Consider the following 113496-nt stretch of genomic DNA (forward strand, 5'->3'; position numbering starts at 1 on the left):
CACGCCAAGTCCGCCCGATCGGGGTACGGGCGGAGCGGCGTGTGCGGCCGGCGCGCTAGGCGGCGACGACCGACTCGAAGGCGTGCAGGTACGGGTTGACCGGGCGGATCTCGCCGACGGTCAGCCCGGCCTCGGTCATCAGCGTGCTCAGGCTCTGCTTGGTGTGCTTGGCGCCGCCCACGTTGAGCAGCAGCAGCAGGTCCATCGCGGTGGTGAACCGCATCGACGGGCTCTCGTCGACCAGGTTCTCGATGACCAGCACCCGGGCGCCGGGCTCGGCCGCGGCCACGACGTTCGCCAGCGTCGCGCGGGTGCTGGCGTCGTCCCATTCGAGGATGTTCTTGATGACGTAGAGGTCCGCGCGCACCGGGATGGCCTCCCGGCAGTCGCCCGGCACCAGGGTGACCCGGTCGGCGAGCGCGCCGCCGTCCCGCAGCCGCGGGTCGGCGCCGGCGACGACCGCCGGCAGGTCGAGCAGGGTGCCGGTCAGGCCGGGGGTCTTCTCCAGCAGCCCGGCCAGCACCAGGCCCTGGCCGCCGCCGATGTCGGCGACGCTGCGGATCCCGGTCAGGTCGACGTACTCGGCCAGGTCGCGGGCCGCCTGCCGGCTGGAGGCGGTCATGGCCCGGTCGAAGACCCGGGCGGACTCGCCGCCCTCGCTGTGCAGGTACTCGAAGAAGCTCTTCCCGAACAGCTCGGGGAAGACGCCCTCGCCGGTGCGGACGGCGTCCGCCAGGCGCGGCCACGCCTGCCAGGTCCACGGCTCGGTGCACCACAGCGCGATGTGGCGCAGGCTGCCGGGGGTGTCGTCGCGCAGCAGGCGGGACATGTCGGTGTGGACGAACGTGCCGCTCTCGGTCTCGGCGAACACGCCGTGGCTGGCCAGGGCACGCAGCAGCCGGCGCAGCGCCTTCGGCTGGGTGCCGGTCGCGCGCGCGAGCTCCTCGGCGGTAGCCGGGGACTCGCCGAGGGCGTCGGCCAGTTGCAGGCCGGCCGCGGTGCGGACGGACGCCGCCGGCGCGGCGCCGAAGACGATCTCGCGCAGCCGCATCGAGGCGTTCGGGTCGGTGCCCGCGGCCTCCGGGCGGGCCGCCTGGGCGGCGGCACCGCCGGTGGTCCGGGTGGCGTTCGGGTTGGGTGGCGCGGTGGTCATGGGCGCCGCCTTTCTCCTGGGAAACGGGGGGACACCGGAGGGACTCCGGTTCGTGGTGACGGGTCAGCAGCGACCGGCGGGCAGCGAGACGCTGCACGAGTTGCCGGTGAAGGTGTTGCCGGTGGCGGTGGTGTCGCCGTCGGCCAGGTCGGCCGGGGCGTTGCCGGACAGGACGTTGTCGCGGATGGTGTTGCCGGTGTTCGGAACGCCGACGAAGCTCTTGAAGAGCACCACGCCGCCGGACATCACCGAGGTGCCGGAGTTGCCGGTGACGATGTTCCGCTCCACCACGGTGTTCTCCACGCCGGTCAGCACGATGCCCGCGCCCTGCACGAACGGCAGGCGGGTGTTGGCGGCGCAGTACTTGGTGTTGTCGGTGACGACGTTGCCGCGCACCGTCAGGTCGCCGCCGCGCGGGGTGTTCTCGTCGCCGATGACGAACATGCCGGCGCAGTTCCCGCTCACCGAGTTGCCCTGCACGGACATGTCGCGCACCCGGCGCAGCACGACACCCATCTTGTTGCCGGTCAGCACGTTGCCGGACACCCGGGCGCCGTCCAGGTCGAGGGCGCCGCCCTCCTCGGAGGTGGTGTTCGCCAGGAAGATGCCGCCCTCGCCGTTGTTCGCGGCGCGGTTGCGGGTGAAGGTGGCGCGCACGGACTTCTGCTCGCCGATGCCGTACATCCCGTTGTCGGAGGCGTCCACCCTGGTGACGGTCAGCCGGTCGGTGCCGGACGCGGCGATGCCGTACTTCGCGAAGCCGGTGACGGTCAGGCCCTGCACGCGGACGTTCCGCACCGGGTGGTCGTCGGTGCCGGCCACGCAGATCCCGGCGCCGGTGGTGAAACAGCTCGCCGCCGCCTTGGTGGTGGCGGTCGTGCTCGCGGGCTGCGCGGCGGGCCGCAGCGTCACCCGCTGGGCGCCGGCGCCGCGGATGGTCAGGCGCGGAACCGTGACCAGGACGCTCTCCCGGTACGTGCCCGGCATGATCTGGATGACGTCGCCCGGCCGGGCGGAGTCGACCGCCTGCTGGATCGACTGCCCGGGGGTGACGACGTGGACCGTCGCGGCGTCCGCGGACGGAGCCGCGACCAGTGCCGTGCCGGCGGCCGCGGCCGCGAGCACCCCCGCTGCCGCCAGGCGGCCAGGCCGCCGGGTCCCGTAACGCATGCTCATGTGCGCAACCCGCTTTCGAGGATGACCCCGTGACGCCACCTCGGGCCGGGGTCGGTGGATGTCAGAGGGCACGGCACGGGACCGCCGCGCCTGCCGCCTCGAAGCTATGAGTGATGGCTGGGGGCCGCCACAGATGAGCACCCGCCCGGGTGCAGGCTCACCCACCGGTGTGCGGACCGCCCTCCCCGGGCGCGGACCGGCGCGTCGCGGGCGAGGTCAGCGGGGCCGGGTCGAGGGGTGCGGGCGGCGGTGGCCGCGGGGGTGCGGGGTCACCTGCGGGGTGCGGGCCAGGTATACCCGTATCTCCGCGCCGCCCAGGACGCTGCGGCCGACCGCGACGTCCCCGCCGGTCGACTCCGCGACCCGCCGCACGATGTCCAGCCCGAGGCCCGTCGACCCCTGACCGCCGTCCCCGTGCCCGCGCCGCACCGCCGCCGCCGGGTCGGCGACCCCGGGTCCGGCGTCGGACACCAGCACGATCACCGCGTCGTCCGAGCTGTGCACGTCCACCGCGAACGCCGTGCCCTCCGGGGTGTGCCGGAAGACGTTGCCGAGCATCGCGTCCAGCGCGGCGGCCAGTTCGGCCCTGGCGACCGGCACCAGGGCCGGCCGGTCGGCGCCGGCGGTCCGCACCTCGCGCCCCTCGTCCTCCGCGAGCGCGGACCAGAACGCCATCCGCTCGCGGATCACCTCGGCGGCGTCGCAGCCGGTGGCGAGCGTGGCGGGGCTGCGGTGCTCGCGGGCGGTGCGGATGATCTGGTCGACCTCGCCCTCCAACTGGGCGACGGCCGCCCGGGTCTGGTCGGCGGCCGGGCCGTCGCCCAGCGAGGCGGTGTTGAGCCGCAGCACGGTCAGCGGGGTCCGCAGCCGGTGCGACAGGTCGGCGGCCAGTTCGCGCTCCGCGGCCAGGAGCTGCACCACCCGGTCGGCCATCGCGTTGAACGCCGACGCCGCGGACCGCAGTTCACCCGGGCCGTCCTCGGGCACACGGACGGCGAGGTCCCCTTCGCCGAGCCGGTGCGCGGCCCCGGCCAGCCGGACGGCGGGCCGGATCATGCGTGCGCCGAGCCGGTCCGCGATCGCCACCGACACCACGACCAGGGCGATGCCCACCCCGGCCAGCACCAGCCAGGCGCCGGTGACCCCGCGTGTGACGTCGCGCTGCGGCACGAACACCTCGACGACCGCGATGGTGCCGCTGCTGACCGCGGTGGGCCGGAGCAGCGCGTACCCGCCGGGCACCCGGACGGTGGCGGCCTCGCCGTGCGCCGAGGCCGCGTCCAGGTCGGCGCGCGGCGCCCGGTGCCGGCCGAGGTCGACGGCCGGGCTGCCGGTGGTGGCCGGGACGGTGACCGCGATCCGGTCCTCGGCGCCGGCCTGGGTGGTGGCCAGCGCTCGTTCGAGCTGGGCCCGGTCGGTGGTGATCGCCAGCGCGGGCGCGACGGCCGCGGCCTGGCGTTCGGCGTTGGTGAGCGCGCGGTCGCGGGCGAGCTCCTTCACCACCAGGCCGAGCGGCACGGCGAAGGCGATGACGACCATCGCGGTCACGGCCAGCGACACCCGGATCAGCGCCCAGCGCATGCCCGCCCGGTGCGGCCGTCCCGCCACCGCGCTCACGCCGGAGGCTCCAGTTTCACGCCCACCCCGCGCAGCGTGTGCAGATAGCGCGGGCGCGCCGCGGTCTCCCCGAGCTTGCGGCGCAGCCACGACAGATGGACGTCGATGGTCTGGTCGTCGCCGTAGGACTGCTGCCACACCTCCGCGAGCAGCTCGCGGCGGGCCACGACCACCCCGGGCCGCGAGGCGAGGAAGGTGAGCAGGTCGAACTCGCGCCGCGTCAGGTCCAGCAGGGCGCCGTCGAGCACGGCCTGACGGCGGCGCACGTCGATCTGCAGCCCGCCGACCTGGATCACGGAGTCGCCGGCCGGCGCCGAGGCCCGGCCGCGGGCGCGGCGCAGCACGGCGGTCAGCCGGGCCGACAGGTGCTCGGCGGAGAACGGTTTCACCAGGTAGTCGTCCGCGCCGGCGTTGAGCAGCCGGACCACCTCGGACTCGTCGTCGCGGGCGGTCGCCACGATCACCGGGACGTCGCTGAGGCCGCGCAGCATCTTCAGCGCCTCGGACCCGTCGAGGTCGGGCAGCCCCAGGTCCAGGATCACCACGTCGAAGCCGACCTGGGCGACCTCGCGCAGCGCCTCCAGCGCCGTGCCGACACTGCGCACGGTGTGCGCGGCGTCGGTGAGGTGCCGGATCAGCGCCGACCGTACGAACTGGTCGTCCTCGACGACGAGCACACTTGCCATGCGCGGCAACCTAGCGGGTCCGGCCGCGCCGCGGCACCGCCCCTGGGTGCGGGGGCGCGCGGGGGTGGTGCAGTATGGCGCGGTGCGCAGAGGGCTCCTCCACGTCGGCGCGTGGGCGCTGACCACCGCGGCGGCGGTGACGCTGTCGTGGTTCGGGGTGCGCTCGGTCCTGCACGGCACGGCGTACGACCCGCCGCGGGCGCTGCCGATCGCGGCGCCGGCGAGCAGCCCGCCGCAGATCTCCGCCACGCACCGGCCGCGGCCCACCACCGCCACCCCGCCTCCCGCCCGCCCGCCGGCCTCGGCGGTGCCGCCGCAACGGCCGCCGGGCACCCCGAAGTCCTCGGCGCCGGCCGGCGGGGGCAGCGGCGACGTCCACCCCTACGGGGTGCGGGGCGGCCGCGTGGTCCTGGACCTCCAGCCCGCCTCGGCCTCCCTGGTCTCGGCCACGCCCAACTCCGGCTGGCAGATGCAGGTGTGGACCCAGGACGGCTGGCTCCGCGTCACCTTCACCTCGTCCTCCGGCACCCAGGCCTCCTCCGTCTTCTGCACCTGGAACGGGCACGCCCCGTCGGTCCAGACATTCGAGGACTGACGCGCGAGCTCCCGGAGTGGATCGCCGACGGCACGTCCGCGCTTCGGGGGCAACGCAACGGCGGCGGTCCGCGAAGGGAGCGAGGAGGAAGACCGACCGAAAAAGGACCGGACCGACGCGCGAGCTCCCGGAGTGGATCGCCCACGGCACGTCCGCGCTTCGGGGGCAACGCAACGGCGGCATTCCGCGAAGGGAGCGAGGAGGAAGACCGACCGAAAAAGGACCGGACCGACGCGCGAGCTCCCGCAGTGGATCGCCGACGGCACGTCCGCACTCTCGGGGGCAACGCATCGGCGGCGGGCTCGCCCGCGGGCTCCCGCACTGCTCCGCCGGACGGCGCACCCCCTCAGTCGAAGGTGCTGGCCGGGGGTTCGGGGGACGGGGTGGCGGTCGCGTCGGTGACGGGTGTGGCGCCGGCGGCGAAGTCGGCGAGGGTGCGGCCGTGGTCGACGCGGCCGGGGTGCGGGTCGGTGGCGACCCGCCGGGTGAACTCGGCGACGGGCAGCGGGCCGTCCGCGGCGAGCAGGATCGCGTTCCCGAACCGGCGTCCCCGCAGCACCGCCGGGTCCGCGGCCAGCGCGGCCTCCGCGAACGCGCCCCGCACCGTGGCGATCTGACCGCGGAGGAAGGTCAGCGCGCCGCCGTCCGTGAGGTTCGCCGCGTACCAGCCGCCGGGCCTGAGCACCCGCCGCACCTCGGCCAGGAACTCCGTGGTCGTCAGGTGCGCGGGGGTGCGGGCGCCGGCGAAGACGTCGGCGATGACCAGGTCGGCCCAGCCCTCGGGGAATCGGGCCAGCCCGGCGCGGGCGTCGCCGCCGCGCACCTTGATCCGCCAGGTGCGATCCCACGGCAGGTGCGCCCGGACCAGTTCGGTCAGCGCGGTGTCCGCCTCGACCGCCTGCTGGGTGGAGCGGGGACGGGTGTGCGCGGTGTACCGCGCGAGGGTGAGGGCCCCGCCGCCGAGGTGGACCACGTGCACGGGCCGGCCCTCGGGCGCGAGGAGGTCGATGACGTGGCCGAGCCTGCGCTGGTACGGGAAGTCGAGGTGGCCGGGGTCGGCCAGGTCGACGTGCGACTGCGGTGCCCCGTCGAGGAGCAGCGTCCAGCCCTCGGGCCGCTCGCGGTCGGGCCGGAGTTCGGCCTGGCCGCCGTGCACGGCCGCGGAGACGGCCTCGCGGTCGCGTGCCCTGCCGCCGCCCTGCCTTCTGCCCGCCATACCCCGATCATCGCAGGTCGCACCGGGGGGCGTCCGGGCGGGCGGTAGCGCGGGGTGGGCGTCACCCGCGGACGTCCGGACGCGTCGGGGGTCCCGCCGGCGGCACGACGGCGCGGCGGAGCGTCCGTCAGGCCGGCTGCGGGTCCTCGGGCACGGCGGGGCACAGCCCGTCCGCGAGTTCGATGGTGCGGGCGGCCTCGCCGAGCGCCGCCCTGAGCACCACCGGGTCGGTGAGGGACGTCGCGGCGGGCGGCGGCACCAGCCAGCCCGTGTCCCGCACCGGCGGCGGGCCGTCGATGACGATCCCGCGGCCGTCGGTGCGGGTGCACGAACTGCCGGGCACGTCCCAGCAGTCGGCGGTACCCGGCGGCACCAGGAAGCCGAGGCTGGCGCCTGTGCTGTCGTGCAGGACCGGCCCGAGGCCGGTGCCCAGCCGGAGGATGTCGACGGCCTCCAGACCCTGCCGGGACGGCACGGTCACCAGGTCGCACGGCGGCGGAAGTTCACTGTTCGCGCTGGGACAGGGGCTCTGCGACCCACTGGTGTCCGACAAGGCAAACCCTCCTCGCGTGGGATTCGGCGCGGCGTGCGGTGCACGGTGTGCGGTGCGCCACACCACTACAACGCCGAACGGCGTCAACGGCTACGTCTCGCGCAGCCCTTCAGGGGTGGCGTTTCATGGCGTATTACGGATGCGCCATCCCGTTCGCATGCGCTTTCGACGTGTGCCGCACGGATATGCCGCGAGTGGGACCCGGCCGGATCCAGCGCGCGGGCCGTCCGGGTGACGCCCGGGTGACCGCCGGATGACACGGGAGAGTCCGCCGTGCAACCACCGGCCGCCCTCGCGTGTCTACTCAACACAGGCGGTCGGCAGGGCAGTTGCCCGGGCCACCGGCCGAGCATCGTCCGAGCCCGGGGGGGGCTTTCCTCATGACGCACCGTAGCTCACGCATGCCCACATCCAGATTGCTGGCGGTCTCCGCGGCCGCCGTGCTGATGCCGCTGGCCCTGGCGGCCCCCGCGCTCGCCGGGACTCCGGGCACGCCCGGAACCACGCCCGCGACCGCGGCCACGACCACAGCCACAGCCGCGCCTTCGACGACGACGGCGACCGCGCCCGCCGCACCCCAGGGCCCGAAGGCGACGGACGGCGGCCACGCGGCGCCGGACGCCCAGGCGCAGCCCGCCGTCCCGACCGGCGTCGTCACCCAGAGCCAGGTGCCGCAGGTGACCGCCGGCCAGCCGAACGGGGGGTTCACCCAGTTCACGGTGCGGCTGCCGGAGGGAACGACCGGCCCGCTGTCGGCGCTGCTCGCCTTCGAGCCCTACCAGTTGCCGCCCGCCGGCTACACCCCGTCCCGGGTCGCGGCGGCCCTCCACTCCTCGTGCTCGGTGAACGGCGGCCCGTACCGGGCGTGCGGCTGGCTCGGCGGGGTCGACGACGGCGACGACCCGCTGGCCGGATACGTGCGGCTGCCCATGCCCGCCGCCGACGCCGGCACCACCCTGACCTACCGGGTGCAGATCAGCGCGGACTACGGCACGCTGCCCGCCGACCAGTTGCTGCACGGCTGGCTGCGGGTCAGCGACGCCGACGGCAACGCGGTCGCGGTCGGCAGCGCGCAGGTCCAGTACCTCAAGGGCGAGGCGCCGGCCGGCCGCCGGGGCGTGCTCTACGCCCGGGACACCGCCGGCGTGCTGTGGCGGTACGAGGGCAACGACACCACGCAGTCCACCGAGCCGTTCAAGCCGCGGGCCAGGATCGGCGACGGCTGGAACGCGTACACCGCGATCGTGCCGCTGGGCGCGCAGTCCGCGGCCGCCACCGGCGACCTGCTGGCGCGCGACAAGGACGGGGTCCTCTGGTACTACGTGCACACCGGTGACCCGGCGCGGCCGTTCGCGCCGCGGGTGCGGGTGGGCGCCGGCTGGAACATCTACACCGCCCTGAGCGCCACCTCGGACAGCACCGGCCGGCACGCCGACCTGGTGGCCCGCGACCAGGACGGCAACCTGTGGCGCTACCGCGCGACCGGCAACACCGGCGCGCCGCTCACGGGACGCGTCCTGGTCGGCGCCGGCTGGAACGCCTACACCGCGATCACCCCGTACGGCGACGGCGTCGTGGCCCGGGACGCCTCGGGCGTGCTGTGGTCGTACGGCGCCCGCCTGACCGACAACGGCGACGACCCGTTCGAGCCGCGCGTCAAGGTGGGCGCGGGCTGGAACGTCTACACCGCGCTGAGCCGCAGCAACGTGGGGTACAACGCCGCCCCGGACTCGCTGATCGCGCGCGACGCGGCCGGCCGGCTCTGGTGGTACGGCCAGAAGTCGGCGCACATCCCGGGCGGCCGCACCTACGTCGGCGCCGGCTGGAACATCTACTCGGTGATCTTCTGATGCGTGACTCCCAGGGGGGACCTTCCATGACTCGACGCAACGCCCGCACCTCCCGGCGCAGGATGGCCGCGGTGGCCGCGGCCGCCGTGCTGATACCGCTGGCCGCCGCCTCGCCGGCGCTGGCCGGCGCGCCGGTCCGGCCCGGAACCGCCGCCTCCGCGACGGCCGTCCCGACGTCCGGCGCCCGGCCGCCCGCCGCTCTCGGCGGCGCCACCGCGGCGAGCGACCCGGCCGAGGCGCCGGGCCGGGTGGACCAGATCACCGGGGTGCCGGTGGTGACCGGCGGCGCCGACGCGGTGACCACCACGTTCCGGGCCACCCTGCCGGACGGCGTGCAGGGACCGGTGTCGGCCCAACTGGCCTTCTCTCCGGATCAGTTGCCGCGGCTACACCTCGGACCGTGTCGCGGCCCACCTGCACGCCAGCTGCTCGGTGAACGGCGGGGCCTATGAGCCGTGCTCGTGGGCCGGTGGCGTCGGCGAGGAGGACCCGGTCCTCGACTACCTGCGGCTGCAACTCCCGCAGGCGCCCGCGGCCACGCAGATCACCTACTCCGTGCGGATCTCGGCGGACGCCGGCACGATGCCCGCCGACCTGCTCCTGTCCGGCTGGATCGAGCTCACCGACGGCACCGGCGCGGTGCTCGCCGACGGCGTCGCGCAGATCCAGTACTCGGCGGGGACGATCGCCCCCGCCGAGCGCGCCCAGTTCTACGTGGTGGACCGGGGCGGCGTGCTGTGGCGGTACGAGGGCACCGGGCACCCGGACATCCCGTACCTGCCGCGCCAGCGGGTCGGCGGCGGCTGGGACGTCTACACCTCCGTCACCCCGCTGGGCGGCACCGACGCGGCGGGCGAGGGCGACCTCGTGGCCCGCGACGCCCAGGGGGTGCTCTGGTACTACCGGCACAGCGGCAACACGGCGCAGCCGTTCGAGCCGCGCGTGCGGGTCGGCTCCGGCTGGAACGTCTACACCCTGCTCAGCGGCACCGGACAGCACACCGTGGAGCTCCACTCCGGGCTGGCGGGCGACCTGGTGGCCCGCGACGCCGACGGCGTGCTCTGGTACTACCAGTGGACCGGGGACATGAAGCGGCCGTTCGCGCCGCGCACCCGGGTCGGCGCGGGCTGGAACGCCTACACCGCGCTGTCGGTCTACGGCAACGGCATCGTCGCCAGGGACGCCCACGGCGTGCTGTGGTCCTACTCCCACGGCATCCTGTCGGGCCCGGGCACCGACCCGTTCCTCCCACCGGTGAAGGTGGGCGCGGGCTGGAACCAGTTCACCGCGCTGACCGGCGTGCAGGTCGGGGACGAGCTCGTCAACGGGCTGCTGGCCCGCAGCAGCAGCGGCGGTCTGTGGCTCTACGGCGCGAAGCCCGGTTCACCGCAGATCCCGGGCAAGGGCACGTACGTGAGCGCGGGGTGGAACATCTACACCGTGCTGTTCTGACCCGTCCCGTCCCCGTCCGCGCGCCGCTCCGGCCCGCGCGGGCTCCCGGGCCGCCGGCCCGGCCCTTCCCCGGGCCGGACGGCGGCCCGGTCGCCTCAGCCCAGGTGGCCGGTGTCGTTCCAGCGCTCGATGGCGGGGGCGCCGTAGGCCCAGCCGAGGACGGAGAGCGACGCCGGGTCCAGCCGCAGGGACGCGGCGAACGCCGGGTCCTGCCCGAGCCAGCGCGCGCCGAGGGTGCGCAGCACATGCCCGTGGGCGAACACCAGCACGTCGCGGTCGGCCGAGCGGGCCCAGTCCACGACCTCGTCGGTCCGCGCGGCCAGGCCGGCCAGCGGCTCACCGCCCGGCACCCCGTCCCGCCAGATGTGGAACCCCGGCTGCCGTTCCTGCAGCTGCGCGGGCGTCAGGCCCTCGTAGTCGCCGTAGTCCCACTCCAGCAGCGCGTCCCACTCCTTGGCGCGGGCGCCGAACCCGGCGAGCGCCGCGGTCTCCGAGGCCCGCCGCAGCGGGCTGGTGCGCACCTCGGCGTCCGGCAGTCCCTGCCAGGGCCCGCCGGCCAGCCGCTCCCCCAGCAGCAGCGCGGTGCGCCGGCCCTCCTCGGTCAGCGGGATGTCGGTGCGGCCGGTGTGCCGGCCGGACCGCGACCACTCCGTCTGCCCGTGCCGGACCAGGAGGATGCGCGCAGGCATGCGGGGCCTTTCGTGAGGAACGTGCGGAAGCGGGCCCACCATCATGACCCACCCCGGTCAGCAGCCGCCCAGCAGCCCCTCGATCAGGGCATCCAGGCCCCGCTCGTACTGGGCCATGCCGTTGTCCTGCACGCAGAGCAGCTCGGGCGCCAGCGAGACCAGCGCCGGGTACCGGTCGCGGGGCAGGGCGTCGAGCTTCGCCCGGACCCGCTCGCGGGCGCCCTCCTCGCACAGCGCCCGGGCCCGCCGGGTGTTCCACAGCGCCGACCCGACGGTGTACTGCATCAGCGCCACATGGGCGCGGGCGGCCTCGGTGCCCGGCAGCCCGGCGGCGCGCAGCAGGCCGAGCATCCGGTCGATGACGGTGATCGCGTCGTCGCCGCGGACCGGCCGCAGGGTCAGCAGCTGCAGTGCGGAGGGGTGCTCGGTGAACAGCCGGTAGACCCCGCGGCACACCTCGCGCAGTTCCGCCCGCGGCTCGGCGCAGCCGGCGGGCGGCAGCTCTATGGTGTCGAGCAGGCGCTGGGCGACCGCGTCGCTGATCTCGTCCTTGCCGCGGAAGTGCGAGTAGACGGCCATCGTGCCGACGCCGAGCTGCTGGGCCAGCGCGCGCATGGTGAAGGCCTCGGTGCCGGACCGGTCGAGCAGGCTGATGGCGGCGTCGAGGATACGATCCGGGTTGAGCGAATTGCGGGGTGCACGGCGCCGTGGGGAGCGCACCGGCTGGGTGACGGACATCGGATTCTCTTGTTCTCGTCCTGCGGTTCTCGTCCTGCGGATCTCCGGGTCTCGCGGAACTCCGTCGTACCTCTGCCTCGCGTCGGGCAACCCCGGGGAATCACCCGGGCGTCCTTCCGCGTGCATACCCTCCCATGGGACGTTGAACACCGAACCAACCAGGTGTTCGTCGGCCGGGCACGGGGTGGTGTGCGGCTGGCTTAACGTACGTCGTACGGTAGAGCCTACGCCACGAGCACGACGACCACCGCTGACCAGCCCGCTGCGGCCTTCGGAGAACCTGGAGAGACCTCCGCATGACGATCACCGCCACCGCGCCGCGCGCCGCTGCCTACCGCGGCAGGCTCCGCTGGTGGACCGAACTGCCGCTCATCGCCGTCGTCTACGCGCTGTACTCCGGCGCCCGGCTGCTGGTGCGCGGTGACGTGGACGACGCGGTGGGGCACGGCGCGGACATCCTCCACCTCGAGCAGTTCATGCACCTGGACCCGGAGCGCTTCTTCAACCGGCTCTTCACCCACCACGCCTTCCTCGGGGTGCCGGCGGACTTCGCCTACGCCTCGCTGCACTACGTGGTGACCCCGGGCGTCCTGATCTGGCTGTGGCACCGCCGGCCCACCCACTACCGGACCGCGCGGGCCTGGCTGATGATCTCCACCCTGATCGGCCTGGTCGGCTTCACGGCGATGCCCACCGCCCCGCCGCGGCTGATCGGCGGCGGCCACGGCTTCATGGACACCATGGCGCAGTACGGCTCCTACGGCTGGTGGGGCACCGACGCGAGCGCGCCGCGCGGTATGGGCCACCTCACCAACCAGTACGCGGCGATGCCCAGCCTGCACTTCGGCTGGTCGCTGTGGTGCGGGATCATGCTGTTCCGCTACGGGCGGCACCGCATCGTGCGGGTGCTCGGCGTGGTGTACCCGCTGGCCACCGCGCTGGTAGTGATGGGCACCGCCAACCACTACCTGCTGGACGTGCTGGCCGGCGGGGCCGTGATGGGCATCGGCTTCCTGCTGGCCCGTCCGGGGCTGCGGCTCAGCGACCGCCTCCAGGACCGCGCCCGCGCGGCCCTGGGCCGGGCGCCGCGCGGGGCCGTGGGCCGGCCGGCCGAGCCGGGCGTGCAGCCCGCGGCCAGGACCGCGGCGCAGACCGCCGCCCAGCCGGGCCCGGTGGCCGCGGACAGCTCCGGCGGCGCCACCCGCGTCGTGCCCGCCCCCCGGCGGGGCGATGCCGACCGCGCGGCGGAGAGCGGCGGACCGGCCGGCGAACCGGCCGCGCGCGGCGGTGAACACGCCGGACACGGCCGGATGTCGTGACCGGGTGACACACTCTCCCGGGTGAGTACTTCGCACTCCCTGCGGGAGCGGCTGGCCGCGCTGCGCGGCCCGGCCACCGCCCCCCGCCCGCTCGACGCGCGGGCCCTGGCCGCCCTGGCCGCCAACCCCGGGTGCCGCCGCCGTGCCCTGCTGGACGCCGCGGGCGTCGACAAGGGCGCGGTCGCCGGCGTCCTGGGCGCCCCCGCCCCCTTCGGCCAGTCCCGGTTCGCCTTCTCCCGCGGCCACGCCTTCGAGGCCCGCGTGAAGGCCGACGGCTGCACCGAACTGCTGCGCCTGCTGGGCGCCGAGGGCCGCGCGCACGTCCCCGACCTGGCCGCGGCGGGCCCCGAGGGCCGGGCCGCCCGCACCCGGCTCGCGCTGGCCGAGGCGCCGGCCGGCTCCTGGACGCTGCTCGACCACCCGCTGCTCGCCCTCGAGGTCGCCGGCTCGACGGCGTACCTCGAACCGGACGCGGTGGCCGTGGCGCCCGACGGGTCCTGGACGGTGGTGGAGATCAAGTCGTTCCCGATCCTGGACGGCGGCGCGGACCCGCAGAAGGTCGGCGCGGCCGCCCGGCAGTCGGCCGTGTACGTCCTCGCGCTGGACGCCGTCACGCCCGGCCGGACGCGGTCCGCCGCGCTGCTGGTGTGCCCGAGGAACTTCTCCAACCAGCCCACCGCCGAGTGGGTCGACGTGCGCAGGCAACTCGCGGTCACCCGGCGCCAGCTGGCCCGGCTCACCCGGATCGAGGAGATCGCCGACGCGCTGCCGGAGGGCACCACCTTCGACCTGGCCCGCGACGCCGACGGCTCGGCGACCCGGCCCTCCGGCGACCTGGCGGAAGCCGTCGACTCCGTCCCCGCGGCCTACTCCCCCGAGTGCCTGTCCACCTGCGAACTGGCCTTCCACTGCCGGTCCCGGGCCAGGACGTGCGGCGACGTGGCCGCCCTCGGCCGGTCGCTGCGCGGCGAACTCGGCGAGCTGACCAGCGTGGAGGCGGTGCTGGCCGCCGCCGGCGGCGCCGCGGGCGACCCGGCCGACCCCGCGGTCGCGGCACTGCGCCGGGCGGCGGCGCTGCGGGCCGAGGCCCTGGAGCGGGCCGCCGAGCACGGCGCGGACGGCGGTGCCGCCCGGTGAGCGTGCTGCACACCCTGGCCAGGGCCGAGGCGGTCGCCGCGGGCCGGGCCGTCCCCGCCGCGACCGTGCTGCACCGCCGGCTGTCCGCGCGGCCGCTCGTCCTGGTGCTGCTGACCACCGCCGGCGAGGCCGGTGCGCCGCTGGGCGCGCTGGCCGGCACCGACCGGGACGCGCCCGAACTCCTCGTGGTGCCCCAGCCCCTCGACCGCGACCTGCGGTTCGGCTTCTTCGCCGGGCTCGCCGGGATCGTGCTGCCGCTGCTGGACGCGTGCGCCGAGCGCACGGAGACCGAGCCGGCCACCCGCAACCGCGAGGAGACGGAACTGTGCGCCGACGCGCTGCAGATCGTCGTCCCCAACGCGGCGACGGTGGACTACCTGCGGCTGGTCGGCCGGTCCACCCGCTTCCTGCGCACCGCGGAGGACCCGGACGCGCCCTACCCGGTCCCGGCGCCGCTGCCGCTGCTGGGCCGCTGGCTCACGCACTACGCCGAACGGGCGCGCACGCCCGGCAGTTCGCTGCTGGTGGCGATGACCGACCTGCTGTCCCGGCACTGGACGACCGGGCAGAGCGCGCTGGAGGACCAGCACCTGGGGTCGCTGCTCGGCTGGATCGATCCGCCGCCCGGCCTGGACGGCGCCGCGGCCGCGGCGCGGGCGGAGACCGGCCGCACCCCCGACGGCCTGCTGGTCAGTCCGCCGGCCGGCCCGGCGACCGACCCCCGCTTCGACAACCGGGTGCTCGCCCCGGCGCTGACCCGCTACGACGCGGCCCGCGCGGCCGGGTCGGGGGTCGCCGCCGCCGAGGCCGCGGTGCGCCGCCTGGTCGCGTCGCAGCTGCGGCCGGTGTGGGACGACGTGTGGCACGGTCTCGACCTGCTGCGCGCCCTGCCGGAGGGCGCGCATGTCGAGGAGCGCTGGAAGCGGGACCGCTGGTCGTTCACCGGGCACCGCGACCGGGTGGTGGCCGGTGAGCCGCCGCAGCCCCGGCGGGACGACGCGATCGCCGCGGCCCAGAAGCTCGCCGGCCGCGAGACCGCGCAGGCGCGGCTGGCCGCCCAGGAGGCGCTGGACGACCCGCTCGCGCTGGCCGCGCGCCGCCTGGCGGGCGAGGCGTTCACCGGCGTGGTCCGCGACGTCGAGATGGCGTTCTCCGACGGCCGCCGGCCCATGCCCCGCCCGCTGGTGACCCTGGACACCGGCGACCTGCCGCAGGCCGAGCCGGGCGCCCGGGTGTACCGGGCGGTGCCGGAGGCGCGGTCGGCCCAGCCGGCCGACCTGGTGTCCGTGGAGGCGGCACCCGGCGCTCCGGGCGTTCCGGACGCGGCGGACGCCGCGGTGAACGGCTGCCGGATCACCGTCCGGCTGACCGGCGGCATGGGCAACGGCAAGGCGCCCAGGGAGGGTTCGGTGCCGGCGCCGGGCGACAGGGTGACGTTCACCCTCTTCGAGCACGACCCGCGCGGCGGCCCCGCCCTGCCCGACCAGGAGGCGACGCCGTGGACCCACGGCGGGCCGCCGGGCGCCCTCGCCGTGCCGGACGCCCCCGACCCCGTCACCGCGGAGGACCACCTGTGACGTCCCGGACCACACCGGTCGGCCCCCCGCCCGCCGGCGCCGCCGTGTTCGACCCGGCGGCCGAGGCGGCCCGGGCCACCGCGGCGATCCTCGACAGCACCCTGCACGGCACGGCCCGCGGGGTCGTCGTCGACTCGCCGCCCGGCGCGGGCAAGTCGACGCTGGTGGTGCGCGCGGCCCGTGAACTGGCCGCGGCCGGCGAGTCGCTGATGATCGTGGCGCAGACCAACGCCCAGGTCGACGACCTCGCCGACCGGCTGGCCACCGCGGACCCGGAGCTGCCGATCGGCCGCCTGCACGGCACGGACTCACCGCCCGACCCGGTGCTCGACCGGCACCCGGCCCTCGCCAAGTCCTCCGCGGTCGCCGACCTGCGGGACCGCGCGGTGGTGCTGGCGACCGCGGCCAAGTGGGCGTACGTCAAGGACACCGAGCCGTGGCGGCACGCGATCGTCGACGAGGCGTACCAGATGCGCTCCGACGCGCTGCTGCAGGTGGCCGGGCTGTTCGAGCGGGCGCTGTTCGTGGGCGACCCCGGGCAGCTCGACCCGTTCAGCATCGTGGGCGCCGAGCAGTGGGCGGGGCTCGCTTACGACCCGTCGGCGAGCGCTGTGGTCACGCTGCTCGCGCACAACCCGGGCCTGCCGCAGCACCGGCTGCCGGTGTCCTGGCGGCTGCCGGCGTCCGCGGCGCCTCTGGTGTCGCGGGCGTTCTACCCGTACACGCCGTTCCGCAGCGGCACCGCCCCGGGCGAGCGGCGGCTGTCCTTCGGGGTGGCGGGCGACGGTGCCGGTCCCGACCGGGTGCTGGACGAGGCCGCGGAGAGCGGCTGGGGGCTGCTGGAGCTGCCGGCCCGGCACACCCCGCGCACCGACCCCGAGGCGGTGCGCGCGGTGGCCCAGGTCGTACGGCGCCTGCTGGACCGCGGCGGGGTGACGTACTCCGGGACGGACGCGGGCCCCGTCCCGCTCACCGCGGACCGGATCGCGGTCGGCACCGCGCACCGCGACCAGGCGGCGGCGGTCCGCGGCGCGCTCGCCGCGCTGGGGGTTCCCACGGGGGCCGCGGGCGGGGTCGCGGTGGACACCGCGAACCGGCTGCAGGGGCGGGAGTTCGACGTGACCGTGGTGCTCCACCCGCTCTCCGGCCGGCCCGACGCCACCGCCTTCCACCTGGAGACCGGCCGGCTGTGCGTGCTGGCGTCCCGCCACCGGCACGCCTGCATCGTGGTGTGCCGGGCGGGCGTTGCGGAGCTGCTGGACGAGCATCCGTCGTCGGAGCCGGTGCAGCTCGGCGTCACGGTGAAGTTCCCCGACGGCTGGGAGGCCAATCACGCGGTGCTGGCGCATCTGGCCGAGCACCGGGTCGCCTGGCGGCCCTGACGCACCCCCGCTGCCCGCGCGCGGGCGGTCGGGTGTCGCCGCCGCGGCGGACGGGCCGCGGGGGGACTTGCGGGGCGCGGGAGAATGGGAGACGTCGACGAACTCCGGGAGGTACACGGTATGTCCGAGCCGCAGCCCGCGGACCGGCCGCGCGGGGAGCAGACCCCACGGCCCAAGCGGCCTGCCCCGCTGCTGTTCGAGCCGGGAGCGCCCGACGACGGCGACCGCGACCGCTTCTTCGACCTGGAGTCGATGGACGACCCGCTGCAGCTGCTGGACCGGGCGACCGAGCTGGCGCTGGCCTTCCGGTCCGCGGCCGACCGGGCGACCGCCTTCCAGGCGATGGCGGCGGCCCAGCTCGCCGACCCCCGCCGCTTCGACCGGCTGGGTCCGGACGCGATCGCCGAGCGGGCCGGGTGGACCGAGGACTACGCGAAGAAGATGGTCGAGTACGGCCAGGACCTGATCAGGAACGGCGGCGTCACGCCCGAGGCCTGAGGCCCGAGCACTGAGCCCGAACGGCAGCCGGAGACCGGCGGCCGCGGGCTGAGCGGCCTTCCGCGACCCCGGATCGTCACCGTCCGGTCACCCTGCGGCAAGATACCCCTTTCAGGGGCCCGGCGTGGGATGTTCGGGGGATGTCGCCGGAACGGCCGCGGCAGCCCCGTACATGTAGACGCCATGGATGAATGGCACGCCCTGGACGTCGTCAGTGAGGCACTCCGACGGCAGCACACCGCGTACGTCACCCCGGAAGGCGCCGCCTGGCTCGCGTCGGCCAGCGCGTTCCCCCGCAGCGTCGAGGCCCTGTGGTCGGCCCGGCCCACCGCGCCGAGCGTGCTGCCGTGCGGCACCGCGTTCGACGTGGTGAACGCGCCCGCGCTGTTCGGTCGCCGGCTGCTGGAGCAGTTGTGGGGCTCCGGTCCGGGCAGCGGCCCGGCCGCGCTGCACCGCGGCCGGGTGCTGCTGCTGGTGGCCCCCGGCACGGCCCAGCGGCTGCCGTCGCTGCTGGGCTGGGAGGAGTGGGCGGACCGCATCCCGCCCCTGCTGTGCCACGGGGCGGGCGAGGCCGTCACCGTGCCGCCGCTGTACGGGCCGCCGGGTGGTGCGCAGGGCCGATGCTCCGGGTACGACCGGCACTCCGAAGACCGCGGCTCCCCAGACGGCGGCTCCGGGGACAGCGGGGACGCCGCGGATGCTCTGGGCACGGCGTCGCGCTGGGTGGTGGCGCCGGACACCCGTTCGCCCTGGCTCCCCGGCCCCGACGTCCTGCTGTGGGCGTGCGTCAGGGCCGCGCGCGGCGGCGCGCCGGGCCCGGGCCGGGTCGCTCCGTCCCTGGTCAGCACCCCTGAGCCGGTCTGAGAACTATCGATTTTCCACACGCTGCGACCGGGTGCTAAGGTCTACGACGTCAGCAGGCGCCGCTAGCTCAGTTGGTTAGAGCAGCTGACTCTTAATCAGCGGGTCCGGGGTTCGAGTCCCTGGCGGCGCACCTGAACCGAAGGCCCTCCGCAGTCGCGGAGGGCCTTCGTGGTGTGCCCGCCCGGGACCGTGCCCGGACCGCCGCGCCCCTCCCTGATCTAGGACCAGAAGGCGTCCACGACGTCCAGGTCTTCGACGCACTCGTCGATGTCCGTCACCTTCTCCCCGATGATCCGGAAGACGATGCCCTCCATCGCGTCCAGCGTCCTCCCGTCCCGCTCGGCGGAGGCCCGGTGGAAGGCCATCACGTGCCCCCGCCCGTCGGTCAGGACGTTCTGCAGCTCGACCTTGAAGGTTCCTCCGGTCTGCTCCGCGAGCTTCCCGTAGTAGCCCAGGACCGCCTCGATCCCCTTGAAGTCCCCGGACATCGGGCTGCTGCCGGGAACGTGGTGGGTGCAGTCGGACGTGAGCAGCGTCCTGAGGGTGTCCATGTCACCTCGGGAGAAGGCGTCGTACCCCTTGCGGATCAGTGTGATGTGCGGGTGTTCCATGCCGATCACCACCTGGAACCGGCACCGGCCCGGCGCTGTGCATCGATGCCGCACCGATGCCACGTTCATGCCGTTGGTCTGTTCTGGATGATTTTCCGGCTGTTCGCCGCCGGTTTCCGCCCCTTTCCATCCTCCCACTCCCCCGGGTGCCGCAACAGAACGAGGTGCCGGCCGGCTCTGCCGGGACGCTTGATCCATGGGGCACTGGCCGGCGTACGTGGACCAGGTACAGGTGCGGATCCAGGCGTCCACCGGCCGCCGTCAGCTCCTCCTGCTGCTCCTCGGACTCCTCGCGTCGTTCCTGTTCATCCGGTTCAGCACGCGGATGATCCGGCGCGGGGTGTCCTGGTGGCCGGGCAACGTCGAGCCCGGCGGACTCCACATCCACCACGTGGTCTTCGGCCAGGTGATGATGTTCATCGGCGGGATCGGCGCGTTCGCGGTGCGCGGCGGGCCGCTGGTGCACGATCTGCTCGCGGTGCTCTTCGGTGTCGGCTGCGGGCTGGTGCTCGACGAGTTCGCACTGGTGCTGCACCTGGAGGACGTCTACTGGCGCGAGGAGGGCCGCAAGTCGGTCGACGCGGTGATCCTGGCCGTGGCGATCATCGGCCTGGTGCTGTTCGGCGCCGCGCCGCTGGGCGGCGGGGTCGGCGGCACATCCTGGGTCACCTGGGTGGTGGCCGCGCTGCTGGCCGGGTTCGTGGTGCTGTGCCTGCTCAAGGGCAAGGTGTGGACGGGCCTGCTCGGCGTGATGGTGCCGCTGCTCGCGCTGGTGGGCGCGCTGCGGCTGGCCCGCCCCGGCAGCCCGTGGGCGCGCTGGCGGTACACCTCCCGGCCGCGGCGGATGGCCCGCGCCGAGCGCCGCGAGCAGCGCTTCCACCAGAGGTTCGCGCAGATGAAGACCCGGTTCATGGACGCGGTGGCCGGCGCGCCCAACCCGGTGTCGCTGACCAAGAAGCCGCCGCGCCGCGAACCCACCGTGGTGGAGGTGCCGCCGTCCCGGCTGGAGCTGCGGCTGGCACAGGTGCTGGGACCGCTGCGCGATCCGGGCGCGGCGGCCGCCGTCTGGTACCTGCGGGCGGCCGCCGCGGTCAACCTCGTCACCGCGCTCATCGCGCCCTTCCGCGAGCGGGTGCGGGCCGCGACCGACGGCGAGTACGTGACGTCCTTCCTGGTCAGCCCCGGCTTCACCGGAGCGGCGCTGGCCTTCGTGCTGTCGGTGAGCCTGCGGCGGCGCAAGCGGGCCGCGTGGATCCTCACGGTGGTGCTGACCGCCTGCTACCTGGTGATCATCCTTACGTCCGTCGCCGCGGTGCCCCGGGCCCACCGGCACCCCTTCAACTGGGTGTCGCTGACCCTCACCGCCCTGCTGCTGGGCGCGCTGCTGGTGTCCCGCACCCGGTTCAACGTCCGCGGGGCGCACGGCAACGTCGCGCTCGCCCTGGTCACCCTGGTGGCCGGCGCCGCGGTCGCGGTCGGCCTGGGCACCCTGCTGGTGTACGGCACGGACCGGGCGGCGCCCAGCACGTGGGGCGCGAGCGCCCGGTACGCGGCGGTGCGGGTGCTGACCGTCTCCAGCCTCTTCGAACTCCCGGGCGTGGACGTGCCCGGCTGGACCGACCTGGCCATCAACCTGCTGAGCGCCGCCCTGATGCTGGTGGTGCTGTTCGCCTTCTTCCGCTCGCCGCCGGGGCGCTCCCGCCTGGCCCCGGCGGACGAGCGGCGGCTGCGGGCCCTGGTGCGCGCGTACGGCACCGCGGACTCCTTCGGCTACTTCGCGCTGCGCCGCGACCTGTCGGTGTGCTGGAGCCGGGACCGGGCCGCCGCCGTGGTCTACCGGGTGGTCAACGGCGTCGCCCTGGCCTGGGGCGATCCGCTCGGCCCCGCGGACGCCCGGCGGGAGGCGGTGGCGGGCTGGCTGGACACGGCCCGCCGGCACGCGTGGGCGCCGGCCGCGGCGTACGCGGGCGAGGAGGGCACGGCGGCCTACCGGGCGGCCGGGCTGCACGCGGTGGCCTCCGACGAGGAAGGGCTGCTGGACGCGGCCGCGGTGCCGCCGGAACTCGCCCGGCTGCGCAAGGTGATGGCCGAGGCCGGGTACGAGGCGGTGCTGCGCCGGCAGCGGGAGGTCGACCCGCAGGAGTGGCCGCACCTGGCCCAACTCGCCGACGCGTGGCGGCAGCACGGCGGGCGCCTGCGGGCGCTGCGCGGGCGGCGGCGGACGGCGCCCGGGATCGGGCGGCTCGGCGACGCGGCTGACGGCGACTGCCTCCTGGCGGAGTGCCGGGACCGCCACGGGCGGGTGTGCGCGCTGCTGGTGCTGGTGCCGTGGGGGGCGGACGGGCTGACGCTCGATCTGCTGCGGTGGGACCGGGAGTCGGGGCGGGACGCGGCGGACTTCCTCCTGGCGGAGGTCCTGGAGCGGGCCGCCGCCGGGCTCGACCCGGTGCGCGGGGTCGCCCGGATCTCCCTGGCCCTGTCCGTCCTGCCCGGCGTCCCCGCGGTACGCCGCCCCCGCCGGCTCCTGTGCCAGCGCCCCACCGAACTCCCCCGCGTGATGGCTGCCGCCACCCTCACCACCCCCCGCCCCCACTTCCACTGATCTCCCCGGCCCTCTCCAGAAGTGGGTCACGCCTTCCCCGGGCGAAGGGTTCCACCTGCCCGGGCAGCGGCACGCCCGGTGCGGACGGAGGGTTCGCCCTGCCCAGGCGGAGGATTAGCCGTGTTCGGGCGAAGGGCAACCATCAGGGGCGCGGGGTCCCCCAGGCTTCGCCCGGGAGGTGAGTCCAGCGCGAGCAACCGGCCACCGGCCGGTGGTCCGGAGCGGACCGAACAGCCCCTTCGGGGCGGTGGCGGAGTGCGGCACGCGTCGTGGCTGGTCGCGCAGTTCCCCGCGTCCCTGTCGGGGCGCAACGCACTCCAAAGCAGCCGAGGCGGGCGCAGCCCCAACAGGGCGCGGGCGCAGCGGGAGGGGGTGGAGGCGTCCACGGCAGCGGTTTCCGGGCGGAGGCCGGACAGGGGCGCGGGCTCGCCGCGGGGGGGGATGAGGGGCCGGCCGCAGGCCGGGATGTAGCGTCAGGGTGACGGCGCGAGCCGTCGGCCCTGTTCGTACCTTTGGGAGGCTTCTCATGGCAACCACCCGCACCGCGACGACTCAGTGGAAGGGCCCGCTGATCGGCGGCGCCGGTACCGTCTCGCTGGACACCTCCGGCGTCGGCCAGTACGAGGTGTCGTGGCCCTCGCGCGCCGAGGCCGCGAACGGCAAGACCTCCCCCGAGGAGCTGATCGCCGCGGCCCACTCCTCCTGCTACTCGATGGCCCTCTCGCACGGCCTGGCCGGCGCGGGCACCCCGCCGGAGACCGTTCAGACGCAGGCGAACGTCACCTTCCAGCCCGGCGAGGGCATCACCGGCATCACCCTGTCCGTCAAGGCGCGGGTGCCCGGCCTGACCGACGAGGCGTTCCAGGCCGCGGCGCAGGACGCCAAGGCCAACTGCCCGGTGAGCAAGGCCCTGGCCGGGGTGAACATCACGCTCGAGGCCGAGCTCCTCGCCTGAGCCGAGGCCCCCGCGGGATCAGCGGCGGGTGACGCGCACCGTGTACGTCCCCGCCGCTGTGCGCGACAGGACCTGGAAGGTCACCCCCGACGGGTGGTCGGTGTAGCTCTCGCCGACCGTGAAGGGCGCGTCGTTCAGCGAGTTGAAGGCCCCGCTGCTGAAGTCGCAGGCGCTGGTGAGCGGATGGGCGTCGGTGACCGTCACCGGCCCCTGCCCGGAGTCGATGTCGGTGCGCACGCGGTAGGCGAGCAGGCCGGTCCGGCAGGCGTCGCGGTCGTCCCCCTTCTTCTGCCGCACCTCCAGCACGTAGGCCCTGGTGGGTCCGTACGGCACGATGACGGCCTTGCGCCCGCCGGGCTCCTCGACCGGCGTCAGCTCGTACGTGGCGGTGCCGCGCCGGGTGACGCAGTCGATCTGCCGGTCGGTGATCCAGCCCAGCCGCCACTTGTGCCACGCGAACAGGTCGCCCTGCAGGCCCCAGTCCAGGGACATTGTGTCCCACTGGCCGGCCAGGCTGTCGGTGCGCTGGAAGTCGTCGGCGTCGTAGAGGTCGGGCAGGCCCAGGGCGTGCCCGTTCTCGTGGCTGAGCACCCGTGAACCCGACTGGTCGTGGCCGTATATCAGGGACACCTTGTTGAGCTGGGCGCCGTCGTCGGTGGTGGCGGCGGACGCGCCGGTCCAGGTGACCGAGAGCACCGCCTCGTCGGCGGGCGGGCCCGCGTTGGGTGTGACGAGGATGTTGACCAGGTCGTAGCCGCGGAAGTCGATGCCGCGGTCGGCGACCTTGAGCAGGTCCCGCATCATCGCCGTGTGCGCGTCCCAGCCGTAGCCGCGGCCGATCCCGTAGGCGGAGAACGGCTGCGGCATCCGTATCCAGCGCAGGACGGGCGTCGACTCGTAGTCGAGCCGGCCGTAGGACGCCGCGGCGTACCACTGCTTGACCGCCGGGAAGAACTCGCCGTACCGCTGCTTGGCGCTGTAGGGCGCGGGCGCGTCGGGGAAGTCGATGAAGAGCGTGAGGGCGTGCAGCGTGCCGGTGGACGGGGCGAACTCGGCGTCCGGGCCGGTGCTCTGGGACCGGTCGGGGAACCCCTCGGACATCGCCACGCCCGGGGTGGCCCGCAGGGCGCACGGCCGGGCGGCGGGCGGGGGTGGGGCGTTGAACGCGAAGTGCGGGTCGGAGGCGGCCGTCGAGGCGACGGCCAGCAGGCATATCGCCCCCAGCGCGAGAATTCTCAGTCCGTACCTGCCCGGCGCGGCCACGCCGGTCAGCTCCTGTCGCCGGAGCCGGCGCGGAGGTGCGGCACGGCCTCGGTGACCCGTACGGTCCAGGTGCCGCCGGTGCCGCGTCCCATCACCGTGACCTGGGTCGAGCCGTCCGGCACGGTGTAGGACTCGCCGACGCCGAGCGGCGCGTCGGCCAGCGGCGGGTAGACGGACGTGCCCTCGCACGCGGAGGTGCCGGGGTGGCCGTCGATCACGTCGACGGGCCCGTCGCCGGACTCCTTGTCGGAGCGCACCCGGTACATCAGGACGCCCTGGCGGCAGCCGGTGGCGTCGTTGCCCGCGGTGCTGCGCGCCTCGACGGCCAGCACCGAGTCGGGGCCGGTGCGCACCACCAGCAGCTTGGTGCCGCCGGGCGTCTCGTCCGGGCTGAGGTCGTGGTAGGTGACGCCGGTGCGGGAGATGCAGCCGACCTGGTCGTCGCGCAGCCAGCCGAGCTTCCACTTGTGCCAGGCGAACGGGTCCGGGTCGAGGCCGAACTGACTGCCCATGAGATCCCAGTCCCCGACGTGCGTGTCCCAGTCGGCGTTGCTGCCGACCGGCGGCCGGTAGTACAGGTCGGGCAGGTCGAAAACGTGCCCGGTCTCGTGGGCCAGCACGTCGCGGTCCGGCGGATGGTGCTCGAAGACGGTGACGAGCCGGCGCAGCGGTGTGCCGTCGACGGTGACCGGCTGGGCGAGGTTGACGACCTTGGTGGCGTCGGAGTCCACGCCGGGCGCGTCGGGGTCGGCGACGAGGTAGACGACGTCGTAGCCGTGGAAGTCGACCGCGGGGTCCGCGGTGCGGATGGCGTCGCGCAGGTACATGCTGCGGTCGGCGGCGTTCCAGTCCCGGTTGATGCGGTAGTCCGTGGAGGCCCGCGGCATCTGCAGCCAGCGGGTCATCGGGTGCACGTGCAGCCGGAACTGGCCGAAGGAGGCGTTGTCGAAGAAGGTGCTGGTGGCCGGGAAGTGGTCGGCGGCGATCTCCTGCGTGGACAGTTCCGGCACGGCGTCCGGGAACGACAGGAAGATCATCAGGGCGTTGACGTCACCGACGGGGTGGGAGTAGCCGCCCGGCCAGCTGTCGAGCCCCTCGGAGTGGTGGACGTCGGTGCGCGGCAGCAGGCACGCGCTGTCCTCGGCGCCGTGCGCGGCGGGCCCGGTCATCAGCGTCCAGGCCACCAGTCCGGCGAAGCCCGTCAGAGCCGCCGCGCCCGCCCGCAGCACCCGGCGCGGCACGCGGAGCCGGCGGCACACCGCCGCCGCGCGCGCCCGCGGGGCCACCGGCCGCCGGGGACCTGACCTGCTGCCTGACCGCCGCACTGGGACCTCCGGGGAGGAATGCCGAGCTGTTCGGGAGACCTCCCCCACATTGCTATGAAATGAGGTGTTTTGCGGCGTTCGGCTGGTCCGTGCGGGTGTCGCGCCGGGGCCTCCTCGGGGCACGGGCGTGCGGACGCACCGCCATGCGAGCGACTACGGTCCGTGATGATGTGCGGAAGGCGATCAGATGCTCGACGCAAACGAGCGGAAACCGTCACTCCGTCAGCAGTCGTGCGGGAAATCACCACGACGACGCTGGATCACCAACTCCGCCAGCCCATATGATCGCCAGTGAAGAGAGCGCGAACAGGGAGCGGGCCATGGGCGCACCCTCGGGCAGCCCCGGCGCCGAGCCCGACAGCACGACACAGGTCATCACGCAGAGTGATGTCCCCGCCTGGCCTGCGGCGGACAGCCAGCTACGGGACTATCGTGCCGCGTTCACCGCCGCCCGGACGCCGATGGCCCTGGTCGGCCTCGACGGCCTGGTGCTCGCCGCGAACCGCGCGCTCGGCACCCTGCTGGGCACCCCGCCCGAACGCGCGACCGGGACGGACGCCGCGGTCCTGCTGGGCCTGGCCGGGGACGCGCACACCGGCGCCGCCTTCCACGCGGTGCTCAGCGGCCGCCGCGCCCGGCTGCGCTGCACCCGCGGGCTGACCCGCACCGACGGCAGCGGCTTCCGTGCCGAGATCACCCTGGTCCGCACCGAGTCCCGGCCGCTGCTGCTCACCGTCGAGGACGTCGGCGAACGCGACGCACTGCGCGAGCAGTTGCGGCATCTGCGGATGCACGACGCGGTCACCCGGCTGCCCAACCGCGCGCTGTTCCTGGAGCGGCTGGCCGAGGCGGTCGAGCGGGCGGGCGAGCGCGGCACCGGCCGGATCGGCCTGTGCTACCTGGACCTGGACGGCTTCAAGGCGGTCAACGACACGCTCGGGCACCGGGTCGGCGACGAGCTGCTGGCCGCCGTCGCCCACCGGTTGCAGGGCTGCGCCCGCGACGGCGGCCACCTGGCCGCCCGGCTCGGCGGCGACGAGTTCGCCCTGCTGCTGCGCGACTCCACCGGGACCGGGCAGGCAACCGGGCTGGCGGAGGCGGTGCTGACGGCGCTTCAGCAGCCGTTCGACGTGGGCGGCCACCGGCTGGCGGTCTCGGCGAGCATCGGCGTGGTCGAGCGGGAGGCCGCGGGCAGCACCGCGACCCAGCTCATGCAGGCCGCCGACACCACGCTCTACTGGGCGAAAGCGGACGGCAAGGCGCGTTGGACGCTCTTCGACCCCGAGCGCAACGAGCACCGGATGACCCGCCAGGCGCTGGCCCGCACCCTGCGCCAGGCCGTCGAGCGCGGCGAGTTCGTGCTGGACTACCAGCCGCTGGTGGCCCTGGACACCGGCCGGCTGCGCGGGGTGGAGGCGCTGGTGCGCTGGGAGCACCCGCACTTCGGGCGGCTGGCCCCGAACCGCTTCATCGGCCTGGCCGAGGAGGACGGTTCGATCGTGCCGCTGGGTCGCTGGGTGCTGGCCGAGTCCTGCCGGCAGGCCCGCGCGTGGCAGCAGGCGCACCCGGACCGGCCGCTGGTGGTCTCGGTGAACGTCGCGGTGCGGCAGGTATGGGACTCCGACCTGGTCGCCGACGTGGCGGCGATCCTGCGCAGGACCGGGCTGCCGCCGCGGCTGCTGCAGCTGGAGCTGACCGAGTCCGCGGTGATGGGGTCGGCGGGCCGGCCGCTGCAGGCGCTGCACGCGCTGCACGAGATGGGGGTGCGGATCGCCATCGACGACTTCGGCACCGGCTACTCCAACCTCGCGTACATGAGCCGGCTGCCGGTGTCCGCGCTGAAGCTCGACGGGTCGTTCGTGCAGGGCTTCCGGTCCGCCGAGCACCCCAACCCGGCCGACGAGACGATCGTCGAGGCGCTGGTCCAGCTCGCCCACCGCCTGGGCCTGACGGTCACCGCGGAGTGCGTGGAGAGCGCGGAGCAGGCCGAGCGGCTGCGGCGGATCGGCTGCGACACCGGCCAGGGGTGGCACTGGTCGCGCCCGGTCGCGGCGGCGGCGATCTCGGACCTGCTGGGCGCCTGACGGCCCGTCCCGCCGCGTACACACGAGACGGGCCCGCGTCCTCGTGGGGGTGAGGACGCGGGCCCTGGTGTGGGGGGACTGATCAGCCGGGGTCAGGGGCTAGCAGGCGCCGTTGTCCTGCCAGACGCCCCACTGGCCGGTGGTGCCGGGCTCCTCGTTGGTCGTCCACCACTTGGCCTGCCAGTTGTGGCCCTTCCAGGAGACCTGGTTGCCGCCGACGTAGACCGCCGAGGCGCTCCAGGACGGCAGGGTGCAGGTGCCGGACGGCGGGGTGGTGGAGGGCGTCGTCGGAGGCGTGGTGGGCGGGGTGGTCGGCGGCGTCGTGGGGGGCGTCGTCGGCGGGGTGGTCGGCGGCGTGGTGGGGTTGGAGCAGCCGGACGCCGAGCCGTTGGTGGCCGTCACGATCTTGTTGAAGAGCGTGGCCGACGCGTCGAGGTCGAGCAGTGAGTACATCATCGAGCCGCCCAGGCCGTGGCAGTGCGCGTAGTCCGCCTTGGCCTGGATGCCCTGGCTGCCCAGGCCGGTCCAGAACTCGGTGCCGTTGTAGAAGTAGTTGGACTGCGAGGCCGGGTCCCAGAAGGTCGTGGAGGCGTTGTCCACGATGCCCGTCAGTTCCTTGTAGTACGCGGTGCCCGCGACCTGGCTGATGCCGCGTGCGGCCGCCGGCCCGGTGGCCGAGGAGTACAGGCCGTGGTTGCTGCCGGCCGGCACCCCGGTCCAGCCGCGGTAGTACAGCGGGTAGCCCATGGTGATCTTGCCGGCGGGGAAGCCGCCGGGGATCCCGTACGCGGCGTCGCCGTTGGTCCAGGCGTTGATCGCGGCGTCCGTGCTGTACTTCTCGGTTCCGGGCGCGACCGGGTTCGACGGGTCACCAGCCGACTGGTACGTCGGGTCCTGGTGGTTGGTCGGGCCGGTGGCGTCCCAGGCGCCGTGCATGTCGTAGGTCATGATGTTCGCGTAGTCCAGGTACTGCCCGAGCTTGTCGGTCTGGAGGTTCGCGATCTTGTCCTGGCCGGACGGCAGGGCGGCGGTGAGCAGCATGTGCTTGCCGCCGTTGGCCGCGCCGTAGGCGTCCAGCTCGCTGCGGAACTCGGCCAGCAGCGCGGTGTAGTTGGCCTTGTCGGCCGCGCTGTAGTGGTTGCCGGTGTGCCCGTTGGGCGAGCCCGGGTACTCCCAGTCGATGTCGAAGCCGTCGAAGATCCCGGCGGCCGAGCCCGCGCCGCCGTAGCCGCCCTGGACCGGCAGGTTGCCCTTGATGAACATGTCGATGCAGGAGCTGACCAGCTTCTTGCGGCTCGCGTCGGTGGCCGCCGCGTCGGAGAAGTACTTGGAGTACGTCCAGCCGCCCAGCGAGGCCACGATCTTGAGCTTCGGGTACTTCGCCTTCAGCTCCTTGAGCTGGTTGAAGTTGCCGACGATCGGCTGGTTCCAGACGTCCGCGGTGCCGTTGACGCTGATGTCGGAGCCGAAGGACTTCTGGTAGTCGGCGAACGCGTCGCCCGCGCCGTCACCGGCGTTGGGGTCGCTCTCGTTGGTGGAGTCCGACGCCTTGGTCGCCTCGAAGCACGTGAGGTTGACCGGGTCGATGTTCTCGAACGAGTAGTTGAGGATGTCGAGCTTGCCGGCGATCCCCTCGGTGTCGAGGTTCTTGGGGTAGAAGGCGTTGCCGTAGACGCTCCACTGGTCGTAGTAGGCGATCTTGACTCCGCCGCTGCTCGCGGCGGCGGCCGCGGGCTTGGCGGCGGACGTGGTGTCCGCCTGGGCGGTGCCCGTCGTCACGGCGAGCGCGGTGAGCGCGCCGAGGGCGAGGGCGGCGCTGGTGGCGGCGGCCACGAACGCTCTCTTCCTGGACTGCACAAGTACCTCCGGGGGGAAGGGAGGACCAACAGGGGGCTGCAGCATGGATAGCCCGTCGCCAGGGGCACGTCAATGGTCTGAACCAGACTTAGGACTAGACCAATATGGACCCTCCGAGCCGCTCCGGATTTCTTCACGTCATGAGCAAAGCCGCTCGTCAGCGGGGTGACGAGCGGCTTTAACCCTGGGTTAAGTCCGGGCGTACGGTCGGTCCAAGCTTGGACCACCCGCCCCTCGGAAATCAGTCCGTAACCGCGGCCACATCCTTGGGGAGGCCATAGGCGTCGGCGATGAGGTCGTAGCTGCGCAGCCGCGCGGCGGGGGTGTGCGCGTTCGCGGTGATGACCAGTTCGTCGGCGCCGGTGCGGGCGACGAGCGCGTCGAGCCCGGCGCGGACCTCGTCCGGATCGCCGTACACCACGTTGGCGAGCCAGGAGTCCACGAACTCCCGCTCCATCGGGGCGAACGGGTACGCCTCGGCCTCCTCCGGGGTGGGCGTCAGCCCCGGCCGGCCGGTGCGCAGCCGCAGCATGGCCAGTGCCCCGGTGAGCACCTGACGGCGGGCCTCGGCCGGGTCGTCCGCGGCCAGTGCCGCCACCCCGATCGAGGCGTAGGGCGCGTCCAGCACCGCGGAGGGCCGGAACGACTCGCGGTACAGGGCGAGCGCGGGGACGGTGTTGGCCGCGGAGAAGTGGTGCGCGAAGGAGAACGGCAGGCCCAGCGCTCCGGCGAGCTGGGCGCTGAAGCCGGACGACCCCAGCAGCCAGATGCTCGGCCGGGCGGCCGGCTGCACGCCGCCGTCGGCGCTGCCCTGCACGGGGCCGGGGATCGCGTGGATCCGCGCGTAGGGGTGGCCGTCGGGGAAGTCGTCGTCCAGGAAGCGGGTCAGCTCGGCGAGCTGGCGGGGGAACTCGTCCGCACCCTCCTGCAGGCCGTCGGTCCTGCGCAGGGCGGCCGCGGTCGCCCCGTCGGTGCCCGGCGCGCGGCCGAGGCCCAGGTCGATCCGCCCGGGGGCGAGCGCCTCCAGGGTGCCGAACTGCTCGGCTATCACCAGCGGGGCGTGGTTGGGCAGCATCACGCCGCCCGAGCCCAGGCGCAGGGTGCGGGTGTGCGCCGCCAGATGGGCCAGGATCACCGCGGGCGAGGAGCTGGCCACACCCGGCATGGAGTGGTGCTCGGCGACCCACATGCGGTGGTAGCCGCGGGCCTCCGCGGTCCGGGCGATCTCCACACTGGTGCGCAGGGCGTCGCCGGCCGTCAGCCCCTTGCCGACGGTGGCCAGGTCGAGCACGGACAGCGGCACGGGTGCGGTGCCGCGGACCGTGCCCCTGATACCGTCGCCCCCGCTGCCGGCCGCCTGCGCGGCTGCCTGTTCTCCCTCACCCACGGCGGGCGCCTCCTGTCGGTGTTCCTCGTCGAGCTCGTGCGGGCACTGCGCCCGTACCAGGCGGCAACCGGAGCCGTCGTCCGTTTGTTCCCGGGCGGCTGGATTCCGACGGCCGGATCCGGGGCCGACCGGCGAACCCCACCGGCCCCTCGGGCACCTCCGGAACGGGCCGTCGGCACGCCCGGAAAAGAGGGCAATGACGTGGGCATATGCCAGACAGGCCCCTTCCTGCATATACGCCTGAGGGTCACCGGGGCACTGTTCAACCACCTCTACCCGCAAGGGTATTGGGGCTATCGTGGAGTTCCGGTGGGGACGCCGGACCAGGACCTCGCGCCTGGCCCACGACCAGGCGTCACAACCGGACACGCAGACGGTCTTACCTGCAGGGGGCAACCGTGGCGCTCGAACACCGGCGGATCGGCACGGTGGGTGCGGTCCAGTACGCGCTCCGCGTGCTCGAATCGGTCGACAGCCACCGGCACGGCGTCACCGCCGAACAACTCGCCAGGGAGATCGGGGTACCCCTGGGCTATCTCACCCAGCTGCTGTCGATGCTGCGCCGCGAGCGCTATCTCGGGTTCCTGCCCGGCGGCGGCTATGTGATCGGCGAGTCCATGGTGCTGCTCGGTGCCGCCAATCGCGATCTCGCCCTCGCCGAAAAGCTCAGGACGGTCCTGTCCGACCTGCGCGACGAGGTGGGCGCCGCGGTCTACTTCAGCCGTTACGACGACGGCGAGGTCCGGATCATCGACTTCGCCGACGGCCCGAACACGCCCAAGGTCAACGAGTGGGTCGACTTCCGGTCAGCGGCGCACGCCAGCGCGGTCGGCAAGTGCCTGCTCTCCCAGCTCGACCACAACGGCCGCCTGGAGCACCTGTCCCGGCACCGTCCCGCCCGGCTCACCTCGCGCACCGAGGTCGACGACCGTGTGCTGCTGACCAAACTGGAGCGCCAGCCGGCCAGTGTGCCGACCCTGGACCTGCAGGAGTACGCGGTGGGCACGGTGTGCGCGGCGATCCCGGTCACCATCGGCAAGACCCTCGCCTGCCTGGCGCTGTCCATGCCGTACGCCCAGGCGCACCGGCTGCGCCCGGCCGTCGACACCCTGCACGAGCGGGCCGCGCCCGTCCTGCTGTCGATGAGCATCTGACCGCCCGGAGCCGTCGCCGGAGACGGCACGGCCGGACACGTCGGACACGACGAAGGCCCCCCGCAGAAGCGGAGGGCCTTCGTTTCAGGTGCGCCGCCAGGGACTCGAACCCCGGACCCGCTGATTAAGAGTCAGCTGCTCTAACCAACTGAGCTAGCGGCGCCTGCTGACGTGGATGATCGTACCCGATCGGCGGGCATGCCCCCAACACGGCTCCCGCCGGGCCCTCCCTCTCCGCCACTCCCCCGCCCTCGGTCCCGCGGCGGATTGCCGCCTGGCGGGAACGTGCCAGGTCCGGGCGGCAGACGCCACGGGATCCCGGCCGGTAGATCATGCTCATGACTTCGACTCGACGCCGGACAGCCGTGCCGGCGGGCGCCACCGCGCTCGCTCTCGGCACCGCCCTGATGCTGCCCGCGGGGAGCGCCGCCGCGGCGGCCCCGCCGCGGCCCACGCCCCCGTCGGCCACCCACACCCAGGCCGCCGCACCCGCCGCGGCCACCGTGACCCTGATCACCGGTGATGTCGTGCACATCACCGCGGGCCGGACCCCGACCGTGACCGTCGACCGCGCGCCGGGCGCGGGGGGCGCGGTCCACGTCCAGCAGTTCGGCGGCGACACCTACGTGGTGCCCGACGAGGCCCAGTCGCTGCTGGCCGCCGGCACCCTGGACCGGCGGCTGTTCGACGTCACCGCGCTGGTCGCGATGGGCTACGACGACGCCCACAGCACCGGCGTCCCGCTCATCGCCACCTGGACCAAGGCCGCGCGCACCGCCCGCTCGCTGCCCGCCGCACCGGCCGGCACCCGGACGGTCCGCACCCTGCCGAGCATCGGCGGCGCGGCGCTGAGCGCCGACAAGAAGCACGCCCGCGCGTTCTGGGACGACCTCGACCCGGCCGCGACCGGCCGGCCCGGCACCACCGGCGCCAAGCCCGCGCGGTCGCTGGACGCCACCAACGGCATCGCCCGTCTGTGGCTGGACGCCCGGGCGACCGCCGCGCTGCACGACTCCGTCGCCCAGATCGGCGCGCCGCAGGCGTGGGCGCAGGGTGACGACGGCACCGGCGAGAAGGTCGCCGTGCTCGACACCGGTGTCGACGACACCCACCCCGACCTGCAGGGCAAGGTCGCGGAGGAGCAGAGCTTCGTGCCCGGACAGGCCGTGGCCGACGGCAACGGCCACGGCACCCACGTGGCGTCCACCATCGCGGGCAGCGGCGCCGCGTCCGGCGGGCTGGAGAAGGGCGTCGCGCCCGGCGCCCGGCTGCTGGTCGGCAAGGTGCTCTCCGACCAGGGCGAGGGCCAGGACTCCTGGATCATCGCCGGCATGGAGTGGGCCAAGGCCCAGGGCGCCGACGTCGTCAGCATGAGCCTGGGCAACCCCGTCCCGGACGACGGCACCGACCCGATGGCGCAGGCCGTCGACAACCTGTCCGCGGACGGCGGCCCGCTGTTCGTCATCGCCGCGGGCAACTCCTACACCGCCGGCAGCATCGGCGCGCCCGGCTCGGCGCGCTCCGCGCTGACCGTCGCGGCGGTCGACGGTGCCGACCAGCGGGCCGACTTCTCCAGCATGGGTCCGCTGACCGGCTCCTACAGCCTGAAGCCCGACCTGTCCGCGCCGGGTGTGGACATCACCGCGGCCAAGCCGGGCGGCGGCTACCAGTCGATGTCCGGCACCTCGATGGCCACGCCGCACATCGCCGGCGCGGCCGCCGTCCTCAAGCAGCGGCACCCGGACTGGTCCGCGGCGCGGCTCAAGGACGCGCTGATGTCCTCGTCCACGGTGCTGGACGGCTACACGCCGTTCGAGCAGGGCGCCGGGCGGGTCGACGTGCTGTCCGCGGTCGACTCCGCGGTCCAGGCCACCGGTTCGGTGGACACGGCCGTCTTCCGCTGGCCGAACGCCTGGGCGGCCGCGGTCACCCGCACCCTCACCTACCGCAACAGCGGAACGACGCCGGTGACCCTGAAGCTCGCGACGAGCACCGCCGGCGCCGCGTACACGCTCTCCGCCGGGACGGTCACGGTTCCCGCCGGCGGCAGCTCGGACGTCACGCTGACCCTCGACCCGGCGCCGGTGCCCGCCGGCACCACCTTCTCCGGCCAGGTGCTCGCCACCGACGTCTCCTCCGGCACCCTCGTCGCGCACACCGCCTTCGGGCTGGTGAAGGAGAAGGAGCTGTACGACTACACGATCAAGCTGCTCGGCCGGGACGGGAAGCCCACCGCGGGCACCGTCATCGTCGCCCAGGACGGCAGCCCCACCCCGGCCCAGGTCCCGGTCGACGGGCAGGCCACGCTGCGGCTGGCCCCCGGCACCTACATGGCCTACGCGGAGATCGACGTCCCCGGCGACACCCCGGACTCGCTCGGCCTGGCCCTGGTCGCCGACCCGGAGACGGTGCTGACCAAGGACACCACGGTGACCCTCGACGCGAGCAGGGCGCACCGGATCAGCGCGTCGGTGCCGCAGCGCACCCAGGTGCGGCAGCTGAACTGGGACCTGGCCCGCACCTTCGCCGACGGCCGGCTCGTGCGGGACGTGGCGATGCTGCCGCTGACCTACGACGCCCTGTACGCCTCCCCGACCCACAAGGTGACCGACGGCACGTTCAGCTTCCTGACCCGCTGGCGGCTCGGCGAGCCCACCGTCGCCGTGACCGACCGCGGCACCGGCCTGGACACCACGACCCAGCCAGGCGCCCCGGTCACCGACGGCAGCGCCGTGCTGCCCACCGCCTACGCCGGCACGGGCACGGCCGCCGACTACGCCGGGCGCGACGTGCGCGGCAAGGCCGTGGTCGTGGACCGCAGCGACGCGGTGACGCCCGCCGACCGGGCCGCGAACGCGGCGGCGGCCGGCGCGAAGCTGCTGATCGTCGTCAACGACGGCCGCGGCCGGCTGCTGGAGGGCTACGCGGCCGACGACGGCTCCGAGGCGCCGCTGCCGGTGGTGTCGATCCGCCACGACGCCGGGGCGCGGCTGGCGGCCGAGGCCGCGCGCGGCGCCCGGGTGCAGGTCACCCAGCGCCAGTACACCCGCTACGTGTACGACCTGCTGGACCAGCACGACGGCACGATTCCCGACCGTTCGCTGGCCTACACCCCCGACCCGCGCCGTGACCTGGCGACGGTCACCGCCGCCTACGACGGCGACCGCGCCCGGCTCGGCGGCGGCTACCGCTACGACATCCCCGTGTGGGGACCGGGCGTGGGCTTCACCGAGCAGGAGTCGTACCCGTCCACCCGGACCGAGTACGTCTCCGCCGAGCACGACGCCGGCTTCTGGTACGAGGACCACTCGGTGTACTCCGCCGGGTACCAGGACCAGCTCCTGGAGGAGCGCGGCGGCGAGGACACCTTCCTGCCGGGCCACGCCTACCGCACCACGTGGTTCGGCGGGGTGTACCGCCCGCGGCTCGGCACCGCCTTCTGGGGGCCGACCCGGTCGTCGTACAACGACATCCAGTTCAACATCACCCCGTGGACCGACGGCGGCGCCGGCCACTCCGGCGACATGCCGGCCGACGAGTACGACGGGCGCACCACCTACGCCGCCTATCAGGGCGACACGCTGGTCGCCCACGGCGTGGGCCGGGCCGCCGGGATGTGGGACATGCCCGCGCGGACGCTGCCCTACCGGCTGGTCATCGACTCGGCGCGGGACGCGGCGGCGTGGAAGACGTCGGTGCGCACCCACACCGAGTGGAACTTCGTCTCCGGCCCGGTCGCCGGTGACGCGCTGGTCCCCGTCAAGCTGCTGCAGCTGGACTACGCGGTGGCCACGGACACCGCCGACGACGTGCCGGCCGGCCGGTGGACGACGATCGGCCTGTCGTCCGCGACGCAGGAGTGGCTGGACTCGGTGACCCGGGCCTCCTCGGCGACCCTGTCGGTGTCCTACGACGACGGCGCCCACTGGCAGCCGGTGACGCTGGACGCCCAGGGCAAGGGCGCCTGGACCGCGCGGATCAGGACGCCGAAGACCCCCGGTGGCGCGGTGTCCCTGCGGGCCACGGCCTCCGACGGCCACGGCGGTTCGGTCAGCCAGGAGATCATCCGGGCGTTCGGCCTGAAGTGACGGACGCCGTCCGCCGCCGGTCCCGAGGGGCCGGCGGCGGACGGCCCGGGGAAGACGGCCCCTGGCGCTCGGCGGCGGGGCGGGGTGGCACGGGGCACCCCCTCCGACCCCGTATGATGGTTCTCGCAGGCGCCGCTAGCTCAGTTGGTTAGAGCAGCTGACTCTTAATCAGCGGGTCCGGGGTTCGAGTCCCTGGCGGCGCACCTGAAACGAAGGCCCTCCGCATCGCGGAGGGCCTTCGTCGTGTCCGGGCGCCCGAGAGCGGCGTCGCGGGGGCCGGCGGGCTCAGCGGGCCCAGTGCCCGGGCCGGGTCAGGGCCGCGGGGATGCGGGTCCTGCCGTCGCCGCGCGCCGCGTTGATCTGGGACTGGGCGACGTAGAGGGCGTCGTCCAGGTCCGCGCCGCGCAGATCGGTGTCCCGCAGGTCGGCCCCGATGAGATCCGCCGAGCGCAGGTCGGCGTCCCGCAGGTCGGCGCCGATCAGGCAGGCCCCGCGCAGGTCGGCGCCGCGCAGGTCCACACCCCGCATCCGGGCGCCGACGAGGTCGGCGCCGCGGCGGTTGCGGGGGCGCCGCACGGCGGCCCGGCGCACCAGTTCGCCGGCCCGCAGGAGCACCTCGTTGACGGCGGCGCGTTCGGCCGCGACGTCCAGCGCCAGCAGTTCCGCCGCCGGAAGGGCGGTCAGCCCGGCCACGTGCTCGCGCGCCGCGGCGGCGGCTGGGTGCGTCGGGGCCGCCGCGCGCCGGGACAGCGTGTCGTCGAGGTACCACAGGAGTTCGTGGAGCTGGCGCATCACCGGCAGGGCGGCGAACATCGTCCGGCCGCCGTCCGGCGCGTCCCGCCAGTCCTGCCCGCCGAAGGTGACCTGGGAGATCCGCTGCCCGGCGCCGAAGCAGTCGTACACCGTGCAGCCGCGGTAGCCGGCGTCCCGCAGCCCGTCGTGGATGCCGCAGCGGTGGCCGTCGTCGAGGTGGCGGCAGGGGTCGCCGGCCTTCTTGTCGCGGGCGAAGTCCGACGACCGGGTGAAGGCCAGCGCCACGCAGCACAGTCCGAAGCAGTTCCCGCAGTCGGCCCGCAGGTCCGGTGCCGGTGTGCTCAACGTGGTGCTCCCTGGGCGTGCTGGGGCGCCGCCGTGCGGGGCACGGGCGACGCGGGCGGGCCGTCCCCGGTCCGCCCGCGTCCCATGGTGCCCTACCCGCCCGGGGCCTCAGCCCGCGGGGAAGGCCGCGGGCTTGGCCGCGGTGTAGAGCCAAGTCTGGAAGAACCCGCCCAGGTCCTGGCCGGACAGCTTCTCGGCGAGCCGCCGGAAGTCGGCGATGGTGGCGTTGCCGTAGCGGTGCTGGGCCGGCCACACCCGCAGCAGCGTCAGGAACGCCCGGTCGCCGATGGTGTCGCGCAGCGCCTGGATGGCGACCGCCCCGCGGTCGTACACCGCGTCGTCGAACTGGTTCTGCGGGCCCGGATCGCCCGGTTCGACGGTCCAGAACGGGTCGTCGGCCGGGTGCGCGTCGTAGACCTGACGGGCCAGGTCCTGCGGGGTTCCGGTGTGCTCGTGCTCGGCCCACAGCCACTGGGCGTAGCTGGCGAAGCCCTCGTTGAGCCAGATGTCGGACCAGCGGGCCAGCGACACGTCGTCGCCGTACCACTGGTGGGCCAGCTCGTGCGCCACGACCGAGGTGTTGACGCCTTTGGAGAAGGTGGCGGGGCTGTAGAAGACCCGGGTCTGCGCCTCCAGGGAGAAGTGGCTCGGCACGTTCGGCACGTACCCGCCGGCCGAGTCGAACGGGTAGGGGCCGAAGTAGCCGCTGAGGAAGTCGACGATCTCGGCGGTGCGCTCCACGCTCGCGCGGGCGTTGGCCTCGTTGGCGCCCAGGTCGGGGCTGTAGGCGTTGATCACCGGGATGCCGGTCTTCGTACGGCTGTGGGTGATGTCGAAGTGGCCGACCGCGAGCGTGGCCAGGTAGGTGGCCTGCGGCTTGGTCTGCTGCCAGTGGAAGCTGGTCCAGCCGTCGCCGGTGTGCTGGGAGAGCAGCAGGCCGTTGCTGATGGCCTGATCGCCGGCCGGCACGGCCACCCGGACGTCGTAGCTCGCCTTGTCCAGCGGGTGGTCGTTGCTGGGGAACCACCACCAGGCCGACTCGGGCTCGTTGGCGGCGACCCCGCCGTCGGGGGTGCGCTGCCACGAGGTGAAGCCGTACCGCTGGACGGTGGACGGGACGCCCGAGTAGGTGACGGCCACGGTGATGCGCCGGCCGCGGCCGATCGGGTGCGCCGGGGTGACGACCAGTTCCTGCTCACCGCTGGTGGCGAAGGCCGCGGGCCGGCCGTCCACGGTGACCTTGCTGACGGTCAGTGCGAAGTCCAGGTCGAAGCTGGTCAGGCCCTGGGTGGCGGTCGCGGTGATCGTGGTGGTGCCGGTCAGCGTGTCGGTGGCGGGCTGGTAACGGAGGTTCAGGTCGTAGTGGGAGACGTCGTAGCCGCCGTTCCCGTAGGTCGGGTAGTACGGGTCGCCGATGCCGGGGGCGCCGGGTCCGGCGCCGGCCGCGGATGCCGGGACGGCGAGCAGCAGGCCCAGCACGGCGGTGGCGGAGGCGATCACTCTCGTGCGCACAGGGGTCCTCCAGTGCGGAGATCGACGGATGACAGGTACACGGTGACCCTAGGAAGGGCCGCCGGTCACAGCCACCCCGAACGCCCCTGCTGTCGCAGAACCTTCACCGGGCGCAACACAACGGCCGGAAACCGGCCTCCCCGACGGGCCGCCGGACCCGCCGCCCGGCCCCCACCGTCCCCGCGCGCCCCGCCACCCTCCTGCTTTCCGGCTGACGCGGCCGGGCAGGGCGGATAGGTTCATGATGTGAAGAGCGCCTGGCTGCGCACGGTGCAGCGCCTGGAGAGCGACTACCTCGCCCGTCTCGGCCTCTCCCTGCCGCTGGTCGCCCTCCTCATCGTGATCCTCGCCGACGTGATCGCGGGCCGGGACCACTACCTGACGCCCGGCATCGTGGCCGCGCCCGCGCTGGCCGCCATCACCGTCGACTGGCGCAAAACCCTCCTCGTCAGCGTGCTCGGCGTCCTGGTCCAGGGCGCCCTGGCCCCCTTCGACGGCGTCACCCGCACCGCGGACAAGGACGTGCTCTTCGGGCAGCTCTACGCCTACGGCCTGGTCTCGGCGTTCAGCGTCTACATCGCCTGGCGCCGGGAGACCGGCGCCCGGGCCTTCACCGCCATCACTTCGGTCGCCGAGGCCGCCCAGCACGCCCTGATGCAGCCGCCCGCGCCCCGCGTGGGCGACGTGCGCGTCGCGGCCCGCTACGTGTCGGCGGCCGACGCGGCGCAGATCGGCGGCGACCTGTACTCGGTGCTGGAGACCCCGCACGGCGTCCGGGCGCTCATCGGCGACGTGCGCGGCAAGGGACTCGCGGCGGTGCAGAGCTCGGCCGTCGCGCTGGGCGCGTTCCGGGAGGCGGCGTTCGACGAGGGGGGCCTGGACCGGGTGGCCGCCCGGGTGGACACCAGCGTCGGCCGGCACGTCGGCGCCGGGGACTTCATCACCGCCCTGTTCGCCGAGTTCGGCGATCCGGGCGGCGTCGAACTGCTGCACTACGGCCATGTGGCGCCGCTGCGGGTCTCCCGCGAAGGGGAGGTGGAGACCCTGGAGCCGGCCGAGCCGTGGGTGCCGCTGGGCATGGCCGACATGGTGCAGGGCACACCGACGCCGTGGCGGGTGCCGCTGGCGCCCGGCGACGTGCTGGTGCTGTGCACCGACGGCGTGATCGAGGCCCGCGGCGCCCGCGACCCCGGCTTCTACCCGCTGGCCGACCGCGTCGGCCCGCTCGTCGCGGGCAGCGGGCCCGAACTGGACGCCGCCGTCCAGCGGGTCTACGAGGACCTGCTGCGGCACACCGGCGGCTCACTGTCGGACGACGTGGTGCTGCTGCTGATCGCGCCGGTGCCCGACCCGCTGCCGATGCACCCTCAGGACCCGCCGCTGTCACCGGCCTGACGCCCGCCGGGCGGTTCGGGCTCCGCGGAGGCCTCCCGTTCCCAGGGGCCGTCCGCCTCCCGGGACTCCCCCGGCCGCGGGGGTTCGCCGGCCGTCGCCGGCTCCGCGGGGACGTCCGGTTCGGGGAGCACGCGGGTGGCCCGCTCCAGGGCGGCGAGCACCGGCTCGTAGGGCTCGCCGGTGGCGTGCTCCATGGCCAGCTCGCACATCCGGTCCGCGGACAGGTGCAGTTCCCAGTCCCGCCCGGCGACCTCCTCGGCCTCGCGGCGGGTGGCCGCGCCCGTCAGATCCTCGCGAGCGGTGCCGCGGCCGCCGGCGAAGGCGCAGCACCCCGCGTCGCCGGGTGTCACGACCTCGGCGGCGCACGCCCGGGCCACCGCGTCCAGGGCGTCGCCGGCGCCGCCGTCCCCCTGGCCCAGACGCCGCATCGCGCACGTCGGATGCAGGACGGCGCTGGCCGCCTGGGAGGTGACGGTCAGTCTGGGCAGCAGGTGCTCGGCGGCCCACACCACGGAGTCGATCACGGTCAGCTCGCCGTGCAGCTCGCGGTTGGCCTCGGTGAGATAGGGCACCACGTCACGCGACAGGCCCAGGGTGCAGGCGCCGGCGTCCACCACCACCGGGAGGCGGCCGCCGCCGGTCCACATCCAGGTCTGCTCCACGATCCGGTTGGCCATCAGCACGGCGCCCTCGGTGTAGCCCTTGGCGTGCCAGGGGGCCGCGCAGCAGGTGCCGGTGACGTCCGGCGGTATCCACACCGGCATCCCGGCCCGCTCCGAGACGGCGACCAGGGCCTGCGGCGCCCAGCCGGCGCCGCGCGGCGGCCCGAACACCCGGTTGGCGCACGCCGGGTAGTACACGGCGGTGGCACTGTGCTGCGCGGTGCGCGGCAGGCGCGGGGCGGCGACGGGCGTCTCCGGGAGCCAGCCGGGTATCAGCTCCGTCCCGGCCGCCCGCCGCAGGACGGCGGCCACCGCGGTCAGCGGCCGGTCGCCCGCCCGCCCGCGCAGCGCGGAGGCGGCGGTCAGCGCGGCCCGCAGGGCGCGTTCCGCCGCGCGCCCGTACACGGCCAGCCGGGCGGCGGCCCGCTCCTCGGCCCGGGTACGCCGGGAGCTGCGGAACTCCAGCATCAGGGCGCCGGTGTCGATGCCGGCCGGGCAGGCGGCGGCGCACAGGGAGTCGCCCGCGCAGGTGTCCACCGCGTCGTGGCCGTAGGCGTCCAGCAGTTCCTCCAGCACGGGTGAGCCGGCGGGCTGGCGGAGCATCTCGCGGCGCAGCACGATCCGCTGACGCGGCGTCGTGGTCAGGTCGCGGCTGGGGCAGACCGCCTCGCACAGCCCGCACTCGGTGCAGGCGCCGGCCGCGCCCTCGATCGCCGGGAGGCTCTTCAGGCCACGCAGATGGCCGCGCGGGTCCTGGTCGAGCACCACGCGCGGGGCGAGAATGCCGTCGGGGTCGAGCAGCGTCTTGACCCGCCACATCAGGGCGGCGGCCGGCGCCCCCCACTCCCGTTCCAGGAAGGGCGCGGCGGCCCGCCCGGTGCCCTGCTCGGCGCGCAGCGACCCGTGGAACCGGTCGGTGACCAGGGCGCACAGCTCGTCGGTGAAGGCGGCGTAGCGCTCGAGGTCGGCGGCCTGGCCGGGGTCGAAGGACAGCAGGAAGTGCAGGGTGCCGTGGGCGGCGCGGCCTGCCAGCCCCGGGGAGAAGCCGTGCCGCTCCTGGAGGGCGAGCAGTTCGGTCGCGGCCTCGCCGAGCCGGTCGGGCGGCACCGCGAAGTCCTGGACGACCGGGGTGGTGCCGGGCGGGCGGGACGCGCCGGCCGCGGCGGCGAACGCCGTGCGGGCCCGCCACATCGCGGTGAGCCGGGCCGGCTCGCGGGTGAACGCGTTGTCCGCGGAGGGCACCGGGCTGACCAGGCCGAGGTCGTCGCATATGCGGCGGGCGGCCCGCTCGTAGGCGGCGAGTTCGACGTCGTCGGCGGCGCGGAACTCCACCAGCAGCGCGGCGCACTCGGCCGGCAGGCCGGCCCACTCGGCGGGCACGTCCGGCACCCCGACGCAGGCGCGCAGCGCGTGGCCGTCCATCAGTTCCACGGTGTCGGCGCCCGCCTGGGCGAACTGCCGCACGGCGGCGCAGGCGGCCGGCAGCGAGGGGAAGAACAGCAGGCCCGCGGTGACGGAGGGGCGCAGCGGCAGGGTGTCGTAGACGGCCTCGCTGACGAAGCCGAGGGTGCCCTGCGAGCCGATCATCAGCCCGCGCAGGATCTGCACGGGCGTCTCGCCGTCCAGGAAGGCGTCCAGCCGGTACCCGGCGGTGTTCTTGACGGCGTGCTTGGCCCGGATCCGGGCGGTGAGTTTCTGGTCCGCCTCGATCTCGTCGCGCAGGTCCAGCAGCCCCTGGTACAGCTCGGGTTCCGCGGCGGCCAGCGCCGCGTCGGCGTCCGGATCACCGGTGTCCACCACCGTGCCCGAGGGCAGCACCACGGTGAGCGAGGAGACGGTGTGGTACGAGTCGCGGGTGGTGCCCGCGGCGGCGCCCGAGGCGTTGCCGGCCAGCACCCCGCCGACCGTCGCGGCGGTCGCGCTCGCCGGGTCAGGTCCCAGCACCCTGCCGTGCCGGGCCAGCGCGGCGTTCGCCCGGGCCAGCACGGTCCCCGGCAGGATCCGGGCCCGGACCCCGCCGGCCTCCACCTCGACCCCGCTGAAGTGCCGGCGGACGTCGACCAGGATGTCCTCGCCCTGCGCCTGGCCGTGCAGACTCGTGCCGGCCGCGCGGAAGACCAGGTGCCGGCGCTGGCGGCGGGCGTAGGCCATGAGCTTGACGACGTCCTGCACGCTGTCGGGGACCACCACGGCCTGCGGCACGAAGCGGTACGGGCTCGCGTCCGACGCGTGGGCGACGAGGTCCGCCACCCGCCCGAGCACCTTGTCCTGGCCCAGCAGCTCCGCCAGTTCGGACCGCAGCCCCGCCGGACTGCCGCCGGCCCGCGCCTCCTCCACCCGGTCGGCGGCGGCGTCCGCGCGTGCGGACGGGCGCAGCGCCCCGGCTCCCTTCCCCTCCTTCTTCCGCTCACGCACGGGCATCTGACCTCCTTGACGGGGATCACGTCTTCTGCACGATATGCCGGAGTCCGAGGTCGCGCGCGGTGTCCCGCGCCGCCCCGGCGTCCGGCCCGGGCACCGGCCCGGCCCGCGCGGGCCGGGAGCCCCGGCCTAGCGCGAGGCCGGGTGCGAGCCGGTCAGCGCGGCGTAGACCACCACGTTGGCGGAGTACGCCTGCCGGCTCCGGTCGAAGGTGCCGCCGCAGGTGATGAGCCGCAACTCGGGGCGGCCGGTGCTGGATCCGTAGACGCGGGCCGCGTCGAAGTGGTCCTTCTCGACGACTTCGACGGCCTCCACGGAGAACTCGGCCACCGTGCCGTCGCCGCGGGTCACGTCGATCCGGGCACCGCGCTGCACGGTGCTGAGGGTGTAGAAGACCGCCGGGCCGGTCTCGGTGTCGACGTGGCCGACGATCACCGCCGCGCCGGGCGCCCCGGGCGCCGGGCCGCCGCGGTACCAGCCGGCCACCCCGGGGGTGTCGTACGGCGGCGGGTCGATGGTGCCGTCGGTCAGGTCCCGGCCGATCAGGTCCGCGTGCACCCCGATGGACGCGATGTCCAGGTGGGTGGGCGCGGCGACCGGCAGCGGCGCGTGCGGGGCGTAGACGTGCGGCGGGTGGTCGGCGGTCGCCGCGGCGGCGACCGCCGTGCCGCCGTCCGCGTCCGCCCCGCCGTGTCCGGCGGGGCCGAGCCACCAGGCGGCCAGCAGGAGCAGGGCGACCGCGGCGGTCGTCCATGTCCTGCTGTCCGGCCTGGCGTCGGCGCCGCGACCGGTCCGGTAGACCGGCACGCGGATCAGCCGCGGACGCCGGCGTTGCGGCGGCGCCGCAGGGCGACTCCGGCCAGACCCGCCGCGGCGAACGCGCCGGTGACGGCCAGCGGGCCGGCGCTGGAGCCGGCGGCGGCCGGTCCCGCGGCGAGCTGGGCGGTGCCGCCGCCGCCCGCGGGGACGGGGTTGAGCGGCTTGAGGGGGGTGCCCGGGTTGACCGGCTTCACCGGCGTCGTCGTGGAGTTGGTGACGGTGATCGACGCCTGGGCGGAACTGCTGCCGCCGTCGCACTGCACCGAGACCTTGTACGAGCCGTCGACCGCGTCGGACTTGATGAAGGCGCTGCCTTCCAGACCGCCGCCGGACGACGCCGGGGCGAGGGTGATGCTGTCCACGAACACCGACGCACTGGCCTTGGCCTTGTGCCCGGTGCTGCACGACACCGACAGGTGGATGGTCACCATGCCGCCCGGGGAGACGCTGGACGGGGTGACGTTGACGCTGTCGGCGCCGGCGGCGGACAGCGGGTCGGCGGCGGCCGAGGGGTCGCCGGCCGAACCGGAGCCGATGCCGGACCCTGAACCGGTGTCGTAGGGCGCGCCGCTGTCGGTGCCGGAGACGCCGTCCGCGGCCACACCGCTGTCGGTGCCCGGGTCCGCGCCGCCGTCGGCGCTCGGGTCCGCGCCCGGGTCCGTGCCCGGATCGGCGGCCGCGTCGGCGCCCGGGTCGGAGCCGGTCCCGGCGGACGTGCCGGTGTCGGTGCCCGCCAAGGGGTCCGCGCCCGCGGACGGCGCGTCCGTGGCGGTGCTGCTCGTCCCGCCGGTGTCGGCGACGGCCGGCGCCGCGGCGGAGACTCCGCCGAGAGCGACCGCGGCCGCCAGGCCGGCCGCGGCGACGGCGGGCAGTTTCAGACCAAACATGGAAGAGACCTCCGCTCGGACCGGGCACGGGGACCCGCACCCGGTGCTTTCGAAGATCCCGGGGGCCGCCGCCGCCCGCACCCCGGGCGGCGGCCCGCTGACCCATCAGGGTGATGATCTCTCCACGGAGCGTGATCGGCGGCCGCGCGGCCGCGTCATACCCGGTCCGCGGGACTCGGATCCCGCGGATGCCGATCCGAGGGCTCGGATCCCGGGGGCTCAGATTTCGGGGACGCCGATCCGGGGGGCTCGGATCCCGGGGGGCTCAGATCTCGGAGACGAGGTCCGCGATGGAGTTCACGACCCGCGACGGGCGGAACGGGTAGCGGTCGATGTCCGCGACCGTGGTCAGGCCGGTGAGCACCAGGAACGTCTCCATGCCGGACTCCAGCCCGGCCAGCACGTCGGTGTCCATCCGGTCGCCGATCATCGCGCTGCTCTCGGAGTGCGCGCCGATCGCGTTGAGCCCGGCCCGCATCATCAGCGGGTTGGGCTTGCCGACGAAGTACGGGGCCTTGCCGGTGGCCTTGGTGATCAGCGCGGCCACCGAGCCGGCCGCGGGCAGCACGCCCTCGGGGGAAGGCCCGGTCTCGTCGGGGTTGGTGCACAGGAAGCGGGCGCCGCCGTTGATCAGCCGGATGGCCTTGGTCAGTGCCTCGAAGCTGTAGGTCCGGGTCTCGCCGAGGACCACGTAGTCCGGGTCGTGGTCGGTGAGGATGTAGCCCACGTCGTGCAGCGCGGTGGTCAGGCCCGCCTCGCCGATGACGTACGCGGTGCCGCCCGGGCGCTGGTCGTCCAGAAACTTCGCGGTGGCCAGCGCGGAGGTCCAGATGTTCTGCACCGGGACGTCCAGGCCCATCCGGGTCAGCCGGGCGTGCAGGTCCCGCGGGGTGTAGATGGAGTTGTTGGTCAGGACCAGGAACGGCTTGCCCGAGTCGCGCAGCCCCTTGAGGAAGGCGTCCGCGCCGGGAATCGGGGTGCCTTCGTGGATCAGCACCCCGTCCATGTCGGTGAGCCACGACTCGATGGGCTTGCGTGTCGACACGGATCGGTCTCCTGTTCGTGTGGCGCCTGCGGCCCCCAGCGTAGCCGGGGCGGGCAGCGCCCGCCCCGGCCGTCTTGCCTGCTGGTCAGCCGGGGTCGCCGGCGGGTCGGCGCCGCGCTCGGGCTCGGGCCGGCGCTCAGCTTCCGGCCAGGGCGCCGTGGGTGAACAACGGGGCCAGGACGAGCAGCGCCGCGCCCTCGGCCACCGCGAGGGGTGCGGCGGTGGTCACGGGCACCCCGCGGCCGCGCTCGGCCAGCACCGCCGCGGTCTCCCGCCGGAACACCTCGGGCGCGGCCCGCACCGTGCCGCCGCCGAGCACGATGCGGTCGACGTCCAGCAGCGCCACGAGATTCGCCGCGCCGACCCCGAGCAACCGCGCGGCGCCCGCCGGATCGCCGCGCCCGACCGCGGCCAGGCACAGCGCCTCCAGGCACCCGCGGTTGCCGCACGGGCACAGCGGCCCGTCCAGTTGCACCGCCTGATGCCCGAACTCCCCCGCGCCCGTGCGTCCCCCGCGGTGCAGGGTGCCGTCGAGTACGAGGGCGGCCCCCAGTCCGGTGCCCAGGTGCAGATACGCGAACGACTCCCCGCCGGGCCCCGGCGCGGGCGCGCCGGCGGACGGGTACTGGGCGCCGGGCGGGGCGGCCAGGACGGCGAGGGCCGCCGTGTTGGTGTTCTTGTCCACGGCGACCGGGAGGCCGAGCCGGGCGGCGAGTTCGTCGCGCAGCGGGACGCCCGCCCAGTGCGGGAAGCCGGTGACGCGGTGCAGGACGCCGGTGCGGTGGTCGAGCGGGCCCCGCATGCCGACGCCCACGCCGAGCACCGGTCCGGGGGCGAGCGCCACCGCGCCCCGGACCTGCGCGGTGACGGCGGCCAGGCCCTCGGCCACCGGCCGGTCCAGGCTCAGCGGGGCGGACCGCTCGGCGACCGTGCGGCCGGCCAGGTCGGTGAGCACCGCCGTCAGGGTCTCGCCGTCGAGGTGGACTCCGACGGCGTAACGGGAGCCGGCCGCCAGCCGCAGCCCGGTGCTGGGCTTTCCGCCGGTGGACGGCAGCCGGCCGGCCTCCTCGACCAGGCCCTCCTCACGCAGCCGCGCGGTGATCTTGCTGACCGCCTGAGGGGTGAGCCCGGTGCGCTCTGCCAGGTCGGGGCGGCTGAGGGCGGTGCCACCGGTGAGCGTGGCGGCGCGCAGCAGATCGAGCAGCAGAGCGGCATTGTGGCTGCGGAGAGCGGGCAGGTTGGCCCCGGAGGCGGACGGACGCACAGGTCCATTGTCCCGCCCGCTTGCACTTTGGCAACACTGTTGCGAAAGTGGCTGCCATGTCCCCTGCCGTGTCCCCTGCTGTGTCCCCTGCTGTGTCCGCCGACACGCCCTCCGAGATGCCCGCCGACACGCCCTCGGCCACGCCCACGCCCACGCCCGACAGCCGGCCGCTGCGCGTCGCCCTCGTCGGCTACGGCGCCGCCGGCTCGTTCTTCCACGCCCCGCTGATCGCGACCACGCCGGGCCTGGCCCTGGACACCGTCGTCACCGGCAACCCGGAACGCCGCGCCCAGGCCGCGGCCGACCACCCCGGGGTCCGGTTCGCCGACTCGGCGGACGAGCTGTGGAAGCGTGCCGACGCGTTCGACCTGGTCGTGCTGGCCTCCCCCAACCGCACCCATGTGCCGCTGGCCACCGCCGCGCTGGAGTCCGGGCTGCCGGTGGTGGTGGACAAGCCGCTGGCCGGGACCGTCGCCGAGGCCCGCTCGCTCGCCGCTCTCGCCGACGCCCGCGGGCTGCTGCTGAGCGTCTTCCAGAACCGCCGCTGGGATAGCGACTTCCTCACTCTGCGGGCGCTGCTCGCCGACCGCGACCTGGGCGAGGTCCAGCGTTTCGAGTCCCGCTTCGAGCGGTGGCGCCCCCAGCTCAAGGGCGGCTGGCGCGAGTCCGGCGACCCCGCGGAGATCGGCGGCCTGCTCTACGACCTCGGCAGCCACCTGGTCGACCAGGCGCTCACCCTCTTCGGCCCGGCGCGACTGGTCTACGCCGAGTCCGACACGCGCCGTCCCGGCGCGGCCGCCGACGACGACTCGTTCATCGCCATCACCCACACCAGCGGCGTCCGCTCCCACCTGTGGATGAGCGCCACCACCGCACGCCTCGGCCCGCGCTTCCGTGTGCTGGGCAGCACCGGCGGCTTCGTCACCTACGGCCTGGACCCGCAGGAGGCCGCGCTCCGCGAGGGCCTGCGGCCCGGCGAGGGCACGGCGTGGGGCGCCGAGACCGAGGCGGCCTGGGGGACCGCCGGCACCGACGACGCCGTGCGGACCGTGCCGTCGCTGCCCGGCGACTACCCGGCGTACTACGCGGCCGTCGCGGCCGCGCTGCGCGAGGGCACCGCTCCCCCGGTGACCGCCCTGGAGGCGGCCGCCGCCCTGGACGTCATCGAGGCCGCCCACCGCTCGGCCCGCACCGGGACGACCGTGTCCCTGTGAGGCCGGCGCCGCCCGGCGAGCCGCCCACGCACACCGGGCCGGCGCACCGGGCGGCGGACGACCGCCGCGCACGACCCCACGCCGTGCCCCGCACGCAGACCCGCACCCAGAACGGAGAACACGCTGTGCCCATCGCCAACGCCGCTGACGCCGGCGCCACTCAGGCGGCCCACGCCGCCGGTGCCGCCGGCTCCCCCGCCGCGAACGGTCCAGCGGGCCGCGACAAGGTGGCGGAGCTGACCGAGCAGGAGACCACCCTGGTCCTGCCGCGCCTGACCAACGACGACGCCTGGCGGCTGGGCTGCCTGCTGGTGGGCATGGCCCGCGAACGCGGCGCCGCCGTCACCGTCGACATCCGGCGCGGCGGCCAGCAGCTCTTCCACTGCGCCATGGAGGGCACCACGCCCGACAACGACGCGTGGCTGGCCCGCAAGGCCCGCGTGGTGGAGCGCTACCACGCGAGTTCGCTGCTGGTCGGCGAGCGGTTCCGGGCCAAGGGCACCACGTTCGAGGCCTCGTCCCGGCTCGACCCCGACGTCTACGCCGCGCACGGCGGGGCCTTCCCGCTGCGGGTGGCCGGCGCGGGCGTGGTCGGGGTGGTGGGCGTCTCCGGGCTGCCGCAGGCCGACGACCACGCTCTGGTGATCGACGGCCTGACCCGCTTCCTGGACGAGGTCCGCACCTCCTGGAACGCGTGACGCCGAACGGGGTCCGCGCGGAGTCCTCCCCGGCCGACCGAACGCCTGACGCCCACGAGCCGCCCGCCGCCCCCGACGCGAGGGCCGCGGGCGGCTCGGCGACGTGGCTCCCGCGTCAGGCCTGCTTGAGCTCCTGCCGCTGCCGGCCGAGGCCCTCGATGGCCAGCTCGACCACGTCACCGGCCCGCAGGTACGGCTTGGGCTCCGGCTGACCGAGCGCCACCCCGGCGGGCGTGCCGGTGTTGATGACGTCGCCCGGGTAGAGCGTCATGAACTGGCTGAGGTAGCGCACCACCTCGGCCACCGGGAAGATCTGGTCCGCGGTCGAACCGTCCTGCTTCAGCTCGCCGTTGACCCACAGCTTCAGCGGCAGCGCCTGCGGGTCGGCGATCTCGTCGGCGGTCACCAGCCACGGCCCGAGCGGGTTGAACGTCTCGCAGTTCTTGCCCTTGTCCCACTGGCCGCCGCGCTCGATCTGGAACTCGCGCTCCGACACGTCGTGGGCGATCGCGTATCCGGCCACCGCGGCCAGCGCCTCCTCGTGCGAGGCCGCGTACCGCAGCTCCCGGCCGATGACCACGGCCAGCTCCACCTCCCAGTCCGTCTTCCGGCTGCCGCGCGGCACCAGCACGGTGTCGTCCGGGCCGACCACGGTGTCCGGGGCCTTCATGAACACCACGGGTTCCGCGGGCGGTTGGGCTCCCGTCTCGGTCGCGTGGTCGTGGTAGTTCAGGCCGATGCAGACGATCTTGCCGATCCGCGCGAGCGGCGGACCGACCCGCTCGACCGGCTCCAGCTCCGGGAGCCTGCCGGCGGCCTCCGCCTCGGCCACCCGGGCCAGCGCGGCCGCGTCGGCCAGCAGCGATCCGTCGATGTCGGGCACCAGGTTGCTCAGGTCCCGCAGCACGCCCCCGCGGTCCAGCAGGGCCGGGCGTTCCGCCCCGGCGGGTCCGACACGCAGCAGCTTCATCGTGGGCACTCCGTAGGTCGAGTAGGTCAGTCAGGTCCGGCTGATCGCAGCCGATGCGGACGGTCATCGGATGTCTTGTCAGATCCTCCAATCCCGAGACGGCCGAGCGCAAGCCCCTGATCAGCCTGTGGACGCCGCTCCCCCGGACGAGCCCCGGCCGCGCCCGGTCCCCCACGTCCGCAGCCGCCGGGGCCCCGCCCCCGGCGTCCGGTACAGCCAGGCCCGCTCCGCCGCACTCCAGGCCGTCGTCGTCGCCAGATAGAGCCCGGCGGCCAGCGGCAGAACGGCCGCCGTCACCAGCGTGGTGAACGACAGCAACGGGCCGTACTTCGCGATCGCCCCCGCCCCCGGCAGTCCAGAGGTCGGATCAGCTCCGTTCTTCGCACCCGCTGCCGCCCCGGCCGCCTCGGCGCCCGCCGCCGCTGTCCGCCGCGCCCGCCGGACGTTCCATGCCGCCACCGCCGCGATCACCGCGAACAGCCCGAGGTACACCGCCCCGCGCGCCCCGAACAGCCCGCCGTGCGCCAGCGCCGCCGGCCAGTTCTCCCCCAGCGGCGCGCCCAGCAGCGCGTGCGCGTGCGGCCCGCCCCCGGACCGGGAGAACGCGTGGTACATCAGCATGAACACGGGGATCTGCACCAGCATCGGCAGCAGCCCGCCGAACGGCGACGCCTGCTCCTTCTCGTACAGCTCCGACATCGCCCGGGCCAGCCGCGCCGAATCCCGCCCGTGGCGGCGCCGCAACTCCGCCACCCGCGGTGCCAGGGCCGCCCTGGCCTTCTCGCCCCGCACCGCCGCCCGCGCCAGCGGATGCAGCGCCAGCCGGACGCACACGGTCAGAAGCACGATCGCGGCGGCCGTCGCCGACGCCCCGCACACCGGGTGGAGCAGCCCCGCGAGCCCGCCGAGAGCCGCGGGCACCGGCGAGGAAACGGACAGAGCCTGGACGGACACAGCCTGGACGGACAGAGCGGCATGAACGGACAGGGCCTTGGCGGACAGAGCGGCGCCAGGCACAGCGGTACTGAGGACAGGCATGGGAGTCGAACCCTCCACGGGTCTCGTCGAGCCGGAAACGACGTTCGGCGTGACGAGCCGCGCGGGCACCACCCCACCCGCGGAACCGGGTTGACCCGGTGAGCGCCTACGCGGCCGTCGGGATCCGACGGCCCGGCGCTCGCGGGCGCGAACGCCCCGCGGCGTCCGGATCGCGCTGCGCGAGAAAGGCGGTACGCAACTCCCGGTCGCGTATCGCCGTACGTATCCGGCCCGAGACGGCCGGCCCGGCCGCCGACGCGACGGCCTGCACGGCCAGCCAGAGCAGAGCCGCCGCCGCGGTGGCCGCCATCGCGACCGAGGCGACCGCCACGGCCACCCCGGGCTGGTTCAGCAGGACAGCGGCAAGGAGAGCGAGCAGCGCGATCACGTACAGACGCACCGCCGCGGTGCAACGCACCACCGGACCTCCCCCTTCCCCGCCCGACCCCACGGCGCCGCCGGTCGGCGGACGCTCACCCGGAAAGACGCCGAACACACGTCCGGAGTTCCCCGCCCGCGCCGCCCCGCCCGCGATTCACCCGCGCGAGTGAACCAGTGGGAGTCACCACCCGCCCCCGCGCCCCCGGATCAGCCCCCCGCCGCGTGCGACACCGTGTAGATCAGCAACCCCGCCAGTGCCCCCACCACCGTGCCGTTGATCCGGATGAACTGCAGGTCACGACCCACATGCGCCTCGATCTTCCGCGACGTCTGATCCGCGTCCCACCCCGCGACCGTCTCCGAGATCAGCGACGTGATCTCGTCCCGGTACGTCGTCACCAGATACGTCGCCGCGTCCTCCAGCCATCCGTCCACCTTCGCCTGCAACCGCGGGTCCGACGACAACCGCGCCCCCAGCGAGATCAGCGACGCCCGCGCACGCACCTGCAGCTCACTGCGCTCGTCCTCCGCCGCGGCCACCATCATCGCCCGCACCGCACCCCACGCCGACTGGATGAGGTCCTGCACCTCACCCCGCGCCAGAAGATCGTTCTTCAACCGCTCCACACGCGCCCTGGTGTCCGCGTCGGACTGCAACTCCACCGCGAAATCACCCAGGAACCGGTCCACCGCGCCACGCGCCGGATGCCCCGGCGAGTCCCGCATCTCCGTGACGAACCGCAGCAACTCCTTGTAGACCCGCTCACCGACCTTCCGGTCCACGAACCGCGGCGTCCAGCCCGGCGCCCCGCCCTGCACCGCGTCCATCACCGAATCGCCGTGCTCCACCAGCCAGTCACGAGCCCGCGCACACACCAGATCCACCATCCGCCGGTGCCCGCCGTCCGCGACGATCCGCTCCAGCATCTTGCCCAGACCCGGCCCGATCTCCTGCGCCTCCGCCCGTCGCGTGATCGCCTCTCCCACCACCGCCTGCACATCCGAGTCCCGCAGCACCCTCAGCAGACCGCGCAACGCGGCCGCCGCCTGCTCCGTGACCCGGTCCGCCGACGCCGGCTCCGACAGCCACCCGCCCAGCCGCGCACCGATGCCCACCGACCGCAGCCGCGCCCGCACCACCTCCGCCGACAGGAAGTTCTCCCCCACGAAGTCGCCCAGACTCGCCCCCAGCGCGTCCTTCTTCGTCGGGATGATCGCCGTGTGCGGAATCGGCAGACCCAGCGGCCTGCGGAACAACGCCGTCACCGCGAACCAGTCGGCCAGCGCACCGACCATGCCCGCCTCCGCCGCCGCCGACACATATCCCGCCCAGCCGCCCGCGCCGTGCCCGCTCGCCCAGCGCGACACCGCGTACACCACCGTCGCCACCAGCAAGAAACCCGTCGCGATCAGCTTCATACGCCGCACACCACGACGCCGCTCCGCATCCGGATCGGCCCCGCCCGGCCCGCCCGGCGGATCGACAGGGGCCGACGGCCCGCCCCCGCCGGCCGCGGCAGACCTCACCGCCGGGCCCGGCCCGTTCGGTCCCTCCGGCGTTCGCCCCGTGTCCATCGGCTCCACCCGCGTATTCTCACCGCCATTGCCAGTCTGGGAACGTACGACAGGTTCCCCACGCCTCCCGGCGCCACCCCCAAGGAGCACTCCGCACCATGATCCAAGCGCACGCCACCGGGGGACTGCCCGGCTACGCCGAGCACTTCGAGGAGCCCGAGGGATACCTCGACTTCGCCCGCTACGGCCCACCCTCCCGCGACGTGCTCGCCGCCACCGCCGACGCCCTCACCCACTCCGCCCGCGCCGGACACACCACCGTCGACGACCTCATGCGCGCCGAACCCCGCGCCCGCGAAGCCGCCGCACGCCTCGCCGGCACCGACGCCGACCACACCGTCCTGCTCCCCAACGCCTCCACCGGACTCTTCCACGCCGCCTTCGGCATCCCGCACGGCACCGTCCTCGTCCCCGCCACCGACTTCCCCGCCAACCACTACCCCTGGCGCCGCACCTCAGCCCTCGGCCGCGCCGAACCCCGCTGGCTCACCCCCGGCCCGGACGGCCTCATCACCCCCGACACCGTCGCCGCCGCCCTCACCGACGACGTCGTCGCCCTCGCCGTCAGCGCCGTCGACTTCCGCACCGGCCAGCGCGCCGACCTCGCCGCACTCCGCGAGACCATCGGCGACGACCGGCTGCTCATCGTCGACGCCATCCAGGGCTTCGGCATCGCCGACCTCCCCTGGCAAGCCGCCGACGTCGTCGTCAGCGGCGGCCAGAAGTGGCTCCGCGCCAGCTGGTCCACCGGCTTCGCGACCCTCTCCGACCGCGCCCTCGAGCGCCTCGAACCCACCCTCACCGGCTGGACCGGCATCGAGGACGTCGCCCTCTTCGACGACCGGGAACACCCACCCGCCCCCGGCGCCCAGCGCTGGAGCATCACCAACCTCAGCCCCGTCACCGCCGCCGCCCTCGCCGCCGCCCTCGAACTCGTCGAACACACCACCGTCCGCGCCATCGAGGCCCACATCTCCACCCGCGTCGACCAGCTCATCGACACCGTGCGCAGCTGCGGGGGCGAGATCCTCTCCCCCGTCACCCCCGCCGACCGCGCCGGCATCGTCTCCTTCCACATCCCCGGCATCGACACCGCCACCGTCGCCAAGGCCCTCCACACCTACGAGGTCACCCCCAGCGTCCGCGCCACCTCCGTCCGCCTCTCCCCGCACGCCTCCACGCGCCTCGCCGCCGTCGACCGCGTCCAAGCCGCACTCAGGTCCCTGACGTGACCGGAGATAATCGCCCCATGACCCGACGACTCGTCCTCGCCACCCGCAACGCCCACAAGGTCACCGAACTCCGGGCGATCCTCGCCGCGTCAGGACTGGGCCTCGACGTCGAACTCGTCGGCGCCGACGCCTACCCCGACATCCCCGACGTCAAGGAGACCGGCGTCACCTTCGCCGAGAACGCCCTGCTCAAAGCACACGCCCTCGCCGAAGCCACCGGGCTGCCCGCCGTCGCCGACGACTCCGGACTGTGCGTCGACGTCCTCGGCGGCGCCCCCGGGATCTTCTCCGCCCGCTGGGCCGGCCGGCACGGCGACGACGCCGCCAACCTCGACCTGCTCCTCGCCCAGCTCTCCGACATCGACACCCCGCACCGCGCCGCCCACTTCGCCTGCGCCGCCGCCCTCGCCCTGCCCGACGGCACCGCCCGCGTCACCGAGGGACGCCTCACCGGGACCCTGCGGCACACCCCCGCCGGCGGCGGAGGCTTCGGGTACGACCCGATCCTCCAGCCCGACACCGAGACACGGACCTGCGCCGAGCTCACCGCGGACGAGAAGAACGCCATCAGCCACCGCGGCAAGGCGTTCCGCGCCCTGGCACCCCTGATCGCGGAACTGCTGGGCTGACGGCCGCCGCACGCGGCGCACAGCCCGTGGACACAGCGAAGTCCGCCCTCCGGGGAGAGCGGACTTCGCGGGCGTGCGGCCGGTGGGATTCGAACCCACACGGGGTTTCCCCCACTGGGTCCTAAGCCCAGCTTGGCTGCCAGTTACAACACGGCCGCAGGTGCGTTCCATGGTATCGGTGCAGCCTCGCACAGGCACGCCCCTCACGGGCACCCGGACCCCCTGGCAGCGCTCCGCCCGCCCCATGTGCTGGTCAGCCCATGACAGTTCGGGCACAACGAGCGAAGGTTGTCGCGCCGTGGACCCTGCGGCCGCCACTGGGCGCGACCCGGAGCCGCCTCATGAGGTCGGCCCGACCGCGGGATCGCTCCTCAGACCTCCAGGTCGCGGAGGAGCTTGGCGACATGGCCGGTGGCGCGGACGTTGTAGAAGGCGTGGGCGACCTTGCCGGACTCGTCGACGACGACGGTGGAGCGGATGACGCCCATGATGGTGCGGCCGTAGCTGTTCTTCTCCCCGTAGGCGCCGTAGGCCTCCAGCACGGAGCGGTCCGCGTCCGAGACGAGGGTGACCTTGAGGGACTCCTTCTCGCGGAACTTGGCGAGCTTCTCGGGCTTGTCCGGGGAGACGCCGATGACGTCGTAGCCGGCCTCGGCGAGCACGTCGAGGTTGTCGGTGAAGTCGCAGGCCTGCTTGGTGCAGCCGGGCGTCAGGGCCGCCGGGTAGAAGTAGACGATGGTCTTGCGGCCGCGGTGGTCGGCCAGCGAGACGGGCTTGCCGTCGGCGTCGGGCAGGGTGAAGTCGGGGGCGGTGTCACCGGGGGCGAGTCGCGTGGACATGAAAAAGCTCCTCTGGCAAAGGGGTGCCGACGCGGCACGGGCCGGGTCGTGCTGTCAGACTGTCCGAACGCTACCGAATCAGGCGATGGAGGCAGTGCGTGTCGGATGGTGCGAGGACGCCCGCTGAGATCGAGGCGGACATTGCCCGCAGGCGGGAGGATCTGGCGGCGACGCTCGACGAGATCGCGGTCCGGGTGCACCCGTCGACCATTGCGCGGGACACCAAGGCGAAGGCCGTGTCGGCGCTGGACAGTACGGTCGGGAAGGCCTACGACGCGGCGAACCGTGCGGTCACCCGGGCGAAGGCGGAGTTCGTGACGGACGAGGGCCGGCTGCGCACCGAGCGGGTCGTGCCGGCGGCGGTGGCCGCGGCCGTCCTGATCGGGGTGGTGGCGGGATTCTCGGTGCGACGGCGCCGCCGGTAACGTCGGTCCCGTGAGTTCGAACAGTGAGCACGACAAGCTGCCCATCCGCATGCTGCACGACCGCGTTCTGGTCCGGCAGGACAGCGGTGAGGGCGAGCGCCGCAGCGGCGGCGGCATCCTGATCCCGGCGACGGCGGCCGTGGGCAAGCGGCTGGCCTGGGCCGAGGTGGTGGCGGTGGGGCAGAACGTCCGGACCGTCGAGGTCGGCGACCGGGTGCTGTACGACCCTGAGGAGCGTGCCGAGGTCGAGGTGCGCGGTGTGGCGTACGTGCTGATGCGCGAGCGTGACCTGCACGCGGTGGCGGCCGAGCGGCTGCAGGGGACGGACGACTCGACGGGTCTGTACCTGTAGGTCCGCTGACGTGTCCGGCCGGGCCCGCTGTGGGTCCGCCCCGGCCTGTGTGATGACCCCGGTGACCCGGGCGGTGGGTTCGGCCCCCGCCCGGGTCTTCGTCTGCCGGGGCGGGTTCAGCCGGGCCGGGCTCTGCCGCGCCCGGTTCAGCCCGGGGTGCCGCTGGTGGTCTTGAGGGCGGCGCTGTCGGGCGCGGCTCCCCCGGAGCCTCCGGACGTTCCCCCGGACGTGCCGCCGGCACTGCCGGTGACGGCGTTGGGTGCGGGCGGGCCCTGGTTGCCGTTGCCCGCGGTGCCGCCGCCGTCCGAGCTTCCGCCGCTTCCGCCGCTTCCTCCGCCGGTGAGTCCGCCGATGGGGTTCATGGTGGCGGTGGGGCTGGGGTCGCCGGTGGGCGGCTCGGAGGTGGGGGGCGTGGTGCTGGGCGGTCCGCTGGTGGGGGTCTGCGAGGTGGGCGGCCGACTGGGGGTGGTGGCCGTCGTGCTGGGCGCGGTGGTGGGGGGTGTGGTGTCCGGCGTGGTGGGTTCGTCGGTGGGGGTGTTCGCGTCGCTGTCCAGGGTGAGGTCGAAGTTCTGGACGGGGGTGCCGTCGAGGGCGTCGGCGGTGTACTGGGCCCAGACGTCGCCGGGCGGGCCGCCGCCGTTGACGCGTGCCTGGTTCATGGCGCCGTAGAGCTTCTCCTGGGCGCCGGTGTCGGGGTTCATGCCGAAGACGGCGACGACGGTGGCGAGTTTCGGGGTGTAGCCGGCGAACCAGGCGGCGAGGTCGTTGTCGGCGGTGCCGGTCTTGGCGGCGGCGGGCCGGCCGGCGTTCTGGGCGACGACGGCGGTGGCGCCGGGGCTGTCGACGACGCTGCGCAGCACGGAGGTGGTGGTGTCGGCGGCGGTGCGGGGGACGGCCTGGACGGGGTCGCGTTTGGGCAGGCCGAGGTCGTTGCCGTCCTTGCTGATCCTGAGGACCAGGGAGTACGGGATCTGCCGGCCGTGGTCGGCGAGGGTGGCGTAGACCTGGGCCATGTCGAGGGGGCTGGCGCCGAAGGCGCCGAGGGCCATGGCGGGGGTCTGCGGGATCTTCACGGCGTCGGACAGGCCGAGGGCGTGCGCGGTGTCGACGACCTTGCCGGTGCCGACGTCCTGGGCCATCTGCGCGTAGACGGAGTTGACGGACTTGTCCATGGCGTCGCTGACGTCGATGGAGGGGTAGGAGCGGTCGTCCTCGTTGGCCGGGTGGTAGCCGACGGGTCCGTCGGGTCCCTGGACCTCGCGCTTGTTGTGGCCGTCGTAGACGGTGGACGGGGTGATGGGGTCGCCGTCCTGGGTCTGCGAGTGGTGTTCGAAGGCGGAGGTGAGGATGACCGGCTTGAAGGTGGAGCCGGGCTGGTAGGTGCGGTTGGTGGCGCTGCTGACGTACTGCTTGGTGTAGTCGACGCCGCCGTAGAGGGCGACGACGTCGCCGGTGGCGGGGTCGATGGAGACGCCGCCGGCGCGGACGTACTTGTCGACGACGCGGTGGCCGAGTTTGTCGTAGACGTTGTCCTGCGCGGCTTTGACGAGGGCGTCCTCCTTGGGCTTCTGGATGGTGGTGACGATGGTGTAGCCGCCGCTGCGCAGGGAGTCGGCGTCGACGATGTGGTTGTCGGTGAGGTACTTGTTGACGGCTTCGATGATGTAGCCGCGCTGTCCGGCCTTGCTGGCGATGGGCTTGGGCTTGCCTATGGCGGGGAAGGGGGTGGCGTTGCGCTCGGAGGCGGTGAGCCAGCCCTCCTTGACCATGCCGTCGAGGACGTAGTTCCAGCGGGCCTTGGCGGCGGGGGCGTTCTCGGGGTGGGCGGCGAGGTCGAACTCGCTGGGCGCGTTGAGGAGGGTGGCGAGGTAGGCGCCCTGCGCGGTGGTGAGGTGCGCGGCGTCCTTGTCGAAGTAGGCCTCGGACGCGGCCTGGATCCCGTAGGCGTTGCGGCCGTAGTAGCTGGTGTTGAGGTAGCCCTCGAGGATCTGGTTCTTGGTCTCGTTGCGGTCCAGCTTGATCGCGATGAAGAATTCCTTGATCTTCCGCGACGCCGTCTGGTTCTGGTTGAGGTAGTAGTTCTTCACGTACTGCTGGGTGATGGTGGAGCCGGACTGCTTGCCCTTGCCGGTGGCGGTGTTCCATATGGCCCGGACCATGGACTTCGGGCTGACCGCGGACTCGTGGTAGAAGTTGCGGTCCTCCGCGGAGAGGACGGCGTACTGGGTGTTCTTGGCGACGCCGCTGAGCGGGATGTTCTGCCGGTTGACGGCGCCGTCACGGGACAGCTCGGTCTTGCCGTCGGCGTAGAGGTACACGTTGTTCTGGGCGATGGCGGCGGCGTTGGGGTCGGGGATGGACACCAGGGCGTAGCCGACGAAGAACGCGCCGATGAGGACCAGCAGGACGGTGAGGAAGCCGCCGGTGACCACCCGCCAGGTGGGAAGGATCCGGCGCAGGCCGGTGCGGCCGGGACGGCCGCCGCCTGTCGGGTTCGGAACGCTCATGTCTTATGGGACTCCTCCGCCGCCGCCGGGGTTGGCCGCGGCGGAACATGGTGGACCAATCGTTACGTACGCTCCCGTACACCCACACAGTCCTCGGTCTCACCCTCTCGCAGCTCCTGCCCGCCGTGGATCACCGGCACGCATCCGTGACCGTGCTGTGACAGCGCGGGTAAACCCGCCCGGGTGAAATCCGCTGGCTCCGGGAACGGGCCGCGCACTAGGCTTCCCGGCTTGTGTGCTCGGGCGTCCCGCGGGGGTGCCGGGGCGGGTCGGCGGCGGGCTGCGGGAGGTGCGGGGGCAGGTGGGCGGGTTCTACGCGGCGGTGGTCGTCCGCGGTTTCCGGCGCTACGCCACGTACCGCACGGCGACGGCGGCGGGCGTCTTCACCAATTCGGTGTTCGGCCTGATCGTGTCCTACAGCTACATCGCGCTGTGGGACCAGCGGCCGCACCTGGGCGGGTACTCGCAGGCGCAGGCGCTGACGTACGTGTGGGTCGGGCAGGCGCTGCTGATGACGATGGCCCTGATGGGCGGCGGGTTCGAGGACGAGCTGATGGAGCGGATCCGGTCGGGGGACATCGCGGTGGACCTGTACCGGCCGGCGGACCTGCAGGGCTGGTGGCTGTCGGCGGACCTGGGGCGGTCGGCGTTCCATCTGCTGGGCCGCGGGGTGCTGCCGATGGTGTGCGGGGCGCTGGTCTTCGATCTGGCGCTGCCGTCGGACGCGGTGACGTGGCTGCTGTTCCTGGTGGCGGTGGCGCTGGGCGCGGTGGTGAGTTTCGCGGTGCGCTTCCTGGTGGCGCTGAGCGCGTTCTGGCTGCTGGACGGTGCGGGGGTGAGCCAGATCGCGTGGCTGGCGGGGCTGTTCTTCTCCGGGATGCTGCTGCCGCTGACGGTGTTCCCGGGGGTGCTCGGCGAGGTGGCGCGGGCGCTGCCGTGGGCGGCGATGCTGCAGGTGCCGGCGGACGTGCTGCTGGGGCGGCATCGCGGCGCGGGGGTGCTGACGGCGCTGGCGTTCCAGGCGTGCTGGGGGGTGGTGCTGCTGGCGGCCGGGCGGCTGCTGCAGTCGGTGGCGGCGCGCCGGGTGGTGGTCCAGGGTGGCTGAGGCGGCGGAGCGGTGGGAGCGGGCCGGTTCCGGGCCGGGCGCGGACCGGTGGGATCGGCGGCCGGGGCCGGCGGAGACGCTGCGCGTCTACGGGCTGATCGTCCGGATGTGGGTGCGGTCCACGATGGCGTACCGGATGTCGTTCGTGATGACGGCGCTGGGGAACTTCGCGGCGACCGCCCTGGACTTCGCCACGATCCTGCTGATGTTCTCGCGGATCACGGTGCTGGGCGGGTTCACGCTGCCGGAGGTGGCGTTCCTGTACGGGACGACCAGTACGGCCTTCGGCGTGGCCGACCTGCTGATGGGGTCGATGGACCGGCTGGGACGGCGGGTGCGCGACGGCACGCTGGACACGCTGCTGCTGCGGCCGGCGCCGGTGCTGGCGCAGGTCGCCGCGGACCGGTTCGCGCTGCGCCGGCTGGGCCGGATCACGCAGGGCGGGCTGGTGCTGGGCTGGGCGCTGCTGCGGGTGGACGTGGCCTGGACGCCGGGCAAGGTGCTGCTGGTGCCGGTGATGCTGGTGTCGGGGGCGGCGATCTTCTGCGCGGTGTTCGTGGCGGGCGGCGCGTTCCAGTTCCTGGCCTCGGACGCGTCGGAGCTGCAGAACTCGGTGACGTACGGCGGCAACACGATGCTGCAGTACCCGCCGGGGGTGTTCGCGCGGGAGCTGGTGCGCGGGGTGACGTTCGTGGTGCCGCTGGCCTTCGTGAACTGGCTGCCGGCGCTGCACATCCTGGGTGAGCCGGACCCGCTGGGCCTGCCGCGGTGGGTGGACTTCCTGTCGCCGCTGGTCGCCGTCGGCTGCTGCACGCTGGCCGGTCTGGCCTGGCGCGCGGGGCTTCGTTCGTATCGCAGCACAGGGAGCTGAACGGGATGGCGGAGGACGGGACGGGCGCCGCGGGCGGCGACGTCATCGAGCTGGACGGCGTGGAGAAGGTCTTCGACGTGCGCCGCAAGGCGGGTGTGCTGCGGCGCACCCGCCACGAGGTGCGGGCGGTGGACGGGATCTCGTTCACGGTGCCGCGCGGCGAGGTGGTGGGCTACATCGGGCCGAACGGCGCGGGCAAGTCCACGACGATCAAGATGCTGACGGGGATCCTCAACCCGAGCGCGGGCCGGATCCGGATCTGCGGCATCGACCCGGCGCGGGAGCGGACCCGGCTGGCCCGGCGGGTCGGCGTGGTCTTCGGGCAGCGGACGACGCTGTGGTGGGACCTGCCACTGCGGGACTCGTACCACCTGGTGCGGCGGATGTACCGGATCGAGCAGGAGCGGTACCGGCGGAACCTGGAGGCGTGCGTCGAGCTGCTGGACCTGGGGCCGCTGCTGGACGTGCCGGTGCGGCAGCTGTCGCTGGGGCAGCGCATGCGCGGGGACATCGCGGCGGCGCTGCTGCACGACCCGGAGGTGCTGTACCTGGACGAGCCGACGATCGGCCTGGACGTGATCAGCAAGACGAAGGTGCGGTCGTTCCTGCGGGAGGTCAACGCCGAGCGCGGGACGACGGTGCTGCTCACCACGCACGACCTGACCGACATCGAGACGCTGTGCCGCCGGGTGATGGTGATCGACCACGGGCGGCTGGTGTACGACGGCGACCTGGCGGGGCTGCACGCGGTGGGCGAGAGCGAGCGGACGCTGGTGGTGGACTTCGCCCGGGAACTGCCGCCGGTGGAGGTGGCGGGGGCGCGCTGCGTGAAGGTGGAGGGCCCCCGCCAGTGGCTGGCGTTCCCGGCGGCCGCGAGCGCGGCCCCGCTGGTCGCCGCGGTCGCCGACCGCTATCCGCTGGTCGACCTGTCCGTACGGGAGCCCGCGATCGAGGACGTCATCGCCCGCATGTACGGCGCGGACGCCGACCGCACCCCGACCCCGGGCACCTGACCCCGGCCTCAGCCCTCCGGCCTTTCGGTCGGTCCTCCTCCTCACCACCTCCGCGGACGGCCTCGTTCCTCGGCCGGCCACTGCGGCGGCTCGCTCGTCAGCCCTCCGGCCTTTCGGTCGGTCCTCCTCCTCACCACCTCCGCGGACGGCCTCGTTCCTCGGCCGGCCACTGCGGCGGCTCGCTCGTCAGCCCTCCAGCACGGCCTTCTGGAGGTCCGTCAGGTCCGCGCAGCCCTTGACGGCGAGGGCGAGGAGGGCGTCGAGTTCGGCGCGGTCGAAGGGCTGGCCCTCGGCGGTGCCCTGGACCTCGACGAAGCGGCCGTCGCCGGTGCAGACGACGTTCATGTCGGTCTCGGCCTTGACGTCCTCCTCGTAGGCGAGGTCGAGCAGCGGCACGCCGCCGACGATGCCGACGCTGACCGCGGCGACCGTGCCGGTGAGCGGCTGGGCCTTGGCGCGGATGAGGTGGTTGTCGCGCATCCAGGCCACGGCGTCGGCCAGCGCGACGTACGCACCGGTGATCGCGGCGGTGCGGGTGCCGCCGTCGGCCTGGAGGACGTCGCAGTCCAGGACGATGGTGTTCTCGCCGAGCGTCTTGTAGTCGATGACGGCGCGCAGGGAGCGGCCGATGAGCCGGGAGATCTCGTGGGTGCGGCCGCCGATCTTGCCGCGGACGGACTCGCGGTCGCCGCGGTCGTTGGTGGCGCGCGGCAGCATCGCGTACTCGGCGGTCACCCAGCCCTCGCCGCTGCCCTTGCGCCAGCGCGGGACGCCCTGGGTGGCGCTGGCGGTGCACAGCACGCGGGTGTCGCCGAAGGAGACGAGGACGGAGCCTTCTGCGTGCTTGCTCCAGCCCCGCTCGATGGTGACGGGTCGGAGCTGGTCGGGGGTGCGGCCGTCGAATCGTGACATGTGCCCGAGCCTATCCGGGTGAGCGGCCCGGGCCGACCGTGGTGTTCCGGTCCGGCAGGAACCTGGCACGGCACCGGCCGCCGCGTCCGGGGTGGTCCCGGGCGCGGCGGCCGGTGAAACGGTTCGCTTGCGCCGCGCTACATCATGTCCTCGATGTCGGCGGCGATCGGGTCGGCGTCGGTGCCGATGACCACCTGGATGGCGTTGCCCATCTTGACGACGCCGTGGGCGCCGGCCGCCTTGAGGGCGGCCTCGTCGACGAGGCCGGGGTCCTTGACCTCGGTACGGAGCCGGGTGATGCAGCCCTCGACCTCTTCGATGTTGTCGAGTCCGCCGAGACCGGCGACGATCTTCTCAGCCTTGGTGGCCATCTGTGTGTCTCCCTGTTCCCCTGACCCACCGGCGGGTCCGTTCTGTCACGGTAACCCACGGTTGGCCCAGCTACACGGGCGGTTGACCGCCCGGGGGACCACCATGACGATCATGGGTGCGCCGCCCCCGGCGGGCGCGGCGCCGCCCTCGCCGCTGCCAGTGGTTTAGACCACTCTACGCGACGGTCACTCTGCCGCCTCCCGGGAGGACCGCGATGACCACGGACAGCGCGGCCGCCCTGCCTCCGCGCAGGTCCTGGTGGTCGGCGTTCTTCCAGGGCCTGCAGAAGATGGGCCGCAGCCTGCAGCTTCCCATCGCGGTCCTGCCCGCCGCGGGCATCCTCAACCGGCTCGGCCAGGACGACGTCTTCGGCAGGACGGGACTGGGCTGGGACCGGCTGGCGAAGGTCTTCGCGGGCGCGGGCGGCGCGCTGCTGGACGGCAGCCTGGGCCTGCCGCTGCTGTTCTGCGTGGGCGTGGCGATCGGGATGGCCAAGAAGTCCGACGGCTCGACGGCCCTGGCCGCGGTGGCCGGGTTCCTCGTCTACAACGGGGTCCTGCACGCCTTCCCCAAGGACTGCGCGGCCGGCAGCGCCTTCCAGGCGGGCGCCTGCGTGGCCAAGGACAACACCGCGGTGATCGCCACCTACCAGAACCCGGGGGTGTTCGGCGGCATCGTGCTGGGCCTGACCACGGCTTATCTGTGGCAGCGCTTCCACCGCACCCGGCTGCCCGACTGGCTGGGCTTCTTCAACGGCCGCCGGCTGGTGCCGATCATCACGTCCGGGGTGGCGATCGTGTTCGCCGTGGTGTGCCTGTGGATCTGGCCACCCGTCGGCGACGGGCTGACCGCCTTCTCCCGGAAGCTGGTGGACCTCGGCGCGACCGGCTCCGGCATCTTCGGCGTGGCCAACCGCGCGCTGCTGACCATCGGCCTGCACCAGTTCCTGAACACCTTCGTCTGGTTCCAGTTCGGCGACTACACCACGCCGGACGGGACGGTGGTGCACGGCGACATCCCGCGCTTCCTGGCCGGCGACCCGACCGCCGGCCAGTTCCAGACCGGCTTCTTCCCCATCATGATGTTCGCGCTGCCCGCCGCGGCCCTGGCCATCACGCACACCGCCAAGCCGCACCGGCGCAAGGAGATCGGCGGCCTGATGCTGTCGGTGGCGCTGACCTCGTTCGTCACCGGGATCACCGAGCCGATCGAGTACTCTTTCTTGTTCGTCGCCCCACTGCTGTACGCGATCCACGCGCTGCTGACCGGCGTCTCGATGGCCCTGTGCTGGGCCCTCGGGATCAAGGACGGCTTCAGCTTCTCGGCCGGTCTGATCGACTACGTCATCAACTGGAACCTGGCCACCAGGCCCTGGCTGATCCTCGTGGTGGGGGCCGGTTTCGCGGTCGTGTACTACGCGCTGTTCCGGTTCGTGATCACCGTCTTCGACCTGAAGACGCCCGGCCGGGAGCCGGAGGAGATCGAGGACGAGCGGGAGCGGGAGAACGTCGGCTAGCACCGGCGCACATCGGACACGGTCGCCCGATCGGGGCGAATGTGGCCCATCCCATACGGAATGACCCATTCCTTTACGCGAACCTGACGTGTTAAAAAGGTCTACACCACTGAGTGGTGTAGACCATAGAAGGATTGGATAGTCATTCATGAGTACGGCCACCGCCTCGGCGGCACCCGCTGCTCCCGCGAAGAAGCGGGGCTCCGGCCTGTTCCAGGGACTGCAGAAGGTCGGCCGCAGCCTCCAGCTGCCGATCGCGGTCCTGCCCGCCGCGGGCATCATGGTCCGGCTCGGCGCCGACGACGTCTTCGGCAAGGACGGTCTGGGCTGGGGCAAGGTCGCCACGGTCTTCGCCAACGCCGGCGGCGCGCTGACCACCGCACTGCCCATCCTGTTCTGCCTGGGTGTGGCGATCGGCTTCGCCAAGAAGTCCGACGGCTCCACCGCGCTCGCCGCGGTCGTCGGCTTCCTCGTCTACAGCAAGGTCCTGCAGGCCTTCCCGGTGCACGACGCGGTGATCAACACCACCGCCAACAACGGCGTGGACATCCCCGCGGTGTACAACGACCCGGGCGTGCTCGGCGGCATCATCATGGGTCTGCTGTCCGCGGTGATCTGGCAGCGCTTCCACCGCACCAAGCTGGTCGACTGGCTCGGCTTCTTCAACGGCCGCCGGCTGGTGCCGATCCTGATGGCGTTCGTGGGTCTCGTCGTCGGTGTCTTCTTCGGCCTGGTCTGGGAGCCGATCGGCAACGGCATCACCCACTTCGGCGACTGGATGACCGGCCTGGGCTCGGGCGGCGCGGCCCTCTTCGGCGGCGTCAACCGCGCGCTGATCCCCGTCGGCATGCACCAGTTCGTCAACGCGGTGGCCTGGTTCCAGCTCGGTGACTACACCACCCCGGCCGGCACCGTCGTGCACGGCGACATCCCGCGCTTCCTGGCCGGCGACCACACCGCGGGCATGTTCCAGTCCGGCTTCTTCCCGATCATGATGTTCGGCCTGCCGGCCGCCGCGCTCGCGATGGCCCACACCGCGCGCCCCGAGCGCCGCAAGGCCGTCCTGGGCATGATGGTCTCCCTGGCCCTGACCTCGTTCGTGACCGGCGTCACCGAGCCGATCGAGTTCTCCTTCATGTTCATCGCGCCGATCCTGTACGTGCTCCACGTGCTGCTGACGGCGGCGTCGATGGCGGTCACCACGGGTCTGGGCGTGCACGCCGGCTTCAACTTCTCGGCCGGCTTCATCGACTACGTCCTGAACTGGAACCACGCGACCAAGCCATGGCTGATCATCCCGATCGGCCTGTGCTTCGCGGTCGTCTACTACTTCGTGTTCCGGTTCGCCATCGTGCGGTTCAACCTCAAGACCCCGGGCCGCGAGCCCGAGGAGGAGATCGAGGACCTCACCAAGTAGCGCGGCACACGGCGGCACACACGGCGGAGCCCGGGACCGGAAACGGTCCCGGGCTCCGCCGTCGGCGTCTCAGACCTCGTAGACCGCGCCCGCCTTGGCCAGTTCCACCGGGCCGTCGTAGGCGCCCTGAGCGTCGCGCAGGTTCACCGACGGGTTGGTCCACGGCGGGATGTGGGTGAGCACCAGCCGGCCCGCATCCGCCCGGGCCGCGGCCTGCCCCGCCTCGCGTCCGTTGAGGTGCAGGTCGGGGATGTCCTCCTTGCCGTGGGTGAAGGACGCCTCGCACAGGAACAGGTCGGCGCCCTCCGCCAGCTCCTGCAGTTCCGCGCAGGGCCCGGTGTCGCCGGAGTAGGTGAGCACCTTGCCGTCGTGCTCGATGCGGAAGCCGTACGCCTCCACGGGGTGGCGGACCTGCGCGGTGGTGACCGAGAACGGGCCGAGCCGGAACGCGCCGGGCTGCAGCGTGCGGAAGTCGAAGACCTCGCTCATGCACTTCTCGTCCGGGACGTCCCCGTAGGCGATGCTGAGGCGCCGTTCGGTGCCGGCCGGGCCGTAGACCGGGATCGCGGAGGCCGGTCCGCCGTCGTGGCGGTAGTAACGGGCCACGAAATAGCCGCACATGTCGATGCAGTGGTCGGCGTGCAGATGACTCAGCAGGACGGCGTCCAGGTCGTACAGGCCGACGTGGCGCTGCAGTTCACCCAGCGCGCCGTTGCCCATGTCGAGCAGCATCCGGAAGCCGTCGGCCTCGACGAGGTAGCTCGAGCAGGCCGACTCCGCGGACGGGAACGAGCCCGAGCAGCCGACGACGGTGAGCTTCATGCCGGGAACCACCTCCGTGGGCGCGCCTCACCACCCCATTCCGGCTGGGGTGGGGGGTGGCGGGACCGTCCGCCTGTCCTGGAAGGGTAAGCGCCCTCTGTCGCCCCTGCTCCTCCACGGTGCCCTGTTGTGGGCGGAATCACCAGGACGGGCGGGCGCCTGAACGCGCGCCCGCCCTCGTCGGTGTCCGGCGGCCGGTGCCGCGCGCGGTCAGGCCCAGAGCTGCCCATGGAGGGCGGCGACCGCCGCCTCGGTGGACTCGGCGGTGTAGATGCCGGTGGACAGGTACTTCCAGCCGCCGTCGGCCACGACGAAGACCACGTCGGCGCGCTGACCCGCGCGGGCCGCCTTGTTGGCCACGCCCAGGGCGGCGTGCAGCGCGGCGCCGGTGGACACGCCCGCGAAGATCCCTTCCTGGGACAGCAGTTCACGGGTGCGGCGCACGGCGTCCTCGGAGCCGACGGAGTACCGGGTCGTCAGCACCGACTCGTCGTACAGCTCGGGGACGAACCCCTCGTCGAGGTTGCGCAGGCCGTACACGACGTCGTCGTAGCGCGGTTCGGCGGCCACGATCGCCACGCCCGGCACCTTCTCGCGCAGGTAGCGGCCGACGCCCATCAGGGTGCCGGTGGTGCCCAGGCCCGCGACGAAGTGGGTGATGGTGGGCAGGTCGGCGAGGATCTCCGGGCCGGTCGTGGCGTAGTGCGCGCCCGGGTTGGCGGCGTTGCCGTACTGGTAGAGCATCACCCAGTCGGGGTGCTCGGCGGCCAGTTCCTTGGCGACCCGGACCGCGGTGTTGGAGCCGCCGGCGGCGGGCGAGGAGATGATCTCGGCACCCCACATCGCGAGCAGCTCGCGGCGCTCGCTCGAGGTGTTCTCGGGCATCACGCACACGATGCGGTAGCCCTTGAGGCGCGCGGCCATCGCCAGCGAGATGCCGGTGTTGCCGGAGGTCGGCTCCAGGATGGTGCAGCCGGGGGTGAGCACGCCGTCCGCCTCGGCCTGCTCGATCATGTGCAGGGCGGGGCGGTCCTTGACCGAACCGGTGGGGTTGCGGTCCTCCAGCTTCGCCCACACGCTCACCTCGGCGGACGGCGACAGTCGCGGCAGGCGGACCAGCGGGGTGTTGCCGACCGCAGCCAGCGGGCTGTCGTAGCGCATCAGCGCGCGCCTCCGGCGACGGCCGGGAGGATGGTGACGCTGTCGCCGTCGGTGAGCTTGGTGGCGATGCCGTCGAGGAAGCGGACGTCCTCGTCGTTGAGGTAGACGTTGACGAAGCGGCGGAGCTCGCCGCCGTCCACCACGCGCTCGCGCAGGCCCGCGTGCCGGCTGTCGAGGTCGGTGAACAGCTCGTCGAGCGTGGTCCCGGCGCCCTCCACGGCCTTCTGGCCGTCGGTGTAGGTGCGGAGGATGGTCGGGATGCGGACCTCGATGGCCATGGCTGCGCTCCTGTGAGTGCGTGAGAGGGACTGAGAGGGACGGGGCGTGCGGGGCTGGGGCAGGGCTGCGTGCGGGGTGCTGCGAGGGTGCTCGGGAGACGGCGGGCGCTGTCACCGGGCGGTCAGGCGCGCGGACACGCCGCGGCGGTGCGGCGGCACAGGTCGACGTGCAGCCGCGCCACGAGCAGGGTGCCCGGCGCCGTGAAGCCCACGTCCATCAGAACCATGCGGTCATCGTATCGATTCCCCCCGGCGGCCCGAGACGGCCGTCCCAGGATCCGGGACGTCAGGAGGCGGAGGCCACTACTTCCACGGGTTCCTCGGTGACCTGGCCGTCCACGATGCGGAACGAGCGGAACTGCGGCCGGTCGCCGTACTCCTCCGCGGTGGACACCAGGACGTAGTGGGCGCCGGGCTCGTTGGCGTACGCGATGTCCGTGCGCGAGGGGTAGGCCTCGGTCGCGGTGTGCGAGTGGTAGACGATCACCGGTTCCTCGTCGCGGTCGTCCAGGTCGCGGTAGAGCCGCAGCAGGTCGCCGGAGTCGAACTCGTAGAAGGTGGGCGAGCGCGCCGCGTTCAGCATCGGGACGAAGCGCTCGGGGCGGTCGCTGCCCGCGGGGCCGGCGACTATCCCGCACGCCTCGTCGGGGTGGTCGGCGCGCGCGTGGGCGACGATCGCGTCGTGGAGCTCCTGGGTGATGGTCAGCATGCGGGCAACGTAACAAAGGCACGGCCCCGCGCGGTCACAAGGGCGGGGCCGTACGCGATCACGGGGGGGCGTCCGCGGTCACAGGGCGGGGGCGTCCGCCGCCGCGGCGTCCGGTGCGTCGGGGCCGGCGGGCGCCAGGTGGGGCCGCCGCACGAACGCCGTGGGGTTGCGGCGCCGCAGCACGGCGTAGCCCGCGGCGAGGGCGGCCGCCCACACCGGCGCGCCGTACAGCGAGACGCGGGCCTGGGAGTCGGCGGCGATGAGCACCACGACCGCGGCGAGGAAGACCAGCGTGCACCAGCTCGCGGCCGCTCCCCCGGGCGCGGTGAACCAGGCCGGTGCGGCCCGCCCGGCGCGCACGGCGGCCCGGTAGCGGATGTGGGCGGCCAGGATGACGCCCCAGGTCCACACCCCGGCGACGGTGGCGAACGCGGTGATGTAGGTGAACGCCCCCGCCGGGTCGACGTAGTTGAGCCACACCCCGATGCCCATGACGGCGACCGAGGCGAGGATGCCGGCCGCCGGGGTGCGGCGGCCGGTGAGCCGGGTGAAGACCCGCGGCCCCTGCCCGTTGGCGGCCAGGTCCCGCAGCATCCGGCCGGTGGAGTACATGCCGGAGTTGCACGAGGACAGCGCCGCGGAGAGCACCACGAAGTTGACGATGCCGGCCCCGAGCGGGATGCCGATCCGGGCGAACGCGGCCACGAACGGGCTGACGCCGGGCTGGAACACCGTCCACGGCACGACGCACAGGATGACCGCGAGGGCGCCGACGTAGAAGAGCGCGATCCGCCACGGCAGGGTGTTGATGGCCTTCGGCAGCGTCTCGCGCGGGTTCTCCGCCTCCCCGGCGGTGACGCCCACGAGTTCCACCGCGACATAGGCGAACATGACGATCTGCAGGGTCATCAGGGAGCGCCCGACGCCGTGGGGGAAGAAGCCGCCGTCGCGCCACAGGTGCCCCACCGAGGCGGTGGAACCGGCGGCGCCCAGGCCCAGGGTGAGGACGCCCAGGCCGATGAGGATCATGCCGAGGATCGCGGTGACCTTGATCATCGACAGCCAGAACTCGACCTCGCCGAACAACCGCACCGAGATGAGGTTGGCGGTGAACAGCAGCACCAGGAAGACGAGGGCGGCGGTCCACTGCGGCACCTGCGGCCACCAGTAGGCCACGTAGGTCGCCGCGGCGGTGACCTCGGCCATGCCGGTGACCACCCACATGAGCCAGTACGTCCAGCCGGTGGCGAAGCCGGTGAACGGCCCGAGGAACTCGCGTGCGTAGTCGGCGAAGGACCCCGAGACCGGCCGGTAGGTGAGCAGCTCGCCGAGCGCGCGCATGATGCAGAACACGGCCACGCCGGCGACGGCGTACATCAGCAGCAGGCTCGGACCCGCCTGGTGGATGGCCTTGCCCGCGCCCAGGAACAGGCCGGTGCCGATGGCGCCGCCGATGGCCATCATCTGGATCTGGCGGCTGCCCAGTCCACGGGCGTAGCCCTCGTCGTCCGTCATGCGCGATGGGTACCCCGGCGTGCGGGCACCCGCCGCCGCGCGGGCCGAACGACACCGGAAAGGCTCAGCCCAGCAGCGTCTCGACGAGGGACTCCTGCAGCCCGCCGAGCCACAGGTAGGCCATCACCAGCGGCTTGCGGGAGTCGCTGTCGGGCAGGTGGTACAGCTCGTTGCTCTCGTCCTCGGTGACCTCCAGCCGGGTGCCGATGGTCAGCCGCAGGTCGTTGAGGCCGCCGAGCCACTGCCGGGCCTCCTCGGCGCTGAGCGTGAGCACCGGGCCGCCGGAGTCCAGCACGCGCACCATCGCCAGCGCGTCCTCACGCTTGCGGGAGCGCAGGTCGTTCTCGGTGTAGCGGCGGAACTCCGAGGCGTCCGAGGGCTCCTCGTAGGCGTCGGGGAACAGCCGGGCGAGCGCGGGGTCGTCCGGCGGCTTCGTGGGGCCCTCGGCGAAGAGCTGGGCGAGCGGGTCCTCGTCGGCGCCGGCGGGCTGGTCGCCCGGGCCGATGAGTTCCAGGAGCTGCACCGCCAGGCTGCGCAGGATGGAGATCTCCACCTCGTCGAGCGCGATGGCGGCGCCGCCGCCGGAGACCGGCTCGAAGTAGCCGGCGCGCGAGCGTCGACGTCCCATCAGCGGTCCTGCGACATCGTCGCCCACAGGCCGTAGCCGTGCATCGCCTGCACGTCGCGTTCCATCTCCTCGCGGGTGCCGCTGGAGACCACGGCGCGGCCCTTGTAGTGGACGTCCTTCATCAGTTTGGTGGCCTTGCCCTTCGAGTAGCCGAAGTACGTCTGGAAGACGTACGTCACGTAGCTCATCAGGTTGACGGGGTCGTTGTGCACGAGGGTCACCCACGGAACGTCCGGCTCCGGTACCTCGAAGGGGGCTTCGCTCGACTCGGGGCGTTCGATCTCGACAGGCGCAACACTCACGTAACCCATGCTGCCGCTCATGTGGTCCATCGCACAAATGGCCTCAGCGCGCAGCACCCGGACGAGAAATCGTCAGATTGACGAGATGTGGGGTAGGATCTCCGTCATGAGCACAGCAGACCTGGGTTTGCCGGTGGACGTGCCGTCCACCGCCCTGTTCACCGACCGGTACGAGCTGACCATGCTGCAGGCCGCCCTGCGCAGCGGCGCCGCGCACCGCCGCTCGGTCTTCGAGGCGTTCACCCGCCGGCTGCCCGAGGGGCGGCGCTACGGGGTCGTGGCCGGCACCGGCCGGGTCCTGGACGCCATCGAGAACTTCCGCTTCGACGGACCGGTGCTGGACTTCCTCCAGCGCGAGCAGGTCGTCGACGACGCCACGCTGGAGTGGCTGGCCGGCTACCGCTTCACCGGCGACGTCTGGGGCTACCCCGAGGGCGAGGTGTACTTCCCCGGATCGCCGCTCCTGCGGGTCGAGGGCACCTTCGCCGAGGCGGTGGTGCTGGAGACGGTGGTGCTGTCGATCCTCAACCACGACTCGGCGATCGCGGCGGCGGCCTCCCGCATGGCGGTCGCGGCCGGCGGCCGCCCGCTGATGGAGATGGGCGCCCGGCGCACCCACGAACTGGCCGCGGTGGCCGCCTCCCGGGCCGCGTACGTCGGCGGCTTCCGGTCCTCCTCGAACCTGGCGGCCGGCTTCCGCTACGGGCTGCCCACCATCGGCACCAGCGCACACGCCTTCACCCTGCTGCACGACACCGAGAAGGGCGCCTTCACCGCGCAGGTGGAGTCCCTGGGCCGCGCCACCACCCTGCTGGTGGACACCTACGACGTGGCCGCCGCGGTGCGCACCGCCGTGGAGGTGGCCGGGCCGGAGCTCGGCTCGGTCCGCATCGACTCCGGCGACCTGCTGCTGCTCGCGCACCGGGTGCGACAGCAGCTCGACGACCTGGGCGCGAAGGACACCAAGATCGTGGTCACCTCGGACCTGGACGAGTACGCCATCGCCTCGCTGGCCGCCGCCCCGGTGGACGCCTACGGGGTCGGCACCTCGCTGGTCACCGGCAGCGGCCACCCCACCTGCGCGATGGTCTACAAGCTGGTCGCCCGGGCCGCCTCCGAGGCCCCGGACGCGCCGCTGGTGCCGGTGGCGAAGAAGTCGATGGGCGGGAAGACCAGCGTGGGCGGCCGCAAGTGGGCCGCGCGGCGGGTCGACGAGGACGGGATCGCCGAGGCGGAGGTCATCGGCAGCGGTCCCGTGCCCCCGGAGCTGGTGGAGCGGCAGCTCCTGGTCCCGCTGGTGCGGGGCGGCGAGATCGTCGGCCGCGAGGCGCTGGACGTCGTCCGCAGCCGCCACATCGCCTCCCGCGCGGGCCTGCCCCTGTCCGCCACCCAGCTCTCCCGCGGCGAGCCCGTGCTCCCCACCGAGTACGTCAGCTCCTGACCGCCGCCCGCACCGGAGCGGTAAGCACCCCGGGGAGCGAGGTGTTCCCCCCGCCAGGAGGGGGAACCTAGGCTCTGGACACGACAGCCGCAGGCCGTCACGAAGCCCGTTCCACCGGCTTCGGACCGGCTTCGTACCGATTCGGAAGGACCCGATGCACCGCGCACTGATCGTCGTCGACGTGCAGAACGACTTCTGCGAGGGCGGCAGCCTCGCGGTGTCCGGCGGGGCCGACGTGGCCGCCGCCATCACCGACCTGATCGGCGAGTCGCCGGGCGCGGGCGCCTACCGGCACGTGGTGGCCACCCGCGACCACCACATCGACCCGGGCTCGCACTTCTCCGAGCATCCGGACTACGTGACGTCCTGGCCGCGGCACTGCGTGGCCGGCACCGAGGGCGTGGGCTTCCACCCGAACTTCGCGCCCGCGGTCGCCTCCGGGGCGATCGACGCGGTCTTCGACAAGGGCGCGCACGCCGCCGCCTACAGCGGCTTCGAGGGGCGGGACGAGAACGGCGAGTCGCTCGCCGACTGGCTGCGGGACCGGGACGTCACCGAGGTCGACGTGGTCGGCATCGCCACCGACCACTGTGTGCGGGCCACCGCCCTGGACGCGGCGCGCCACGGCTTCGGCACCCGGGTCCTGCTCGACCTGACGGCGGGCGTGGCCCCCGGGACCACCGAGCGGGCGCTGGCGGACCTGCGGGCGGCGGGTGTGGGCCTCACCGGCGAGCCGGTGGTCGGCGCCTAGCCGGGACGGCGCGGGTCCCCCACCGGCGCGGGCAGGCGCGGGTCCCTCACGGCAGCGGGCCGGCCACCCGGCTGAGCGCGGATATCGGGTGCCAGGGATCGGCCGTGCGGGCGTGGTAGTCGCGCCAGATCAGGCCGTCCGGATGGTGCAGCACCGCGGTGATCTCGTCCGGCGTGGGCGGCTCGGCGTTGCCGCTCAGCCGGGCGCCGCGGAACCCCAGGTTGCTGAGCCGGGTGAGCGCCCGCTGCCGGTTCAGGGCGTGCACGACCACCCGCACGGTGTGGTCGGCGTATCCCGGCTGCGGCAGCGCGAGGGCGACGATCACCGTGCCGCTCGGGAGCTTGCTGAATCCACCGACGGCCATGGGCTCATCTAAGGCGCTTCGGCCGCCGCCCACCAGAGGACGACGGCCGAACGCCGGATCAACGCAGGTCAAACGGTGCCTGGCCTGTGCTGTACATGATCAGTGGTGGCTCGGTCCGACCTGGAGGGTCATCGTCGAGCCGTCCAGGGCCTCGTTCAGGATGGTGATCCTGGTGTTGGTGTCCGGGACCTGGACGCCGCCCGTGGGGTTGCTGCTGTACCAGTAGGTGCCCGCGTGGTCGTCGAAGACCGGGGCGCCGAGCTTGGCCGGGACCTTCGCCGCGACGCCGTTGGCGTGCAGCGTGAAGCCGACGGTCGGGTACCAGCTGAACGGCGAGTCGTACGCCTGGATGCGGTTGCGCATGATCGAGCCGTCCGCCCACTTCTCGGGCTTGGCGTGCGCGTCGACCGGCAGGATCTGCCCGCTACCGGGGTGGATGCCGACGTTGTTGTCCGCCTGCGAGGTGTCCCACAGCCAGACCAGCAGGCCGTTCTGGTACGGGTAGTGCTCGACCCAGTCCGGCTTGGCGGCGCCGAAGCCGAAGTTGTACGGGCCGGTGCGCAGCGTGCTGTCGTAGCTGACGTACTGCCGGTTCTCGGCGATGTAGTACTCCGGGTAGTCGTTGGTGAACGACCCCCCGATCCGCGAGAAGCCCTTGGCCGTCCAGCCGTTGTCGCCGTTCTCCGCGCCGTCGCTGAGCACGGTGGCGCCGTCGGCGGTCACGGTGATCGCGTCGGCCGCGAAGCCCTTCTGCGCCACGCCGCCGTCGGTGAGGTACCGGAAGCGCAGCTGGATCTGCTGGCCCGCGTAGGCGTCCAGCGGGAACGCCAGGTCCTTGTACGCGCCGGAGGTGCCGGTGAGCGCCGGCGCGTTGCCGCCGTCACGCGGGATCGAGGCGCCGTTCGCCGTGCCGTCCAGGGCGGTCCAGCTCGCGCCGCCGTCCGTGGACACCTCGGTGTACAGGTAGTCGTAGTTCTCCTCGATGTCCCACCAGCCCTTGAGCTTCAGGGACGCGGTGGCGGCACCGGTGAGGTCGACCGAGCGGGTCAGGGTGTTGGCGAGGTTGTCGCCCATGCCGCTCCACCACTGCGCGGAGCCCTCGGCCGGCGCGGTGATCGAGGTGGTGACGGCCTTGTCGGGCAGCTGGACGACGAGCGCCTGCTTGTCCTTGGTGTTGTACTCGGCGACACCCAGCTTGGTGGTGGAGCGCGTGGCGGCCCTGGCGGTGCCGTAGTTGAGCCAGCCCAGCTGCAGCTTGTCCCAGGCGCTCATGTCGTCGGGCAGGTCGCCGATGGCGTTCTTGCCGGTGCCCATCCACGAACCGGAGGACATCAGCGACCAGAACGCGACGTTGGACTCGCCCGCGTAGGTGGTGTCGTACTCGTCGGGCAGGCCGAGGTCGTGGCCGTACTCGTGGGCGAAGACGCCCAGTCCGCCGTTCTCCGGCTGGAGGGTGTAGTCGCCGACCCAGATGCCGGTGTCACCGATCTGGGTACCGCCGGCCTTGTTGTCCGCCGGGCCGGTCTTGCCGGCGTTGGTGCCGTAGGCGTACCAGCGGTGGGCCCACAGCGCGTCGGTGCCCTGGACGCCGCCGCCCGCGGACTCGTCCTCACCGGCGTGCACGATCTGGAAGTGGTCGATGTAGCCGTCGGGCTCGTTGAAGTTGCCGTCGCCGTCGTAGTCGTAGCGGTCCCACTGGTCGTAGGCCGAGAGGTCCGCCTTGATCTGGGCGTCGGTGCGGCCCTGCGCCTTCTGGTCCGCCACGTACGCGTTCGTCGCGTCGCGGATCAGGTCCCAGGCGCTGGAGCAGGTCGAGGAACCGCAGTAGTTGGAGCCGTAACGCGCCTCGTTGTAGGGCACCTTGACCCAGTCGGAGACCTCGCCGTTCACCGAGTAGCGGCCCGAGGACTGCTTCTCGTAGTACTTCGCCAGGGACTCCTTGTCCGCGGCGTGCGAGAAGTACAGGTCCTGGAAGTGCTGCTGGTCGTAGTCGGCCTGCCAGGCGGTCGAGTTGTCGGCCGACCGGTCCGGCGCCGCGATCGTGTTGTGCGCGGGGCCGGGGGCGCCGCCGTACTTCACCACCGGCGGCTTCGGCCCGTCCGGGCCGTCCGGGTCGTACTGCGTGGTGGTGTCGACGGTGTCGCCGAACTCGACCAGGATCGTGAAGATCTTGTCGGTCTTCTCCCGCCCCAGTTCGACGTACTTGCTCTTCTTGCCCTTGCCGCCGCCGAGTTGCACGACCTGGGATCCGCCGCGCTGCTGCACCGTCGCGTCGCCCGAGACGACCTGCTGCAGGGCCGCGCTGTGCTCGGCGGCCTGCTGCTTGCTGAACGGGCCCGGCAGATCGTGCGGTTCGCTCGCCGCGGGATCGTGCGAGGCCGCCTGGCCGGCCTGTCCGGCCTGGTCCGGCACAGCCGCGTGGGCGCCGGCGGCGGTGACCGCGGGCACACCCAGGACGGCTATCGCGAGGGCCAGGGCGGCGGGTTGGGTGATCCTCCGCTGAGTCTTCAAGATTCCTTGACCTCCCCTTGGGAAAGGCCATTGCACCGGAGTGACGACGGAAAAACCAGATCTTGACTTGCGCATGACCTGACAGTAGGTTTGCCGTTTTCCGGAGCCGGGGATCCCGCTCAGCGGACGGCTCAACTCCCCTGCGCGCGACGGCCGTCGGGGCGTTCCGTGCAGGGCGGTCAGATGTGCGACCCCGTGCGCCCCCCTGTGCACCGCACGGAAAGTAAGGTGACGCTTACCCGGCGTCGGACCGGGGCATGCCGAACCGTAGAGTCAGCCTCTGAGAACCTGTCAGTCCGTGCGTTCCCCGTCAGTGCCCGCCGGTGAACCCCCGCACCGGCGTACCCCCGAGGACGGATTCCCTCATGCCCCGACCCACGACCGCACAGGTCGCCTACGGTTCCCTGACCGTCGTCCTGACCACGGTGGCCCTGCTGCTGGCCACCGACGCCCGTTCCGCCGCCGCCGTCGCCGGCCTCGCCGCGGCCGGGCTGCTGGCGGGAGTGATCGTGGCCGTGGCCCTGATGCCACGCGGTCGCCGCCTCGAGACCGCCGTGCCGGCCGCGGGCCGGCCGGCCGCCCCGGTGTCCGTGCCCCGCGCCCGGGTGGCGGCGGCCGAGCCCCGGATGACCGAGCACTCCCTGCGCCGCTGACGGCCCGCGCACGGGACGGGTTCCCGGTCGGGGCGTCAGGTCGCCTCGACCACCACCGTCTTCGCGGCCTTGTCCTCCAGCCCCTGCTTGTAGGGCCGGTCGAAGAGCACCGTGATCCCGATGATCACGAACCACAGGCAGCTGCAGCAGAACGCCGGCAGCCACAGCACCAGCGCACGGACCGCGGACGCCTGCTGGTTCGGCACGCTGCCGTCACTGAGCATCGCCGCCCGCAGCCGCATCGCCCTCTTGCCGACCGTCTGCCCGGTGGCCCGCGTCATCAGGAACTCGTAGCCGAAGCCGATGAGGACCGTGAACAGGCCGCCGACCGCCGACCGCCCGGCGGTGAAGTCGTCGTTGCGCAGGCCGACCGCGGCCCAGTCCAGCAGGAACGACGGGATCAGCACGATGATGATGTCGATGATCCGCGCCAGCAGCCGCCTGCCGCCCGGCGCCAGCGGGGGCATCCCGGCCAGCGGGTCCGGACCGCCACCGCCGTACGGCCCGCCCTCGTACGGGTTCCGGCCGGGGGGCCCCTGGTCGTACGGCCCGCCTCCGCCGTACGGGCCGCCTCCCCCGCCGTAGGGTCCGCCGCCGTCGCCGCCTCCGTACGGATCCCCGCCGCCCGGAGGGGGTGCGCCGTGCGGGCCCGAGTACGGGTCGCCGGGAGGCGGCTGGTTGGGCGGCGGCTGGTTGGGGGGTTCACCGGGCGGCTGGTTGGGGGGCTGGTTCGGCGGCTGACCGGGCGGCTGGTCGGGAGGCGGCTGGTCGGTGCTCATGCCCCGAGTGAAACGCGGCCCCGCGACGCCCGCCCGCCGCAGGACCCCGTTCGGGGTAGTCCGGGGTGCGCGACGGCCGCGGGTCGCCGTCCCCCGGGCCGCCGCGCGCCCGCCGGTGGCCGGCCCGCCCGGCCGCCGCCCCGGCCGGCCTCCGGTGCGTCAGACGCCCGCGACGAACGTCCTGGCCGCCTTGTCCTGCAGGCCCTGCTTCCACGGCCGGTCGAACAGGCACCAGGCGGTGCCGATCACGCCGACCACCGTCAGGTGCAGCAGCGTGCGCGTCAGCCAGCGGCGCAGGCTCGCGCCGAAACCGGGCGGCAGCTGGCCCTCGATGTCCAGCACCTTCAGGCCCACGAGCTTCTTGCCCAGCGTGCGGCCCCACTTGGCGGTCGGCAGCACCTCCAGGAGCAGCCCGGCGACCAGCAGGACGCCCACCACGGCGCCGAGTTCCGCGCCGGTCGTCCCGTCCAGCAGCCACACCTTGACCGTCTCGCCGGTCAGCTTCGCCTGGTCCACCTTGTCCTTGGCGTGGTGGTAGGCGGCCGTCCCCAGCGGAACGGCGGCCGCGCCGGTGATCGCGATGAGCAGAACGGCGTCGATCACCCGGGCGGCGAACCGGCGGACCAGCCCGCCGGGCCGGTCGAGCCGCTGCGCGGCGCCGAACGGGTCGCTCGGCACGGGTCGCCACGGCGGCTGCGCCAGGTCGTGCACCTGGGCGGCCCACGGAGCCGCCGCCTGCGCCCCGCCCGCGGCCTGGGCACTCCCCGCGGGACCGCCCGCCCCCGGGCCGCCCGCGCCCGGCTGCGGGCCGAGTGCGGACCGGTCCTGCGCGGGCGGCTGCGCCTGACGGGGCATCGGCTGCGCGGGCAGCACCTGCGCTGCGGGATGCGGCTGGAGTGCGCCCGGCTGGAGTGCGCTGGGTTGACCCGGCTGAAGCTGCTGCGGCTGCCCCGCGTGCGGTTGACCCGGCTGGAGTTGCTGCTGACCCGGCTGAGGCTGGACGCCGCCGGGCTGGGCGGGCTGGAGCCGGCCGGACTGGGACTGGGCGGGCAGCGGGGCCTGCGGGCTCGCCTGCGCGGCCGGTCCGGCGCCGAGGGCCTCACGAGGCTGGGCGCCCGCCTGGCCCGGGAGTGCCTGCGGCGCCTGGCCCCCGGCGTGAGCCGGTGGCTGGGCGCCCGGCCGCGCCTGCTCGGCGCCCCACGAGATCCGCGGAAGCTGCGGCCCGGGCCGGTCCATCGACGGCCACGCGGGCGCTTCCCCCTGCCCGGCGCGCGGATCGCGCGCCGCACCTCCGGCGTCGGGGAGCCCGGGGCCGCCGCCGTCCTGCCCCTGCCCGTGCCCCGGCTCGACCGCACCCGGCCGGGCGGAACCGGCCTGCCCCGAGCCGACGTGCCCCGGGCCGGCATGCGGGCCGAACCCGCCACCGGACTCCCCCGGACCCGCCTGCTGGGGCAGCCCCGCCGGACCGGTCTCGGCGCGCGGCGCCCGCGGGTCCTCGTCCAGGAACATCGGCCCCGACTCGTCCACGGCCCGGCCGGCCGGCACCACCGCCACTCCCGGCGCACCCGGCACCGCGTGACCGGAGCCCTGCGCGGGCGGGCCGCCGGCCGGGCCGGACGTCTCCGGAACCGATCCCTGCGGGGCCGATCCCTCCGGGACGGGCCACTGCGCGGCCGGTGCGACGCCGCCCGCCGGGTTCTCCGGGGTGGCGTCGACGGGAGCCGGGCGGCTCGTCCCCGGCACCCACGCGGAACCGTTCCAGTAGCGGATGTAGTTCGGAATCGACGGGTCCGGGTAGTACCCCGGAGCCGGGGAAGAGGGCGACGGTGACGAACCGGACGAGCCAGATGGGGGTGCGCTCATGGTTCACGGGTTCCGTATCTGCTCGGCCGGGGCTGTGTGTCCACATCTACCAGACCGGCGGACCCGGTGTGCCCGGCGCGTCACACGGCACCGCCGAGGTTCGTCCTTACCCTCCCGCACGACCCGTCGCCCAAGGTTCGGGAAATTTGAAGCGGATCGCGTCAACCCGCGTAATGGTTGGAGAAGCACGCGCTCTCTTCCAGGTGCAGGGCCCCGTGTGCCGCCTGCCCGGGGCCACCGCGCCGAGGGAAAGGACGTCGACAGATGCAGACCGTGGTGGAACGCGAACTCGAAATGCAGCTCGTGCTGTCACCGGAGCGCAGCATTCCGGTACCGGCCCTGCTCGCCTACCGCGCGGACGATCCCTATGCCGTGCACGTCACCTTCCACGTCGGATCCGACGCCCCGGTGAACTGGACGTTCGCCCGCGAGCTGATCGTGGAGGGGGTGTTCCGGCCGTGCGGGCACGGTGACGTGCGGATCTGGCCGACGAAGGTCAACGGCCGCAGTGTGATCTGCCTGGCGCTCAGTTCCCCGGACGGCGACGCGCTGCTGGAGGCGCCGTCGTCGCCGGTGGCCGCCTGGCTGGAGCGCACGCTGCGGCTCGTTCCCCCCGGCAGCGAGCACGAGCAGCTCGGCATGGACGACGGCCTCAGCCGGCTGCTGGCCCCCGTCGCCGGGGACGAGCTGTGGCTGCGGGACCCCTGGACCACCGGGACGGACGACACCCCCGACGCGAGTGCGTAGCGGGCGCGGCCGGAACGGCCGGCGACGCAATCCCGAGCTGAGGCCGGGGCCGAGGCTGAGACGGGGACTTGGGCTGGGACGGAGACTGAAGCGGGGTCAGAAGAGGGTGCCGGGGTTGAGCAGCCCCAGCGGGTCGAGCACCGCCTTGATGCCGCGCTGCACCTCGACGCCGGTCTCCCCCAGCTCGCGCGCCAGCCACTCCCTCTTGAGCCGGCCGACGCCGTGCTCGCCGGTGATGGTGCCGCCCAGCTCCAGGCCGAGGGCCATGATGGCGTCGAAGGACTCGCGGGCGCGCCGGGTCTGGCCGGCGTCCCGCGGGTCGAAGCACACCACGGGGTGGGTGTTGCCGTCGCCCGCGTGCGCGCACACCCCGATGGTCAGGCCGTACTTCTCGGCGATCGCGACGACCCCGTCCAGCATGTCGCCGAGCCGGGCGCGCGGCACGCACACGTCGTCGATCAGCAGGGAGGGCGCCAGCCGCTCCAGCGCGGGCAGCGACAACCGCCGAGCCTGGAGCAGCAGTTCGGACTCCGCGGCGTCCGCGGCCGGCACCACCTCGGTGGCGCCCGCGGCGGTGCACAGCGCGGCGACGGCGGCCAGGTCGGCGGCGGGGTCGGCGGTGTCGAACGCGGCGAGCAGCAGCGCTTCGGTGGACTCCGGCAGGCCCATCCGCGCCAGGTCGTTGACCGCGCGCACGGTCGTACCGTCCATCAGCTCCAGCAGCGACGGCGCGTGGCCGCGTTCCATGACGGCGCAGACGGCCGCCGCGGCGGCGGTCGTCGAGGGGAACTCGGCGACGAGCGCGAGCTGCGGGGGCGGTGCGGGCCGCAGTGCCACGACCGCCTTCACCACGATGCCCAGGGTCCCCTCGGAGCCCACGAACAGCCGGGTCAGGTCGTAGCCGGCGACGCCCTTGGCGGTGCGCCGTCCGGTGCTCAGCAGGCGCCCGTCGGCGAGGACGACGTCCAGGCCCAGCACGTACTCGGCGGTGACGCCGTACTTCACGCAGCACAGGCCCCCGGCGCCCGTGCCGATGTTGCCGCCGATGGTGCACTCCTCCCAGCTGGAGGGGTCCGGCGGGTAGGTGAGGCCGTGCCCGGCGGCGGCCCGGGTCAGCGCGGCGTTGACGACGCCGGGTTCGACGACCGCGACCCGGTCGACCGGGTCGATCTCCAGGATCCGGTCCATCCGCGCCAGGGACAGCACGATGCAGCCGTCGGTGGCGTTCGCCGCGCCCGACAGGCCGGTCCGCGCGCCCTGCGGCACGACCGGCACGCGCAGCGCGGTCGCGGTCCGCATGACGTGCCGCACCTGCTCGACCGTGCGCGGCAGCACCACCACCGCGGGCGCCCCGGCGTCGGCGAACGCCGCCTGGTCGCGGGCGTACGACGCGGTGACGTCCGGGTCGGTGAGGACGCAGGCGGCGGGCACGCCCTCAAGCAGCCGTTCGATCAGTTCGCGCATGCCTTCACCCTGTCACCGCGGGCCGCCGCGGGGAAGGACGGCCCACCCGGGCCCGGCCCGGGCCCGGAGACGGCTCCGGCCGGAGCCGCCCCCTGAGCGGCCCCAGCCGGATGATCCGTGCGGCTCCCCGTCAGAGGTTGCCGCGGCGCTCCTGCTCGCGCTCGATCGCCTCGAACAGGGCCTTGAAGTTGCCCTTGCCGAAGCCCATGGAGCCGTGCCGCTCGATCATCTCGAAGAAGACCGTGGGCCGGTCCTGGACGGGCTTGGTGAAGATCTGCAGCAGGTAGCCGTCCTCGTCGCGGTCCGCGAGGATCTTCAGCTCGCGCAGGGTGTCCAGCGGCACCCGGGTGTCGCCCACCCACTCGCCGAGCGTGTCGTAGTAGGAGTCGGGGGTGTCGAGGAACTCCACACCCGCGGCCCGCATCGCGCGCACGGAGGCCACGATGTCGTTGGTGGCGAGCGCGATGTGCTGCACGCCCGGGCCGCCGTAGAACTCCAGGTACTCGTCGATCTGCGACTTCTTCTTGCCGACCGCGGGCTCGTTGAGCGGGAACTTCACCTTGCGGCTGCCGTCGGCGACGACCTTCGACATGAGCGCGGAGTACTCGGTGGCGATGTCGTCGCCCACGAACTCCTTCATGTTGGTGAAGCCCATGACCTGGTTGTAGAAGTCCACCCACTCGTTCATCCGGCCGAGTTCGACGTTGCCGACGCAGTGGTCGACGGCCTGGAAGAAGCGGTGCCGCGGAGGCTCGACCAGCGGTCCGGCCGCCGCGTATCCCGGCAGGTACGGGCCGTCGTAGCCGGACCGGTCGACCAGGGTGTGCCGGGTCTGGCCGTAGGTGGCGATGGCGGCGAGCACCACCGTGCCGTTCTCGTCCTTGAGTTCGTACGGCTCCTCCAGCCCGGTGGCGCCGTGCTCGACCGCGTACGCGTAGGCGGCGCGGGCGTCCGGGACCTCGATCGCGAGGTCGATCACGCCGTCCCCGTGCTCGGCGACGTGCTCGGCGACGAACCGGCCGTGGTCGGTGGTGGGCTTGATGACGGAGGTGAAGACGAAGCGGGCGCCGCCCGACTCCAGCACGTAGGAGGCGGTCTCACGGCTGCCGTTCTCCGGCCCGGAGTACGCGACACGGCGCATGCCGAACGCCGTCGAGTAGTAGTGCGCCGCCTGCTTCGCGTTGCCCACCGCGAACACGACGGCGTCCATGCCCTTTACCGGGAATGCATCCTTCTCAGTCATGGGAAGAGCGTCTCCCCGCGGCTCAGAGTGCGCAATAGTTCACGTTTTCGCTGGACACCCTGCCCAGTCGACGCCACGATCGTCGAGACAATCTGTGCAGTATGACCATGGGAGGCGGCGGGGATGGGGATCGACGCGCTGGACGGCAGACTCATCACCCTGCTGGCACAGGAGCCGCGGATAGGGGTGCTGGAGGCCTCCCGCCGGCTCGGCGTGGCCCGCGGCACCGTGCAGGCGCGGCTCGACCGACTGCAGGCCGGCGGCGTGATCCGCGGCTTCGGGCCGCAGGTCGACCCGGCCGCCCTGGGCTACCCGGTGACCGCGTTCGCCACGCTGGAGATCCGCCAGGGCCAGGGTTCCGACGTCCGCGCGCACCTGGCGACGGTCCCGGAGGTGCTCGAACTGCACACCACCACCGGCGAGGGCGACATGCTGTGCCGCCTGGTGGCGCGGTCCAACGCGGACCTCCAGCGCGTCATCGACCGGGTCGTCGGCTTCGAGGGCATCGTGCGGGCGTCCACCGCGATCGTCATGGAGAACCCGGTGCCGCTGCGGATCATCCCGCTGGTGGAGCAGGCCGCCCGCGACGAGTAGTCCCCCCGCGCCCAGGGCCGACGTCCACTCGGGCAAGATGCAAAGGTTTTTTGCAAAAGAGACATTGCAAAGGCTCTTTGCATCCTTCTACGCTGAGACCGTGCCCGAGACACCCGAGACACCCGCCCGCCCGAAGGACGACGACACCCCGCCGCTGAGCCCGCGCTCGCTGCGCGGCCTGGCCCATCCGCTGCGCATGCGGCTGCTGGCGATGCTGCGCGAGGACGGCCCCGCCACCGCGTCCGGACTCGCCGCCCGGCTGGGCGAGTCCAGCGGCGCCACCAGCTACCACCTGCGCCAACTCGCCTCGTACGGCTTCGTCGAGGACGACCCGGACCGCGGCACCGGCCGCGAGCGCTGGTGGAGGGCCGTGCACCGCGGCAGCCGCGTCGAGAGCTTCGAGGAGTTCGAGCGGCACCCGGACCCCGAGGTCCGCGGCGCGCTCACGACCTTCCTGCACCACCACGCCGCCAGCCACGCCGAGCAGCTCAGCACCTGGCTCGGCACCATGGACGACTGGCCCGACGAGTGGCGCAGCACCTGGGACATCAGCGACTTCTCGGTCCGCCTGACGCCCCGACTCGCCCGGGAACTCGGCGAGAAGGTCCACGCGCTGATCGACAGCTACCGCGGCCGGGTGCCCGAGCAGACCGAGGACAGCGCGCGCGTGCGCATCCACTTCCACGCGTTCCCGCGCCGCACCGACTGACGACCGACGGCCGCGGCACATCGACGCCGCGGCAGGCCCACGCACATCGCACACCTGGGGGGACACCATGCACAGGACCGGAACCGACCGGCGGCCGCTCGGGCTGCTGCTCGCCGCGAACGTCGTCTCGATCGCCGGGAGCATGCTCACCGTCGTCGCCATACCGTGGTTCGTCCTGGAGACCACGGGCAGCGCCGCGCGGGCCGGACTGACCGCCTTCGCCGGGACGCTGCCGGTCGTGCTGGCCGCGCTGCTGGGCGGCCCGCTGATCGACCGGCTGGGCCTGGCGGTCAGCAGCGTCGCCTCGGACGCGGTGTGCGCGCTCGCGGTCGCGGCCGTGCCGCTGCTGCACATGACCGGGCACCTGTCGTACGGCGGCCTGCTCGCCCTCGTCGCGGTCTCCGGGCTGTTCCACGCACCGGGCGAGACCGCCCGCGAGGTGCTGATGCCCCGGCTCGCCGAACGCGCGGGCACCACCATCGCCCGGGCGTCCAGCGCCTACGAGAGCGCGTCGCGCGGCGCCCGGATGCTCGGCGGCCCGCTGGCCGGTCTGCTGATCGCCGCCATGGGCGCGGCCGACGTGCTGCTGCTGGACGCGGCCACCTTCGCCGTCTCCGCGGTCCTGATCGGCTCCGGCGTGCGGGACGGCGTGCGGCCGCCCGCCGAGGAGAGCCCGGCCGCCGGGGACGGCACGGCCGCCGCCGGTGAACCGGGCACCTTCGGCCGGTACCGGGCCCAACTGCGCGAGGGCTACGCCTTCCTGTTCCGGGCCCGGCTGCTGTTCGCGGTGGTGGCGATGGTGATGGTGACCAACGCCCTGGACCAGGCGTGGTCGGCGGTCCTGCTGCCGGTCGACGCCCGGGAGCACCTGGGCGGTTCGGTGAGCGTCGGCGTGGTCTCCGGGACCTTCGCCGCGGCCGCGCTCGCCGGCTCCCTGCTGTACGGCGCCTTCGGCCACCGGCTGCCCCAACGGGCGCTGTTCATCGGCGCGTTCATCGTGTGCGGCTTCCCGCGCACCGCCGTCGGCGCGTTCGTGCCCGGACTCGCCCCGCTGGTGGTCACCTGCGCGGTGTGCGGGCTCGCCGCGGGGGTGCTGAATCCGATCATCGGCACCGAGATGGTCCGGCTGTGCCCGGAGCGCCTGCGCAGCCGCGTGTTCGGCGCGGTCACCTCGGGCGTCCTGGTCGCGGTGCCGCTCGGCGCGCTCGTCGGCGGCCTCATCGTCCAGTACGCGGGCCTGACCGCCGGCATGGCGACGGTCAGCGCGGTCTACCTGCTCACCACGCTCAGCCCGCTGGTCGTGCCGGCCTTCCGCGCCTGGGAGAGCGCTCCGGTCCCGGCGCCGCCCGCCCCCGTGCGGGAGCCTGCGGCCGGCTGAGGCGGCTCAGCAGGACGGGGTGGCGCTGTGGGCCCGCAGCGCCGAGAGCGCGGACAGCGCGCCGTCGAGCGTGGTGACCGGGACCAGCTTCAGCCCCTTCGGCAGGTCGGCCTTGGCGTCGGCGCACTCGTCGCGCGGGACCAGGAAGACGGTGGCGCCGTCGCGGCGGGCCGCCTGCTCCTTCAGCGGCACCCCGCCGACCGCGCCGACCTTCCCGGCGGCGTCGATCGTGCCGGTGCCGGCGATGTTCTGGCCGCCGGTGAGATCACCGCCGTGCCCGTCGCCGTCGACCTTGTCGATGATGCCGAGCGTGAACAGCAGTCCGGCGCTCGGGCCGCCGACGTCCTCGAGCCGCAGCGTGACGTGAACCTGCGACGGCGACAGGCCCATCTGCTTGAGCGCCGCCGAGGTCGCGGCGGCCTCCGACTGCGCGAAGTCCTTCAGGTTGGCCTTGTTGATCTCCTCGACCGTGCCGCCGGACGGATAGACGGCGTCCCTCGGCATGACGGCCTGGCTGTTCTTGAACCAGGCCGACCACACGTCGCTGAAGTGCACGGACGCGTTCGGGGCGGTGGCCTGGACGGTCACCAGCCGCAGCTGCCCGCTGGTGGTGCGCACCGGGACGCCCTTGACCGTGATGATCGGCGTGCCGTTGTCGCTGCCCAGCACGTTCGCGGTCAGACCCGGCTCGACGATCGAGACCGGCAGCGGCGCGAACGCGGCCACGGCCAGCAGGGCGGCCACGACCGCGGCACACACGGAGAGCACCACGGACCGGCGGGAGAGGTTCGGCATGGGAGCGACCCTAATTCACCGGGCGCCCCGCCCTCACCCCGAGCCCGCCCCGGCGCCCGTCAGCGCAGGGCGTCCGCCACTTCGAGGGCGGCCTCCACGACCCGCGCCCCGACCCTCTCGGGCACCGAGTCCGCGAGCATCACCACGCCGACGCTGCCCTCGACGCCGGGCACGCCCAGCAGCGGGGCGGCGGCACCGCTCGCCCCGGCCTCCAGCTCGCCGGAGGTGATCACATAGCGCAGGGTGTTCACCGTCACGCCGGTGCCCAGCACCGGGTCGGCGCCGTCCGCGGAGTGCGACGCGTCGGCCAGGTGCCGCCGGTCCACCACCGCGGCCTCCAGGATCCGCACGGCCGGCACGGGGCCGCCGTCCGGCTCGCCGGGCCCGGCCGTGAGCCCGGAGAGGTCCTCGAACGGCTCCCAGCTCCCGCCGTCGGCGGCCGGCTGCATGCCGCGGCCCGCCAGGATCGCCCGGCCCGCCGCCCCGCGGTCCAGCGGGTGCCGGAACCCGGTGCGGTACGCCACGTGGTAGTCGGTCCACGTCGGCTCGACGACCGCGACGGCCAGCGCCTCGGTGCCGTCGACCAGGGTCAGGTGCGCGGTCGCGCCGATGTCCTCGGCCAGTGAGCGCAGCGCGGGCAGCGCCGCCTCCCGCAGCAGCGGGTGCACCTGGTGGGCCAGCCCCAGGACCCCGAGCCCGACCCGCGCCCGGCCGCCGACGTCACGGCGGACCAGCGAATGCTGCTCCAGCGTGGCCAGCAGCCGGTACACCACGGTGCGGTTGACGCCGAGTTTGGCGGCCAGCTCGGTCACGGTCAGGCCGTGGTCGGTGTCGGCGAGCAGTTTCAGGACCCGCAGGCCCCGGTCGAGCGTTTGAGACGTCTCCGCGGTCACGACGCCCCCTCCTCGTGAAATCGGCGGCGCATCTCACGAATGAGCGCCCTGCCGGTCCCGCGGCAGTGCGCGCGGAGAGGCCGCCGGTCGGTGTCGGCATACCGGCTGCGCTCCGCGGCTGCACTGCCACGGCGCGTGCGTGACCGGCACCGTAGCGACCGAGTACCGCTCAGCGGAAGAGGTCGTCCACAATCCGGGCGCTGCTTTGACCCGAGTTTGAGGAACGCGGCGGGGGCGTTCTCGGCAATACGGCAGAGATCACCGCATACGGGTGGCCCACTCCCGGACCTTCTTGATGCGCTCCTCGAGCTGCCCCGCGGTGGCCTCCGCGCTCGGCGGGCCGCCGCACACCCGGCGCAGTTCGTTGTGGATCACGCCGTGCGGTTTGCCGCTTTGGTGGTTGTACGCGGCCACCAGGGTGTTGAGCTCCTTGCGCAACTCCAGCAGCTGGCGGTGGGTGACCACCGGACGCCGCTCGGCGGGCAGTTCGAGCAGATCGGCCTCTTCGTCCGGCTTCTTCCTGCTGTGGGCGATCTGCCGGGCCTGCCGCTTCTGCAGGAGTATGCGCACCTGGTCGGGCTCCAGCAGCCCGGGGATGCCGAGGTAGTCCTGCTCCTCCTCGCTGCCCGGGTGCGCCTGCATGCCGAACTCGGCGCCGTCGTAGAGCGCCCGGTCGAAGACGGCGTCGGACTCCAGCGCCTCGAACGGCAGCATGTCGTCGTCGGTGACCTCGTCCTCGGCCCGCTCCGCGTCCGCGAGGAGCTCGTCCTCCTCGGCGAACAGGTCGTCCTCGCCCTGCTTCTTCGGCCGGTCGAGCACGTGGTCGCGCTCGACCTCCATCTGCGCGGCGAACTCCAGCAGCATCGGGATCGTCGGGACGAACACCGACGCGGTCTCGCCACGGCGCCGCGACCGCACGAAGCGGCCGACGGCCTGCGCGAAGAACAGCGGCGTCGAGATCGTCGTGGCGTACACCCCGACGGCCAGCCGCGGCACGTCCACGCCCTCGGAGACCATCCGGACCGCGACCATCCAGCGGTCCTCGCTCTGGCTGAACTGCTCGATGCGCTTGGACGCGCCGACGTCGTCGGAGAGCACCAACGTGGCCTTGTGGCCGGTCAGTTCCTTGATCAGCTTGGCGTAGGCGCGGGCCGAGTCCTGGTCGGTGGCGATCACCAGGGCGCCGGCGTCCGGGATGCCCTTGCGGACCTCGGTGAGGCGCTGGTCGGCGGCCCGCAGCACGTTGGGGATCCAGTCGCCGGTGGGGGCCAGCGCGGTCCGCCACGCCTGGCCGATCGCGTCCTTCGTCATCGGCTCGCCCAGCCGCGCGGACAGCTCGTCACCGGCCTTGGTGCGCCAGCGCATCGTGCCGCTGTAGCTGAGGAAGATCACCGGCCGCACCACGCCGTCGGCGAGCGCGTTGCCGTATCCGTACGTGTAGTCGGCGGCTGACCGGCGGATGCCGTCGTTGCCCTCCTCGTACGTCACGAACGGGATCGGGTTGGTGTCCGAGCGGAACGGGGTGCCGGTCAGCGCGAGGCGGCGGGTCGCCGGGTCGAACGCCTCCAGGCACGCCTCGCCCCACGACTTGCTGTCGCCCGCGTGGTGGATCTCGTCCAGGATCACCAGGGTCTTGCGCTGCTCGCAGCGGTTGCGGTGCAGCATGGGGCGTACGCCGACGCCCGCGTACGTCACGGCCACCCCGTGGTACTCCCGGCTCACCGGGCCGGCGCTGTACTCCGGGTCGAGCCGGATCCCTATCCGCGCCGCCGCCTCCGCCCACTGCGTCTTCAGGTGCTCGGTGGGCGCGACGACGGTGATCTGCTGCACCAGGTGGTTGTGCAGCAGGTACGAGGCGAGGGTCAGCGCGAAGGTGGTCTTGCCGGCGCCCGGCGTGGCCACCGCCAGGAAGTCCCGCGGTTGCCGGGCCACGTACGCGTCGATGGCCCCCTGCTGCCAGGCCCGCAGCTTGTTCGCCGTTCCCCAGGGTGCGCGGCCGGGGAAGGCGGGTGAGAGGTGGTGGGACGAGTGCGAGGCGGTGGTAGTCACGGTCTCCGTCGGGGTCGGCATCATCGGGCTGGCGCCCGCCTGTACGGAAGGGAGGGCTGGCGCCCGCCCGGTACGAAAACCGCCTCAGCCTATCCGGCGGTGGGGTGCGGGCGCGGTACGACGCAGGCCCCTTGCCGGGGTTGCGACCCACATCACAGCTCGGCCCCTCCCTCTCCCCCCGGCCGGTGCACGTCCTGCCCCTTGCGGTGCCTTGCCGACTCTCCGCAAAGGGCAGGACGGACCGGCCCCCGCCAACCCAGCGGAGCTACCCGCGGGGGTGGAGGCGGGGGGCGACGAGCGCGCCGAGGAGAGCGAGCGCGGCCGCCGGCAGGAACACCGCCGCGAACGCCGCAGGATGCCCATGGGAAGCCCCCGCGGCAGCGGAAACCGCGGAGGGCGCCACCGACCCTCCGCCCAGCGCCGTGAACACCGTCCCCGCCGCCGCGACCAGCAGCACGTTCGCCAGGGAGTCACTCACCTGCAGGGCCGCCGAGTTCGCCCCCGCGTCGCTCGGGGGCGAGACCTTGAGCAGGAGGACGCTCAGGGACGAGATGACCAGTCCCATGCCGAGCCCGCCCACGCACCAGGCCACCGCGACGACCGCCGGCGGCACCGCGTGGTCCAGCGCCAGCGGCACCGCCGCGATCGCCGCGGCCGACATGACCATGCCGGCCTGGACCAGCCGCCCGCGCAGGGGTTCGAGACGGGGCCGGGCCTGGACGTAGGAGCCGAGCGCCCAGGTGAGGCCGCCGCCGGCCAGGGACAGGCCGGCCAGGGTGGCCGACAGCCCGCGCTGGGTGACGAGCATCAGCGGGATGAAGCTCTCGGCCGCCAGGAAGGTGCCGGCCGCGATGCCGCGCATGAGGATCACGGTGGGCAGCCCGCGAACCGCGCGGAAGGTTCCGGCGGGCAGCAGCCGCAGGGCCGCCGGGACGAGCAGCACCGCGCCGACCACCGCGGGCACCACGGAGACGGGCCGCAGGTCCTGCCCCGCGTACTGCAGCAGGACGGCCCCGACCGCGAGGGCGACCGCGAGCCAGATGCGGCGGCCGTCCATGCGCTGGGCGCCGGTGTCGGCGGGGGCGTGGGCGGTACGGCGCAGCGCGGGCAGCATGACGGCCAGCGGGAGCACCACGAGGACCGGGATGGCCAGGAACACCCAGCGCCAGCCGAGCTGTTCGGTGACCGTGCCGGACACCAGGGGCCCGACGATGGACGGCACGACCCACGACGCGGCGAACGCGGCCATCACCGAGGGCCGCAGGCGTTCGGGATAGGCGCGGCCCACGACGACGTACAGGGCGACGATCACCAGGCCGCCGCCCAGGCCCTGCACGGCGCGGCCGAGGACGAACAGGCTCATCGAGTGGGCGGTGCCGCTGATGACCAGGCCGGCGGCGAACCCGGCGATGCCGCCGGCCAGCGGGGGCAGCGGGCCGCTGCGGTCGCACCACTGGCCGCTGACCACCATGGCGAGCAGCGAGGTGGTGAAGTAGCCGGAGAACGCGAAGGCGTAGAGGCCGAGGCCGTGGAGGTCGCGTGCGGCGATGGGCATGGCGGTGCCGACCGCGGTCGCCTCGAAGGCGATCATGAGCACGACGGACACGATGCCCAGGGTCAGGGCGCGGTACTCGCGTCCGAGGACGCCGCCCTCGTCCGCGGCCTCCCGCGCGCCGCGTATCTCCTGGTCACTCTGCTCGCCCTGGTTGGCCGGTACAACTGTCACCTGCCCAGGGTAAGGGGCAATCCCCCCTTTCACCCCTGCCGGACGACTGGTGCGTCTGCGACTTTGGTCCTCGGTCCCGGGACCCGGTTCATGAACGCCCGTGAACGCCGTGTGGCAGTCGCATGGCACCCCGCCCGAACCCGTTGACCACCCCACCCACCGCCCGCCATCGTCGAAGCACGCACCAGCACACGGCCGTGTGCCCGAGTGGTTGAGGGACTCGCCTGCAAAGCGAGTGACGCCGGTTCGATTCCGGTCACGGCCTCCAGCTCCCGGCCGGCCGCCCGCTCGCGGCCGGCCGCATCCCCCGCCACCCCGAGCGGCCCGCCGCATCCCTGCCCCCCCCCCCCGTGTTGACACCCTGTCTTGCAGGGACATGACCCCGTGGCGTGGAACGGTTGAGACCGGCCCGCCGGGCTGCAATGCTCGTCCGTCGGACGGGGGCGTCCACCGGAAGGGGGCGAGCTGTGGGTGACGTGGTGCTGGAACGCGCCGTCATGGTCATCACCGGGGTCATGGCCTCGGGCAAGTCGACGGTCGCGCAGTTGCTGGCGGAGCGGCTGCCGCGCGCGGTGCACGTCCGCGGCGACGTGTTCCGCCGGATGCTGGTGTCCGGCCGTCGCGAGCCGGTGCCGCGGCACGGCGACGAGGCCGTCGAGCAGTTGCGCCCGCGCTACCGCGTGTCGGCGTCCACCGCCGACCTGTACGCGGCCGCGGGCTGGACCGCCGTCGTCCAGGACGTCGTGCTCGGCGAGCACCTCGAGCCGTACCTGGCGGCCATCGCCACCCGCCCGCTCTACCTCGTGGTGCTGGCCCCCTCGCGCGACGCCGTCGCCGAGCGGGAGGCCGCCCGGGCGAAGACCGGCTACGGCTCCTGGACGGTCGGCGGCCTCGACCAGGTCCTGCGCGAGCAGACCCCGCACATCGGCCTGTGGCTGGACAGCAGCGCGCAGACCCCGGACGAGACGGTGGACGCCATCCTGGACCGGCTCGACGAGGCCCGCCTCAAGGACTGAGCCGGGCCGGCGCGGCCCCGCCCGCGGGCACCTCGCCCTCCTCCGGCTCCCACTCGTCGTGCAGCATCCCCAGGACCACCTGGTCGAGTTCGCGCCCGTACACCCATGCCGCGCGCCGCAGCGTCCCCTCCCGGCGGAAGCCGGCCCTCTCGGCGGCGGTGAGCATCGCGTCGTTGTCGGCGAGCGTCTCGACCTGGAGACGGCGCAGTCCGCGGATCACGAACCCGTACGTGCACAGCACCCGCACCAGATCACTGCCGAGGCCGCGTCCGCGGAAGGCCGGACGCAGCGACAGGCCGAGATGGGCCGACCGCTGGAACAGGTCGATGTCCCACAGCAGCCCCTCACCGGCCAGTTCCCCGGTGGCGAGTTCGACCACCGAGAACATCGCCAGGTCGTCGGTGGGTTCCAGCAGCTTCCGCCCGGAGTGCTCGGGCAGGGACGCCGGGCGCCACGCGCGGCCGTCGGCGCGGGCGAACGTGAGCACGTCGTTGTACAACTCCTCGTGGAGAACGGCCAGATCGCTCTCCTGACGGGCCCTCAGCCCGACCTTGCTGCCTCGGATCATCGGGCCTTCCTATCAGATTGGCCCAGGAATCCGCTGGACGACTGGTCCAGGTCCGCGGCCCGGCCGGGCCTTAGGTTCAGGGCATGACGAACGCAACCGAGACCGGGCGCATCGACTACGCCCGGCACGCGCCGGACATGTTCAGGAGCATGCTGGCGTTCAGCCAGGCCGCCGCGCAGGGCCTGGACCCCGTGATCGCCGAACTGGTGAAGATCCCGGCCTCGCAGATCAACCGCTGCGCGTTCTGCCTGGACATGCACACCGCGGACGCCCGCAAGGCCGGTGAGAGCGACCGACGGATCTTCCTGCTCGACGCCTGGCAGGAGGTGCGGGACCTCTACACCCCCAAGGAGCGGGCGGCGCTGGCGCTGACCGAGGCGATCACCCTGCTCACCGACGGCTTCGTGCCGGACGAGGTGTACGAGCGGGCCGCCGAGCACTTCGACGACGCCGAACTGGCGCGCCTGGTCGGGGCGATCGTCGCGATCAACGCGTGGAACCGCTTCGGCGTCACCTTCCGCAGGCAGCCGGGCGGTGCCGAGTGAGCGCGCCGGCACAGGCGTTGCGGAGCCTGCACCACGGCCGGGCGGCGGGCGACCCGCTCGTCCTGCCCGGGCCGTGGGACGCGGCCAGCGCCCGCGTCTTCGCCGACGCGGGCTTCGCGGCGCTGGCGACGCCCAGCGCGGGCGTGGCCGCCTCCCTGGGGTACGCGGACGGCCAAGGGATGCCGCCCGCCGAGATGTTCGCGGCGATCGCGCGGATCACCCGCGCGGTGGACGTGCCGGTGACCTCGGACGTGGAGGCCGGATACGGCCTGCCTGCCGGTGAGTTGGTGGAGCGGCTGCTGGAGGCCGGCGCGGCGGGCTGCAACCTGGAGGACTCCGATCCGGCGAGCAGGGCCCTCAAGGACCCGCGGCGGCAGGCGGACTGGCTCGCCGAGGTGCGGGCGGCGGCCGGCGACGCGCTGGTGATCAACGCGCGGATCGACACGTTCCTGCGCGGTGACCGGACGACCGCGGCGGCCGTCGAGCGCGGCCGGCTGTACGCCGAGGCCGGCGCGGACTGCGTGTACCCGATCATGGCGCCGCCCGCCCAACTCGCCGATCTGGCCGAGCAGATCGGTCTGCCGCTGAACGCCCTGTGCAAGGCGGGCGGACCCGCGCCCGCGGAGCTCGGCGTGTTCGGCGCCACCCGGGTCACGTTCGGCGGCGGCCTGCACGCCCAGACCATGTCCGGGCTCGCGGACCTGGCGGCCTCGATGCGCCCGTGAACACCCCGCCCGGGCCGTGACGGCTCCGTCCCGTCCGGTCCGCGGTCCTGCCCTCCCGGCAGCGGTTCCTGCGTCCCCGGGAGGGTCAGGTCCGGGGTTTGACGACGGCGGCCTGCGGGCGGATGGGCAGGCGGGTCACCGGTCGCCCGGTGGCCGCCCGCACGGCCGCGGCCACCGCGGCCGGCGAGGTGACGACGGGCACGGCGCTCACCGCCTTCGCCCCGAACGGCGCGACCACGTCCCGCTCCTCGACCAGCTTCACGATCCGCACGTCCGGCGCGTCCAGCGCCGTCGGCATCGGGTAGCCGGTCAGGCTGGGGCGCTTGACGACACCGCGGGGGGCGCGCAGGTCCTCCATCAGGGCCATGCCGACGCCCTGGGTGACCCCGGCCTCGATCCGGGCGGCGAGCTGGCGGGGGTTGAGGATCCGGCCCACGTCCTGGGCGACGGCCAGTTCGACCACCCGCACCGAGCCGAGCTCGATGTCGACGTCCACCACCGCGCGCACCGCGCAGAACGTGAGGCCGACGAACGCGTCGCCCTGCCCGTTCTCGTCCAGCCGGTCGGTGGGGTGCGGGCGGCACTGCGCGGTGGCCCACAGCTCCTTGCCGTCGAGGGTCTCGGCGACCGTGGTGGACAGCACGCCGTCGTACGAGGTGATCTTCCCGTCGGCGATGGTGAGCAGTTCCACGGACATGCCGAACTTGGCGGCCAGCGGCTGCAGGAGCTGGGTGCGGACCATCTTCGCGGCCCGCTCCACCGCGCCGCCTGACACCCAGGTGTGGCGGCCGCGCGCGGCGGGGCCGGCGGGCGGCTGGTCGGTGTCGGAGGGCAGCACCCGCACCTCGTCGACGCCGAGCACGTCCTGCACGATCTGCCGGGCCAGGGTGGTGAAGCCCTGGCCGGTCTCGACGGCCGCGCAGATGACGGTGGCGCGGCCGTCGTGGACGCGGACGGTCGCGGTGGACACCTCGTCGGTGCCCTCGGCGCCGAGCACGTGCACCATGCCCAGCGCGTAGCCGACGCCGCGGCGCACGGCGCCCGGTTCGCCCGCGCCGGACAGTCCGCCGGGCAGCAGCCACTGGGACTCGTCCTCGCCGTCGGGCAGCGGCGGCAGGTCGGCGTCGCGGACGGCCTTGAGCAGTTCGCCGACCGGCGCCGGGCAGGTCACGGTCTGGCCGGTGGGCAGCATGTCGCCGGTGGCCAGCACGTTGCGCATCCGCACCTCGGCCGGTTCCAGGCCGAGTTTGGCGGCGAGCTTGTCCATCTGGCCCTCGTAGGCCGTGCAGACCTGCAGCGCGCCCTCGCCGCGGACGTGCCCGGACGGCGGGTTGTTGGTGCGCACCGCCCAGCCCTCGACGAAGACGTGCGGGACGACGTAGGGCCCGGCGGCGAAGGCCACCGCGGCGGCCAGCGCGTCCGAGGAGGAGTCGGCGTAGGCGCCCGCGTCCAGCAGGATCTGCGCCTCCACCTTGACCAGCCGCCCCTCGGCGTCGGCGTGGTGGCGGTAGCGCAGCAGCGTGGGGTGGCGGTGGGCGTGGCCGAGGAAGGACTCCTCGCGGGTGGCCACGAACTTCACCGGGCAGCCGGTCCTGAGGGCGAGCAGGCCGAGCGGGAGCTGGATGCCCGAGTCCTCGCGGTCGCCCATCGCGCCGGGCACGCCGGTCACCACGACCTTGACGCGGTCGGACTCCAGCCCGAAGCAGGCGGCGGCCAGGTCGCGGTCGGCGTGCGGGTCGGTGGAGGCCACGTAGAGCTCGACGCCGCCGTCGGGGCGCGGCACCGCGAGCCCGGCCTCCGCGCCGATCGGCGCCGGGTCCTGCCGGCCCACCCGGTACAGGCCCTCGACGACGACCTCGCCGACCGCGTCGGGGTCGCCGAAGCGCAGCGGGATGTGCCGGATCAGGTTGCCGTCGGGGTGCAGCGGCTCCGCGGCGAAGGCTTTCTCCGGGTCGGTGACCGGCTCCAGCACCTCGTACTCGACGAGGATCGCCGCGGCCGCGAGGCGGGCGGTGTCGGGGTGGTCGGCGGCGACCGCGGCGATCGGCTCGCCGTGGTGCCGGACGAGGTCGCCGGCGAAGACCGGGCGGTCGGCGACGCGGCGGCCGTGCATGGCGTCGCCGGGCACGTCCTCGTGCGTGACGACGGCCCGCACGCCGGGCATCGCCGCGGCCTCGGTGGTGTCGATGCGGGTGATCCGCGCGTGCGGGTGCGGCGAGCGCAGCACCGCGGCCCACAGCAGGCCCTCGGCCCACAGGTCGGCGGCGTACGGGTATGTGCCCTGGGTCTTGGCCAGCGCCTCGGTCGAGGGCACGGACGTCCCCAGGCCGTGCGGGGCGCCGCTCCCGGCGAGTGTCTCGGGGCCGGCACCGGTCCCGTCGATGATGCTCATCGTCCGTCTCCCGCGGGCGAGTTCGTGGTCGTCCGGCGCGGGCGCCGCGGCGCGGACAGCGCCGCCGCGCTCATCGGGCGCCCTCCGGTCCCGCCGGGCCGCCCTGGTGCGGGACCCGGGCAGCGTCCTCGGCGGCCGCGGTGTCGTCCTCGGCCGCGCGACCGGCGACGACCTGACGGACGGCCTCGCGGACGCCGCGGTAGCCGGAGCAGCGGCACAGGTTGCCGGACAGCGCCTGCCGGACCTCGAGGTCGGTCGGCCGGTGGTTGCCCTCGAGCAGGTCGTGGACGGTCATCGCCATGCCCGGGATGCAGAAGCCGCACTGCACGGCCCCGCAGTCGGCGAGCGCCTGCTGGACGTCGGAGGGGCGTCCCTCGACGGTCAGGCCCTCGACGGTGCGGACCTCGCTGCCGGCGGCGGTGGCCGCGGGCACCAGGCACGAGGCGACGAGCCGGCCGTCGACCTGCACCGAGCAGGCCCCGCACTCGCCCTGCTCGCAGCCGTCCTTGGCGCCGGCCAGGCCGAGGCGTTCACGCAGCACGTAGAGCAGGGACTCGCCGAGCCAGGCGTCGGTGACCGGGCGGTCGGTGCCGTTGACCCGGAGGGTGTAGGAGGCGAGCGGGTGCTCGCTGCGGGTCTCGGGCTCCGGTTCGGGTTCGGGCTCCGGCTCGACCGCGACCGCGGCCTCCGGTTCCGCGTCGGTTCCGGCACCGACGTCCGCCGCGGCCGCGGCGCCGGGCGGGGCGTCGCCGTCGCCGGACGGGTCCGCGTCCGGGGCGGCCGCCGGGTCACCGGGCGTGCCGGGTTCGGCGAGCACGTCGTCGCCGAGCACGTCGGGGTCGCCGGGTTCGGCCGGGCCGGGGTGACCGGCGGCGGCCGCCTCGGCGGCGTCCTCGTCGTGGCCGGCGGGGGCGTCGCCGGTCAGGTGGTCCCGCTGGGACCCCGACTCCGTTGTCTGCGGCGGCTCTTCGGCGGCGGGAACGTCTGCCGCACCCGGGGCACCCGGGCCGTCCGCCTCGGACGCGCCGCCCGTGTGGGCCGCACTTCCCGGGTCCGCCGAGCCGAAGCCGCCGGCACCGAAGCCGTCGTCACCGGCCGCGTCGCCGGACCCGTCACCGCCGAAGCCGCCGTCACCCGCGTCCCCGAATCCGTCACCGCCGTGGGCGGCCGCGTCACGGGCGGCGTAGGTGTGGCCGTCCGCCGCGGGGGCGCCGGCCTCCGGGCCGTAGCCGGCGCCGGGGTGGACCGGTCCCCCGCCGAGGGCCGCCGGGCCGCCGCCGTAACCGCCGCCGCCCGCCGGGCCCGTGCCGTAGCCGCCGTCGCCGCGGCCGGGGCCGTGGAACCCGGGCGCGTAGGCGGCCTCGGCGGGGTGCGTGCCGCCGCCGGTCTCGTCGCGGGGGTGGCCGTACGCGGCCGCGCCGTCGTCCTCGCGTTCGCCGTTGTCCGCGGGCGCCCAGGCGGCGTCGGCGGCCGGGGCGTGGGACTGCCAGGGCGACGCCTCGCCGGGCTGGGCACCGCCGTAGGGCATCGCCCACTGGCCGGTGCCGTGGCCGGCGGGTGTGGTGTAGTCGGCGCCGGGCCGCGGTGCCCGCTCGGCCTCGGCCCGCGCGGCCTGCGCGGCGGCGGCGCCCTGCCCGAACATCCCGGCGGGGAAGGACTGCGTGGTGGGCGCGGCGGGCGACGGCGCCTGGTCCCAGGACGAGGTGAAGGCGCCGACCGAGTACTCGCCGGACTCGCCCTCCGCCTCGTCCCTGATCACCGGGATCGACCAGGTCGTGGCGGCGTCCGTACCGCCACCCGCGTCGGCACCCGCCGGGCCGTGGGCGCTCAGCGGGTCCTCGCCGGGCCGCGGGTCGGGCGGCAGTTGGGCGGCGAAGGAGACGTGCATGGTCTGGTCGGGGTCGTAGTCCCCGCCGCCCGGCACGGGCTGCCAGGACCCCGAGTTGCCGTGGGGGGTGCCAGAGTGCGACTGGTCGGTCATGCCAGGGCCCTCCCGAGCGCTCGACGGGACAGTGCCGCAACGGTACGCCGGAGCTGCACGGCGGCGGGCGGCAGTTCGACCCCGGGCTGGTCGGGGATGCAGGCGGCGGCGACGTACTCGCCGAAGGCGGTGCAGGCCTCGTCGGCGAGGGTGCGCTCGCCGTCCCAGTCGATCAGCCCGGCGACCCACTGCTCGGCCTCGAGCGGCCGCAGCGGCACCGGCGCGACCGCGCCGACCGAGCAGCGCACCTGCCGCCTGGCGGGGTCGACGACCAGGGCGACGGAGGCCACCGCGCGGCCGGGGCCGGTGCGTCCGGTGGACTTCAGGAAGGTCTGCGGGGCGTGCAGCAGCGGGATGCGGACGAAGGCGAGGAGTTCACCGGGCCGCATCGGGTCCATGCCGGTCAGCAGGTGGCTGATGGGCAGTTCGCGGTCGCCGTCCGGCCCGGCCAGGATCACCCCGGCCTCCAGTGCGGCGAGCACCGGCAGGGCGTCGCCGGTGGGTGCGGCGCTGGCGATGTTGCCGCCGAGGGTGCCGGCGTTGCGGATCTGCGGCGGGCCGGCCGAGCGGGCGGCGGCGGCCAGCGCGGGGATGAGCGCCGCGAAGTCGGGGCGTCCCATGCGGGCGTGGGTGAGTCCGGCGCCGAGCAGCGCGGCGCCGTCCGCGTACTGCCAGCCGCGGATCTCGCTGATGCGGCCGAGTCCGACGAGCGCCGCGGGGCGCAGCAGACCGGAGTTGACGGCCGCCATCAGGTCGGTACCACCGGCGACGGGCACGGCACTGGGCATGGCGGCGAGCGCCGCCACCGCCTCGTCCAGCGAGGACGGCAGCATGACGTTCTCCGCTGCCTGCCGTGCATACGTGCTCACGCAGCTGCCCCTTCCCGGCCTTCCTCGGTCACGCGGTAGCCGTACCGTACGTGCTCACAGCCCGGACGTGGCAACTCTGGCACATGTTCCGGGGCGGCCGACGCGAGGGTCCACGAAGTACCGATCCGCCCTTGCCGGGCTCGATCGTACGACTGCGCCCGCATCGGCCACCATGCCGGATTTGCCGTGCTTACGGGTGCTTGCGGGAGTACGGGAACCACCGTGCCAGCTCGCCGGGCGGGCCGGGGGAAGTTCCGGGCGGGGTCACCTGATCGGGGGCGGTCCGGGCTTGGGCCGGCCGACGACTCCGGGGCGGCGCTGCCACGGCAGCGGGCCGCCCGGCGGCCGGTACTCCACGCCCAGCGCGTCGAGGCGGGCGTAGTGCGTGCGCATCCTCGACTCGAAGTCCGCCCAGTCGCGTTCGGCGGGCGCGGGCAGCGCGGACCAGGCGACCTCGGCGAAGGCGGCGAGCCGCGGGAAGGCCATGTAGTCCACGACGCGCACCGAGTCCATCACCTCGGTCCACAGGTTGGCCTGGGTGCCGATGATCCGCCGGGCCTCGTCCTCGGTGAGGTCGGCGGGCACCGGCTCGAAGCGGTAGACGTCCTCCAGGGTGCGGGCGTGCGCGATCGGCACGGGCTCGTCCGGGGACTCCGACTGCCGCCAGTCCAGGTAGACGTGGCTCTCCGGGCACATCACGACGTCGTGGCCGGCCTTGGCCGCGGCGATGCCGCCGGCGAAGCCGCGCCAGGAGGACACCGCCGCGCCGGGCGCGAGGCCGCCCTCCAGGATCTCGTCCCAGCCGATGAGGCGCCGGCCGCGGTCGGCTAGCCAGCGGTCGAAGTGCCGGATGATCCAGCTCTGCAGCTCGTCCTCGTCCTCCAGGTCGAGTTCCTTGATGCGGGTCTGGGCGGTCGCGGAGTCGCGCCACTGGTCCTTGGGGCACTCGTCGCCGCCGATGTGCACGAACTCGCCGGGGAACAGCTCCAGCACCTCGGTGAAGACGTCCTCGTAGAAGCGCAGCGTCTCGTCGGTGGGCGCCAGCACGTTGGGGTTGACACCCCAGCTGGGCAGGACCGGCAGGGCACCGGTGTCGAGCACGTCGGTGTTGCCGAGTTCGGGGTAGGAGGCGATCGCGGCCTGCGAGTGGCCGGGGATGTCGATCTCGGGGACCACGGTGATGTGGCGCTCGGCGGCGTAGGCGACGATCTCGCGGATGTCGTCCTGCGTGTAGTAGCCGCCGTGCGGGCGCTCGTCCCACAGCGTGGACTCGCGCAGCCCGACCTTGGTGCGCTCGCGCCACGCGCCCTTGGCGGTCAGTTCGGGGTGGCGGCGGATCTCCAGCCGCCAGCCCTGGTCGTCGGTCAGGTGCAGGTGCAGCACGTTCAGCTTGTGCGCGGCCATCAGGTCGAGGTAGCGCAGCACCCCGTCCTTGGGCATGAAGTGGCGGGCCACGTCGAGCATGAACCCCCGCCAGCCGAACCGGGGGGCGTCGCTGAGGTGCCCGGACGGCACCTGCCACACGCGGTCGCGCACCGGGGCGCGGCGGAAGGCGTCGGGGCCGAGCATCTGGCGGAAGGTCTGGGCGCCCCAGAAGACCCCCGCGGGGCCCGCGCCGGTGATCCGCACACCGGAGGCGGGGTCGACGGTGATGCGGTACGCCTCGGGGCCGCCGGGCACGGTCTCGTCCACCGCGAGCCGGACGACGCCGTCGGCGGCGGTCCCGGCGGACGCGAACGGCAGCCCGGTGGCGGCGCCCACGACCGCCCGCAGCCAGCGGGCGGCGTTCTCGGCGCCGGGACCCGCCTCCAGCGCCGTCCCGGGTGCCAGCGTGAACGTCGCGTCGGCGGCGTAGGCCGTGGAGTGACTGGGGGTGGGGATGAGGTCCATGGGGCCATCCTGCCCCGCCGACCGCCTAATGGCATAGACCAATTCACGAACCGGTTCAGCCCGCTCCTCCCCGGCCGGCCCGGGTGCCCCGCCGGGGTCGTTCAGAGCGTCTGACGGCGCCGGGCCTGGAGCCGGCCGGCCATCACCAGGGCGGTGGCCCAGCCGCCGACCACCCATGCCAGATGCGCGACGGCCAGACCGGCCCACTGGCCCCGGGTGGCGTCGCCGCGGGCGGCGAGCGCCATGGTGCCGCCGGACAGGGCCGCGGCCGCGGCCAGGTGCACGCGGACCAGACCGCCGTAGTGCACGATCCGGCGGGCCAGCGCCGCGCCGTACCACCAGGGCACGGCGGCCAGCGCCAGCAGGACGGCGGCGAGACCGGTGAGGGCGGCGAGCGCGGCGGCCCACAGCGGCCAGGGATGTCCGTGCCAGCCGCGGTCGGCGACCAGCCCGGTGGTGAGCAGGACCGGCAGGGGCAGCGACGCGGACACGTGCACGGCGCTGATCCGCCACAGCCAGTCGTCGACGGCCATCTCGGTGCGGGTGGTGGCCTGGATGCCGCGCAGCCGGGCGCGGGCGGTGATCCCGGAGCGCCGGGTGCCGGCCCGCACCACGAAGGCGATGATCACGAACGTCAGGGCGAGCACCGCGCCGCCGGCTATGAGCTGCCAGGCGCCGCCGGTCTCGATCCGGTAGAGCTGGGTGCCCCAGAACAGGGCCAGGCCGACGCCGCCGATCACCATGCCGCCGCGCGGTGCGGTGAGGTGACGGGGATCGGCGCCGAGTTCCAGCGCGCTGCGCACGGCGGTGGCGTGTTCGGCGCGGTGGCGCCGGGGTATCCGGCCGGTCAGGCCGCGGCTCGCGGACAGCGACCGGGCGAGCGCCACCTGGGCCTCGGACTCGCGGGGCGCGGTGGCCACGGCCCGGCGGGCGGCGGCCACCGCGTCGGGCAGCCGGCCCAGCCGCCGGTAGACGTCGGAGAGCAGCACCGACGGCTCCCAGCCGTCGGGGTCGGCGCCGTAGGCGCGCAGCGCGACGGTCAGTGCGGCGTGCGCCTCGTCCAGTGCGAGCAGGACGACGCCGGCCAGCACGAACACGTCCGCGGTCTCGGCGGGCCCGGCGAGCGCCAGGGCCCAGTCGACGGCCTCGCGGGCCTGGACCGGGCGCCGCTCCTGCGCGAGCACCCAGGCCCGCAGCAGATAGCCGGCGCTGCCGTTGCGCTCGACGAAGGCGTCGCTGACCAGCGCGTGCGCCTCGGCGAACCGGCCCTGGCCGACGAGGGCGTGCACCCGCTCCCCGCTGCCTGCGTCGTCCGGCAGCGGGTCGAAGGGATCCAGTGGCGCGTCGTCGTCGGGCATGCCCTCGGGACCGAACGCGCCGCTGTCAGCCGTTGCCGCCCCCGCCGGACGCGTCGCCGCCCCCGCCGACCGGCATGCCGTCGTAGATCTCCTTGCACATCGGGCAGACCGGGTACTTCTTCGGGTCCCGGCCCGGGACCCAGACCTTCCCGCACAGCGCGACGACGGGCGTGCCTTCCAGCGCGCTCGCCATGATCTTGTCCTTCTGGACATAGTGCGCGTAGCGCTCGTGGTCGCCGTCACCGTGGGAGAGCTGCGGAGTCGGCTCGACCAGGGTGCCGGTGCCCGCCCCGCGCTCGGGCTCAAGAGTGCTCATGACGCTCAAGCCTAATTGAGACTCGGATCGTCCGGATACGTGGCCACCATGGCCAGCTCGTTGCGCTGCCGCCGCAGCACCGACCGCCACATGCGCTCCGGGTCGGGCATGGAGACGTCCCCGGGTTCGGACTCCACCACGTACCAGGCGCCGTCGAGCAGTTCCTTCTCCAGCTGGCCCGGGCCCCAGCCCGAGTAACCGGCGAAGATCCGCAGCGAGCCCAGTTCGGCGGCCAGCAGCTCGGGCGGCGCCTCCAGGTCGACCAGGCCGATCGCCCCGTGCACCCGCCGCCAGCCCAGCAGGCCGGAGCCCTCGTCCTCCCGCGGCTCGCCGGGCACCACGGCCAGCGCCAGCGCCGAGTCCAGCGACACCGGGCCGCCCTGGAACACCACCTGGGGGACCCCGGCCAGCCCGGCCCAGGCCTCCAGCACGTCACCCACCCCCACCGGGGTCGGCCGGTTCAGGACCACGCCGAGCGTGCCCTCCGCGTCGTGGTCCAGCAGGAGCACCACGGCCCGGTCGAAGTTGGGGTCCGCCAGCTTCGGGGTGGCGACCAGCAGTCGCCCTGTGAGCGAGGACACCTCGGCCATGGGTACATGATCCCGCATGGACGGGGCACGCGGAGGGGCAACCGCCAGGGCCCGTCAAGCGCATTACCATCTCTTCTTGGTTCCCGCGCGGCGGCTCTGCGCGGTCTGCTTGTGTGCGCGGCTGCGAGCCGCCCTGCCGTTTTGACCCTTCTGACCCTTCCGACGATCGCGAGTTCCATGACCGACATCGCCGACGTACTGCTTGTCCATGGTGGGACCCCCCTGGAGGGCGAGATCCGCGTCAGAGGCGCGAAGAACCTCGTCCCGAAGGCCATGGTCGCCGCGCTGCTCGGCAGCGAACCGAGCCGGCTGCGCAACGTTCCGGACATCAGGGACGTCCGCGTGGTCCGGGGCCTGCTGCAGCTGCACGGCGTCACCGTCAGCAGTGGTGAGGAGCCGGGCGAACTCGTGCTGGACCCGACGCGGGTGGAGAGCGCGAACGTCGCCGACATCGACGCGCACGCCGGCTCCTCGCGGATCCCCATCCTGTTCTGCGGCCCGCTGCTGCACCGCCTCGGCCACGCCTTCATCCCGGGCCTGGGCGGCTGCGACATCGGCGGGCGCCCGATCGACTTCCACTTCGACGTGCTGCGCCGTTTCGGCGCCACCATCGACAAGCGGGCCGACGGGCAGTACCTGGAGGCGCCGCGCGGCCTGCGCGGCTGCAAGATCCAGCTCCCCTACCCGTCGGTGGGCTCCACCGAGCAGGTGCTGCTGACGGCCGTGCTGGCCGAGGGTGTCACCGAACTCACCAACGCGGCCGTCGAGCCGGAGATCGAGGACCTGATCTGCGTCCTGCAGAAGATGGGCGCGATCATCTCCATGGACACCGACCGGACCATCCGGATCACCGGTGTCGACAAGCTGGGCGGCTACACGCACCGGGCCATCCCGGACCGCCTGGAGGCCGCGTCGTGGGCCAGCGCGGCGCTGGCCACCGAGGGCAACATCTACGTGCGCGGCGCCCAGCAGCGCTCGATGATGACGTTCCTGAACACCTTCCGGAAGGTCGGCGGCGCCTTCGAGATCGACGACCAGGGCATCCGCTTCTGGCACCCCGGCGGCCCGCTGAACGCCATCGCGCTGGAGACCGACGTGCACCCCGGTTTCCAGACCGACTGGCAGCAGCCGCTGGTGGTCGCGCTGACCCAGGCCTCGGGGCTGTCCATCGTCCACGAGACGGTCTACGAGTCCCGGCTCGGATTCACCTCCGCGCTCAACCAGATGGGCGCGCACATCCAGCTCTACCGCGAGTGCCTGGGCGGCAGCGCCTGCCGTTTCGGGCAGCGCAATTTCCTCCATTCGGCCGTCGTCTCCGGCCCGACGAAGCTCCAGGGCGCGGATCTGGTCATCCCGGATCTGCGCGGCGGCTTCTCGTACCTGATCGCGGCGCTCGCCGCGCAGGGCACCTCGCGGGTGCACGGGATCGACCTGATCAACCGCGGCTACGAGAACTTCATGGACAAGCTCGAGGGCCTGGGCGCGCACATCGAGCTGCCGCGCAAGGACGCCGAGCCGGCCCCCGCGGTCGCCTGAGACACCGGTACGCCGAAGGGCGGCTGCCCCTCCTCGCGGGAGGGGCAGCCGCCCTTCTGCTGTTCTGCGCGCCCAGGGGTGCTTAGTTGCCCTTGGCGGCTTCCTTGAGCTTGGAGCCCGCGGAAACCTTCACGCTGTAGCCGGCGGGGATGTTGATCGGCTCGCCGGTCTGCGGGTTGCGGGCGGTGCGGGCGGCACGGTGGGTGCGCTCGAAGGTCAGGAAGCCGGGGATGGTGACCTTCTCGTCACCCTTGGCCACGATCTCACCGACGGTCTCAGCGAACGCGGCCAGAACGGCGTCGGCGTCCTTGCGGGTCACCTCGGCGCGGTCGGCCAGCGCGGCCACCAGCTCACTGCGGTTCATATCTGTACTCCCGTGTTCTTTCTGCCATGGGGGCGCGAGCTCGAAGCTGTTGCTGTGTGCGTCACTGCCCAGGTGTGCATCCTGCCCCCATATATGGGGGGAAAGCCAATCGCCCGCCCGCGCGAGTCGCGGAAAAACCGCTGCACGACGCCGTCGATGACGCACTGTCGTCACGCCGTCGACGCTCCGGAACGCGATTCCGCTTCGGTCCTCCGCGCTGTGACCGCGGCGCGACGAGCCGTCACCGCGGTCAGGGCTGCCGGGTCCCGGTCAGGCCGGGACCGGACCCCGTCCGGCCGCGGCGACGGCCGGTCCCTGGGCCTTCGCGGCCTCGCGCACGGCGTCCGCGACGGCACCGGCAACCTTGTCGTTGAACACGCTGGGAATGATGTAGTTGGGGTTCAGTTCGCCGTCCCCGACCACGCTCGCCAGGGCCCGCGCGGCGGCCAGCATCATCTCGGTGTTGACCGTCCGGGACTGGGCGTCCAGCAGGCCGCGGAAGACACCGGGGAAGACCAGGACGTTGTTGATCTGGTTGGGGAAGTCGCTGCGTCCGGTGGCGACCACGGCGGCCGTCTCACGGGCCGCGGAGGGGTCCACCTCGGGGTCCGGGTTGGCCAGAGCGAAGACGATGGCGCCATCGGCCATCCGGGCGACGTCCGAGCCATCCAGGACGTTCGGGGCCGAGACGCCGATGAAGACGTCCGCGCCGACCACGGCCTCCTTCAGGGTGCCGGTCACGCCCTCCGGGTTGGTGTTGTCGGCGATCCAGCGCAGCGCCGAGCCCGCGTCGCCGTCCACCAGGTCCTCGCGCCCGGCGTGCACCACGCCGTGGATGTCCGCGACCACGGCGTGCTTGACGCCGGCGGCCAGCAGCAGCTTGAGGATGGCGGTGCCGGCGGCACCGGCGCCCGACATCACGACGCGCAGCGCGCCGATCTCCTTGCCGACGCAGCGCAGCGCGTTGGTCAGCGCCGCCAGCACCACGATCGCGGTGCCGTGCTGGTCGTCGTGGAACACCGGGATGTCCAGCGCCTCGCGCAGCCGCGCCTCGATCTCGAAGCAGCGCGGCGCGGAGATGTCCTCCAGGTTGATGCCGGCGAAGCCCGGGGCGATGGCCTTGACGATCTCCACGATCTGGTCCGGGTCCTGGGTGTCCAGGCACAGCGGCCAGGCGTCGATGCCGGCGAACCGCTTGAACAGGGCGGCCTTGCCCTCCATCACCGGCAGCGCCGCCTTGGGGCCGATGTTGCCCAGGCCCAGCACGGCGGAGCCGTCGGTGACCACGGCGACCGAGTTGCGCTTGATGGTCAGCCGGCGGGCGTCCTCGGGGTTCTCCGCGATGGCCATGCACACCCGCGCCACGCCCGGCGTGTAGACCATCGACAGGTCGTCACGGTTGCGGATGGGGTGCTTGGACTGCATCTCGATCTTGCCGCCGAGGTGCATCAGGAACGTACGGTCGGAGACCTTGCCGATGGCCACGCCGTCGATGCCGCGGAGCTTGCTGACGATCTCGTCGGCGTGCGCGGTGGAGCTGGCCGCCACGGTGACGTCGATGCGGAGCTTCTCGTGGCCCGATGCGGTGACGTCCAGACCGGTGACCGATCCGCCGGAGGACTCCACCGCGGTGGTGAGCTGGCTGACCGCGGTCCCGCTCGCCGGGACCTCCAGCCGCACCGTGATCGAGTACGAGACGCTTGGCGCCGTTGCCATGACGACCTTCTTCCGGTTCCTGCCTGAGTGCTGTTCGTGATGTTGATCGTGCCGTTGACCAGGATCGCGCAGTTGATGCCGATCGATCGTCGCATTTACCGGTGGGTACCGGGAAACCGGGCAGATGACGGAAGACTACTTCCACGATGTGAATCTTCGGCAACGGCCTGAAAGATCCTGGAAGTTTGCCGCCGGTGGGAAGAAGGTCCGGGAACGGTTTGTTAGCCTGGGTGAGGCACCGGCTCGATCCAAGCCCCCGGGCCCAACCTTAGGCGCTTCGAGCGCCCACTTGCCGCGAGGCGAGCATGGCGGGTCGGTGTCACAGCTTCGCCAGGAGGCCCCTCCCTCGGGAGGGGCCTCCTGCGTGTCCGGGTGAGGTCGGTGGGCTCAGTCCGCCCGCAGCAGGTCCGGCACGCCGTCGGCGTCGGGCAGGTCCGCCTCCCGGGCCAGCACCGTGAGCCGCTGCGTGGCGCGGGTCAGCGCCACGTACAGCACCCGCAGCCCCGCCGGGGACTCCTCGGCGATCTCCGCGGGCGAGACCACCACGGTGGCGTCGTACTCCAGGCCCTTGGCCTCCAGGCTGCCCAGCGCCACCACCCGGTCCCCCAGGCCCTCGACCCAGCCGCGGGCCTGCGCCCGGCGGTTCATCGCCACCACGACGCCCACCGTGCCGTCCACCTCGCCCAGCAGCCGCTCGGCCGCGTCCCGGACGTCGGCGCCCAGGTCGCCGCCCGCCACCTCGTAGCGCGGCAGCACACCGGTCGACCGCACCGCCCGCGGCGGCTCGCTGCCCGGCATCGCCAGCGCCAGCACCGTGGAGGCGACGTCCGCGATCTCGGCCGGGTTGCGGTAGTTCACGGTCAGCGTGAAACGGCGCCGCGGCCGGGTGCCCAGCGCCTCGTCCCGCGCCCGGGCCGCCTCGTCGACGTCCGACCAGGAGCTCTGCGCGGGGTCGCCGACGATCGTCCACGTCGCGGTACGGCCGCGCCGGCCCACCATCCGCCACTGCATGGGCGTGAGGTCCTGCGCCTCGTCCACGATCACGTGCGTGTACTCGGTGCGCTCACGGGCCAGCCGCTCGGCGCGTTCGCGCGCCGACTCGCCGACGTCCGGCATCAGCTCGTCCAGGCCGGTGAGCTGGTCCAGCGGGTCCAGATCCCGCTTCTTCTCCCGCGGCGGCGCGCCCAGCAGCGTCTCCAGCTCGTCCAGCAGCGCCACGTCGTGCACCGACGTGCCGTCCCGCCGCAGCGACCGGGCGACCCGGCGCACCTCCGGCGGCGTCAGCACCCGGCGGGCCCAACGGGACAGCCGCCGCTCGTCGGCGAGCGCCGTCAGCACCCCGCGCGGCTGGAGCAGCGGCCACCAGGCGTCCAGGAACGCGGTGAAGTCCGTCTCGGTGGTGATGTCCTCGTCGAACGCCTGCCGTTCCTCGGCGGCCAGCTCCGCGTCGTGGAACCGGCGGCCGGTCTTCCGCCACAGCGCGTCCAGCAGCAGCCGCCGGGCGCGCGGGCGCAGCAGGTTGACCGGGGCCGTGCCGCCGAGCGCCTGCCGCCGGACCTCCGCCAGCTCCTCCTCGCCCAGCTCGATCCGCCGTCCGAAGGCCACCACCCGCAGCAGCGACGGCCGGTCCTGGACCATGTCCAGGCAGCCCCGCGCGGCGTTGCGCAGCACCTTCTGCATCCGCAGCGAGCCCTTGACGCGGGCGACGGCCGGTTCGTCGTACAGGTCCGCGGTCACGCCGTCGACCAGCGAGCCGACCGCCCGGATCGCGACCTGGCCCTCCTCGCCCAGCGACGGCAGCACCCCCTCGGTGTACGCCACCAGCAGCGGGGTCGGGCTGACGCACAGGATGCCGCCGGAGTAGCGCCGCCGGTCTTGGTACAGCAGGTAGGCGGCGCGGTGCAGGGCGACCGCGGTCTTGCCCGTGCCGGGCCCGCCGGTCACCTCCGTGACGGACGCCGCGGGCGCCCGGATCACCAGGTCCTGCTCGGCCTGGATGCTGGCGACGATGTCCCGCATGGTGTGGGTACGCGCCTGGCCGAGCGCCGCCATCAGGGCGCCGTCGCCCACCACCGGCAGCCCGGTGGTCAGCTCGGGACGCAGCAGGTCGTCCTCCACGCCCAGCACCCGGCGGCCCTTGGAGCGGATCACCCGGCGCCGCACCACCCGGCCGGGCGCGACCGGCGTCGAACGGTAGAAGGGTGCGGCGGCGGGGGCGCGCCAGTCGATGACCAGCGGGGCGAAGTCGGAGTCCAGGACGCCGATCCGGCCGATGTGCAGGGTCTCGGCGATCTCGGCGGTGCCGTTCGCCGCGACCGCGTCGTCCGCGGGGTCCACGGAGGTGTAGGCGCCGTCCGGGCCCTTCTTGCCGTCCTTGCCGCGCAGCAGGTCGATCCGGCCGAACAGGAAGTCCTCGAACTCGTTGTTCAGCCGGTTCAGCCGCACACCCGCCCGGAAGACCTGGGCGTCCCGCTCGGCCAGCGCGCCGGGGGTCCCCACGTGACCGCGCTGGGCGGCGTCGTGCATCAGGAACTCGGCCTCGGTGATCTTCTCCTCCAGCCGGCGGTACACCCGGTCCAGGTGCACCTGTTCGGCGGCGATCTCCTGGTCCCGGACGCCCGGTGTTGCGGTCTGCGCGGCCACGCAGGATTCCCTTCGTTCGTGCGGTGCTCTCGGGCCGTCGGCGCGAGGAGCAGCCTGCAACCGTACGCGACCTGCGGCCTTCTGCCCACCCGGCCGCGCCATCGGGGCATCCGCCCGGGGTACGTCCGTGGCTCCGCCCGGATAACTCTGTGTACGGCTCGGCCCTTCCCTCCCCCGACGGGGCTGGCCCTGCCCCTTGCGGTGCGTTCCTGGCTTTCCGCCCGGTGGTGGGTTGCTCGCGCTGGGGGCACCTCCCGGACGAAGTCTGGGGGACCCCGCGCCCCTGTTATCGCTTGCCGTTCGTTCGTCTGTCGGGGGCAGTCCGGAAGCGTCTCCTCGGACTGTGCATGACGGGTTCTTCCACACCTTGACCCGGGCGGATGCACATTCCTGCGGGGAGCGCTTCCTCCCCACCCCCTGGCAGTGAAAGTGGCCGCAGGGGGTGTTACCGGGGTACCCCGGTCCTGCCCAGGCGGCCCCATGGACCACCAAGGGGGTGGGGAGGAAGCGCTCCCCGCAAGGACTTGTGCACACACCCGACCAGCCCCTTCGGGAGAACGGTCACGCACAAGTCCGAGGAGACGCTTCCGGACTGCCCCCAACGTGCGGACAAACGGCACGTGATCAGGGGCGCGGGGTCCCCCAGGCTCCGCCCGGGAGGTGCCCCCAACGCGACAAGCCACGACGGCGCAGCAGTCGGCAACGTACCGCAAGGGGCAGGACAAGCCCCGAGTGCCCGAGCCCAGCGGCAGGCGGCACCGCACCGCAAGGGGCAGGACAGGCCCCGAAAGGGGCGAGGCACTCGAAAGGGGGACGGGGATTGCCCGGGCGGGCGGAGAGGGGGAGGACGTGGTTGCGGGTTACCGCAGCGCGTACTTGGTGTCGGCGTGCGGGTCCAGCGACAAGCGATACCCCCGCTTGACCACCGTCTGAATCACCTTCGGCACGCCCAGCGCGGAGCGCAACCGCGCCACCGCCGTCTCGACCGCGTGCTCGTCCCGCCCCGCCCCCGGCAGCACCCGCAGCAGCTCCCCGCGGGGAACGACCCAGCCGGGCCTGCGCGCCAGCGCCCTGAGCAGGGCCATCCCGGCAGGCGGCACCGGCCGCAGCATGCCGTCGACCACCGCCGCGTGCCCGCGGATCTCCACCCGGTGCCCGGCGACGGGCAACGGCCGCACGCGTCCGGGCAGTTCACCGGCGATGAGCTGCACCAGGGGTCCGAGCCTGAACCGTTCGGGGTGGCGGGTCGGTACGTCCCGCGCTTGGAGCGGCAGCGCCGTCACCGGCCCGACGCACGCCACCAGCACGTCCGAGCGGAACGCCGCCAGCGCCTCGTCCACGATCCCGCGCCGTTCGGCCCGTTCCAGCAGCGAGGCCGCGGCGGGCGCGGAGGTGAAGCTGACCGCGTCCAGGGTGCGGGCGACCACCGCGTCCAGCAGCCGGTCCACCGGCCCGAGGTCCTCCGGCGGCATCCAGCGGTACACCGGCACCGCGACGACCGTGGCGCCGGCGGCCCGCAGCGTCTCGGCGAACCCGGGCAGCGGTTCGCCGTGCAGTTGCACCGCGATGCGCCGCCCGTCCACCCCTTCCTCCAGCAGCCGTTCGAGCACCTCGGCCATGGACTCCGACGCCGGCGACCACGCCTCGGTGAGTCCGGCCGCCCGCACCGCGCCCCGCACCTTCGGCCCGCGGGCGAGCAGTTCGACCTCGCCGAGCCGCCGGACCAGCGCCTCGCCGAGTCCCCATCCGTCGGCGGCCTCGACCCAGCCGCGGAAGCCGATCGCCGTCGTGGCGACCACGACGTCGGGCGCGTCGTCCAGCAACTGCCGTGTGGTGGTCAGCAGTTCGGCGTCGTCGGAGAGCGGCACGATGCGCAGCACGGGCGCCCGCAGCACCGCGGCGCCGCGTCGTTCGAGCAGCGCCGCGAGTTCGTCGGCGCGGCGGGCCGCGGTCACCCCGACGGTGAAGCCGGCGAGCGGCGGCACCGGGCCCCCGCCGCCGGGTCCGCCGCCCGCGGTGTGCCTGCTCCTGCTGCTGTGCGCTTGCATCTGGCCCTGCCCCACTTTGCTGGAGTGCTCGTGCCGCCCGGGGACGCGGGCCGTCCCCTGGCCCGGTGCGCGGTCACCCGCCGGAACGGCATCGTCCCAAGACGCGGTGTCCGGGGCGGTTCGCGGGGATTTCCCCGGTGTTACGCCACGCCTGCCCCGTCACACCTCCGCGTAGGCCGCGGGCGCCGTTCGTGCGGCCTCCCCGGCCCGGCCGCGGGCGCCCGCCGTCCCGCGCAGGTATACGGCCCAGGTGACCACGAAGCACAGAGCGTAGTAGGCGAGGAAGGAGACGAACGCGGGCGTTCCGGTGTGGCGGGTGAGGAAGGACTGCCGGAACGCCATGTTGATGCCGACGCCGCCCAGCGCCCCCACCGCGCCGATCAGCCCCATCGACGCCCCGGACAGCCGCCGGCCCCAGGCCGCGGCCGCCTCCCCGGTGAGCCCGTTCTCCTCGGCCTTGCGGTGGAAGATGCCCGGGACCATCTTGAACGTCGACCCGTTCCCGACGCCGGTGAGCACGAACAGCGTGATGAAGCCGGCCAGGAACAGCCCCAGCGACCGGCGCTCGGACGCGGCGAGCACCACGGCGGTCGCCGCGGCCATGGCCAGGAAGATCCACAGCGTGATGCGCGCGCCGCCGAAGCGGTCGGCGAGCCGTCCGCCGACCGGCCGGACCAGCGATCCCAGCAGCGGGCCGATGAACGTCAGGTAGGCCGCGTGCAGCGGTGTCCGCCCGAACTGGTTCTGCAGCACGAGACCGAAGGCGAAGCTGTAGCCGATGAACGAACCGAACGTGCCGATGTACAGCACCGCCATGATCCAGGTGTGCGGCTCCCTGGCCGCCGCGACCGCGGCTCCGGTGTCGTTCCTGACCGGCGCCAGGTTGTCCATGAAAACCGCCGACAGCACGGCCGCGACGACGATCAGCGGGATGTAGACGGCGAGCACGATCCGGGGGTGGCCGGCGCCCGCCCCGGCGATCACGGCGAGCCCGGCCAACTGGATCGCGGCCACGCCGATGTTGCCGCCGCCCGCGTTGAGGCCGAGCGCCCAGCCCTTCTCCCGCAGCGGGAAGAACGCGTTGATGTTCGTCATCGAGGACGCGAAGTTGCCGCCGCCGACGCCCGCCAGCGCGCCGACGACCATCAACGTCGTGTAGGAGACGCCCGGTCGCAGGACGACGGCCGCCGCGATCGTCGGCACCAGCAGCATCAGCGCGCTGACCACCGTCCAGTTGCGTCCGCCGAAGCGCGCCACCGCGAAGGTGTACGGCACCCGCAGCACCGCGCCGACCAGCGTCGGCGTGGCCACCAGGAAGAACTTCCCGGCCGGGTCCACGTGGTACTCGGGCCCCATGAACAGCACCATGACCGACCACAGGCTCCACACGGAGAAGCCGATGTGCTCGGACAGCACCGAGAAGGCCAGGTTGCGCAGCGCGGTCCGCCGCCCCCCGCCCTCGTTCCAGAAGACGTCGTCCTCGGGATCCCAGCGTTCGATCCACCTGCCTGCCACGCCGCGCATCGCATCTCCCGTCGTCGGATGTACGGCCGACGCTAGGAACGGC

96 protein-coding genes and 5 tRNA genes are annotated in these 113496 nt (G+C 73.8%); 41 read left to right on the forward strand and 60 right to left on the reverse strand.

Annotated features, from left to right (window positions below; genetic code table 11):
* Nucleotides 1-55: 55 nt before the first annotated feature.
* From K7862_RS16435 to K7862_RS16450, 4 genes are all read right to left on the reverse strand, one after another.
* Nucleotides 56-1153: a methyltransferase gene (locus K7862_RS16435; RefSeq protein WP_222963352.1), complete on the reverse strand. Its 1098-nt coding sequence runs from the start codon at nt 1151-1153 to the stop codon at nt 56-58.
* A 63-nt stretch (nt 1154-1216) separates the two neighbouring features.
* Complete coding sequence (locus K7862_RS16440; RefSeq protein WP_262413275.1) at nt 1217-2329, reverse strand: right-handed parallel beta-helix repeat-containing protein; 1113 nt, start codon at nt 2327-2329, stop codon at nt 1217-1219.
* A gap of 216 nt (nt 2330-2545) precedes the next feature.
* A complete protein-coding gene (locus K7862_RS16445; protein WP_222963446.1) occupies nt 2546-3910 on the reverse strand; it encodes a sensor histidine kinase in 1365 nt (454 codons plus the stop codon).
* A 32-nt stretch (nt 3911-3942) separates the two neighbouring features.
* The gene (locus K7862_RS16450; RefSeq protein WP_222963353.1) at nt 3943-4632 is read right to left on the reverse strand and encodes a response regulator transcription factor; all 690 of its coding nucleotides are present in this window, start codon (nt 4630-4632) and stop codon (nt 3943-3945) included.
* A gap of 82 nt (nt 4633-4714) precedes the next feature.
* Here K7862_RS16450 and K7862_RS16455 point away from each other — a divergent pair, with 82 nt between their 5' ends.
* Nucleotides 4715-5227, forward strand: coding sequence for a hypothetical protein (locus K7862_RS16455; protein ID WP_222963354.1), 513 nt, complete (start codon nt 4715-4717; stop codon nt 5225-5227).
* A gap of 346 nt (nt 5228-5573) precedes the next feature.
* On the opposite strand, the gene K7862_RS16460 is transcribed toward K7862_RS16455, so the two are convergent.
* Entirely contained in the window at nt 5574-6443 is an 870-nt protein-coding gene (locus K7862_RS16460) for a spermidine synthase (protein WP_222963355.1), read from the reverse strand.
* Between the two features lie 127 nt (nt 6444-6570).
* Nucleotides 6571-6996: a hypothetical protein gene (locus K7862_RS16465; RefSeq protein WP_222963356.1), complete on the reverse strand. Its 426-nt coding sequence runs from the start codon at nt 6994-6996 to the stop codon at nt 6571-6573.
* A 401-nt stretch (nt 6997-7397) separates the two neighbouring features.
* Here K7862_RS16465 and K7862_RS16470 point away from each other — a divergent pair, with 401 nt between their 5' ends.
* From K7862_RS16470 to K7862_RS16480, 3 genes are read left to right on the forward strand one after another with little or no spacing between them, the layout of a single operon-like run.
* On the forward strand, nt 7398-8846 hold the full coding sequence (locus K7862_RS16470; RefSeq protein WP_222963357.1) for a tachylectin-related carbohydrate-binding protein: 1449 nt from the start codon (nt 7398-7400) through the stop codon (nt 8844-8846).
* A gap of 26 nt (nt 8847-8872) precedes the next feature.
* Entirely contained in the window at nt 8873-9298 is a 426-nt protein-coding gene (locus K7862_RS16475; protein WP_222963358.1) for a hypothetical protein, read from the forward strand.
* Nucleotides 9279-10298: a hypothetical protein gene (locus tag K7862_RS16480; protein ID WP_222963359.1), complete on the forward strand. Its 1020-nt coding sequence runs from the start codon at nt 9279-9281 to the stop codon at nt 10296-10298. The genes K7862_RS16475 and K7862_RS16480 overlap by 20 nt, the downstream gene beginning before the upstream one ends.
* A gap of 95 nt (nt 10299-10393) precedes the next feature.
* Here K7862_RS16480 and K7862_RS16485 read toward each other — a convergent pair whose 3' ends face one another.
* Both K7862_RS16485 and K7862_RS16490 read right to left on the reverse strand, forming a co-directional pair.
* The gene (locus K7862_RS16485; protein WP_222963360.1) at nt 10394-10987 is read right to left on the reverse strand and encodes a histidine phosphatase family protein; all 594 of its coding nucleotides are present in this window, start codon (nt 10985-10987) and stop codon (nt 10394-10396) included.
* 57 nt (nt 10988-11044) lie between these two features.
* On the reverse strand, nt 11045-11725 hold the full coding sequence (locus tag K7862_RS16490; protein WP_222963361.1) for a TetR/AcrR family transcriptional regulator: 681 nt from the start codon (nt 11723-11725) through the stop codon (nt 11045-11047).
* A 296-nt stretch (nt 11726-12021) separates the two neighbouring features.
* On the opposite strand from K7862_RS16490, the gene K7862_RS16495 reads away from it, so the two are divergent.
* The 7 genes from K7862_RS16495 (at nt 12022) to K7862_RS16525 (ending at nt 18632) form a co-directional block, all read left to right on the forward strand.
* The gene (locus K7862_RS16495; protein WP_222963362.1) at nt 12022-13044 is read left to right on the forward strand and encodes a phosphatase PAP2 family protein; all 1023 of its coding nucleotides are present in this window, start codon (nt 12022-12024) and stop codon (nt 13042-13044) included.
* 21 nt (nt 13045-13065) lie between these two features.
* The gene (locus K7862_RS16500) at nt 13066-14181 is read left to right on the forward strand and encodes a hypothetical protein (protein ID WP_308012023.1); all 1116 of its coding nucleotides are present in this window, start codon (nt 13066-13068) and stop codon (nt 14179-14181) included.
* A complete protein-coding gene (locus K7862_RS16505) occupies nt 14178-15758 on the forward strand; it encodes an amino acid adenylation domain-containing protein (protein WP_222963363.1) in 1581 nt (526 codons plus the stop codon). The genes K7862_RS16500 and K7862_RS16505 overlap by 4 nt, the downstream gene beginning before the upstream one ends.
* The gene (locus K7862_RS16510; RefSeq protein WP_308012024.1) at nt 15755-17140 is read left to right on the forward strand and encodes an AAA family ATPase; all 1386 of its coding nucleotides are present in this window, start codon (nt 15755-15757) and stop codon (nt 17138-17140) included. Before K7862_RS16505 ends, K7862_RS16510 begins: the two co-directional genes overlap by 4 nt.
* A gap of 120 nt (nt 17141-17260) precedes the next feature.
* On the forward strand, nt 17261-17638 hold the full coding sequence (locus K7862_RS16515; protein WP_222963364.1) for a DUF8844 domain-containing protein: 378 nt from the start codon (nt 17261-17263) through the stop codon (nt 17636-17638).
* A gap of 183 nt (nt 17639-17821) precedes the next feature.
* On the forward strand, nt 17822-18502 hold the full coding sequence (locus K7862_RS16520) for a bifunctional DNA primase/polymerase (RefSeq protein ID WP_222963365.1): 681 nt from the start codon (nt 17822-17824) through the stop codon (nt 18500-18502).
* Nucleotides 18503-18558: 56 nt separating this feature from the next.
* Nucleotides 18559-18632, forward strand: a tRNA-Lys gene (locus tag K7862_RS16525).
* A gap of 88 nt (nt 18633-18720) precedes the next feature.
* Here K7862_RS16525 and K7862_RS16530 read toward each other — a convergent pair.
* On the reverse strand, nt 18721-19113 hold the full coding sequence (locus K7862_RS16530) for a nuclear transport factor 2 family protein (RefSeq protein ID WP_222963366.1): 393 nt from the start codon (nt 19111-19113) through the stop codon (nt 18721-18723).
* Nucleotides 19114-19309: 196 nt separating this feature from the next.
* On the opposite strand from K7862_RS16530, the gene K7862_RS16535 reads away from it, so the two are divergent.
* Nucleotides 19310-21715, forward strand: a complete 2406-nt coding sequence (locus K7862_RS16535) for a phosphatidylglycerol lysyltransferase domain-containing protein (RefSeq protein ID WP_222963367.1) — start codon at nt 19310-19312, stop codon at nt 21713-21715.
* A 526-nt stretch (nt 21716-22241) separates the two neighbouring features.
* The gene (locus K7862_RS16540; RefSeq protein WP_222963368.1) at nt 22242-22670 is read left to right on the forward strand and encodes an OsmC family peroxiredoxin; all 429 of its coding nucleotides are present in this window, start codon (nt 22242-22244) and stop codon (nt 22668-22670) included.
* 18 nt (nt 22671-22688) lie between these two features.
* On the opposite strand, the gene K7862_RS16545 is transcribed toward K7862_RS16540, so the two are convergent.
* Both K7862_RS16545 and K7862_RS16550 read right to left on the reverse strand, forming a co-directional pair.
* Nucleotides 22689-23933, reverse strand: a complete 1245-nt coding sequence (locus K7862_RS16545; protein ID WP_308012025.1) for a M6 family metalloprotease domain-containing protein — start codon at nt 23931-23933, stop codon at nt 22689-22691.
* A gap of 5 nt (nt 23934-23938) precedes the next feature.
* A complete protein-coding gene (locus K7862_RS16550) occupies nt 23939-25219 on the reverse strand; it encodes a M6 family metalloprotease domain-containing protein (protein ID WP_308012026.1) in 1281 nt (426 codons plus the stop codon).
* A 359-nt stretch (nt 25220-25578) separates the two neighbouring features.
* On the opposite strand from K7862_RS16550, the gene K7862_RS16555 reads away from it, so the two are divergent.
* The gene (locus K7862_RS16555) at nt 25579-27342 is read left to right on the forward strand and encodes a putative bifunctional diguanylate cyclase/phosphodiesterase (protein ID WP_222963369.1); all 1764 of its coding nucleotides are present in this window, start codon (nt 25579-25581) and stop codon (nt 27340-27342) included.
* A 99-nt stretch (nt 27343-27441) separates the two neighbouring features.
* Here K7862_RS16555 and K7862_RS16560 read toward each other — a convergent pair whose 3' ends face one another.
* Entirely contained in the window at nt 27442-29244 is a 1803-nt protein-coding gene (locus K7862_RS16560; RefSeq protein ID WP_222963370.1) for a glycosyl hydrolase family 18 protein, read from the reverse strand.
* Nucleotides 29245-29440: 196 nt separating this feature from the next.
* The gene (locus tag K7862_RS16565) at nt 29441-30586 is read right to left on the reverse strand and encodes an LLM class flavin-dependent oxidoreductase (RefSeq protein WP_222963371.1); all 1146 of its coding nucleotides are present in this window, start codon (nt 30584-30586) and stop codon (nt 29441-29443) included.
* A gap of 398 nt (nt 30587-30984) precedes the next feature.
* Here K7862_RS16565 and K7862_RS16570 point away from each other — a divergent pair, with 398 nt between their 5' ends.
* A complete protein-coding gene (locus K7862_RS16570; RefSeq protein WP_308012027.1) occupies nt 30985-31740 on the forward strand; it encodes an IclR family transcriptional regulator in 756 nt (251 codons plus the stop codon).
* Between the two features lie 89 nt (nt 31741-31829).
* Here K7862_RS16570 and K7862_RS16575 read toward each other — a convergent pair.
* A tRNA-Lys gene (locus tag K7862_RS16575) sits at nt 31830-31903 on the reverse strand.
* Nucleotides 31904-32078: 175 nt separating this feature from the next.
* Here K7862_RS16575 and K7862_RS16580 point away from each other — a divergent pair.
* Both K7862_RS16580 and K7862_RS16585 read left to right on the forward strand, forming a co-directional pair.
* Nucleotides 32079-35828 carry a S8 family peptidase gene (locus tag K7862_RS16580; RefSeq protein ID WP_372461579.1) on the forward strand — a complete coding sequence of 1250 codons (3750 nt, stop codon included), beginning with the start codon at nt 32079-32081 and terminating at the stop codon, nt 35826-35828.
* 129 nt (nt 35829-35957) lie between these two features.
* Nucleotides 35958-36031: transfer RNA gene (locus K7862_RS16585), tRNA-Lys, on the forward strand.
* A gap of 82 nt (nt 36032-36113) precedes the next feature.
* Here the strand turns inward: K7862_RS16585 and K7862_RS16590 are convergent.
* Both K7862_RS16590 and K7862_RS16595 read right to left on the reverse strand, forming a co-directional pair.
* Nucleotides 36114-36926, reverse strand: a complete 813-nt coding sequence (locus tag K7862_RS16590; protein WP_222963373.1) for a pentapeptide repeat-containing protein — start codon at nt 36924-36926, stop codon at nt 36114-36116.
* A 108-nt stretch (nt 36927-37034) separates the two neighbouring features.
* Nucleotides 37035-38438 carry a M1 family metallopeptidase gene (locus tag K7862_RS16595; RefSeq protein WP_222963374.1) on the reverse strand — a complete coding sequence of 468 codons (1404 nt, stop codon included), beginning with the start codon at nt 38436-38438 and terminating at the stop codon, nt 37035-37037.
* A 246-nt stretch (nt 38439-38684) separates the two neighbouring features.
* Between K7862_RS16595 and K7862_RS38245 the strand changes: the two genes are divergently transcribed.
* Nucleotides 38685-39833 (forward strand): PP2C family protein-serine/threonine phosphatase, encoded by a 1149-nt coding sequence (locus tag K7862_RS38245; protein WP_222963375.1) that lies wholly within the window; start codon nt 38685-38687, stop codon nt 39831-39833.
* Here K7862_RS38245 and K7862_RS16605 read toward each other — a convergent pair.
* The 5 genes from K7862_RS16605 to K7862_RS16625 all read right to left on the reverse strand — a co-directional run bounded on the left by K7862_RS16605 (nt 39806) and on the right by K7862_RS16625 (nt 46931).
* Nucleotides 39806-42916 carry an FAD-binding and (Fe-S)-binding domain-containing protein gene (locus tag K7862_RS16605; RefSeq protein WP_222963376.1) on the reverse strand — a complete coding sequence of 1037 codons (3111 nt, stop codon included), beginning with the start codon at nt 42914-42916 and terminating at the stop codon, nt 39806-39808. The two genes, K7862_RS38245 and K7862_RS16605, sit on opposite strands and share 28 nt — an antisense overlap.
* A 129-nt stretch (nt 42917-43045) precedes the next feature.
* On the reverse strand, nt 43046-43723 hold the full coding sequence (locus K7862_RS16610) for a class F sortase (protein ID WP_308012028.1): 678 nt from the start codon (nt 43721-43723) through the stop codon (nt 43046-43048).
* A gap of 5 nt (nt 43724-43728) precedes the next feature.
* Nucleotides 43729-44622 (reverse strand): hypothetical protein, encoded by an 894-nt coding sequence (locus K7862_RS16615; RefSeq protein ID WP_222963377.1) that lies wholly within the window; start codon nt 44620-44622, stop codon nt 43729-43731.
* A 265-nt stretch (nt 44623-44887) separates the two neighbouring features.
* Nucleotides 44888-45667: an HAD-IIA family hydrolase gene (locus K7862_RS16620; RefSeq protein ID WP_222963378.1), complete on the reverse strand. Its 780-nt coding sequence runs from the start codon at nt 45665-45667 to the stop codon at nt 44888-44890.
* Nucleotides 45668-45803: 136 nt separating this feature from the next.
* Nucleotides 45804-46931, reverse strand: a complete 1128-nt coding sequence (locus K7862_RS16625; RefSeq protein ID WP_222963379.1) for an ROK family transcriptional regulator — start codon at nt 46929-46931, stop codon at nt 45804-45806.
* A 116-nt stretch (nt 46932-47047) separates the two neighbouring features.
* Here K7862_RS16625 and K7862_RS16630 point away from each other — a divergent pair, with 116 nt between their 5' ends.
* Both K7862_RS16630 and K7862_RS16635 read left to right on the forward strand, forming a co-directional pair.
* Nucleotides 47048-48145, forward strand: a complete 1098-nt coding sequence (locus K7862_RS16630) for a Gfo/Idh/MocA family oxidoreductase (RefSeq protein ID WP_222963380.1) — start codon at nt 47048-47050, stop codon at nt 48143-48145.
* Between the two features lie 227 nt (nt 48146-48372).
* Nucleotides 48373-48843, forward strand: a complete 471-nt coding sequence (locus K7862_RS16635) for a heme-degrading domain-containing protein (protein WP_308012032.1) — start codon at nt 48373-48375, stop codon at nt 48841-48843.
* Between the two features lie 115 nt (nt 48844-48958).
* On the opposite strand, the gene K7862_RS16640 is transcribed toward K7862_RS16635, so the two are convergent.
* The 4 genes from K7862_RS16640 to K7862_RS16655 all read right to left on the reverse strand — a co-directional run bounded on the left by K7862_RS16640 (nt 48959) and on the right by K7862_RS16655 (nt 52807).
* Nucleotides 48959-49813, reverse strand: coding sequence for a fumarylacetoacetate hydrolase family protein (locus K7862_RS16640; protein WP_222963381.1), 855 nt, complete (start codon nt 49811-49813; stop codon nt 48959-48961).
* Nucleotides 49814-49933: 120 nt separating this feature from the next.
* Nucleotides 49934-50752, reverse strand: coding sequence for a YidC/Oxa1 family membrane protein insertase (locus tag K7862_RS16645; RefSeq protein WP_262413289.1), 819 nt, complete (start codon nt 50750-50752; stop codon nt 49934-49936).
* A 205-nt stretch (nt 50753-50957) separates the two neighbouring features.
* A complete protein-coding gene (locus K7862_RS16650; RefSeq protein WP_222963383.1) occupies nt 50958-51272 on the reverse strand; it encodes a DUF6412 domain-containing protein in 315 nt (104 codons plus the stop codon).
* Between the two features lie 167 nt (nt 51273-51439).
* A complete protein-coding gene (locus K7862_RS16655; RefSeq protein WP_222963454.1) occupies nt 51440-52807 on the reverse strand; it encodes a DUF445 domain-containing protein in 1368 nt (455 codons plus the stop codon).
* Between the two features lie 98 nt (nt 52808-52905).
* Between K7862_RS16655 and K7862_RS16660 the strand changes: the two genes are divergently transcribed.
* Both K7862_RS16660 and rdgB read left to right on the forward strand, forming a co-directional pair.
* The gene (locus K7862_RS16660) at nt 52906-54039 is read left to right on the forward strand and encodes an aminotransferase class V-fold PLP-dependent enzyme (protein ID WP_222963384.1); all 1134 of its coding nucleotides are present in this window, start codon (nt 52906-52908) and stop codon (nt 54037-54039) included.
* A gap of 17 nt (nt 54040-54056) precedes the next feature.
* Complete coding sequence (rdgB, locus tag K7862_RS16665) at nt 54057-54668, forward strand: RdgB/HAM1 family non-canonical purine NTP pyrophosphatase (RefSeq protein ID WP_222963385.1); 612 nt, start codon at nt 54057-54059, stop codon at nt 54666-54668.
* A 74-nt stretch (nt 54669-54742) separates the two neighbouring features.
* Here rdgB and K7862_RS16670 read toward each other — a convergent pair.
* Nucleotides 54743-54826, reverse strand: a tRNA-Leu gene (locus K7862_RS16670).
* A 213-nt stretch (nt 54827-55039) separates the two neighbouring features.
* Nucleotides 55040-55507, reverse strand: a complete 468-nt coding sequence (gene bcp / locus K7862_RS16675) for a thioredoxin-dependent thiol peroxidase (RefSeq protein WP_222963386.1) — start codon at nt 55505-55507, stop codon at nt 55040-55042.
* Nucleotides 55508-55605: 98 nt separating this feature from the next.
* On the opposite strand from bcp, the gene K7862_RS16680 reads away from it, so the two are divergent.
* Nucleotides 55606-55932 (forward strand): DUF3618 domain-containing protein, encoded by a 327-nt coding sequence (locus K7862_RS16680; RefSeq protein WP_222963387.1) that lies wholly within the window; start codon nt 55606-55608, stop codon nt 55930-55932.
* Nucleotides 55933-55981: 49 nt separating this feature from the next.
* Nucleotides 55982-56284, forward strand: coding sequence for a GroES family chaperonin (locus K7862_RS16685; protein WP_222963455.1), 303 nt, complete (start codon nt 55982-55984; stop codon nt 56282-56284).
* A 146-nt stretch (nt 56285-56430) separates the two neighbouring features.
* Here K7862_RS16685 and K7862_RS16690 read toward each other — a convergent pair whose 3' ends face one another.
* Nucleotides 56431-58791 (reverse strand): transglycosylase domain-containing protein, encoded by a 2361-nt coding sequence (locus K7862_RS16690; protein ID WP_222963388.1) that lies wholly within the window; start codon nt 58789-58791, stop codon nt 56431-56433.
* Nucleotides 58792-59092: 301 nt separating this feature from the next.
* On the opposite strand from K7862_RS16690, the gene K7862_RS16695 reads away from it, so the two are divergent.
* From K7862_RS16695 to K7862_RS16705, 3 genes are read left to right on the forward strand one after another with little or no spacing between them, the layout of a single operon-like run.
* Nucleotides 59093-59896 (forward strand): ABC transporter permease, encoded by an 804-nt coding sequence (locus tag K7862_RS16695; RefSeq protein ID WP_222963456.1) that lies wholly within the window; start codon nt 59093-59095, stop codon nt 59894-59896.
* The gene (locus K7862_RS16700; RefSeq protein WP_308012029.1) at nt 59889-60767 is read left to right on the forward strand and encodes an ABC transporter permease; all 879 of its coding nucleotides are present in this window, start codon (nt 59889-59891) and stop codon (nt 60765-60767) included. The genes K7862_RS16695 and K7862_RS16700 overlap by 8 nt, the downstream gene beginning before the upstream one ends.
* A 5-nt stretch (nt 60768-60772) precedes the next feature.
* Entirely contained in the window at nt 60773-61780 is a 1008-nt protein-coding gene (locus K7862_RS16705) for an ABC transporter ATP-binding protein (RefSeq protein WP_222963389.1), read from the forward strand.
* 186 nt (nt 61781-61966) lie between these two features.
* Here the strand turns inward: K7862_RS16705 and rph are convergent, their stop codons facing one another.
* Both rph and K7862_RS16715 read right to left on the reverse strand, forming a co-directional pair.
* Nucleotides 61967-62692, reverse strand: coding sequence for a ribonuclease PH (rph, locus tag K7862_RS16710; RefSeq protein ID WP_222963390.1), 726 nt, complete (start codon nt 62690-62692; stop codon nt 61967-61969).
* Nucleotides 62693-62829: 137 nt separating this feature from the next.
* The gene (locus K7862_RS16715; RefSeq protein WP_222963391.1) at nt 62830-63063 is read right to left on the reverse strand and encodes a PTS sugar transporter subunit IIB; all 234 of its coding nucleotides are present in this window, start codon (nt 63061-63063) and stop codon (nt 62830-62832) included.
* 215 nt (nt 63064-63278) lie between these two features.
* Between K7862_RS16715 and K7862_RS16720 the strand changes: the two genes are divergently transcribed.
* The gene (locus tag K7862_RS16720) at nt 63279-64580 is read left to right on the forward strand and encodes a PTS transporter subunit EIIC (protein ID WP_222963392.1); all 1302 of its coding nucleotides are present in this window, start codon (nt 63279-63281) and stop codon (nt 64578-64580) included.
* A gap of 148 nt (nt 64581-64728) precedes the next feature.
* Complete coding sequence (locus K7862_RS16725) at nt 64729-65997, forward strand: PTS transporter subunit EIIC (RefSeq protein ID WP_222963393.1); 1269 nt, start codon at nt 64729-64731, stop codon at nt 65995-65997.
* Between the two features lie 69 nt (nt 65998-66066).
* Here the strand turns inward: K7862_RS16725 and K7862_RS16730 are convergent, their stop codons facing one another.
* The 7 genes from K7862_RS16730 to clpS form a co-directional block, all read right to left on the reverse strand.
* Nucleotides 66067-66819 carry an MBL fold metallo-hydrolase gene (locus K7862_RS16730; protein ID WP_222963394.1) on the reverse strand — a complete coding sequence of 251 codons (753 nt, stop codon included), beginning with the start codon at nt 66817-66819 and terminating at the stop codon, nt 66067-66069.
* Between the two features lie 210 nt (nt 66820-67029).
* Nucleotides 67030-67980, reverse strand: a complete 951-nt coding sequence (locus tag K7862_RS16735) for a PLP-dependent cysteine synthase family protein (protein WP_222963395.1) — start codon at nt 67978-67980, stop codon at nt 67030-67032.
* Nucleotides 67980-68258, reverse strand: coding sequence for a MoaD/ThiS family protein (locus K7862_RS16740; protein WP_222963396.1), 279 nt, complete (start codon nt 68256-68258; stop codon nt 67980-67982). Before K7862_RS16740 ends, K7862_RS16735 begins: the two co-directional genes overlap by 1 nt.
* A 286-nt stretch (nt 68259-68544) precedes the next feature.
* Nucleotides 68545-68967, reverse strand: coding sequence for a M67 family metallopeptidase (locus K7862_RS16745; RefSeq protein WP_222963397.1), 423 nt, complete (start codon nt 68965-68967; stop codon nt 68545-68547).
* Between the two features lie 78 nt (nt 68968-69045).
* Nucleotides 69046-70482, reverse strand: coding sequence for an amino acid permease (locus tag K7862_RS16750; protein WP_222963398.1), 1437 nt, complete (start codon nt 70480-70482; stop codon nt 69046-69048).
* 64 nt (nt 70483-70546) lie between these two features.
* A complete protein-coding gene (locus K7862_RS16755) occupies nt 70547-71110 on the reverse strand; it encodes a DUF2017 domain-containing protein (protein WP_222963399.1) in 564 nt (187 codons plus the stop codon).
* Nucleotides 71110-71421, reverse strand: a complete 312-nt coding sequence (gene clpS, locus K7862_RS16760; protein WP_222963458.1) for an ATP-dependent Clp protease adapter ClpS — start codon at nt 71419-71421, stop codon at nt 71110-71112. Before clpS ends, K7862_RS16755 begins: the two co-directional genes overlap by 1 nt.
* Before the next feature lie 97 nt (nt 71422-71518).
* Between clpS and K7862_RS16765 the strand changes: the two genes are divergently transcribed.
* Both K7862_RS16765 and K7862_RS16770 read left to right on the forward strand, forming a co-directional pair.
* The gene (locus K7862_RS16765) at nt 71519-72853 is read left to right on the forward strand and encodes a nicotinate phosphoribosyltransferase (protein ID WP_222963400.1); all 1335 of its coding nucleotides are present in this window, start codon (nt 71519-71521) and stop codon (nt 72851-72853) included.
* Between the two features lie 154 nt (nt 72854-73007).
* Nucleotides 73008-73604 (forward strand): isochorismatase family protein, encoded by a 597-nt coding sequence (locus K7862_RS16770; protein ID WP_222963401.1) that lies wholly within the window; start codon nt 73008-73010, stop codon nt 73602-73604.
* Between the two features lie 46 nt (nt 73605-73650).
* Here K7862_RS16770 and K7862_RS16775 read toward each other — a convergent pair whose 3' ends face one another.
* Nucleotides 73651-73968 carry a hypothetical protein gene (locus tag K7862_RS16775; protein ID WP_222963402.1) on the reverse strand — a complete coding sequence of 106 codons (318 nt, stop codon included), beginning with the start codon at nt 73966-73968 and terminating at the stop codon, nt 73651-73653.
* A 99-nt stretch (nt 73969-74067) separates the two neighbouring features.
* Nucleotides 74068-76479 carry an immune inhibitor A domain-containing protein gene (locus K7862_RS16780; protein ID WP_262413278.1) on the reverse strand — a complete coding sequence of 804 codons (2412 nt, stop codon included), beginning with the start codon at nt 76477-76479 and terminating at the stop codon, nt 74068-74070.
* A gap of 365 nt (nt 76480-76844) precedes the next feature.
* Between K7862_RS16780 and K7862_RS16785 the strand changes: the two genes are divergently transcribed.
* On the forward strand, nt 76845-77132 hold the full coding sequence (locus tag K7862_RS16785; protein WP_222963404.1) for a hypothetical protein: 288 nt from the start codon (nt 76845-76847) through the stop codon (nt 77130-77132).
* A 35-nt stretch (nt 77133-77167) separates the two neighbouring features.
* Here K7862_RS16785 and K7862_RS16790 read toward each other — a convergent pair whose 3' ends face one another.
* On the reverse strand, nt 77168-77911 hold the full coding sequence (locus K7862_RS16790) for an RDD family protein (RefSeq protein ID WP_222963405.1): 744 nt from the start codon (nt 77909-77911) through the stop codon (nt 77168-77170).
* A 159-nt stretch (nt 77912-78070) separates the two neighbouring features.
* A complete protein-coding gene (locus K7862_RS16795; RefSeq protein WP_222963406.1) occupies nt 78071-79774 on the reverse strand; it encodes an RDD family protein in 1704 nt (567 codons plus the stop codon).
* Between the two features lie 264 nt (nt 79775-80038).
* Here K7862_RS16795 and K7862_RS16800 point away from each other — a divergent pair, with 264 nt between their 5' ends.
* On the forward strand, nt 80039-80521 hold the full coding sequence (locus tag K7862_RS16800; RefSeq protein ID WP_222963407.1) for an SsgA family sporulation/cell division regulator: 483 nt from the start codon (nt 80039-80041) through the stop codon (nt 80519-80521).
* Nucleotides 80522-80617: 96 nt separating this feature from the next.
* Here K7862_RS16800 and K7862_RS16805 read toward each other — a convergent pair whose 3' ends face one another.
* Nucleotides 80618-81985 carry an FAD-binding oxidoreductase gene (locus K7862_RS16805; RefSeq protein ID WP_222963408.1) on the reverse strand — a complete coding sequence of 456 codons (1368 nt, stop codon included), beginning with the start codon at nt 81983-81985 and terminating at the stop codon, nt 80618-80620.
* A gap of 130 nt (nt 81986-82115) precedes the next feature.
* Entirely contained in the window at nt 82116-83228 is a 1113-nt protein-coding gene (hppD, locus tag K7862_RS16810) for a 4-hydroxyphenylpyruvate dioxygenase (protein ID WP_222963409.1), read from the reverse strand.
* Nucleotides 83229-83351: 123 nt separating this feature from the next.
* On the opposite strand from hppD, the gene K7862_RS16815 reads away from it, so the two are divergent.
* The 3 genes from K7862_RS16815 to K7862_RS16825 all read left to right on the forward strand — a co-directional run bounded on the left by K7862_RS16815 (nt 83352) and on the right by K7862_RS16825 (nt 85909).
* On the forward strand, nt 83352-83822 hold the full coding sequence (locus tag K7862_RS16815; protein ID WP_222963410.1) for an Lrp/AsnC family transcriptional regulator: 471 nt from the start codon (nt 83352-83354) through the stop codon (nt 83820-83822).
* Nucleotides 83823-83922: 100 nt separating this feature from the next.
* Nucleotides 83923-84531 (forward strand): helix-turn-helix domain-containing protein, encoded by a 609-nt coding sequence (locus K7862_RS16820; RefSeq protein WP_372461580.1) that lies wholly within the window; start codon nt 83923-83925, stop codon nt 84529-84531.
* 67 nt (nt 84532-84598) lie between these two features.
* On the forward strand, nt 84599-85909 hold the full coding sequence (locus K7862_RS16825; protein ID WP_222963412.1) for an MFS transporter: 1311 nt from the start codon (nt 84599-84601) through the stop codon (nt 85907-85909).
* A gap of 6 nt (nt 85910-85915) precedes the next feature.
* Here K7862_RS16825 and K7862_RS16830 read toward each other — a convergent pair whose 3' ends face one another.
* The 4 genes from K7862_RS16830 to K7862_RS16850 form a co-directional block, all read right to left on the reverse strand.
* Complete coding sequence (locus tag K7862_RS16830) at nt 85916-86704, reverse strand: S16 family serine protease (protein ID WP_222963413.1); 789 nt, start codon at nt 86702-86704, stop codon at nt 85916-85918.
* Nucleotides 86705-86763: 59 nt separating this feature from the next.
* On the reverse strand, nt 86764-87597 hold the full coding sequence (locus K7862_RS38250) for an IclR family transcriptional regulator (protein WP_308012030.1): 834 nt from the start codon (nt 87595-87597) through the stop codon (nt 86764-86766).
* Between the two features lie 258 nt (nt 87598-87855).
* On the reverse strand, nt 87856-89646 hold the full coding sequence (locus tag K7862_RS16845) for a DEAD/DEAH box helicase (protein ID WP_222963414.1): 1791 nt from the start codon (nt 89644-89646) through the stop codon (nt 87856-87858).
* 265 nt (nt 89647-89911) lie between these two features.
* Nucleotides 89912-91327 carry an MFS transporter gene (locus K7862_RS16850; RefSeq protein ID WP_308012033.1) on the reverse strand — a complete coding sequence of 472 codons (1416 nt, stop codon included), beginning with the start codon at nt 91325-91327 and terminating at the stop codon, nt 89912-89914.
* Between the two features lie 238 nt (nt 91328-91565).
* Between K7862_RS16850 and K7862_RS16855 the strand changes: the two genes are divergently transcribed.
* Nucleotides 91566-91640, forward strand: a tRNA-Cys gene (locus K7862_RS16855).
* A 229-nt stretch (nt 91641-91869) separates the two neighbouring features.
* Nucleotides 91870-92388, forward strand: a complete 519-nt coding sequence (locus K7862_RS16860) for an AAA family ATPase (protein ID WP_262413297.1) — start codon at nt 91870-91872, stop codon at nt 92386-92388.
* Here the strand turns inward: K7862_RS16860 and K7862_RS16865 are convergent.
* On the reverse strand, nt 92378-92956 hold the full coding sequence (locus K7862_RS16865; RefSeq protein WP_222963416.1) for a GNAT family N-acetyltransferase: 579 nt from the start codon (nt 92954-92956) through the stop codon (nt 92378-92380). The two genes, K7862_RS16860 and K7862_RS16865, sit on opposite strands and share 11 nt — an antisense overlap.
* Before the next feature lie 83 nt (nt 92957-93039).
* Here K7862_RS16865 and K7862_RS16870 point away from each other — a divergent pair, with 83 nt between their 5' ends.
* Both K7862_RS16870 and K7862_RS16875 read left to right on the forward strand, forming a co-directional pair.
* Nucleotides 93040-93501 carry a carboxymuconolactone decarboxylase family protein gene (locus K7862_RS16870; RefSeq protein ID WP_222963417.1) on the forward strand — a complete coding sequence of 154 codons (462 nt, stop codon included), beginning with the start codon at nt 93040-93042 and terminating at the stop codon, nt 93499-93501.
* Complete coding sequence (locus tag K7862_RS16875) at nt 93498-94226, forward strand: isocitrate lyase/PEP mutase family protein (RefSeq protein ID WP_222963418.1); 729 nt, start codon at nt 93498-93500, stop codon at nt 94224-94226. The genes K7862_RS16870 and K7862_RS16875 overlap by 4 nt, the downstream gene beginning before the upstream one ends.
* Nucleotides 94227-94311: 85 nt before the next feature.
* Here K7862_RS16875 and K7862_RS16880 read toward each other — a convergent pair whose 3' ends face one another.
* The 7 genes from K7862_RS16880 to K7862_RS16910 all read right to left on the reverse strand — a co-directional run bounded on the left by K7862_RS16880 (nt 94312) and on the right by K7862_RS16910 (nt 103622).
* The gene (locus K7862_RS16880; protein ID WP_222963419.1) at nt 94312-96618 is read right to left on the reverse strand and encodes a xanthine dehydrogenase family protein molybdopterin-binding subunit; all 2307 of its coding nucleotides are present in this window, start codon (nt 96616-96618) and stop codon (nt 94312-94314) included.
* 70 nt (nt 96619-96688) lie between these two features.
* Entirely contained in the window at nt 96689-98599 is a 1911-nt protein-coding gene (locus K7862_RS16885; protein ID WP_262413279.1) for a (2Fe-2S)-binding protein, read from the reverse strand.
* Nucleotides 98596-99432 (reverse strand): FAD binding domain-containing protein, encoded by an 837-nt coding sequence (locus K7862_RS16890; RefSeq protein ID WP_222963461.1) that lies wholly within the window; start codon nt 99430-99432, stop codon nt 98596-98598. Before K7862_RS16890 ends, K7862_RS16885 begins: the two co-directional genes overlap by 4 nt.
* 300 nt (nt 99433-99732) lie before the next feature.
* The gene (locus K7862_RS16895) at nt 99733-101358 is read right to left on the reverse strand and encodes a beta-N-acetylhexosaminidase (protein ID WP_222963420.1); all 1626 of its coding nucleotides are present in this window, start codon (nt 101356-101358) and stop codon (nt 99733-99735) included.
* A gap of 101 nt (nt 101359-101459) precedes the next feature.
* Entirely contained in the window at nt 101460-102716 is a 1257-nt protein-coding gene (locus K7862_RS16900; protein WP_222963421.1) for a tetratricopeptide repeat protein, read from the reverse strand.
* 25 nt (nt 102717-102741) lie between these two features.
* Nucleotides 102742-103032, reverse strand: coding sequence for a DUF3039 domain-containing protein (locus K7862_RS16905; protein WP_222963422.1), 291 nt, complete (start codon nt 103030-103032; stop codon nt 102742-102744).
* 11 nt (nt 103033-103043) lie between these two features.
* Entirely contained in the window at nt 103044-103622 is a 579-nt protein-coding gene (locus K7862_RS16910; protein WP_222963423.1) for a YqgE/AlgH family protein, read from the reverse strand.
* Nucleotides 103623-103799: 177 nt separating this feature from the next.
* Here K7862_RS16910 and murA point away from each other — a divergent pair, with 177 nt between their 5' ends.
* A complete protein-coding gene (gene murA / locus K7862_RS16915; RefSeq protein ID WP_222963424.1) occupies nt 103800-105158 on the forward strand; it encodes a UDP-N-acetylglucosamine 1-carboxyvinyltransferase in 1359 nt (452 codons plus the stop codon).
* An 82-nt stretch (nt 105159-105240) separates the two neighbouring features.
* Here the strand turns inward: murA and K7862_RS16920 are convergent, their stop codons facing one another.
* From K7862_RS16920 to K7862_RS16940, 5 genes are all read right to left on the reverse strand, one after another.
* Entirely contained in the window at nt 105241-105522 is a 282-nt protein-coding gene (locus K7862_RS16920; RefSeq protein ID WP_222963425.1) for an HU family DNA-binding protein, read from the reverse strand.
* Nucleotides 105523-105792: 270 nt separating this feature from the next.
* A complete protein-coding gene (locus K7862_RS16925; protein WP_222963426.1) occupies nt 105793-107238 on the reverse strand; it encodes an NAD-dependent malic enzyme in 1446 nt (481 codons plus the stop codon).
* 387 nt (nt 107239-107625) lie between these two features.
* Entirely contained in the window at nt 107626-109881 is a 2256-nt protein-coding gene (locus tag K7862_RS16930) for a HelD family protein (protein WP_308012031.1), read from the reverse strand.
* 860 nt (nt 109882-110741) lie between these two features.
* Entirely contained in the window at nt 110742-111929 is a 1188-nt protein-coding gene (locus K7862_RS16935; protein WP_222963428.1) for a uroporphyrinogen-III synthase, read from the reverse strand.
* Between the two features lie 159 nt (nt 111930-112088).
* Nucleotides 112089-113453, reverse strand: a complete 1365-nt coding sequence (locus tag K7862_RS16940) for a nitrate/nitrite transporter (RefSeq protein WP_222963429.1) — start codon at nt 113451-113453, stop codon at nt 112089-112091.
* Between the last annotated feature and the right edge of the window lie 43 nt (nt 113454-113496).

It is taken from the genome of Actinacidiphila acidipaludis (assembly GCF_019890725.1).
GTDB lineage: Bacteria > Actinomycetota > Actinomycetes > Streptomycetales > Streptomycetaceae > Actinacidiphila > Actinacidiphila acidipaludis.

Excerpts from the sequence above, each read along its gene's own strand:
- K7862_RS16435 (WP_222963352.1), bottom strand. The coding sequence starts at position 1,153 with ATGACCACCGCGCCACCCAACCCGAACGCCACCCGGACCACCGGCGGT.
- K7862_RS16440 (WP_262413275.1), bottom strand. The coding sequence starts at position 2,329 with ATGAGCATGCGTTACGGGACCCGGCGGCCTGGCCGCCTGGCGGCAGCG.
- K7862_RS16445 (WP_222963446.1), bottom strand. The coding sequence starts at position 3,910 with ATGCGCTGGGCGCTGATCCGGGTGTCGCTGGCCGTGACCGCGATGGTC.
- K7862_RS16450 (WP_222963353.1), bottom strand. The coding sequence starts at position 4,632 with ATGGCAAGTGTGCTCGTCGTCGAGGACGACCAGTTCGTACGGTCGGCG.
- K7862_RS16460 (WP_222963355.1), bottom strand. The coding sequence starts at position 6,443 with ATGGCGGGCAGAAGGCAGGGCGGCGGCAGGGCACGCGACCGCGAGGCC.
- K7862_RS16470 (WP_222963357.1), top strand. The coding sequence starts at position 7,398 with ATGCCCACATCCAGATTGCTGGCGGTCTCCGCGGCCGCCGTGCTGATG.
- K7862_RS16475 (WP_222963358.1), top strand. The coding sequence starts at position 8,873 with ATGACTCGACGCAACGCCCGCACCTCCCGGCGCAGGATGGCCGCGGTG.
- K7862_RS16485 (WP_222963360.1), bottom strand. The coding sequence starts at position 10,987 with ATGCCTGCGCGCATCCTCCTGGTCCGGCACGGGCAGACGGAGTGGTCG.
- K7862_RS16490 (WP_222963361.1), bottom strand. The coding sequence starts at position 11,725 with ATGTCCGTCACCCAGCCGGTGCGCTCCCCACGGCGCCGTGCACCCCGC.
- K7862_RS16495 (WP_222963362.1), top strand. The coding sequence starts at position 12,022 with ATGACGATCACCGCCACCGCGCCGCGCGCCGCTGCCTACCGCGGCAGG.
- K7862_RS16515 (WP_222963364.1), top strand. The coding sequence starts at position 17,261 with ATGTCCGAGCCGCAGCCCGCGGACCGGCCGCGCGGGGAGCAGACCCCA.
- K7862_RS16520 (WP_222963365.1), top strand. The coding sequence starts at position 17,822 with ATGGATGAATGGCACGCCCTGGACGTCGTCAGTGAGGCACTCCGACGG.
- K7862_RS16530 (WP_222963366.1), bottom strand. The coding sequence starts at position 19,113 with ATGGAACACCCGCACATCACACTGATCCGCAAGGGGTACGACGCCTTC.
- K7862_RS16535 (WP_222963367.1), top strand. The coding sequence starts at position 19,310 with ATGGGGCACTGGCCGGCGTACGTGGACCAGGTACAGGTGCGGATCCAG.
- K7862_RS16540 (WP_222963368.1), top strand. The coding sequence starts at position 22,242 with ATGGCAACCACCCGCACCGCGACGACTCAGTGGAAGGGCCCGCTGATC.
- K7862_RS16555 (WP_222963369.1), top strand. The coding sequence starts at position 25,579 with ATGGGCGCACCCTCGGGCAGCCCCGGCGCCGAGCCCGACAGCACGACA.
- K7862_RS16560 (WP_222963370.1), bottom strand. The coding sequence starts at position 29,244 with ATGCTGCAGCCCCCTGTTGGTCCTCCCTTCCCCCCGGAGGTACTTGTG.
- K7862_RS16580 (WP_372461579.1), top strand. The coding sequence starts at position 32,079 with ATGACTTCGACTCGACGCCGGACAGCCGTGCCGGCGGGCGCCACCGCG.
- K7862_RS16605 (WP_222963376.1), bottom strand. The coding sequence starts at position 42,916 with ATGCCCGTGCGTGAGCGGAAGAAGGAGGGGAAGGGAGCCGGGGCGCTG.
- K7862_RS16615 (WP_222963377.1), bottom strand. The coding sequence starts at position 44,622 with ATGTTTGGTCTGAAACTGCCCGCCGTCGCCGCGGCCGGCCTGGCGGCC.
- K7862_RS16630 (WP_222963380.1), top strand. The coding sequence starts at position 47,048 with ATGCCCGCCGACACGCCCTCGGCCACGCCCACGCCCACGCCCGACAGC.
- K7862_RS16640 (WP_222963381.1), bottom strand. The coding sequence starts at position 49,813 with ATGAAGCTGCTGCGTGTCGGACCCGCCGGGGCGGAACGCCCGGCCCTG.
- K7862_RS16655 (WP_222963454.1), bottom strand. The coding sequence starts at position 52,807 with ATGGACACGGGGCGAACGCCGGAGGGACCGAACGGGCCGGGCCCGGCG.
- K7862_RS16660 (WP_222963384.1), top strand. The coding sequence starts at position 52,906 with ATGATCCAAGCGCACGCCACCGGGGGACTGCCCGGCTACGCCGAGCAC.
- rdgB (WP_222963385.1), top strand. The coding sequence starts at position 54,057 with ATGACCCGACGACTCGTCCTCGCCACCCGCAACGCCCACAAGGTCACC.
- bcp (WP_222963386.1), bottom strand. The coding sequence starts at position 55,507 with ATGTCCACGCGACTCGCCCCCGGTGACACCGCCCCCGACTTCACCCTG.
- K7862_RS16685 (WP_222963455.1), top strand. The coding sequence starts at position 55,982 with ATGCTGCACGACCGCGTTCTGGTCCGGCAGGACAGCGGTGAGGGCGAG.
- K7862_RS16690 (WP_222963388.1), bottom strand. The coding sequence starts at position 58,791 with ATGAGCGTTCCGAACCCGACAGGCGGCGGCCGTCCCGGCCGCACCGGC.
- K7862_RS16705 (WP_222963389.1), top strand. The coding sequence starts at position 60,773 with ATGGCGGAGGACGGGACGGGCGCCGCGGGCGGCGACGTCATCGAGCTG.
- rph (WP_222963390.1), bottom strand. The coding sequence starts at position 62,692 with ATGTCACGATTCGACGGCCGCACCCCCGACCAGCTCCGACCCGTCACC.
- K7862_RS16715 (WP_222963391.1), bottom strand. The coding sequence starts at position 63,063 with ATGGCCACCAAGGCTGAGAAGATCGTCGCCGGTCTCGGCGGACTCGAC.
- K7862_RS16720 (WP_222963392.1), top strand. The coding sequence starts at position 63,279 with ATGACCACGGACAGCGCGGCCGCCCTGCCTCCGCGCAGGTCCTGGTGG.
- K7862_RS16725 (WP_222963393.1), top strand. The coding sequence starts at position 64,729 with ATGAGTACGGCCACCGCCTCGGCGGCACCCGCTGCTCCCGCGAAGAAG.
- K7862_RS16730 (WP_222963394.1), bottom strand. The coding sequence starts at position 66,819 with ATGAAGCTCACCGTCGTCGGCTGCTCGGGCTCGTTCCCGTCCGCGGAG.
- K7862_RS16735 (WP_222963395.1), bottom strand. The coding sequence starts at position 67,980 with ATGCGCTACGACAGCCCGCTGGCTGCGGTCGGCAACACCCCGCTGGTC.
- K7862_RS16740 (WP_222963396.1), bottom strand. The coding sequence starts at position 68,258 with ATGGCCATCGAGGTCCGCATCCCGACCATCCTCCGCACCTACACCGAC.
- K7862_RS16745 (WP_222963397.1), bottom strand. The coding sequence starts at position 68,967 with ATGCTGACCATCACCCAGGAGCTCCACGACGCGATCGTCGCCCACGCG.
- K7862_RS16750 (WP_222963398.1), bottom strand. The coding sequence starts at position 70,482 with ATGACGGACGACGAGGGCTACGCCCGTGGACTGGGCAGCCGCCAGATC.
- K7862_RS16755 (WP_222963399.1), bottom strand. The coding sequence starts at position 71,110 with ATGGGACGTCGACGCTCGCGCGCCGGCTACTTCGAGCCGGTCTCCGGC.
- clpS (WP_222963458.1), bottom strand. The coding sequence starts at position 71,421 with ATGGGTTACGTGAGTGTTGCGCCTGTCGAGATCGAACGCCCCGAGTCG.
- K7862_RS16765 (WP_222963400.1), top strand. The coding sequence starts at position 71,519 with ATGAGCACAGCAGACCTGGGTTTGCCGGTGGACGTGCCGTCCACCGCC.
- K7862_RS16770 (WP_222963401.1), top strand. The coding sequence starts at position 73,008 with ATGCACCGCGCACTGATCGTCGTCGACGTGCAGAACGACTTCTGCGAG.
- K7862_RS16775 (WP_222963402.1), bottom strand. The coding sequence starts at position 73,968 with ATGGCCGTCGGTGGATTCAGCAAGCTCCCGAGCGGCACGGTGATCGTC.
- K7862_RS16785 (WP_222963404.1), top strand. The coding sequence starts at position 76,845 with ATGCCCCGACCCACGACCGCACAGGTCGCCTACGGTTCCCTGACCGTC.
- K7862_RS16790 (WP_222963405.1), bottom strand. The coding sequence starts at position 77,911 with ATGAGCACCGACCAGCCGCCTCCCGACCAGCCGCCCGGTCAGCCGCCG.
- K7862_RS16795 (WP_222963406.1), bottom strand. The coding sequence starts at position 79,774 with ATGAGCGCACCCCCATCTGGCTCGTCCGGTTCGTCACCGTCGCCCTCT.
- K7862_RS16800 (WP_222963407.1), top strand. The coding sequence starts at position 80,039 with ATGCAGACCGTGGTGGAACGCGAACTCGAAATGCAGCTCGTGCTGTCA.
- K7862_RS16805 (WP_222963408.1), bottom strand. The coding sequence starts at position 81,985 with ATGCGCGAACTGATCGAACGGCTGCTTGAGGGCGTGCCCGCCGCCTGC.
- hppD (WP_222963409.1), bottom strand. The coding sequence starts at position 83,228 with ATGACTGAGAAGGATGCATTCCCGGTAAAGGGCATGGACGCCGTCGTG.
- K7862_RS16815 (WP_222963410.1), top strand. The coding sequence starts at position 83,352 with ATGGGGATCGACGCGCTGGACGGCAGACTCATCACCCTGCTGGCACAG.
- K7862_RS16825 (WP_222963412.1), top strand. The coding sequence starts at position 84,599 with ATGCACAGGACCGGAACCGACCGGCGGCCGCTCGGGCTGCTGCTCGCC.
- K7862_RS16830 (WP_222963413.1), bottom strand. The coding sequence starts at position 86,704 with ATGCCGAACCTCTCCCGCCGGTCCGTGGTGCTCTCCGTGTGTGCCGCG.
- K7862_RS16860 (WP_262413297.1), top strand. The coding sequence starts at position 91,870 with ATGGTCATCACCGGGGTCATGGCCTCGGGCAAGTCGACGGTCGCGCAG.
- K7862_RS16865 (WP_222963416.1), bottom strand. The coding sequence starts at position 92,956 with ATGATCCGAGGCAGCAAGGTCGGGCTGAGGGCCCGTCAGGAGAGCGAT.
- K7862_RS16870 (WP_222963417.1), top strand. The coding sequence starts at position 93,040 with ATGACGAACGCAACCGAGACCGGGCGCATCGACTACGCCCGGCACGCG.
- K7862_RS16880 (WP_222963419.1), bottom strand. The coding sequence starts at position 96,618 with ATGAGCATCATCGACGGGACCGGTGCCGGCCCCGAGACACTCGCCGGG.
- K7862_RS16885 (WP_262413279.1), bottom strand. The coding sequence starts at position 98,599 with ATGACCGACCAGTCGCACTCTGGCACCCCCCACGGCAACTCGGGGTCC.
- K7862_RS16890 (WP_222963461.1), bottom strand. The coding sequence starts at position 99,432 with ATGCTGCCGTCCTCGCTGGACGAGGCGGTGGCGGCGCTCGCCGCCATG.
- K7862_RS16895 (WP_222963420.1), bottom strand. The coding sequence starts at position 101,358 with ATGGACCTCATCCCCACCCCCAGTCACTCCACGGCCTACGCCGCCGAC.
- K7862_RS16900 (WP_222963421.1), bottom strand. The coding sequence starts at position 102,716 with ATGCCCGACGACGACGCGCCACTGGATCCCTTCGACCCGCTGCCGGAC.
- K7862_RS16905 (WP_222963422.1), bottom strand. The coding sequence starts at position 103,032 with ATGAGCACTCTTGAGCCCGAGCGCGGGGCGGGCACCGGCACCCTGGTC.
- K7862_RS16910 (WP_222963423.1), bottom strand. The coding sequence starts at position 103,622 with ATGGCCGAGGTGTCCTCGCTCACAGGGCGACTGCTGGTCGCCACCCCG.
- murA (WP_222963424.1), top strand. The coding sequence starts at position 103,800 with ATGACCGACATCGCCGACGTACTGCTTGTCCATGGTGGGACCCCCCTG.
- K7862_RS16920 (WP_222963425.1), bottom strand. The coding sequence starts at position 105,522 with ATGAACCGCAGTGAGCTGGTGGCCGCGCTGGCCGACCGCGCCGAGGTG.
- K7862_RS16925 (WP_222963426.1), bottom strand. The coding sequence starts at position 107,238 with ATGGCAACGGCGCCAAGCGTCTCGTACTCGATCACGGTGCGGCTGGAG.
- K7862_RS16935 (WP_222963428.1), bottom strand. The coding sequence starts at position 111,929 with ATGCAAGCGCACAGCAGCAGGAGCAGGCACACCGCGGGCGGCGGACCC.
- K7862_RS16940 (WP_222963429.1), bottom strand. The coding sequence starts at position 113,453 with ATGCGCGGCGTGGCAGGCAGGTGGATCGAACGCTGGGATCCCGAGGAC.